The sequence below is a fragment of the Chryseobacterium camelliae genome (assembly GCF_002770595.1).
Classification (GTDB): domain Bacteria; phylum Bacteroidota; class Bacteroidia; order Flavobacteriales; family Weeksellaceae; genus Chryseobacterium; species Chryseobacterium camelliae.
In genome coordinates, this window is the sequence record NZ_CP022986.1 from 1 (window position 1) to 115,343 (window position 115,343).

The 115,343-nt window shown below is 42.7% G+C and carries 102 protein-coding genes, 2 tRNA genes and 1 pseudogene; 59 read left to right on the top strand and 46 right to left on the bottom strand.

What is annotated here, in order from left to right; all coding sequences use genetic code 11:
- Positions 1-368 precede the first annotated feature (368 nt).
- Positions 369-527, top strand: coding sequence for a hypothetical protein (locus CGB83_RS20045; RefSeq protein ID WP_157761253.1), 159 nt, complete (start codon positions 369-371; stop codon positions 525-527).
- A gap of 241 nt (positions 528-768) precedes the next feature.
- Here the strand turns inward: CGB83_RS20045 and CGB83_RS20405 are convergent, their stop codons facing one another.
- Positions 769-975: a hypothetical protein gene (locus CGB83_RS20405; RefSeq protein ID WP_228420195.1), complete on the bottom strand. Its 207-nt coding sequence runs from the start codon at positions 973-975 to the stop codon at positions 769-771.
- A gap of 110 nt (positions 976-1,085) precedes the next feature.
- A pseudogene (locus tag CGB83_RS20410) lies at positions 1,086-1,235 on the bottom strand (VOC family protein); the annotation flags it as partial.
- Between the two features lie 284 nt (positions 1,236-1,519).
- On the opposite strand from CGB83_RS20410, the gene CGB83_RS00010 reads away from it, so the two are divergent.
- Both CGB83_RS00010 and CGB83_RS00015 read left to right on the top strand, forming a co-directional pair.
- Complete coding sequence (locus tag CGB83_RS00010) at positions 1,520-1,996, top strand: DinB family protein (RefSeq protein WP_100073918.1); 477 nt, start codon at positions 1,520-1,522, stop codon at positions 1,994-1,996.
- Positions 1,997-2,116: 120 nt separating this feature from the next.
- Positions 2,117-2,518 carry a VOC family protein gene (locus CGB83_RS00015; RefSeq protein WP_100073919.1) on the top strand — a complete coding sequence of 134 codons (402 nt, stop codon included), beginning with the start codon at positions 2,117-2,119 and terminating at the stop codon, positions 2,516-2,518.
- Between the two features lie 861 nt (positions 2,519-3,379).
- Here the strand turns inward: CGB83_RS00015 and CGB83_RS00020 are convergent.
- Entirely contained in the window at positions 3,380-4,141 is a 762-nt protein-coding gene (locus tag CGB83_RS00020; protein ID WP_100073920.1) for a restriction endonuclease subunit S, read from the bottom strand.
- A gap of 29 nt (positions 4,142-4,170) precedes the next feature.
- On the opposite strand from CGB83_RS00020, the gene xerA reads away from it, so the two are divergent.
- Positions 4,171-5,163: a site-specific tyrosine recombinase/integron integrase gene (gene xerA, locus CGB83_RS00025; RefSeq protein WP_100073921.1), complete on the top strand. Its 993-nt coding sequence runs from the start codon at positions 4,171-4,173 to the stop codon at positions 5,161-5,163.
- A 4-nt stretch (positions 5,164-5,167) separates the two neighbouring features.
- Positions 5,168-5,791, top strand: coding sequence for a restriction endonuclease subunit S (locus CGB83_RS00030; RefSeq protein WP_100073922.1), 624 nt, complete (start codon positions 5,168-5,170; stop codon positions 5,789-5,791).
- 280 nt (positions 5,792-6,071) lie between these two features.
- Here CGB83_RS00030 and CGB83_RS20370 read toward each other — a convergent pair whose 3' ends face one another.
- The 6 genes from CGB83_RS20370 to CGB83_RS00060 form a co-directional block, all read right to left on the bottom strand.
- Positions 6,072-6,284 (bottom strand): hypothetical protein, encoded by a 213-nt coding sequence (locus CGB83_RS20370; protein ID WP_185117391.1) that lies wholly within the window; start codon positions 6,282-6,284, stop codon positions 6,072-6,074.
- Positions 6,277-7,017 (bottom strand): restriction endonuclease subunit S, encoded by a 741-nt coding sequence (locus CGB83_RS20375; protein WP_185117392.1) that lies wholly within the window; start codon positions 7,015-7,017, stop codon positions 6,277-6,279. The genes CGB83_RS20370 and CGB83_RS20375 overlap by 8 nt, the downstream gene beginning before the upstream one ends.
- Positions 7,004-8,626, bottom strand: a complete 1,623-nt coding sequence (locus tag CGB83_RS00040; protein WP_100073923.1) for an HsdM family class I SAM-dependent methyltransferase — start codon at positions 8,624-8,626, stop codon at positions 7,004-7,006. The genes CGB83_RS20375 and CGB83_RS00040 overlap by 14 nt, the downstream gene beginning before the upstream one ends.
- Positions 8,626-11,700, bottom strand: coding sequence for a type I restriction endonuclease (locus tag CGB83_RS00045; RefSeq protein ID WP_100073924.1), 3,075 nt, complete (start codon positions 11,698-11,700; stop codon positions 8,626-8,628). Before CGB83_RS00045 ends, CGB83_RS00040 begins: the two co-directional genes overlap by 1 nt.
- Before the next feature lie 439 nt (positions 11,701-12,139).
- Positions 12,140-12,227, bottom strand: a tRNA-Ser gene (locus CGB83_RS00055).
- Positions 12,228-12,370: 143 nt separating this feature from the next.
- Positions 12,371-12,988 carry a hypothetical protein gene (locus CGB83_RS00060; protein ID WP_100073925.1) on the bottom strand — a complete coding sequence of 206 codons (618 nt, stop codon included), beginning with the start codon at positions 12,986-12,988 and terminating at the stop codon, positions 12,371-12,373.
- A gap of 523 nt (positions 12,989-13,511) precedes the next feature.
- Between CGB83_RS00060 and CGB83_RS00065 the strand changes: the two genes are divergently transcribed.
- Positions 13,512-13,970 carry an NUDIX hydrolase gene (locus CGB83_RS00065; protein ID WP_100073926.1) on the top strand — a complete coding sequence of 153 codons (459 nt, stop codon included), beginning with the start codon at positions 13,512-13,514 and terminating at the stop codon, positions 13,968-13,970.
- Here the strand turns inward: CGB83_RS00065 and CGB83_RS00070 are convergent, their stop codons facing one another.
- Positions 13,971-14,582 carry an alpha-ketoglutarate-dependent dioxygenase AlkB family protein gene (locus CGB83_RS00070; RefSeq protein ID WP_100073927.1) on the bottom strand — a complete coding sequence of 204 codons (612 nt, stop codon included), beginning with the start codon at positions 14,580-14,582 and terminating at the stop codon, positions 13,971-13,973.
- A gap of 136 nt (positions 14,583-14,718) precedes the next feature.
- A complete protein-coding gene (locus tag CGB83_RS20050) occupies positions 14,719-14,889 on the bottom strand; it encodes a lmo0937 family membrane protein (protein ID WP_143052714.1) in 171 nt (56 codons plus the stop codon).
- A gap of 323 nt (positions 14,890-15,212) precedes the next feature.
- Between CGB83_RS20050 and CGB83_RS00075 the strand changes: the two genes are divergently transcribed.
- Positions 15,213-17,018, top strand: coding sequence for a hypothetical protein (locus CGB83_RS00075; RefSeq protein ID WP_100073928.1), 1,806 nt, complete (start codon positions 15,213-15,215; stop codon positions 17,016-17,018).
- An 88-nt stretch (positions 17,019-17,106) separates the two neighbouring features.
- Here the strand turns inward: CGB83_RS00075 and CGB83_RS00080 are convergent, their stop codons facing one another.
- Together CGB83_RS00080 and CGB83_RS00085 are read right to left on the bottom strand one after the other, a co-directional pair.
- Complete coding sequence (locus CGB83_RS00080; RefSeq protein ID WP_157761254.1) at positions 17,107-17,751, bottom strand: alpha/beta fold hydrolase; 645 nt, start codon at positions 17,749-17,751, stop codon at positions 17,107-17,109.
- A gap of 50 nt (positions 17,752-17,801) precedes the next feature.
- The gene (locus CGB83_RS00085) at positions 17,802-20,381 is read right to left on the bottom strand and encodes a phosphatidylglycerol lysyltransferase domain-containing protein (RefSeq protein WP_100073930.1); all 2,580 of its coding nucleotides are present in this window, start codon (positions 20,379-20,381) and stop codon (positions 17,802-17,804) included.
- A gap of 333 nt (positions 20,382-20,714) precedes the next feature.
- Between CGB83_RS00085 and CGB83_RS00090 the strand changes: the two genes are divergently transcribed.
- On the top strand, positions 20,715-21,641 hold the full coding sequence (locus CGB83_RS00090) for a hypothetical protein (protein WP_157761255.1): 927 nt from the start codon (positions 20,715-20,717) through the stop codon (positions 21,639-21,641).
- An 85-nt stretch (positions 21,642-21,726) separates the two neighbouring features.
- On the opposite strand, the gene CGB83_RS00095 is transcribed toward CGB83_RS00090, so the two are convergent.
- Both CGB83_RS00095 and CGB83_RS00100 read right to left on the bottom strand, forming a co-directional pair.
- Positions 21,727-23,826, bottom strand: coding sequence for an alpha-L-fucosidase (locus tag CGB83_RS00095; protein WP_100073932.1), 2,100 nt, complete (start codon positions 23,824-23,826; stop codon positions 21,727-21,729).
- Entirely contained in the window at positions 23,823-25,664 is a 1,842-nt protein-coding gene (locus CGB83_RS00100; protein ID WP_100073933.1) for a glycoside hydrolase family 35 protein, read from the bottom strand. Before CGB83_RS00100 ends, CGB83_RS00095 begins: the two co-directional genes overlap by 4 nt.
- Before the next feature lie 179 nt (positions 25,665-25,843).
- Here CGB83_RS00100 and CGB83_RS00105 point away from each other — a divergent pair, with 179 nt between their 5' ends.
- The 5 genes from CGB83_RS00105 (at position 25,844) to CGB83_RS00125 (ending at position 29,928) form a co-directional block, all read left to right on the top strand.
- Positions 25,844-26,428 carry a Crp/Fnr family transcriptional regulator gene (locus CGB83_RS00105; RefSeq protein WP_228420023.1) on the top strand — a complete coding sequence of 195 codons (585 nt, stop codon included), beginning with the start codon at positions 25,844-25,846 and terminating at the stop codon, positions 26,426-26,428.
- A 69-nt stretch (positions 26,429-26,497) separates the two neighbouring features.
- On the top strand, positions 26,498-26,911 hold the full coding sequence (locus CGB83_RS00110) for a VOC family protein (RefSeq protein WP_100073935.1): 414 nt from the start codon (positions 26,498-26,500) through the stop codon (positions 26,909-26,911).
- A 159-nt stretch (positions 26,912-27,070) separates the two neighbouring features.
- Positions 27,071-27,973 carry a class A beta-lactamase, subclass A2 gene (gene bla / locus CGB83_RS00115; protein WP_100073936.1) on the top strand — a complete coding sequence of 301 codons (903 nt, stop codon included), beginning with the start codon at positions 27,071-27,073 and terminating at the stop codon, positions 27,971-27,973.
- Between the two features lie 351 nt (positions 27,974-28,324).
- Entirely contained in the window at positions 28,325-29,434 is a 1,110-nt protein-coding gene (locus tag CGB83_RS00120) for an acyltransferase family protein (RefSeq protein ID WP_100073937.1), read from the top strand.
- Positions 29,431-29,928, top strand: a complete 498-nt coding sequence (locus CGB83_RS00125) for a Cif family virulence factor (RefSeq protein ID WP_157761256.1) — start codon at positions 29,431-29,433, stop codon at positions 29,926-29,928. Before CGB83_RS00120 ends, CGB83_RS00125 begins: the two co-directional genes overlap by 4 nt.
- Positions 29,929-30,338: 410 nt before the next feature.
- Here the strand turns inward: CGB83_RS00125 and CGB83_RS00130 are convergent, their stop codons facing one another.
- Positions 30,339-30,899 (bottom strand): hypothetical protein, encoded by a 561-nt coding sequence (locus tag CGB83_RS00130; protein WP_100073939.1) that lies wholly within the window; start codon positions 30,897-30,899, stop codon positions 30,339-30,341.
- A 593-nt stretch (positions 30,900-31,492) separates the two neighbouring features.
- Between CGB83_RS00130 and CGB83_RS00135 the strand changes: the two genes are divergently transcribed.
- Both CGB83_RS00135 and CGB83_RS00140 read left to right on the top strand, forming a co-directional pair.
- Positions 31,493-31,741, top strand: coding sequence for a helix-turn-helix transcriptional regulator (locus CGB83_RS00135; RefSeq protein ID WP_100073940.1), 249 nt, complete (start codon positions 31,493-31,495; stop codon positions 31,739-31,741).
- 170 nt (positions 31,742-31,911) lie between these two features.
- Positions 31,912-34,665, top strand: a complete 2,754-nt coding sequence (locus CGB83_RS00140; RefSeq protein WP_100073941.1) for an ATP-binding protein — start codon at positions 31,912-31,914, stop codon at positions 34,663-34,665.
- 40 nt (positions 34,666-34,705) lie between these two features.
- Here the strand turns inward: CGB83_RS00140 and CGB83_RS00145 are convergent, their stop codons facing one another.
- Complete coding sequence (locus CGB83_RS00145; RefSeq protein ID WP_100073942.1) at positions 34,706-35,053, bottom strand: DUF3892 domain-containing protein; 348 nt, start codon at positions 35,051-35,053, stop codon at positions 34,706-34,708.
- Positions 35,054-35,726: 673 nt separating this feature from the next.
- Between CGB83_RS00145 and CGB83_RS00150 the strand changes: the two genes are divergently transcribed.
- The 3 genes from CGB83_RS00150 to CGB83_RS00160 all read left to right on the top strand — a co-directional run bounded on the left by CGB83_RS00150 (position 35,727) and on the right by CGB83_RS00160 (position 38,485).
- Positions 35,727-36,473, top strand: coding sequence for a helix-turn-helix domain-containing protein (locus CGB83_RS00150; protein WP_100073943.1), 747 nt, complete (start codon positions 35,727-35,729; stop codon positions 36,471-36,473).
- A gap of 25 nt (positions 36,474-36,498) precedes the next feature.
- The gene (locus CGB83_RS00155; protein ID WP_100073944.1) at positions 36,499-37,629 is read left to right on the top strand and encodes an FAD-dependent oxidoreductase; all 1,131 of its coding nucleotides are present in this window, start codon (positions 36,499-36,501) and stop codon (positions 37,627-37,629) included.
- A gap of 322 nt (positions 37,630-37,951) precedes the next feature.
- On the top strand, positions 37,952-38,485 hold the full coding sequence (locus CGB83_RS00160; protein ID WP_100073945.1) for a hypothetical protein: 534 nt from the start codon (positions 37,952-37,954) through the stop codon (positions 38,483-38,485).
- Between the two features lie 68 nt (positions 38,486-38,553).
- Here CGB83_RS00160 and CGB83_RS00165 read toward each other — a convergent pair whose 3' ends face one another.
- From CGB83_RS00165 to CGB83_RS20055, 3 genes are all read right to left on the bottom strand, one after another.
- A complete protein-coding gene (locus tag CGB83_RS00165; protein ID WP_100073946.1) occupies positions 38,554-40,767 on the bottom strand; it encodes a hypothetical protein in 2,214 nt (737 codons plus the stop codon).
- Positions 40,768-40,825: 58 nt separating this feature from the next.
- Complete coding sequence (locus CGB83_RS00170; RefSeq protein ID WP_100073947.1) at positions 40,826-41,230, bottom strand: aegerolysin family protein; 405 nt, start codon at positions 41,228-41,230, stop codon at positions 40,826-40,828.
- A 214-nt stretch (positions 41,231-41,444) separates the two neighbouring features.
- A complete protein-coding gene (locus CGB83_RS20055; RefSeq protein ID WP_157761257.1) occupies positions 41,445-41,693 on the bottom strand; it encodes a hypothetical protein in 249 nt (82 codons plus the stop codon).
- Positions 41,694-42,302: 609 nt separating this feature from the next.
- Here CGB83_RS20055 and CGB83_RS00175 point away from each other — a divergent pair.
- From CGB83_RS00175 to arsB, 6 genes are all read left to right on the top strand, one after another.
- A complete protein-coding gene (locus CGB83_RS00175; RefSeq protein ID WP_100073948.1) occupies positions 42,303-42,632 on the top strand; it encodes an ArsR/SmtB family transcription factor in 330 nt (109 codons plus the stop codon).
- An 80-nt stretch (positions 42,633-42,712) separates the two neighbouring features.
- Positions 42,713-43,177 carry a DUF6428 family protein gene (locus CGB83_RS00180; RefSeq protein WP_100073949.1) on the top strand — a complete coding sequence of 155 codons (465 nt, stop codon included), beginning with the start codon at positions 42,713-42,715 and terminating at the stop codon, positions 43,175-43,177.
- A gap of 11 nt (positions 43,178-43,188) precedes the next feature.
- Positions 43,189-43,452: a GNAT family N-acetyltransferase gene (locus CGB83_RS20630; protein ID WP_335621869.1), complete on the top strand. Its 264-nt coding sequence runs from the start codon at positions 43,189-43,191 to the stop codon at positions 43,450-43,452.
- Between the two features lie 6 nt (positions 43,453-43,458).
- A complete protein-coding gene (locus CGB83_RS20635; protein ID WP_335621883.1) occupies positions 43,459-43,680 on the top strand; it encodes a GNAT family N-acetyltransferase in 222 nt (73 codons plus the stop codon).
- A gap of 26 nt (positions 43,681-43,706) precedes the next feature.
- Complete coding sequence (locus CGB83_RS00190; RefSeq protein ID WP_100073950.1) at positions 43,707-44,330, top strand: low molecular weight phosphatase family protein; 624 nt, start codon at positions 43,707-43,709, stop codon at positions 44,328-44,330.
- Positions 44,315-45,340: an ACR3 family arsenite efflux transporter gene (gene arsB / locus CGB83_RS00195; protein WP_100073951.1), complete on the top strand. Its 1,026-nt coding sequence runs from the start codon at positions 44,315-44,317 to the stop codon at positions 45,338-45,340. The genes CGB83_RS00190 and arsB overlap by 16 nt, the downstream gene beginning before the upstream one ends.
- 259 nt (positions 45,341-45,599) lie before the next feature.
- Here the strand turns inward: arsB and CGB83_RS00200 are convergent, their stop codons facing one another.
- From CGB83_RS00200 to CGB83_RS00230, 6 genes are all read right to left on the bottom strand, one after another.
- On the bottom strand, positions 45,600-46,373 hold the full coding sequence (locus tag CGB83_RS00200) for an SDR family oxidoreductase (RefSeq protein ID WP_100077425.1): 774 nt from the start codon (positions 46,371-46,373) through the stop codon (positions 45,600-45,602).
- Between the two features lie 68 nt (positions 46,374-46,441).
- On the bottom strand, positions 46,442-46,714 hold the full coding sequence (locus CGB83_RS00205) for a helix-turn-helix domain-containing protein (RefSeq protein WP_172954666.1): 273 nt from the start codon (positions 46,712-46,714) through the stop codon (positions 46,442-46,444).
- A 239-nt stretch (positions 46,715-46,953) separates the two neighbouring features.
- The gene (locus CGB83_RS00210; RefSeq protein ID WP_228420025.1) at positions 46,954-47,760 is read right to left on the bottom strand and encodes a histidine phosphatase family protein; all 807 of its coding nucleotides are present in this window, start codon (positions 47,758-47,760) and stop codon (positions 46,954-46,956) included.
- A 183-nt stretch (positions 47,761-47,943) separates the two neighbouring features.
- Positions 47,944-48,972 (bottom strand): TonB-dependent receptor, encoded by a 1,029-nt coding sequence (locus CGB83_RS00215; RefSeq protein WP_100073953.1) that lies wholly within the window; start codon positions 48,970-48,972, stop codon positions 47,944-47,946.
- Positions 48,973-49,155: 183 nt separating this feature from the next.
- The gene (locus CGB83_RS00220) at positions 49,156-50,286 is read right to left on the bottom strand and encodes a hypothetical protein (protein ID WP_100073954.1); all 1,131 of its coding nucleotides are present in this window, start codon (positions 50,284-50,286) and stop codon (positions 49,156-49,158) included.
- Between the two features lie 550 nt (positions 50,287-50,836).
- Entirely contained in the window at positions 50,837-53,209 is a 2,373-nt protein-coding gene (locus CGB83_RS00230; protein WP_100073956.1) for a TonB-dependent receptor domain-containing protein, read from the bottom strand.
- Between the two features lie 606 nt (positions 53,210-53,815).
- On the opposite strand from CGB83_RS00230, the gene CGB83_RS00235 reads away from it, so the two are divergent.
- From CGB83_RS00235 to CGB83_RS00255, 4 genes are all read left to right on the top strand, one after another.
- Positions 53,816-55,966: a type VI secretion system Vgr family protein gene (locus CGB83_RS00235; RefSeq protein WP_228420027.1), complete on the top strand. Its 2,151-nt coding sequence runs from the start codon at positions 53,816-53,818 to the stop codon at positions 55,964-55,966.
- Complete coding sequence (locus CGB83_RS00240) at positions 55,966-56,790, top strand: hypothetical protein (protein WP_100073957.1); 825 nt, start codon at positions 55,966-55,968, stop codon at positions 56,788-56,790. Before CGB83_RS00235 ends, CGB83_RS00240 begins: the two co-directional genes overlap by 1 nt.
- Before the next feature lie 285 nt (positions 56,791-57,075).
- Positions 57,076-58,623, top strand: a complete 1,548-nt coding sequence (locus CGB83_RS00250; RefSeq protein ID WP_100073959.1) for a DUF4280 domain-containing protein — start codon at positions 57,076-57,078, stop codon at positions 58,621-58,623.
- Between the two features lie 17 nt (positions 58,624-58,640).
- The gene (locus CGB83_RS00255; protein WP_100073960.1) at positions 58,641-59,102 is read left to right on the top strand and encodes a hypothetical protein; all 462 of its coding nucleotides are present in this window, start codon (positions 58,641-58,643) and stop codon (positions 59,100-59,102) included.
- A gap of 239 nt (positions 59,103-59,341) precedes the next feature.
- On the opposite strand, the gene CGB83_RS00260 is transcribed toward CGB83_RS00255, so the two are convergent.
- Both CGB83_RS00260 and CGB83_RS00265 read right to left on the bottom strand, forming a co-directional pair.
- A tRNA-Ser gene (locus tag CGB83_RS00260) sits at positions 59,342-59,426 on the bottom strand.
- 568 nt (positions 59,427-59,994) lie between these two features.
- Positions 59,995-62,721, bottom strand: a complete 2,727-nt coding sequence (locus tag CGB83_RS00265) for a PAS domain-containing protein (RefSeq protein WP_100073961.1) — start codon at positions 62,719-62,721, stop codon at positions 59,995-59,997.
- A gap of 533 nt (positions 62,722-63,254) precedes the next feature.
- On the opposite strand from CGB83_RS00265, the gene CGB83_RS00270 reads away from it, so the two are divergent.
- From CGB83_RS00270 to CGB83_RS00295, 6 genes are all read left to right on the top strand, one after another.
- Complete coding sequence (locus CGB83_RS00270) at positions 63,255-63,581, top strand: hypothetical protein (protein ID WP_157761258.1); 327 nt, start codon at positions 63,255-63,257, stop codon at positions 63,579-63,581.
- 114 nt (positions 63,582-63,695) lie between these two features.
- Entirely contained in the window at positions 63,696-66,008 is a 2,313-nt protein-coding gene (locus CGB83_RS00275) for a TonB-dependent siderophore receptor (protein WP_100073963.1), read from the top strand.
- 3 nt (positions 66,009-66,011) lie between these two features.
- Positions 66,012-67,457, top strand: a complete 1,446-nt coding sequence (locus CGB83_RS00280) for an ABC transporter permease (RefSeq protein WP_100073964.1) — start codon at positions 66,012-66,014, stop codon at positions 67,455-67,457.
- Positions 67,457-68,803: a DUF3526 domain-containing protein gene (locus tag CGB83_RS00285; protein ID WP_100073965.1), complete on the top strand. Its 1,347-nt coding sequence runs from the start codon at positions 67,457-67,459 to the stop codon at positions 68,801-68,803. The genes CGB83_RS00280 and CGB83_RS00285 overlap by 1 nt, the downstream gene beginning before the upstream one ends.
- Positions 68,797-69,492, top strand: a complete 696-nt coding sequence (locus CGB83_RS00290) for an ABC transporter ATP-binding protein (protein WP_100073966.1) — start codon at positions 68,797-68,799, stop codon at positions 69,490-69,492. Before CGB83_RS00285 ends, CGB83_RS00290 begins: the two co-directional genes overlap by 7 nt.
- 183 nt (positions 69,493-69,675) lie before the next feature.
- A complete protein-coding gene (locus CGB83_RS00295) occupies positions 69,676-70,899 on the top strand; it encodes a PQQ-dependent sugar dehydrogenase (protein ID WP_100073967.1) in 1,224 nt (407 codons plus the stop codon).
- 55 nt (positions 70,900-70,954) lie between these two features.
- On the opposite strand, the gene CGB83_RS00300 is transcribed toward CGB83_RS00295, so the two are convergent.
- Both CGB83_RS00300 and CGB83_RS00305 read right to left on the bottom strand, forming a co-directional pair.
- On the bottom strand, positions 70,955-71,857 hold the full coding sequence (locus CGB83_RS00300) for a helix-turn-helix domain-containing protein (protein WP_100077428.1): 903 nt from the start codon (positions 71,855-71,857) through the stop codon (positions 70,955-70,957).
- Between the two features lie 13 nt (positions 71,858-71,870).
- Positions 71,871-72,878, bottom strand: a complete 1,008-nt coding sequence (locus CGB83_RS00305) for an aldo/keto reductase (protein ID WP_100073968.1) — start codon at positions 72,876-72,878, stop codon at positions 71,871-71,873.
- 351 nt (positions 72,879-73,229) lie between these two features.
- Here CGB83_RS00305 and CGB83_RS00310 point away from each other — a divergent pair, with 351 nt between their 5' ends.
- The 13 genes from CGB83_RS00310 (at position 73,230) to CGB83_RS00370 (ending at position 85,122) form a co-directional block, all read left to right on the top strand.
- The gene (locus CGB83_RS00310; protein WP_100073969.1) at positions 73,230-74,366 is read left to right on the top strand and encodes an XdhC family protein; all 1,137 of its coding nucleotides are present in this window, start codon (positions 73,230-73,232) and stop codon (positions 74,364-74,366) included.
- Positions 74,363-75,343 (top strand): GTP 3',8-cyclase MoaA, encoded by a 981-nt coding sequence (gene moaA / locus CGB83_RS00315; RefSeq protein ID WP_100073970.1) that lies wholly within the window; start codon positions 74,363-74,365, stop codon positions 75,341-75,343. The genes CGB83_RS00310 and moaA overlap by 4 nt, the downstream gene beginning before the upstream one ends.
- A complete protein-coding gene (locus CGB83_RS00320) occupies positions 75,340-75,930 on the top strand; it encodes a nucleotidyltransferase family protein (protein ID WP_100073971.1) in 591 nt (196 codons plus the stop codon). Before moaA ends, CGB83_RS00320 begins: the two co-directional genes overlap by 4 nt.
- Positions 75,927-77,105 (top strand): molybdopterin molybdotransferase MoeA, encoded by a 1,179-nt coding sequence (locus CGB83_RS00325; protein WP_100073972.1) that lies wholly within the window; start codon positions 75,927-75,929, stop codon positions 77,103-77,105. Before CGB83_RS00320 ends, CGB83_RS00325 begins: the two co-directional genes overlap by 4 nt.
- Before the next feature lie 70 nt (positions 77,106-77,175).
- Positions 77,176-77,910: a sulfite exporter TauE/SafE family protein gene (locus CGB83_RS00330; protein WP_100073973.1), complete on the top strand. Its 735-nt coding sequence runs from the start codon at positions 77,176-77,178 to the stop codon at positions 77,908-77,910.
- A gap of 8 nt (positions 77,911-77,918) precedes the next feature.
- A complete protein-coding gene (locus tag CGB83_RS00335) occupies positions 77,919-78,404 on the top strand; it encodes a molybdopterin-binding protein (RefSeq protein ID WP_228420029.1) in 486 nt (161 codons plus the stop codon).
- 1 nt (position 78,405) lies between these two features.
- On the top strand, positions 78,406-78,633 hold the full coding sequence (locus CGB83_RS00340) for a MoaD/ThiS family protein (RefSeq protein ID WP_100073974.1): 228 nt from the start codon (positions 78,406-78,408) through the stop codon (positions 78,631-78,633).
- Position 78,634: 1 nt separating this feature from the next.
- Entirely contained in the window at positions 78,635-79,744 is a 1,110-nt protein-coding gene (locus tag CGB83_RS00345) for a HesA/MoeB/ThiF family protein (protein WP_100073975.1), read from the top strand.
- A complete protein-coding gene (locus CGB83_RS00350; RefSeq protein ID WP_100073976.1) occupies positions 79,741-80,181 on the top strand; it encodes a molybdenum cofactor biosynthesis protein MoaE in 441 nt (146 codons plus the stop codon). Before CGB83_RS00345 ends, CGB83_RS00350 begins: the two co-directional genes overlap by 4 nt.
- Position 80,182: 1 nt before the next feature.
- The gene (moaCB, locus tag CGB83_RS00355) at positions 80,183-81,091 is read left to right on the top strand and encodes a bifunctional molybdenum cofactor biosynthesis protein MoaC/MoaB (protein ID WP_100073977.1); all 909 of its coding nucleotides are present in this window, start codon (positions 80,183-80,185) and stop codon (positions 81,089-81,091) included.
- Positions 81,092-81,364: 273 nt separating this feature from the next.
- Positions 81,365-81,844 (top strand): (2Fe-2S)-binding protein, encoded by a 480-nt coding sequence (locus tag CGB83_RS00360; RefSeq protein WP_100073978.1) that lies wholly within the window; start codon positions 81,365-81,367, stop codon positions 81,842-81,844.
- The gene (locus CGB83_RS00365; protein WP_100073979.1) at positions 81,841-82,860 is read left to right on the top strand and encodes an FAD binding domain-containing protein; all 1,020 of its coding nucleotides are present in this window, start codon (positions 81,841-81,843) and stop codon (positions 82,858-82,860) included. The genes CGB83_RS00360 and CGB83_RS00365 overlap by 4 nt, the downstream gene beginning before the upstream one ends.
- 24 nt (positions 82,861-82,884) lie before the next feature.
- Complete coding sequence (locus tag CGB83_RS00370) at positions 82,885-85,122, top strand: xanthine dehydrogenase family protein molybdopterin-binding subunit (RefSeq protein WP_100073980.1); 2,238 nt, start codon at positions 82,885-82,887, stop codon at positions 85,120-85,122.
- A 41-nt stretch (positions 85,123-85,163) separates the two neighbouring features.
- On the opposite strand, the gene CGB83_RS00375 is transcribed toward CGB83_RS00370, so the two are convergent.
- Together CGB83_RS00375 and CGB83_RS00380 are read right to left on the bottom strand one after the other, a co-directional pair.
- A complete protein-coding gene (locus tag CGB83_RS00375) occupies positions 85,164-86,297 on the bottom strand; it encodes a cysteine desulfurase family protein (RefSeq protein ID WP_100073981.1) in 1,134 nt (377 codons plus the stop codon).
- 56 nt (positions 86,298-86,353) lie between these two features.
- Positions 86,354-87,034, bottom strand: coding sequence for a DUF421 domain-containing protein (locus CGB83_RS00380; protein WP_100073982.1), 681 nt, complete (start codon positions 87,032-87,034; stop codon positions 86,354-86,356).
- A 316-nt stretch (positions 87,035-87,350) separates the two neighbouring features.
- On the opposite strand from CGB83_RS00380, the gene CGB83_RS00390 reads away from it, so the two are divergent.
- Both CGB83_RS00390 and CGB83_RS00395 read left to right on the top strand, forming a co-directional pair.
- Positions 87,351-88,892, top strand: coding sequence for a PAS domain-containing sensor histidine kinase (locus CGB83_RS00390; protein ID WP_172954668.1), 1,542 nt, complete (start codon positions 87,351-87,353; stop codon positions 88,890-88,892).
- A gap of 2 nt (positions 88,893-88,894) precedes the next feature.
- A complete protein-coding gene (locus tag CGB83_RS00395; protein WP_100073984.1) occupies positions 88,895-89,281 on the top strand; it encodes a response regulator in 387 nt (128 codons plus the stop codon).
- A 205-nt stretch (positions 89,282-89,486) separates the two neighbouring features.
- Here the strand turns inward: CGB83_RS00395 and CGB83_RS00400 are convergent, their stop codons facing one another.
- From CGB83_RS00400 to CGB83_RS00415, 4 genes are all read right to left on the bottom strand, one after another.
- The gene (locus tag CGB83_RS00400; RefSeq protein ID WP_100073985.1) at positions 89,487-90,734 is read right to left on the bottom strand and encodes an arsenic transporter; all 1,248 of its coding nucleotides are present in this window, start codon (positions 90,732-90,734) and stop codon (positions 89,487-89,489) included.
- A gap of 6 nt (positions 90,735-90,740) precedes the next feature.
- Positions 90,741-91,985: an MFS transporter gene (locus CGB83_RS00405; protein WP_100073986.1), complete on the bottom strand. Its 1,245-nt coding sequence runs from the start codon at positions 91,983-91,985 to the stop codon at positions 90,741-90,743.
- Positions 91,986-92,101: 116 nt separating this feature from the next.
- Positions 92,102-92,257 (bottom strand): hypothetical protein, encoded by a 156-nt coding sequence (locus tag CGB83_RS00410; protein WP_157761259.1) that lies wholly within the window; start codon positions 92,255-92,257, stop codon positions 92,102-92,104.
- A 16-nt stretch (positions 92,258-92,273) separates the two neighbouring features.
- A complete protein-coding gene (locus CGB83_RS00415) occupies positions 92,274-92,726 on the bottom strand; it encodes a carboxymuconolactone decarboxylase family protein (RefSeq protein WP_100073988.1) in 453 nt (150 codons plus the stop codon).
- A gap of 109 nt (positions 92,727-92,835) precedes the next feature.
- Between CGB83_RS00415 and CGB83_RS00420 the strand changes: the two genes are divergently transcribed.
- Positions 92,836-93,288 (top strand): Lrp/AsnC family transcriptional regulator, encoded by a 453-nt coding sequence (locus tag CGB83_RS00420; RefSeq protein ID WP_100073989.1) that lies wholly within the window; start codon positions 92,836-92,838, stop codon positions 93,286-93,288.
- Between the two features lie 63 nt (positions 93,289-93,351).
- Here the strand turns inward: CGB83_RS00420 and CGB83_RS00425 are convergent, their stop codons facing one another.
- The 7 genes from CGB83_RS00425 to CGB83_RS00460 all read right to left on the bottom strand — a co-directional run bounded on the left by CGB83_RS00425 (position 93,352) and on the right by CGB83_RS00460 (position 102,011).
- On the bottom strand, positions 93,352-94,548 hold the full coding sequence (locus CGB83_RS00425) for an alpha-amylase family protein (RefSeq protein WP_100073990.1): 1,197 nt from the start codon (positions 94,546-94,548) through the stop codon (positions 93,352-93,354).
- Entirely contained in the window at positions 94,529-95,635 is a 1,107-nt protein-coding gene (gene glf / locus CGB83_RS00430) for a UDP-galactopyranose mutase (protein ID WP_100073991.1), read from the bottom strand. The genes CGB83_RS00425 and glf overlap by 20 nt, the downstream gene beginning before the upstream one ends.
- Positions 95,628-96,725, bottom strand: a complete 1,098-nt coding sequence (locus CGB83_RS00435; RefSeq protein ID WP_100073992.1) for a glycosyltransferase — start codon at positions 96,723-96,725, stop codon at positions 95,628-95,630. The genes glf and CGB83_RS00435 overlap by 8 nt, the downstream gene beginning before the upstream one ends.
- A 293-nt stretch (positions 96,726-97,018) precedes the next feature.
- Positions 97,019-97,615 carry a Crp/Fnr family transcriptional regulator gene (locus CGB83_RS00440; protein WP_100073993.1) on the bottom strand — a complete coding sequence of 199 codons (597 nt, stop codon included), beginning with the start codon at positions 97,613-97,615 and terminating at the stop codon, positions 97,019-97,021.
- Between the two features lie 363 nt (positions 97,616-97,978).
- On the bottom strand, positions 97,979-100,099 hold the full coding sequence (locus tag CGB83_RS00450) for a S8 family peptidase (RefSeq protein WP_100077431.1): 2,121 nt from the start codon (positions 100,097-100,099) through the stop codon (positions 97,979-97,981).
- Between the two features lie 13 nt (positions 100,100-100,112).
- Positions 100,113-101,534, bottom strand: a complete 1,422-nt coding sequence (locus CGB83_RS00455) for an alkaline phosphatase (protein ID WP_100073995.1) — start codon at positions 101,532-101,534, stop codon at positions 100,113-100,115.
- 135 nt (positions 101,535-101,669) lie between these two features.
- Entirely contained in the window at positions 101,670-102,011 is a 342-nt protein-coding gene (locus tag CGB83_RS00460; RefSeq protein ID WP_100073996.1) for a MerC domain-containing protein, read from the bottom strand.
- Between the two features lie 91 nt (positions 102,012-102,102).
- Here CGB83_RS00460 and CGB83_RS00465 point away from each other — a divergent pair, with 91 nt between their 5' ends.
- From CGB83_RS00465 to CGB83_RS00495, 7 genes are all read left to right on the top strand, one after another.
- Positions 102,103-102,486 carry a Fur family transcriptional regulator gene (locus CGB83_RS00465; RefSeq protein WP_100073997.1) on the top strand — a complete coding sequence of 128 codons (384 nt, stop codon included), beginning with the start codon at positions 102,103-102,105 and terminating at the stop codon, positions 102,484-102,486.
- A 502-nt stretch (positions 102,487-102,988) separates the two neighbouring features.
- A complete protein-coding gene (locus CGB83_RS00470) occupies positions 102,989-103,822 on the top strand; it encodes a helix-turn-helix domain-containing protein (protein ID WP_100073998.1) in 834 nt (277 codons plus the stop codon).
- Positions 103,823-103,875: 53 nt separating this feature from the next.
- The gene (locus CGB83_RS00475) at positions 103,876-104,310 is read left to right on the top strand and encodes a hypothetical protein (RefSeq protein WP_100073999.1); all 435 of its coding nucleotides are present in this window, start codon (positions 103,876-103,878) and stop codon (positions 104,308-104,310) included.
- 315 nt (positions 104,311-104,625) lie between these two features.
- Positions 104,626-105,147: a hypothetical protein gene (locus tag CGB83_RS00480; RefSeq protein ID WP_100074000.1), complete on the top strand. Its 522-nt coding sequence runs from the start codon at positions 104,626-104,628 to the stop codon at positions 105,145-105,147.
- Positions 105,148-105,231: 84 nt separating this feature from the next.
- Positions 105,232-106,035, top strand: coding sequence for a fimbrial biogenesis chaperone (locus CGB83_RS00485; protein WP_100074001.1), 804 nt, complete (start codon positions 105,232-105,234; stop codon positions 106,033-106,035).
- Positions 106,028-107,065: a hypothetical protein gene (locus CGB83_RS00490; RefSeq protein ID WP_100074002.1), complete on the top strand. Its 1,038-nt coding sequence runs from the start codon at positions 106,028-106,030 to the stop codon at positions 107,063-107,065. The genes CGB83_RS00485 and CGB83_RS00490 overlap by 8 nt, the downstream gene beginning before the upstream one ends.
- Positions 107,066-107,073: 8 nt before the next feature.
- A complete protein-coding gene (locus tag CGB83_RS00495) occupies positions 107,074-109,872 on the top strand; it encodes a COG1470 family protein (protein WP_157761260.1) in 2,799 nt (932 codons plus the stop codon).
- Positions 109,873-109,880: 8 nt separating this feature from the next.
- Here the strand turns inward: CGB83_RS00495 and CGB83_RS00500 are convergent, their stop codons facing one another.
- Positions 109,881-110,372 (bottom strand): CinA family protein, encoded by a 492-nt coding sequence (locus CGB83_RS00500; protein WP_100074004.1) that lies wholly within the window; start codon positions 110,370-110,372, stop codon positions 109,881-109,883.
- Positions 110,373-110,516: 144 nt separating this feature from the next.
- Between CGB83_RS00500 and CGB83_RS00505 the strand changes: the two genes are divergently transcribed.
- A complete protein-coding gene (locus CGB83_RS00505; RefSeq protein WP_100074005.1) occupies positions 110,517-112,247 on the top strand; it encodes an FAD/NAD(P)-binding protein in 1,731 nt (576 codons plus the stop codon).
- 89 nt (positions 112,248-112,336) lie between these two features.
- Here CGB83_RS00505 and CGB83_RS00510 read toward each other — a convergent pair whose 3' ends face one another.
- Together CGB83_RS00510 and CGB83_RS00520 are read right to left on the bottom strand one after the other, a co-directional pair.
- A complete protein-coding gene (locus tag CGB83_RS00510; protein ID WP_100074006.1) occupies positions 112,337-112,753 on the bottom strand; it encodes a hypothetical protein in 417 nt (138 codons plus the stop codon).
- Between the two features lie 594 nt (positions 112,754-113,347).
- Positions 113,348-113,923: a DUF1349 domain-containing protein gene (locus CGB83_RS00520; protein WP_418219573.1), complete on the bottom strand. Its 576-nt coding sequence runs from the start codon at positions 113,921-113,923 to the stop codon at positions 113,348-113,350.
- Positions 113,924-114,084: 161 nt separating this feature from the next.
- On the opposite strand from CGB83_RS00520, the gene CGB83_RS00525 reads away from it, so the two are divergent.
- Complete coding sequence (locus CGB83_RS00525) at positions 114,085-114,840, top strand: response regulator transcription factor (RefSeq protein WP_100074009.1); 756 nt, start codon at positions 114,085-114,087, stop codon at positions 114,838-114,840.
- Positions 114,841-115,343: the final 503 nt, after the last annotated feature.

The following is a 115,343-nucleotide window of genomic DNA, read 5'->3' on the forward strand; positions in this document are numbered from 1 at the left end:
ATCCACCCATCTCAAAGAATAATGTTTACGTCCGAAATGGTCTTGTATATGTTTTTCAGTAATCTGGCACAGTATCATGCTTTATGGAATATATTTTGGCTGAGATTCTTTCTCATAATCATTACATATTGTTATATTTAAAATCAGTTACATCCTATGCATAAAATACAGGCCACTCTTATTTTAACTCTGATATTTACAGTCAGTTTATTTTTTCTACTCATCCTATTTCATCCTCTATCAATACTGGGCGGGTTATTAATTCTTCCGTTGCTTCTGAGGATATAGAGGCTATACGGGCAGAATACAAAAAAATTAACGGCCTAAAGCTAAAAGCACACCGATTTGCTTATGAGGATTTACCCTGCGTGGACGAAGGCGAAACAATTTATTATTCAAACGGCAAAGAAGTCCGTAAGATAACGGAGAAATTTATCCGGGATGATGCTTATACACTAACCGAATACTATTTTAAGCAGGGCAGGCTTATTTTCGCCATAGAGATCATCATCGGAGGCCCGCCATAGGCCCCGATATCAAAACCGAATACCGGTATTACATAAAAGACAACAAAGCGATCCGCCAGATGCGGGATAAGGAAATTGTTCCTGCCGACAGCAAAAGTACGGATGTGATCGAAAGAGCTTATAAGCTGCTAAAAATAAAAAAACGCAAAAAATTTAATCTCGATTTCTGCAAAAATTAATACTTATGTCCGGGGTGAAATTTCGCGATCGGCAATTAATCTATGAATCGTTATCGGTTAATTCACTGTTCTTTATGATCATTTGAATTGACTTTGATCCACTCTTCGTAGCTTATAACACCCAGTTCCGGTTTGCCTTCGCCTTCAAGGACATGGATGAATTCCAATTGGTTTCCGTCCGGATCATCAAAATACAGCGCAAGAGCCGGCATCCAGGCAAAGACCATAGGCGCATGGGTACCATTCTTAAGGAAATTATACGCCTGCAATCCGTTGTTTTCAAGGAAAGTGTTGGCCGTGTGTAGATAAAATCTTTGGAACAGCTGAAAGCAAAATGCCGTTTCTGTACATTCTCAGGCTGTTCCCACAACCCAAGCATTGCTTTTTTATGTTCCCCGATCCAGAGAAAAGCGATCGGCCTCGTTTCATCATAATGCGCCAATGGTAACCCCAGTACCTGAGTGTAAAACTGAACAGCCTTTTCTAAATTTTTTACCTGAATATGCGTTTCATATAATCCTTCTATCATTTTCTGTACATTTTTTATTGAACATTACGGATGTGTGATATCCTGATCAGCCAAATATACAGGTTTACGTAATTTTAATATTAACCTGTTCAATAGTAAATTTCAATTCTGCTCATACAATTAAATAATAGACTATATGCACTCTTTTGTTCTGGTGCAATGATTGATCATGCTTTCCTTATGGAGAAATCTGATCATGGATATAGTGACCGAATCTTTTTGAAGCCTGAAACCATTTCACATCCGGAAAATTTTCGTAATTTATAGACTGATAATCACAAACTATGGCAACAACCCTGATCGAAGATATTATACAGCAACTCAATGACCTGCATGACGGCGATGTATGGCTGGACGAAACTTTTGCAAAGAAATTCGAACAGATCAGTGAAACGGATGCGTTTACCCGGCCGCTTCCTGATCTGCACAGTCCCGCGGAATTGATTTCACACCTTATTGTCTGGCGCAGGGCCGTGATGGGCCGGCTAAAGGGGGCAGTGGTTCGTCTGGAACTTGATGACCCTTCCAATTGGAAAACCAATGATGAATTGCGTCCCGCCGGATGGGAAGCGCTAAAAAAAGAACTGTATCAAAGCAAACAGGAAATCATCGACATCCTGAACGGTAAAGACGACACCTTTCTCGATACCATTTCAGCCGATTATGGAAAAGATTTCCGGTATTTTGTGCAGGGGCTTATCCATCACGACTTGTACCATCTGGGGCAGCTGGGTATTTCTGTCAAGTATTTAAAAAAGTAACTTCTGTTGCTCGCTTTTTGACTTTTATTGTCAGGATTAAACAAATCAGTTAGCTGAAAGCATAACGAAATGGAAGTTTTCCGGTAGGAAAAATCAATCCCATTACATTCAGTATATAAAATGAAACAGTCCATCATTCATATCGCGCTTCTCGTCAGGGACTACGATGAAGCGCTTGATTTTTACCTCCAAAAATTAGGCTTTGATCTGGTGGAAGATACCTGCCTTTCAAAAACCAAACGATGGGTACTCATTAAGCCTCCCGGTTCCTTCGGATGCTGTCTCCTTTTAGCTAAGGCAGCGGATGAACAACAACGATCATCCGTGGGCAATCAAAGTGGGGGCAGGGTATTCCTGTTCCTCGAAACAGAGAACTTTGATGAATCCTATCAGTCCATGCTGGCGAATGGAATTTCATTCGTCCGTGAGCCCATCGTTGAATCGTATGGAACCGTGGCCGTATTCAAAGATTTATACGGTAATTTATGGGATCTGATTGAGAGAACGGTTGACGCCGGTTAAGGATTCAAAATGTTTTCAATTCCTCATTAATTTTTATATTTTTTTCAAGTGGATCTTTCTCCGATATTTTTGAATTTGAAACGTCTGATGCGATCATTCTAAGAATATATTTCCATACAGGATTTCTGTGATCATTTTTTATTCCGGGTCAGGAAATAGAGGAGGGCAGCTCTGGTAATCGCATTTGGCATCCAAAGTTTCGCATTGTTTAGGTTTACACATGGGATATGATAAATCAGGACTGTTACCTGCAACGATTGTTTTCAGATCCTTTTTGGTAAGCTTTTTTGATAGTTTTGCCAGGTTTTTCATGGGATGTTTGTATTAGTTTGTTTTACTTATCCGGATATTTCCGGAATATCTAAATATACGTAAATATATCATAGCCTGATATTTTTATTTGAGTATTCCCGGATTTCCCAGATTTTCTTTTGGTATTGAGGTCTGCGTGATTCTATTTATCCATGTAATCTGAGAGAGAATATAATTTAGGATGCTGTTAGTTTTTTTATGTTTTATGAAAAAAATCGGTACAAATTTTTATCGATATCTCTGGAAGCAAATAGGGCAGAGGTTAATATGGTAAAGGGAATTTAGTCTTTCTCTCTGTACCTGAAATTTCTCAGTTGAAATATTTCTAAAAGGTTTTTGGAAAAATTTTTGATCAGATTTTTATACGTAAAAAGTTTTTCTGAAAATACGGAGGACTTGACCTTGACAGAATTTAGTAGTTGGGCTAGGAAGCGAAGTATCTTTGGTTTCTGTTTTTATTTTTTACGTTAATACTATAGAATAATTATTTTGACTAAAATAAATGATAATTTATCTTACTATTTCATTCAACTTTTACCTGTCCGTTCATCAGCATAGGTAAAAGCCAGTCGCGGAGAGAGCTAAGTTGTTGGTTTTGTTGTTCATTAATTCTGATTTTGTAATAAATGGAAAGAATTTCTTTTCAAACTCTTTTTGTAATGATATAAGAGGAATTAATAAATTAACTGTTCTTAATTCATCTTGTCTTATTCCAAAGACAGTACTACCACTTACTTTTCCTAAAATCTGCGAATAACCATTTCCGATTGATAACTCATAATATAGATATGTGTGACTTAAAATTTTTATATTTGATCTTATAGCAAAAACTCTTTGGCTTAAACAGTATTTTATATCTCCCATAAGGTAAAAAAACTCACCGCAAGGCGCTTCTGAAGTCATCAAGATATCACCTTCGCTTAATTCTTCTTTCATCCATTTATTATATAATGAATCATTAACACGATTAGCTTCACTAAGATTTACAAGCTTTCCTTTTTTAATATGTTTTGCAGATATTGCGATGATATCATCATTATTAGTAGACCAATCAGCATCTAATTTCTTTGGAGTTTTTCCACGATAATCTATTATTAAACTAACACAATCATTTAATTTTCTAATTTCCCAACCTTCTGGAATCTCTCTTTTCAAAGTTTCATTCCAAACCATCTTGCCACCGCTTGATTTATAAGGCTTTCCGTTTTCGTCAGGGAAATCGAACTGCACAAACCAATAGTCGTACAGCGTTTTTGCCATACGCTCTAAATTATCATTTATTGTACAACTATGGCTATTTTTGTTTTTCATTCCTTTGCGGCTTCAAAAATTTAAGTACAATGAAGGAATTAGTGAAGCAAGAAATAATTAATGCAATGCAAACAGTTTTAAACTTTCAACAGTTAATGATTCTTGAAAAGGTAATACATCAATCTTTTCATTCTGTGGTGGTTACACCAAAAAAAAGTAATGAAGATAAGTTGGAAACTGATAATACAAGCGTTTTAAATTTATTCATTTCATCCAAAAAAGTGGAAGGTTGTTCTGAAAAGTCATTAAAATATTATTTTTCGACCATAGACACTCTGTTTCAAAAACTAAAAAAGAAAGTTACAGAAATCTCTACTAATGATTTAAGATTCTATCTCTCAGAATATCAGGAAGCAAAAAAATCGAGTAAAGTCACTATAGATAATATTCGTAGAATATTTTCAAGTTTTTTTTCTTGGTTAGAAGATGAAGATTATATTTTAAAAAGCCCTGTAAGAAGGATTCATAAAGTTAAGACCGCCAGAACTATAAAGGAGGTACTTAGTGATGAAGACATAGAAATACTTAGAGACAACTGCAAGCAAATAAGAGATTTAACCCTTATCGAAATGTTAAGCTCGACTGGTATTAGAGTTGGTGAGCTTGTAAAAATAAATATTAAGGACATTGATTTCCACGAGCGTTCTTGTATCGTAACAGGTAAAGGAAATAAACAGCGTGAAGTATACTTTGATGCAAGAACGAAGATTCATCTCAAAGAATATCTTCAAACAAGAAAAGATGATAATGAAGCTTTATTCGTTTCTTTATCAAAGCCTAATCAGCGACTTTCTATTGGTGGAATTGAAAATGTATTGCGGAAACTGGGACAAAAAACCAAAATAAATAAAGTACATCCTCACAAATTCAGAAGAACTCTAGCGACTATGGCAATCGATAAAGGAATGCCTATCGAACAGGTTCAGAAGTTATTAGGTCATGTTAAAATTGATACAACATTACATTATGCAATGGTAAATCAGGCTAATGTGAAAATTGCTCACCGAAAATTTATTAGTTAAGATTATGAATAATTCAAGAAGAGTAGATTCGATTCTTACCTATTATGGAAAAGGCGTAACACCAAAATATGTTGGAGAAAGCTCCATAATTGTTTTAAATCAGAAATGTATTCGTCATAATAAAATAGATTACTCATTTGCTCAATATATAGATGATAAAAAACACTATAATGAAGATAAGTTTCTGAGAGTTGGAGATATTCTAATAAATTCTACAGGCCAAGGAACGGCAGGTCGAGTTGCTTTTGTGGAGAAGCTGCCTCAAAATAAAAAGGTAATTATTGATTCTCATATTTTAGTAATTAGAACTAATGACTACTTTGAATCTAAATGTTTGAATTACAATCTTTTTTCTATAGAAAAGCAATTACAAACTTTTATGGATGGAAGTACAGGACAAGGCGAATTTGACAAGCAGAGATTATTTAACGTGGTTGTTAACTACTCTCAAAAACATTCTGTACAAAAAGAAATTGCCAATATCCTAACTGATATTGACAATAAAATTAATTTAAACAATCAAATAAATGATAATTTATCTTACTATTTTATTCAACTTTTACCTGCCCGTTCATCAGCATTGGTAAAAGCCAATCTCGTAGTTGGGAAAGTTGTTGGTTTTGTTTAAGGTTGGATTGCTTCTTAGATTCTATATTTTTTATTTGATTATAAAATCTTTCAACTAATACTTTCGGAGGTTTATTACGAAATAAGACTCCATAAAGGATTCAAATAGAAAGTTTTTAATTCCGCTAGTTTTTCCCTCATATCCAAAAAAACATTAGCATCGTATAACCTTTGCCATTCTTGTAAGAAATTGAAAGAGAACTCGTTCTCTTTTAAAGAAATAGCTTTACAGAAGTTTGAGCATATAATATTTGAATCAAATCTTTCAAATGTACTTTCAGTTAAAAGGGCGATTCTTCCAGTAGATTGTGATGGACTTCCACCTGAATTTCCACAATAAAATCATCTGGTTTTAGAGCCTTTGATATATTATTTTTTAGAATATATCTTTGGGGTGCTTTAACTTCACCCTTGCCGTTTAATCCATTAATGTCAGCACCTCTAATACAATAAACTTTTTCCGTATAATTACCCTCAATCTTATCTTTACCCAATCTCCAGTCTTTGTTTTTCTATCCAATCATTAAATACAGTTACTTTCCATCCTTCCGGAATTTCCCTTTTCAAAATTTCATTCCAAATCATCTTGCCACCGCTTGATTTATAAGGCTTTCCGTTTTCGTCAGGGAAATCGAACTGCACAAACCAATAGTCGTACAGCGTTTTTGCCATACGCTCTAAATTATCATTTATTTGATTGTTGAGTTCTATTTTATCATCTAATAATGAAAGAGTAGAAGCAATTTTTTTCTGTATTATTTTATCATGTATTTTTATCTCTAAGTTTTTAAAATTTGTAGTAGCTTGTGCTAGTGCAGGTACCCCTACATGATTTTTAAATGATAATAACTTACTTTGGCCATATTTACTTTTCATTAAATAAGAAAAGTAAATTGGATCTAAATTCTCATTAAATCTTACTCTAAATTGACTTTGCGAAATAACATAACGATCATATTTTGAATTATGAGGAATAAATGAAACTTGACCTAATGTTCCACGATGCGTAATTACAATATCTCCCCTTTTAGCATTTGCTTTTCCTAAAGAATTTGCCTTTTCTTCAGAAATATAATTAAAACTATCTTCAACAAGTTTATGATTAGTTAAATTTGAACCGTTCAAAACAGGAATTCCTATATCAATAAAATTATCAACTTTAATATCAGACCCAAATGGTCCCATAGATATTTCTTTAATTAAATTTTTTAGTTTAATTTCCATCATATCTCAAACTTTTAAGCTGTTCCTGAATTTTTATTTCCAAAGCATTTCCTTCCGCAAAAAGACTTTGCAAATTAGTTTCAAAATTTCGCATTTTTTCAGCAAATTCTTCTGGAGTAATATCAACATATTCTATTTTAAATTCAAAATATTGCCCTGCAGAAAAAGAATAATTCTTTTCAGCAATTTGTTCTTTTGTTACTACAACAGACAAGTCTTCAACAGCCTGCTTTTGATTAAAGGTTTCCACAATTTTTGCTTCTTCATCGGGCGTTAAAACAGTACGTTGATTTTTGCCTTCTTTCACTGTTTGGCCCAGCTTAGAAGCATCCATTAAAATAATATGCTCGCTATCTGCTCTTTTATCAAAAAATAATACTGAGACATTGGTTCCTGTACTTGCAAATATGTTGCTTGGCATACTTACTACACCCCGAAGCCAACCATTACTAATTAACCTTTCACGAATTTTCTTTTCAATCCCACTTTGAGCAGTAATGAAACCTGTTGGAACAACAATAGCTGCTTGACCTTTTTCGCTTAAACTGTGCATAATATGCTGAATAAACAAAAGATAAATTGCCATTGATTCTTTTTTGCTTTTCGGAACATTTGGAATTCCGGCAAAGAATCTTTGTTTAAAAGCATCTTTCTCAAGATCATCTCTAAAATCAGAAAAGTCTAACTTAAAAGGTGGATTAGAAACGATGTAGTCAAACTTTGTATCTAAATAAAAAGGCTGTGCAATGGTGTTAGTTTTAATGATATTCGGAATTGAATGCGTAAGGCTGTTCAAAACCAAATTTAGACGTAACATATTGCTCGATTTCTGTGAAATGTCTTCTGAATAGATTGTGCAATTCTTTTCACCAATTTGATGAGCTAAACTCATTAACAAAGTTCCCGATCCTGCACTTGGATCATAACATTTTACACCTTTTACTTCATCCGGCACAAGAATTTTTGCCATAATACGGGCAACAGCGTGTGGTGTATAATATTCAGCATACTTACCACCGCTATCTGTGTTGTAATCTTTAATTAAATATTCAAAAATAGTTGCAAAGAAATCATATTTTTGAACAAACATTTCTTCAAAAGAAAACTCAAATAATTTATTAATCAATGCTTTTGCAAAAGCATCACGTTGAGAAGCATCAGAGATGAACTGAGTAAGCTCATCAAACAATGTATCTTTTGCACCACTAAATGATTTTACCGAAAACACATCAGCGTTTTCAATTGATATTTGTCTTAAAGTATCATCAAATGTTTTTCCAAAATCACTGTCATTTTGAATTGCGAACAAATGCGAAATCAAATGATCAGGATGTAATCTTGGAATATTAGGATCCAAGCTTGCCAGTAGAAACTGATACTCGTCATCACTCATCTCACGAAGTGCTTTAGAAAAATTCTCAGCATCTGCAAGTTGAGGTTGCTCTTCTTTTATCGCAAAGCGGAATTTATCATTAAGAAATTTATATAGAAATATTTGCGTAATAATCTTGAATTCATTTCCGTCATTTCCGAGTCCGTAATTGGCACATACACTTTTAAGATTATCGATTAAAGATTTTGTTTTAGTAATAAAGTTTATATCTTGAGTCATTATCTATATTGATATTGTTGTAAATATTCTTGCGAAATTAATTGATTTATTTTTTCTGTCGTTGAAAAGTCAAGACCTATATTTTCTTTTTTCTTAAATTCATTGACTACAATTTGCATCAGGTATCTCTTAAAATAAGCTTCATTTTTTACCATTTCCTCCTGATTGGTAATTGTCTCATCAACTTGGAGTTTAACCTGCATCAATGCCCGGTGAAGCTGTGATTCTTTTGTGTTTAAAGTTCCTTTTTCTGATAAACGTTTATGAATTCTGGCGTACTTATCGTCACTGTCATATTTAGCTTTTAGCAAGGCGTTTTTTCGGTTTAATTCTTTTGCCTGGTCATAGATTTTCTGAAGGAGATGCATATTTTCTACCATATCTTCCTGAGTCACCTCACTAAGATTTTTTTTCTTGAAAATTCTTTCTAATTCAGCTCTTAGACTTACAAATTCAGAATCTAGCTGATCAAAATTAGTTTGTAGAGATTCTCTGGCTTTCCGTAGAATGTTTTTAAATTCATCAGCAAGTACCAATTCACTTTCATCGACTTTAACAAATTGAAAAATTATATCCTCTAAAGCTTCAGTTAAAAGATTTCGGTTAGCTTCTTCGTTTCCGATGCTTTCTACAAGATTGAGATTGTCAAGTCGATTTTGCGTTTCAATTAATAGACGATTGAGAAGTTCAAAATCTGTTAAGCCTTTTAAAGCTTCATAGCCATTTATGGCAATTAGATTTTTTAACTCTTTTGCAGTTCGTAAAGCCTTTACAAGTCTAAGAAGTTCTTGCTTGTCATTTAATTCGGCAATTTGTTGAGAAAACACTTCTTTATTAACTGTGTCATAATGAAATAATGTATCTTTTATTTCTTCAATTTCTTGTCTAATCTCTTCTTCAGATTTAAATAGATGAGAGTACATTTCCATTTCGTCACCCAGCTGTTCCTGCAATTCATCAAAATAGAGTTTATTGGTGCGATCAAAGGCCTTTGAAATGTCAGCAAAATCTACAACATATCCGTATCGGTATTTTTTGTAAGGACGATTAACTCTTGTAAGTGTCTGCAATAAATTATGATCTTGTATGACCCGCGCTAAATATAATTTTTTCAATCGTTTAGCATCAAAGCCTGTTAACAGCATATTATAAACAAACAAAATATCGACGTGTCCTTTTTTATACGCCTTTATAAGTTCTTTTCGAACCAGCTTGTCATTTTCATCGTATAAAATTAAAGAGGCAGTCAATTTTGGTTCATCTTTTAAGCCATATTTTGCTTTTGGTTCTGCAACCATCAATATGCTTGCATCTGTTTCCTGTTCGCCATATTTCTTCTGAAACAAACGGAATAACTCCTTTGCCTGGTCTGCAGAATCACAAACTACCATCCCTCCCAGAGTAGCATCTTGCTGATCTTTACGGAATTTTATTAAATCATTACAAATATAATCTAATAATGGCTCTGCAAACCTTGTATTTTTGTAAATGTCTTTTGCAGAAATATCACCACGTAAAACTTTAATCTCATCAATGACATTCTGCATTTGCATTTTAAAATTACCCTCTATTTGCTCCCTTATCAATCGGAGCGTATATCCATCAGCAATAGACATATTGTAGTAATACTTATGGATATAATTTCCAAAAAGTAGTTTTGAATCATAATCTTTTGCAACTTCCTTTAATAATGGTGTTCCGGTAAGTGCAATTTTGATTGCATTTTTATCAGAATTAATAAGGTTTGCAAGATAATTTCCTTTCGGATTATATGAACGGTGCGCTTCATCTAAAAAATAGATTCTTTGAACATTTATATCATAGTTTAAATCCTTTAAAACTGTAGCGTCTTCAGAAAATTTCTGGATATTAACAACCGTAATTTCAGATTTACCACTATTATTGTGGATAGCTCCTATAGTTTTTAAACTTTCAACAAAATCTGCTTTTGAATTAACCTTTTTTACACAAAGTTCTCTGTTAGAAAATTCTGTTGCAGCTTGCTCTAATAAATCTAAACGGTCTACAACAAAATAAAATTTTGGAATAATTTTCTTTTTTGCAAAATAATAAGTTAAATATTTAACATTATAAAAAGCTAATGCAGTTTTACCTGAACCTTGAGTGTGCCAGATAATTCCTTTATTCTGCCCTAAATCAATTTTTGAAGCGATTGCTTGAGTTGCAAAAATTTGAGGATAGCGCATAATGTGCTTTTGAAAAACGGGTTTACCTATATTCTCTTCTTTCACATAAGCAATTGCAAACTGAAGAATAAACTGTAATCTCTCTTTGCTAAAAAGAGAAGTAAGAATTTTATTGGTAGGACTATTTTCACTTTTATTAGTGATAAAATCTGGGTTATGCTTAATAACAATCAAATTATTATCTCTTAAAATGTCCAATTCTTTGTCCTCGCTTAACTCTAACAATCTTTCTTTTACAAGATAATCTAAATCTTCTCTAAAATAATTAAATGATATATTGGAGTAAGCAGAAGTTGCATAATAAGCTCCAAAAATGGGCTCAACTAAGCCATCTTCATATTCCATATTATTGGAAAATACCATAAGTTGAGTAATGTTTGCAAAACGTCTAAAATGTTTATTTCCAAACCTTTCATTGATGCGTCTACGTTCAGCGATAACTCCATCTTTATTATGAGGTTTTTTCACCTCTACAAAAGCTAATGGTATTCCATTAACGAGAATTGTAATGTCCGGACGATATTCTTCATCGCCGGATTTGCAGGTTAATTCAGTTGTGATGTGAAAATCATTGTTTGAAAAATTTTCAAAATCAATTAATTTAATACCGGAAGTCGATGTTAAACGTTCATAGAATTTTTTTCCAAGATCCTCAAAATCTAATTCTAAATTAATCTCATCCAAAAACCTTTGTGCTTCTGCTTCAGAAATGCTATTTATTTCGGCAATCTTAGGTAAAAAAATAGAAGGGAAAATATTATTTTCTTCTATCCTGTTTTGTTTTTTTAAAGAAATATATTGATAGCCTAGTCGCAACAAATGCAAGATGGCTGGTATTTTAACTCGGGAATCTTCGTTGAAAGACATTGGCTAATTTAGTTTTAAGTCTTAAAGATACTAAAACGACTAATTACAAAAGCACTTTATAAGGAATACTTTATAAATAATATCTTGTCAACAACCACATATCTTTAATAATTATAGTCTTTAGCATCTTTGAATTACTTTTTTTTCACCTAACGCCACCCTTCAACTCCCCACCAAAATCCAACATCACCACCTGGCTTCCCTGAAACGGATTATAAGACGGCTGATAATCAATATAGCCCGAAGAATAAAGGTTTTCAGGCCTTTATGATAGGTGGCTTTTGAGTGGATTTACTGATGCGCATTACCTCATCGCGGGAAATACTAACCGGATTTCGGAAACGGCTGAAATTTTGATTTTTTTTAATATCCGCACTAAAACAAAAAACGCTGTAAACATCAATGTTTACAGCGTTTTAGCTTATTTTGGTTTCTAACCTGGCGGAGAGTGAGGGATTCGAACCCCCGGACCTGTTACAGTCAACAGTTTTCAAGACTGCCGCAATCGACCACTCTGCCAACTCTCCCTAAATACCGGCATACTTCCGTTTTCAGTGGTGCAAATATAGGATTATTTATTGTATTACAAAAATATTTTTGGCAGCTGAAGACTTTTAAATCGAAAGGAGCTGATATCCAATAAAATATAGTATGCTTTGATGTGCAGATGCTAGTTGCTGTTGAAGTCCAGCAGTCCGTCTGCAATACATTTCCATTGTATTTTTGAAAACCCCAGGATACCGCCGAAGGCGATCATCAGGTTCCTGATCTTATCCATCAGTTTCGCATTGAAGTTGGGCGATTCGTTGCGGCCGTAAATACCTGTTTTAAGCGTGGAGCCCGAATGGGAAATAAGAAATGTGGAAGTGGCCTTTTCCGAGTAGAAGTGGGCGATATATCGATTGTCTTTTTCCTGCGGGTTACTGCATGGCCTGGAAGTGATCAGGATGCTTTCTTCGTGATCATCATTTCTATGGACAATCTTAGTAATTTCTACCCAGTCAAAGCCTTTTCCTGCCTGGTCCGGTGGTCCGGGAATGTCGATCCTGATGAAATCTCCGATCTTGGGAATGCGCTGCACAGGATTTCCGGCTGAGTCATAAAGGCGGAAGTCTGCTGAACCTTTACCACAGTAACTTTTCCACTCGCCGAGGGCGAAGAAACGCTCTTTCAGCAGATGGAATTTTTCTGCGGCTTTTTCCGGACTGTCGAAATTTTTCAGGCTTTCCGTATCGTGGAAGCCTCCCCGTTGTTGTGCCGGAACACCCGATATCTTTTTAGGCTTCATATTGATTGTTTGTTTAAAATTACAAGAAATGGGCAGACTATAGTATGAGCAAGGTCACAATGATTATAGATTTTAAATTTTAGATTATGAATTTTGACAGATGATGATTAACAGACTTTAAACGACGACCTGGGAAAGAAAGGCGTTAAAAAAATAAAGGCTGTGAACGGTAAGAAAATTCTTCTGTCCGAAGCGCGGCACAAGAAGTTCAAAGACAGTTCTTATAGCTGATCCGCGCAAGTTCAGAATTTTTAGTGATCAGCCTTTGTTTTTAGTCTTTCTTTCCAGTCTTGATCTTTTGTTTCTTTTGTTTGACTACGTCGAATCTTCGATTTCAAGGCAAAAGAAAAGAGGGGAATATGTTTTTAGATGAGAGATGATAGACGGATAGATAAGAGACAGAGATCATGGATTTTAAATTTTAGAATAATATTTATCTTTGTGTAGGGCGGACTGTTTCTTTAGCCTATGAGTTCATAACCCCGGGATCATTAATTAGTTTGAATTGAGTAAAGGTTAGATTATGGCAAAAAAGAGTGCGGGTATTTTACTGTTCAGAAAACAGAAAGGGGAGCTGTATGTATTTCTGGTACATCCGGGCGGGCCTTTCTGGAAAAATAAAGATGACGGAGCATGGTCGGTTCCCAAAGGGGAAATCATGGAGGATGAAGATCCGCTGGAACGGGCGCGTACTGAATTTTCAGAAGAGACCGGAAAGGAGGTTACCGGAAATTTTATTGCTCTGAAAGCCATCACCCAAAAGGGCGGGAAGACCGTTTATTGCTGGGCTGTGGAAGGAGAAATCGAGACTTCAGGATTGTCCAGCAATACGATCATGATCGCGTGGCCGCCCAGGTCCGGAAAAATGATGGAGATTCCTGAAGTAGACCGGTGGGAATGGTTTTCGGCGGAAGAGGCACGAATTAAAATCAATCCTGCGCAATGCGCATTCATTGATGAAATTGAAGGAGTACTACAATGATTACAATTCCCGGATCATTCGGAAAGTAAGGTTGATACGGGGGCGCATAAGCTCAGAAGATTTGGCAATGCGGTGTTCCCATTCCGTCTGTAAATTCCCTTTCATAATCAGTAAAGAACCATGAGCGAGGGAAATGGAGTGTTTCTGCCTGTGGTCATCCAGTTTCCTGAAATCAAAATTTCTTACCTGCCCCAGGCTCAGTGAAGCAATGGAAGACAGGGTTTCGGTAGCGTGCGTCTTGTCGCGGTGCCACGCTACGGAATCATGACCGTTACGGTATAAGTTCAGCAATACCGAATTAAAACGGCAATCCGTTTCATTTTCAATGCGTTTTTTGAGGTCCAGCAGCTCAGGCAGCCAAGGATGGGCGGTCACTGCTTTTTTACCGATCTGGTAAGAGGTGTCCGGATCGCCATACCAGGCGGTCAGGCGCGGAGTAACAACTGTTTTATCCCGTATTTTCTGCAACGTCTGCTCCCAAGGAACGGTATCAATCAATAATCTGATCAGCTGGTCTGCTTCTTCCCTGGCTAAAAATTGTTCCGTATAATCCAGCAGTTGATCGGGGAAACGGTAAAATTCATCAGAATTGAAAAGGCTAAGTTGTTGCATTACAAAATAGAGGCGTTACAGGTTCAAAATAAATCATAGTGTTACCGTATAAAAGTAACACTATGAGTTGTTCTTGCTTAAATCATTGACATATTGATACAATGACTGATGTGGTGTTGTTAAATGTGCAGTTTGCTTAATCAAGTGGTCTTCTTCCTGATATAAGGTTATAAAGGATCACAATGATGGCAATTACCAATAAGATGTGAACAAGATATCCTGTATCCATTCCCGGTACGATTCCTAACATACCTAAAAGCCAAACGACGATGCAGATTACTGCAACTAACCATAAAATACTTCTCATGACTGTAAAATTTAAAGTTATATATGAGGTTTATAGCATATTTTATGCCTTTTATGCCGGAGGATGAAAATGTGGTATCTGTTGAGCGAAAATTTTTATTGTTTAGATATTATATATCCGTCCTAATCGCTGTCTGGACCGGATTGCATGCGTTACTGCGATGATCGCTTTTTTTATGCTTAAAAGTTGAAAAACATGATTTCACACAGATTTCAGAATAATTCATGTGCTATTTAGTGCATAATTCATAGGAAACAGATATTTTTGCACGAGTGAATAGTTGATGGGAATTGGTAAGGACAATTATTTTATTCAATATATAAATGATCAACAAACCTTTGCACAATTTCCATATTCCCGTAATGGGATTGGCGTACACGATAGACAGCCCTATCCGTGTAGCGCAGTACGGAATATCTTCCGTCATTTCTATAATCGATGATGAGATTATAGAGAAAATGAAAAATTTTTACAGCAGGAAATTCAACCTGACGTATGCCGAGATTCCTGTGAAAGCAGACGATTACCGTGCCAGGAGGATTACGGACTACCTGAATATGGTAGATGAGATCGTTACGGAAAAGTTCGGAGCCTTTAAAGAGGACCTTGTTAAGAACAGAGCCACACTGAAAAGATTTACCGAAATGCTTCCCAACACTTCGGAGCTTAGAAAAAGCCTCCAGAGCTTTCTGGGCCAGAGCGGTGATTTCACTGCTGCCGTACGGCGCTGCATTGAGACCCACCTGAACCCGGGCAGCATTGACGTGAATATCATGACCAAAGTGGACAAGGACAATTACAGGGACCATGAACAGCTCCCTGTGATGTACAATGATGCCCATGCGTCACTCCGTGGATTTGCCAACAGCCGGTTATCCGCTGCTGTGGTGCTGTCTGCGGGCATGAATCCGAGGCTGTACAGCTATATGGAAACCTTTGATGATTTTTTTCCGGATGCTAACGGACAGATCAAAAAGAAGATTATCCTTAAGGTCAGCGATTTCAGGTCGGCCATGATCCAGGGAAACTTCCTGGCTAAAAAGGGACTCTGGGTATCGGAATACAGGATTGAGTCCGGACTCAACTGCGGCGGCCATGCTTTTGCCACCGAAGGTTTGCTGCTGGGACCTATCATGGAAGAATTCATGCAGAAAAAACAGGAGCTGATCCATTCAGCCTATTCCCTGATGTCCGCTGCTTTGGAGCAGAAGGGCAAACCCGGACTGTCCGGTCCCCCGGAAATGAAGATTACGGTACAGGGTGGAGTAGGTACCTCAGAAGAGCATGCATTCCTGCTTGAAAGGTTCCATGTAGATAGCGTGGGATGGGGATCTCCTTTCCTGCTGGTTCCGGAAGCCACTTCGGTAGACCGTGAAACCAGGGAACTGCTGAGGCAGTCCGGAGAACATGACTTTTATGTAAGCAACCTTTCTCCGCTGGGCGTATTGTTCAATACTGTTAAAGGCACCTCCAATGAACTCATCAGGATGCGCAGAGGAACTGTAAACCGGTATGGAAGCTCGTGCCCGAAAAAACTGCTGGCCCTCAGCAAAGAGTTTTCCCCTGAAGGAACCTGTACGGCTTCCAAAAAGTACCAGGATATCAGGCTTGCCGAACTGGATTCAGAAAAGCCGCACCTCAGCATGGAACAATTTGAGAGGAAAAAGAAAACCATCACCGAAAAAGCGTGCCTGTGCGTAGGATTGGTCAATGCCGCTTATATGGAGCAGGATATGGAAGTCAAAGGCGAGGAACAGGGAGTGGTAGTCTGTCCGGGCCCTAACCTGGCCTATTTTGATAAAGAAGTTTCCCTTTCGGAAATGGTCCGCCATATTTACGGCAACGGTGATGTGCTTTCCGTGCGCAACCGCCCGAATATGTTTATCAATGAACTTAAAATGTATGTTCAGCATCTCAGGGAAGGTATTGCAGCCTGTGGAGAAAGCCTTACCAGCGTTCAGCAGAAAAAGTGGAAAACGTTCAGGGACAATCTGTATGAAGGCATCGCCTATTATGAGGAAATGTTTGCCAACACCGGATTTTTCTGGACAGAGATCAATGTGATTAACAGGCAGCTCAGGGATTATAAGAATATGCTTGCAGAGATCGAAATCCCGGACATCCGGTAAAGATGACAAGGCTTTAAAAAATGGTTTCGGCTGCCGGAGGCAGCCGAAACCATTTTTATCATAGAATCAAAAGATTTTTTGCAGATTTTTATTTCGGAATATGCTGATGGAGGAAACCGGCAAGCATTTCCGTATTCCCTCCGTAATGATGGTCTCCATGGATGTGGACCATCTGATACGTTGCAGGATTGAGTGTAATCTCATTGTATGGAAAATGGGCAAACTCAAAATCACTCAGCACCAGCGTCAGCGGAACGTCCTTCATTCTATTGATCTCGGGAATCACTTCAAAGCTGCCTTTGAATTCCTCTCCGAAATATTCCGTAAGATGGATTTTAAAATCATTGCTTTTGGAAGGCCCGATGATAAATACCTTTTCAATTTTATTTTTGAGGTCCGGTGTAAAGCGGTTATAGACAAACGCCGTGACATCAGCCCCAAAGGAAAAGCCGATAATGATAACCTTTTTGTTCTTACGGCCGTTTAGCTGCCGGTTGATGTATTTTTCCACATCAGCAGACGTCTGAACGGGGGTTTTCCTGCTCCAGAAATATGATTTGGTATCCAGGGCAAATACATCGTAGCCGAAACTATGGAGATCCCTGCCCAGGTTTTTGGAAAAGGTATTGAACCCGGCATCACCGCTCAAGTAAAAAATAATAGGGCGGGAATCATAGTCGTCATTCCATTCCGTCACTTTAAAATCACTTCCTTTTCCACAGCCGGAGAGCATAAAGATTAAAAAAAAGAAGGGGGTTAACCGTAATAATTTCAATGTGCTGTTCATGGTTTCATTACTTTGTTTAAGGCAGCCGGGAGTAGTAAAAGATCAAGGTCATTGTTATACACCAGGTATTTGTTTTCCCAGAGGTCAGCATATTTTTCCTTAAAATTCCTCAGGCTCTGGTAGTGCTTAAAGCTTCCGAGCCTTTCATAGGCCAACTGTAAAAGCTGCTCTGCCGTATTATCGGGTTGCCGGGCTCCGGCCATCGGGGTCATTCCCATATTGATGAATTTAAGATCTTTGGCGCGGGCGTATTCCACCAGCTTAATGATGAGCGAATCAACGCTTCCGTTAGGGGCATCCTCCTTTTTGCGGATCATATCATAACTGCATTCATCCGGGGCGCAATGCGGGATGATATTCAGGAAAGCGACACAGCAGCCTTCCGGATCAAGGATCAGGATCAGGTCCTGGTTTCTGACTACTTCACGGTCAAACATCCCTTCTGCAAATACAATTTCCTTCTTATCCGATTCCGTCAGCCACTCGTCTGAAACCGCCTGGATCTGATCTATGGTGGCGTCTGATTGCGGCGCATACCTGATTTCCGTACGGTATCCTGCTTTTTCAAGTCCGTTGACCCCGTTCCTGATGGATTTCCGCTCTTTCCCGGAAAGGCTGAAATTTTCAGCATCCAGCAATGCATCCTGCCCGATGAAGAGTTTCTGTTTCCCGGAAGACGGAAAATAGGAGAGTCCGTCTTCGCCGATCCTGTAATAACAGGTTTTAAGGCTGTTCTTGCGGCAGTAGCTTTCAAATTCTTCTATCACGGTCACTTTATCTTCTGAAGCGCATACCGGTTCTTCGAGTACAACGGCAAATCCGTTGGCCGTCCGGAATGATACAAAACCATCCGCTTCTTCGGAAAAGAAAAACTGTTTATCCTGGGCCAGTTTGAAATAATCCAGGGATGAAGCACCATATTCTTCCACCAGGTTTTCGGCATCTTCGTATTTTTCGGTACTGCCATCAGTACCTTTATGGATATTGCTCCTGTACAGCGAAAAAATAAGGATCATCCAGGAAAAGGCACCCAGGATAAAGTTCAGGTTCTGGAAGTCCCTGGCAAAGCCTGTGCGGGCCACCAGTCCGGAATCGCTGAAGAGCAGGAACGTATGAAGGGTATAATAAAAAGCTTCCTCTTTGGTGAAATCGATCCCGAAATGGGATTTACTGATAAAATAAAAGCTCAGGTAATTGAAGATGAAAATAGCTGTAAAAATGCCCGTAAACCATCCGAACCCGCGCTGAAGTGAAATCCTTTTTGTCCTGAGGATATATTCTTTACGGCTGTAAACCAGCAGTCCCAGTGTCGCCAGCGCAAAAAGGGCCTCTTCGTAATCCAGGGCTTTGGTCAGGTTGAATACCACAGACATAACCGTAAAAGCCACTGCGAAATACCAGGCCCTGCGGGTCCCTTTAAACAGATGGGCGGAAGTAACCAGTAATAGAACTCCCGCAATCAGTGTCAGCGTCTTGGAGAGATGGATAACGTCCAGCGGCAGGTACCCTTTGATGATATGAAGCCGGTCTGCGAGGGCAGGCGTAATCACCGACAGGATATTGATGATACCGAGAAAAAAGATCATGACCACCGGGATCATCCGGGCCAGAAGCTTCCTTCCGCTCCAAAGATAAGCTGCAATACCGACCAGTAAAGGAAGCCAGAATTCAAACAACCGATAGAGCAAAGTAATGCCCAGACCGTCCGCATGCTGGTATCCGAAGCTGACCAGGATATAGGTCAGCGAGAATTCCACAGCACCCAATCCCCGTAGGAAAGGCGAAATGATCATCAGTACAACAGACACGATGTAAGAAATGGCCGCTGCGGAAAAAGAGGCAGGCGTGCCTAATGCATACATCGCAATAAGCAGGTGAAAAACCCCGCAGAATTCTATCCCTACAGAAATCAGCACGGTCATCCGGAAACTTTTACGGTCTATTTCACTGCTGAATATTTCCTCAGAAGAACGGATCAGCTTAGGGAATTTCCGCTCCGTAAACCGGTATAATGCATTTTTTTTCCTGAATGAAATAAAAACACCATATAACGCGAATACCAAAATACCCAGAACCGCAATCCCGGACCAGCTGCTGCTGAAATTTTTATTGATGAACAGTGCGTAGACCATCAGTGGAAGGCCAACGACAAGAACAGTCAGCAGCCCTACAAAACCATATACGGCACTTGCCTGGTGGATAGACGCTGTATTATACCCTTTGGTCCTGATGTTCCTCGGAAGATAAGCCAGGGAACTTACGCCTCCGGCCGGCAGGAAAACACTCAGGAAATTACGTTTCAGGAACAAACTGACTGCTTCAGGCAGTTTCAGGCCAAGCCCGGCACTCCGGAAACTGGTTACGTACATGAGGCCCTGAAGAATAATATAGATAATGGAAAGGGCGATACCTGCCAATATCCATTCCGTCCTGGAATTTTTAAGCTGCGGTCCTATGGAGGCAAGCTCATGCCTTTCACTCCTGAAGAAAACAAAGGCAAGCAGTAAAACAACAAAAGCCAGCAGCTCTTTCCAGCGGATCTGCCTGAACATTGCCGACAGTTTGAATTTTTTCATGTACAGTTTTTTTATCTGTTCTTATTTGAAGGCATAAAATTAAATAAAATCCGAAGACTTAGGGATTAATTTTTTAATGCTGAAATGTTTGCCGTCAAGTATTATACCAGCTTCACAACTGCAGTCAGATACTTCATTATTTTAATATAACTATATTATAAGGTATTGAATATTATAGCGTTATTCAATCGGTTTGATGGAGTTGAATGAATTTTTCTATAATGCGAAATCTCCGTATTGTGATGTTAAAATATTGTGTACATTTAAATACATGTATTTTTTCACAGTACATCAACCATTAACAAACTAATTATCATGAGAAAAAAATCATTAATGAATGCAGTTTTTGCATTGATGACAGGGCTGTTTCTATACAGCTGTCAGCAGAATCTGGAAGAACCTGCCAAAGAAGACCCGCAAAACCCGGCTGCCTCATCCATGAAAGCAGCGTCTGATCCCAGAAAGATGCTGAAATTCAGCAGTGTGGACGAGTACGATAATTTTCTATCGAATACGGATTTCAGGAACGATAAAATAGCCAATACCGATTATTCTTCGCTAAGAAGTTCGCTGGATGAATTCGATGCCAGATTTAAGTCCGCCGATACGGTGGACATAGAACAGGATCCGGCAATAAAGGATACCATCTATGAAGATTTTGAGCTTTTACCTCTAATCCTGAACCGCGAGAAGCTGGTGCAGATGGGCGGTTACATTGTACGTGTGGATGTGCCGGCAGAAAAAGCATATGCGATAGATGCCGGTAATGCCAATGCTGTAAGCATTCTTCTTAATGACCCTGGAAACAGCGCGGTGAAGCCTTTCAGTACCAAAGAGGAGATGATCAGCTATCTTTTTCACCTTATTTTCTGTAAAGACCGTTGGGCATTATATAAGAACAGTACCACCAATACCTATTGCAACAGCAGGAAAAGAACCAGAAAGATGCTGTCTTACCAGCATGCAGGGATTTATTTTGAACTGAAAGCGGAAGCAAGGGCACAGAAAAGATGGTTCATCTGGTGGAATGATTACAGTCAGTACCCAACCATTCCTTATGTATCCTATACATTTACCCAAAGATGCGGATATACCCAGAGTTGGAGTGGAAATCCGCTGAATTTCGGGCCACAGTATATCCATAATGGTAACAGGGCATCTTTTACTATTTATAAAGGATGGAAAGCTCTGAAAACCTATAATTTAAAAGCTACGATTGGAGGATGCTGGGGCAACCAGACCTTCCAGATCCAGGATTAACAGGTATTTAAAAATGAAAGAATACATGAACTGCCTTAAGAGATTAGGGCAGTTTTTATGTTTTAAAAAGTATTTAAATGGTACGTCACTTGAGCAATACACCGATTTCGGCGGCTGTCATTCCGGATCCGGACAGAATTTCAGTGGCTTTGAAGCGGATGAAGCGGGCTGAAGCCGGCTTTTGAAAGATAACGACCTGTTCAACCGGGTTTGCTTTAATATTTGAAAATTCTCCGTCTGCCGTTTCCTGCCACTGCACGCTATCTTCACTGGTCTCGATACGGTAATGGGTAACGGTACCGGAATTATCTCCGTCCTGTCGGGGCAGGTAAGTAAAGGCCTTTATGTTCTGTTTCCGGCCCATATCAATAACCATTTCAGAAGGCATGGATGAAGCCTGGCAGAACGTTTCCGGGCGGTCATCAATCGCATATTCAGCAGGATTTTTTTTACCCTGATATTTCGGCTGAACCATTTTCCATGCGGTTTTCACCGGGCCTGCCTGGAGGGAAGCCGTCTGGCTTTGCTGGCGTTCGTCTACTGCCAAAGCCTTTACTAGGCCGCCCTCAGGTAACCGGAACGGCGTACGGTAGTGTGAAGAAGATGGAGTAGGCGGGCTGCCGTCCAGCGTATAGTAGATTTTTGACCCCTTTGGTGAAGATGTGATGCTGATTTTTCCTTCGGAACTTCTTGTAATCACCGGTTTCCTGAGCAGTTCCGGCTCATGATACAATCCGAAATCACTCAGCGCAACGGCTACAGGAGATTGGGTGATGGTAAGCCTGATCCCGGAAGCAGTAACTGAATGCTGCAGCCGGATGAGCCGGTTCGCACCGATGCTTGTCGCAGCAGCGATCTTTTCCCATTTCCCTCCGGTAAAAGCTTCGATGGTAAAAGCTTCAATACGCTGGCCCAGCCTGATATTTTCCCGCAGCCGGATAACATTGAAAGTGGTTTCGGTGGGGAGGGTCAAGGTAAGCTCCGGGTTGGTTACCTGGTCATCGGTGGCCCAATAAGAATACCGGTCATCATCCAGCAGGTTCTCCGGACCGTACAGGGAAAGATTATTCCCCCGGGTATTGCTGGCGGAAAGGGAAGCACCTGCCGCAAGGTTTTTGGAAAAGGTCTGATGGAGTACGTACCCGAACTGCTGAAGCGAGGCCACATCTTCAGGATCCAGCTGTCCATCAGGGTTGGGAGACAATCCTAAGTCCAGGTTGGCCCCGCGGCCCACACTTTTGTAATAAAGGTCGAGCAGTTCATCGGGTGTTTTTACGCGGCTATTTTCCCGGGCGTGGTAAAACCATCCCGGGCGGAGGGAAACATCGCATTCGGCCGGCATCCAGTATTTTCCGTTCCGGGTCCCTTCCGTGCCCAGTTGATATTTTGTAAAGCCGTTGGAGGGAAGCCGGCCCTGTTCCGGAGCCTGAGGTTCGTAGGTAGCCCAGCAGGTTTCGCCGGCATGGCCTTCTTCATTTCCTACCCACCGGACATCAGGGCCCACATCACCGAAGATAGCCGCTCCGGGCTGTATGTTCCGGATAAGCGCCCAGGTGGTTTCCCAGCCGTAATAGGATGAACGGTCTATTTTTCGCGTTTCGCGGCTGCCGCCGTAATAGCCGTCGCCGCCATTGGCACCGTCATGCCAGGAAATGAAGAGTTTCCCGTAATTCGTATACAATTCTTTGAGTTGCCTGCGGTAAAGATCAACGTATTCCGGTTTGCCATAATAAGCACTGTTGCGGTCCCAGGGAGAGCAATAGAGGCCCAGCTTCATATCCAGCTGGTCACAGGCTTCCCGGTATTCCTGTATCATATCGCCTTTTCCGTTTTTCCAGGGGCTCTTGCGGATGCTGTGCGCAGTGGTTTCTGTTGGCCACAGGCAGAGTCCGTCATGATGTTTGGCCACGACTACCACACCTTTGAAGCCGCCTGCTTTGGCCGCTGCCACAATCTGGTGTGCATCGAACCGTGCAGGATTGATGAGGGCCGGATCTTCATCCCCGTAACCCCATTCGCGGTCGGTGTAGGTATCTACGCTGTAATGGATGATGCAGTACATTTCCATTTCATGCCAGTCCAGCTGGGCCTGGGTAGGAAGAGCTCCGTAAGGCTGCGGTGCATTTTGTGCCGAACAGGGAAGCATTCCCGCCATAAGTCCGCTCAGGAAGATCCACTTTTTCATCTGTTTTCAGGGATTATATTCTGATCCAGTATGGGATGATCGATTGTAGAGAGATGGGTGTGACCGCTTTTCAGTTCGTCAAAAACAACGATTTCGTTTTTGCCTTTCTTCAGCCACGAAGCCGGCACGTAGATGGTCTGCTGTGGGCCTATCTGCCAGTACTTTCCGAGGTTATGTCCGTTCAGAAATACAAAGCCTTTCCCGAAATCCCGCATATCCAAATAAGTATCTGCCGGCTGATTCAGGATAAAAGTTCCTTTATACAGGCCGGGCTGCCCGGCTTTTTGATCAGCTGTCCGGCTGAAAGAGAAGTTGCTCACCGTATGGAAAGGGAAACGGTACATATTCCATCCCGAAACCTCCTGTCCGTCAACGGATACGGATTCTGTGATGCCATGACGGTTATCGGCAAGGTATGGACCGTAATTGATGCGGCCGTTGTTTTCTACCCACAGATCAAGGATTGCCCCGGAAGGAATGCCGGATAAAGCTACGGAATCCTGTTTCAGCCGTCGGTCCAGGGTGGTGATATACTTTCCGTTGACATAGACCAGGGCATAATCCCTGAGCTCCCTTATTTTCAGCAAGCCGTCTTTGTTCAGAGTGGTCCGGTAGAGCACAAAGCCGTACGCCTGGCTCAGATCCTCGAAAGACAGGGGTTTTACTGATTGCTTTGGTTCCGGAAGCTGACTGAAAACACCGGCATACGCGTCCAGCATGATGTCGGCAATCTTAACCGCAGATTTCTTTGGCGGAACATCCGGAATAATCTTTCCTTTTGGAAGATGCTTTTTAATAACATTTCTGAAGGCAAAGAATTTTCCGGTCGGATTTCCTGCTTCGTCCAGGGGAGCATCATAATCATAGCTGGAAACCTGCGGGGAATACGGGTTTTGCGCATTCATATTGGCTCCGTTCATAAACCCGCGGGTAGTACCGCCGTGGAACATATACATATTCACGGAAATACCGGCCGACAAAAGCGCTTCGAGCGTCTTTGCAGACTGCTCTGCAGAAACATCCGCATGTTTTTTACCCCAGTCATCAAACCATCCTGGGTACCATTCCGCGACATAATACGGTCCTTTTCCGTTGTGGTATTGGTTGATCAGTGCTTTCACCTTGGCAGGATCTTCCAGTCCGTTGACAGCCGGAAGATAGCCCGGAAGGTATCCTTTCGGCATCTGGTCTGCCCCGTCACAGGTGAACAGGATCCCGTCAAAACCGGCTTCCCTGAATATTTTCCGGTTCAGGTCCAGGTAAGTTTTATCATCGCTGTAGGATCCGTATTCATTTTCTATCTGCACCATCAGGATGTTACCACCATGGGTCACCTGCAGGGGAGCAAGCTGTTTGGCCAGGGCATTGATGTAACGGGTATAGGCTGCCACAAACGCAGGATTGGTACTCCGCACTTTCATCTGCGGGTATTTCAAAAGCCACCACGGATAACCGCCGAACTCCCATTCTGCACAGACATACGGGCTGGGCCTCAGGACGACCCATAAGCCTTCTTCCTGGGCTGTCTTCACAAACGCAGCGATGTCATTGTTCCCGCTGAAATCATAGGTTCCCGGGAGTTCTTCATGCACGTTCCAGAACACATAGGTGCCGATGGTATTCAGTCCCATGGCTTTGGCCATTTTCATCCGGTCGCGCCAGGCTTCACGCGGGATCCGGGCACAATGCATTTCCCCGGAGATCATCTGTAAGGGTTTCCCGTCGAGTAAAAAGTCGGAATCTCCCAGGGTGAAGGTATGTTTTGCCTGTTGACCGGAGCACGGCACAACGGTACAGCAAAAAAAGAGGCTGCTGAGAATAAGGATGAGTCTGTTCATGATAGTTTATTGGCTGTTGTCCGGCCTGTATCATTGGCCGGAATCCGGAAAGCAATATACTCATATTATCGGATCCGGAACAAACATGAAAAGGTGATGTCACATAAACCGATAAAAGCGACCTGCACAGATGGTCATCCAGCCGGATTTTTTTACATTTAACTTTTAAATAAATTCTAATGATGACTGGAGAAAAAGAAGTGAAGGATTTCCTCCGTTCACTGATGCCGTTTTCAGACCAGGGCTGGGAACTGCTCAGGCCTGCACTGATGAGCCGTGAATTCCGGAAGAATGATTTCCTGCTGGAGCAGGGCAGGATCTGCCGTTCCCTGTTTTATGTGGTAAAAGGCTACTGCAAGACTTATTATGAGATCGATGGCGAGGTTAAAAACACGGGGTTCTTTTTTGAAAATGAAATCGTAACGAACATCAACAGTTTCGGTTCGGGGGAGCAATCCGAATTCAACATCATGGCCTGTGAGCCTTTAACGGCTGTTGTTTTTGACCGGGAAAAGCTGTTTGAGATTTCAAAACAGTCGGCGGAGGTCGAAGCGTTGGGCAGGAGCTGCATCCGGAGGTATGCCGTTAGGCAGGAAGAACTTCTGACCGTTTTTCAGCTGTATTCTGCGGAAGAACGGCTGGGTTACCTGGAAAAGAACAGGCCGGAACTGGTGCAGCGGGTACCGCTTTCCCAGCTGGCTTCATTCCTGGGCGTGAGGAGGGAAACCCTGAGCCGTATCAGGAGGCGCAGGGTTTCACGGTGACCATTATGTGACGATTGTCACAGGATGCTCTTCCCGAAAAGATTTTCCTTTGCATAAAAATAAGTCATTATGCAAAAATTAAGAAAGATCGATGAGCACACCAATGTGATTACCTGGTTTGAAATCCCTGTTTCAGACCTGGACCGGGCACAACGTTTTTATGAAACTATTTTAGACCTCAAAATGGTCAGGAAAGGGGACGGCGAAGATGAAGGCATTTTCTTTCCTGCCGATCCTCATGTGGTTCAGGCCACTTCGGGGAGAGTAACCGGAGTGCTGGCCAGATCAGGCAGTAACCGGCCTTCAGATCAGGGTACGATTATTTATCTGAACGCCAGCCCGGATATTCAGGCAGTCCTGGACAGGGTTGCTCCGGCCGGAGGAAAGATGGTGGAACCGAAGCGGCTTTTTGTACCTGTAGGATTTATTGCTGTGATCATGGACAGCGAGGGCAACAGGATCGGTCTGCATTCGGAATCATGACGTAACGGGTGTTCAGGCTGCTGTCTGCATAGGGAATGATCCGTTTTGATTAGATATGCTTATATTTGAAACAGTTTCAATGTTTATTCTGGACAGAGTATTGTAAAAACATTTCCGGAAAGTACTTGGACTGCACTTTACAATAAAAAACATACAAAAATGACACACCGTTTCAGACTCACTGTTCTGTTTGCCTTGATGATCTGCTGCCAGGCTTTCGCCCAGACCACAGATAACCTCAAAGAAAAAATACAGCAGATTATTTCATCAAAGGATGCTGAAGTAGGCGTTGCCATTAAAAGCCAGGACGGCAAGGATACTCTATCCATCAATGGCAACCGGCATTTTCCGCTGCAAAGCGTATTTAAGTTTCACATTGCATTAGCGGTCCTGTCACAGGTTGATAAGGGTAAATTCAGCCTCAATCAGAAAATAAAAATAGGGAAGAAGGATTTATTGCCGGATCTCTACAGTCCTATCCGTGATCAGTATCCTAACGGGGTGACGCTTCCTTTATCTAAAATATTGGAATACACGGTTTCACAAAGCGACAATGTAGGCTGTGAACTGTTGCTGAAAATGATCGGTGGCCCGGAAGCGGTAGAAAAGTACTGTAAGGAAAGCGGAGTGAAAGATATTTCCATTAAAATCAATGAAGAAACCCAGCAGGCCAACTGGGACCTCCAATTCCAGAACTGGACCACTCCGAAAGCAGGCAACGAAATCCTGGAACTCTTTTATGTCAATGCCAACCAATTGCTCTCGAAGAAGAGTTACGATTTCATCTGGAAGGTGATGCGGGAAACTGAAACGGGGGAAAACAGGCTTAGGGGGCAGTTGCCCAAGACAACTGTGGTGGCTCATAAGACAGGATCTTCAGGCGCCAATAAAGAAGGCCTTACTGCAGCTGTTAATGATATGGGAATAGTCTTTTTGCCGAACGGAAAGCATTATTTCATTACTGTATTTGTTACAAAGTCCATGGAAAATGCAGAAACCAATGAAAAAATCATCGCGGATATCTCAAAAGCAGCCTGGGATTATTTTAACAAAAAGAAATAAACGGGATGCAGGCAAAATAATCTGTCCGCAGCTTTGAATAGCGCCTTATGCATCATTGATAAAAAACAGCATTCCTCATTTCAGGGATGCTGTTTTTTATTGTTTACACAGCAGCTACAGAAATCTTCTCTACTTTCTCAGTTTGGGAGGTCACCCACAAAATAATACAGTCGCTGCCGGTTACATTTTTCATTTCAGTCGTGTTGAGTGAAACGGTATTTCTTTTCTGACATCAATGCTCAACCCTCTGCATTTGGATAGAAAATCCCGCCATCTGCATTCAGCCGGGCGTATTCTGCATCGACCTTCCCCGTTGCATGATAAATAAGCGCACTTTTGCTGAAAAAAATAATGGAGCGAGAAAAATTCCACGGGCTGGACCACCTCAGAGCTGTTGCCATTCTTTTGGTGCTGTTGTATCATTACCGGATGTTTGAACATCCGGACTGGATCGATACGGTGGGCTGGATAGGGTGGACCGGGGTCGATCTGTTTTTTGTACTGAGCGGCTTCCTGATCTCCGGCCAGCTGTTCGGGGAAATCAGCCGGTATGGAACCATCAGGCTGAACATCTTTTTTACGAAACGGTTTTTCAGGATTATTCCGCCGTATGCAGTGACGCTGGTCCTGTATTTTTGTTTTCCGGTATTCCGGGAACGGGAAGCATTGCCGCCGTTATGGAAATTCGTATCCTTCACACAGAATTATGGATTGGATGTGATTGACCAAGGGACATTTTCTCACGCCTGGTCATTGTGCATCGAAGAGCAGTTTTACCTGGTACTTCCGTTGTCCTTATTGCTTCTGATCCGGCTGAAATCAGTGAGCTACGTGACCTCTGGAATCCTTTTTGTGCTGATTTTTACCCTGCTAATCCGGCTTTTTTTCTGGGAGCATGCTGTTGCTCCGCTTCTCGAATCGCCTGAGTTCTGGAAAGTATGGTACATGAAGCTGTATTATCCTACGTATACGCGGCTGGACGGACTGGCCATCGGCGTGCTGATGGGTTACCTGTTCAGGGTTTCATCCAGGTTCAAAACAATCATCCATAAGAATGGGAACCTCCTGACCATTACCGGAATTCTGGCTGTAACTTTTTCTCTTTGGTTTTGCAGGGACCAGTACTCAGCTCAGGCTTCGGTTTTCGGGTTTAGCCTGGTGGCGATCAGTTACGGAATCCTGGTAGCGGGAGCCATTTCGCAGTCATCGTTCCTGGGCAGGAAAGCCAATATGGTAACGTCACAATTGGCCGCCCTTTCGTATGCCATCTATTTGTCCCACAAAGGGATCATCCATCTGGTGCAGCGATTTCTTGATCAGCTTACAATCCAGGTTCCGGACACTGTTGTGCTGGTTCTCTGCCTAGTCAGCTGTATCCTGGCCGGGTTGCTGTATCGCTATGGTATCGAAAGGCCATCGGCGCAGATCAAAAATAAAATCCTTAATCAATATTTTCTATGAAAACTATTCATCTACTCATCTTCATGCTGCTGTCCGGTTTTGCAGCGGCCCAGAACTATTCCCCAGAAAAAAAGGAAATCGAAACTGTTATCCGGCAGGTTAAAGAAAGCATCATCAGAAAAGATTCGGCAGCTTTTTACCGCCTGTTCCATGAAAATCCTGTCGTCTGGATCGGTGTGGTTAAAAACAGGTCGCAGGCAAAACGGCAGCAGACCAATCCGGCGAACAGCAAAAATTATTTCAAAGATACCTATGAGAATTTCTTCCGCTATATTATGGAACCGGGAAGGAAGGAAGAAGAATTTAACAACATCCGCATCGTCAATGATGATGTCATGGCAAGCGTTACTTTTAATTATATTTTCCGTGAAGACAACACCATTACCAATTGGGGCGATGAAGCCTGGCACCTGATTAAAGCGGAAGGGAAATGGAAAATCGTGAGCGTTATTTATTCCTATGAAAATGCAAAATTTTTCCCGAAACCTGAGTAAATCTGTATGGTGATGTTTTAGATTTTTTGCATGGAAATTAAATTCGCTCGCAGATCACAGGGATTACACAGATCTGAATGCAAATAAAGAATCTGCACCATCCGCAAGCGAAAAATAAAGATAAAATGACCTGACAGGCATTCAAACCTCATAGGTTTTCAAAACCTATGGGGTTTTTCTTACTGCAAAATAAGCCTGTAAATAATCAATACCGGATCAGCATTCCATCTGGAAAACTTTTCCCGCTTCCAAACCTTCAAGGTTTTTAAAACCTTGAAGGTTTCCATCAGAGCTCATCCATTTCTAAACCTAACGGGTTTCCAAAACCCGTTAGGTTTTTCACTGTAGCACAAGCCTGTAAGATGAAATGAAAGATCATTTCGATCTGTAAACCTTCACCCTTCGTATGATCAGCTTGTTTCGTCCTCTTCACCTTCTTTAACTTCTAAAAAAGCCTTCCTCCGTTCCAGAATAACAAACCCTGCATCCAGCATTTTCGTCAGATAAATATATGGACTCACCATATTCTTTTCCGGGCCGCAGCGGTAGACGCCGAGGGAAAAATAGACCATTCCGCCCAGGAAGTAATCGAATTCCTTTACAGTGAAAGCGGTAAAAGCGGTGTGGAAAACCAGCAGGGGATTGTGGAATTCTTCATCGGAAAGGGAGCCTTGCATGAGTGGTGAAATGGTTTCAGTTGAGGTACTGAGCATCCACTTCTTGTTTTTCATGCGGAGAAAATATCCGGCACGGATAAATGACCGCATCGACTGGTGGAAATGGACAATAGTGGAAAAATCTTCGTCTATAAAACCTCTTTTCTGCACGGCACACTGCATAATGGTGTTCAGCATATCTTTGGCGGTGGTGAGGTCGTTGAACCGGAAGAATGTGTCCAGCATTTTCAGGCTGGAATGTTTCTTATGGCTGTATTTCGGCCGGTGTTTTACGTTGATGGTTTCTTTTTTCATACGGATGTTTTTTTGTGTTTATGAGGTTCCGGTTGAACCTACAGGTTCCCGGAACAGTTCGTTTTGTTGACTGTCCTTATTTAATGGCAAGCTTAAAAGCAGGTTTTTTGGTATTTTAAAAAGCTTTCCTGGTGCCCTTGGGCAGAGAAAAAAGAACCGGGTAACCGAGGAATCATTAGCCGCCGGGCACCGGAAAGCAGGGAATATACACGGCTGTATCAGCCGGCATACTCTAAAAACACACATTTACACATTGATACTTTATCGTTGGGAAGATTGGCTTAGAAAAATTGTAGAGGCAGCGGACTGCATGAAATAAAAACGGCGTGGAGCTCTACATATCCGATTCGGGGCACTGGTATACCTTGTACACAGATAAGAGAACTCACGCCTAGGTCGTGAGCTTTCCGCTTATCGTCTCGTGTACTAAAAATTACCAGTTTTCGAATCGAGATTCTAAGCAATAGCTTCTATTGTTCGTTGAAGTATCGCAAAATTACTGCAATCAATAATTCTTTCCAAATATATATAAAAAAGATAATGTAAACCAAACGGATTACAAGTTTTTTTATCAAATATTTTAAAATTGTTAAATGAGTAAGCTTAACAAAGAAGATATTGAACTAAGAAATAAAATTATTCAAAGATTAATTAATCTGAGAGAGGCCACTGGGTTGAGCCAAAGCGGATTTGCTAAGCTTCATGATATTGACAGACAACAAGTAAACCGATGGGAAAGTTTCGAAAGTGACAGGGGAGTCACGATCTACACCATTCAAAGATTTTGCACGCTTGTCAAAATTACCTTACAAGAATTTTTTGATGATCCATTATTTAACTAGGTTTAAAGTAGAATTGAATTATAACTATACTTATAATTTGATCTATTTGGAAGTACAATCATTTAGCTATTAAATAAAATTATATAATCCACTGATTCTTTAAGCATAAAAAATTATACTCTAGCTATTTATAAATTATTTATATATATTTGATATATATATAAAAACTAATGGATCATACTCAAAAATTGAGAATAAAAACAGCTATGATAGTATATGAACTGGAAACCTCATTAGGTAACTATGTCATAGAAAATGAAGTCTTACACACTATTTCAGAATCAAGTATTGAATCAATAATTGATAGAGAAAAAGTTAGAGGAAATGTTCTTTCAAAAGAAAACCTAAATTTAATTATTGAGTCTAGTTATTTAGATGAGATATTTAATTTTGCAATAAATATAACATTAAATACAAGTTTACATCAACATATGGTTGAACTTAAGCAACTATGTTTGATGTTTGGAATCTTTGACATAAGAAATGCAGTTAGTCATCCGAATAGACCATTTCCAGATTGCTATTGGTTCAGAGTTGCTGCAATTGCAAGTGATCCCTTAATTGAAAAATTAAGTTTATCAAATATTAGAACAGCACTAAATTCTGCAATGGAGGAAAATTTAAATACACCTCCAGATGAGTGGTTATATAATGTTAATTGGGCTATTCCAAATACATTACCTTCTACGTTTGACCACGAAATTACTGGTTTATTAGGTCGTGATAAAGAATTTAAAGATTTGGAAAGTGTGCTCTCCAAAAGAAGAAATAATTTAATAGCTATAGTTGCACCAGGTGGTGTAGGAAAAACTGCTTTAGTTTTACAATATTTAAAAGATATATCTCTAAATCCTATTTGGACATCTAGGTTAAGCTGTATTGTATTTTGTTCTTTAAAAAATGAAAAATTAACTATTGACGGTATTGAACCTATTAATGCGATAATTGGTCTAGAACAAATCAAGGAGACAATTTTTTTAGATCTTAAAAAGATTTATAGTAATCATGAATTTACAACCATTGAAGAGGCAATAGAAATTCTAGAAGATGAAAATATTTTAATATGTATAGATAATCTTGAAACATTATTGATGGATTCTCAAAAAGAATTTATTGAATTCAATGAACAATTACCAATAAGTTGGAAGGTTTTAGTTACTAGTAGAATTTCTATTGATTCTGCTACAACTGTACCTTTAGAACCTTTAGTTAAAAGGCATGCTGTAAATTTGAGTAGAAATTATCTTAAAAAAAGAGGAGTTTTAGATTTCAAACAAGAAGACTTAGAGAAAATTGCTAGTACTGCTAATAACAACCCTTTAGCAATTAGGTTAACAATAGATTTATATTTAAAAGATGGAGATATAATTTCGTCCATATCAAAATCACAAAAAGATATTGCATCATTTTCATATAAAAATTTAATCGAAGTATTAAAGCAAAAATCAATTGTAATCTTAGAAGCAATATATGCAATTGGTAATCCTAATAGATCTGAATTAATTGAATTTTTAAATTTTAGTAAAGAAGATATTATTGAATCCATTAATGAATTAGGAAAAACAAGTTTGATATTTAGAACTATTGATGAATATGGTAATGATATATATGAGCTTAGTGATTCCATTAAAGATCTACTTTTAACAAATCCAAAAAATATTGAAGTTAGAAATAGTATTACTGAGGAAGTCAAAAAACGTAAAGCAAAAATATTAGAACAATCTGCTAGAATAAAGCAATTGGGGCTATCAGAGTTCGATGAGGAGTATATACCAGATAATATTGATCCCACAATATATAGTCTTGTCACAGATTTAAACAAATGCCTGGGAAAAAATTATAATCATTCAGATTTAATAATCATTAAAGAAAAGTTTAATGATATTCTAAAATATAAAAATAATGACGCTTTATTATTGTATCATTTTTCAAGAATTTTTAAAGATCTAAAAGATACCAGTAATGAATTATCAAATTTAATTAAAGCAGAAGAACAAAATCCGGAATCACCAAGAATTAAGTTAGCTATAGCTCTAAGATATTTTTATAATAATGATTATCTCGATGCATTAAATTATTTTGAGTTTTTAATTTCAAAAAATTATGATGAAACACTTAAATCTAATAAAAAATTTAGCTTTTCAGTAACAAAACTTTATTATTTAAGTCTTATTTACTTAGGCGAATATGATAAAATTTTGGATAAATCAATTAACTGGCAAAGTCATTTAAATTGGAGCGGAATTATTGGCGTCTCACGTGCAACTGCCTTAAAAAGGAAAATTGAGTTTAATCATTCTTTTACAGATATTATAACACCACTAGTAGAAGAAATATTTGATATACTAAATTATATCTTTGAGACAGAAGGGTACTTCGATATTGCTTGTACTGAGGCTAATAAGATAATAAAAGATATTGATTTTATAGTTAATATTTCATTCGAATATTCTCAACATATTCAAATAAAATATTTAAGTTTTGTTGCTAAACATTTCTTTAATATTATTTCTAAATTAAGAAATGAAAATATAAATAATATCGAAAATCAGATATTTATTAAAAAACTATTTGATCTTGAGTTAATTGGAAATCCGATAAAGGTAGTATCATGGTTTAAAAGATATGACGAAGAAAAATCTAAATATGATAGTGAACACATTCTTGAACTAAGTGCAGATGGATATGAAATAGTGAAAGTTTATCATATTCCAGAAGATAAAGGTTATGGACTTTCGAGCTTCATGTTTGCAGAAAATAAAGAAGGACAGCAATTTTATCTTAGTGTAAACTTTTTTGATGAAGGTTGGAATAGATGGGGATATATTAAGGAAGGAGATTTATTGGCAATCAAATACAAAAACGTAAAAAATGATGGAAAACCTTATCAAGCTATTCAAATTATCGAAATAGATAAGTACTAATTTAAAAGGCAATCTTAAAGATTGCCTTTTAAATTAGTACTTATCTAAGTTCATCAATTAATAACAAGTTACCAAGATTATCCCTCGCCGTAGAGTCTTTGTCAGTACGTAAATAAGTACTGTAGCCTATATGTATTGTACTAACATTTGCCCCTTCAGACCATGAACCTTTACTATAGTTGTAAGTTGCAGTTTTAAAAGTATGACCTAAAGATAATGCTGATATGACTTCATTTTTAGTAAATACTCTACCTTTACTCAACCGACCAGCTGATACCGGAGAGTGAACTAAAACATCAGTGATAAATGATGGATTACCACTTTTTTCTCTAATTGCTGTAATGTAAAACTTACTCATAACATTAAAATTTTTTCTGGCCTCTTTCATCCAGACCAGTAGTTGAATTTATTACCGGAGTTGATTATTTGTTCATTGGACTCTCCATAACGTTTGAACTATCCGAAATCGTAATAAAGTATTAATAACTTTACTTTTAAGATTTTAAACCTTTAGCATGAATTTAATGCTATCGCGTAGATTGTAGATAAGCAAATTCGATAAATCCGAATTATTTTAGTTCTATAGCTGTAAGCTTAACTCATAATTTTTTGCTTTCTTTTAATAACACAAGACAAAACTATAAGTTAGTTACGCAATGTTTTTGCGTAATTAAAGGTTTATGATGATTTTCTAAATAAAAAATATTATTTCAGAAAATAAGAAATCAAAATTTATATTTATTTTGTATTTAAAAAAGATGGAGAAATGTTATTATATAAAGGTATAAGAATTCTTATAATTAAATTCTCATTACTTATGAGAAATCAAACACTCAATAATATTGTCAACCACCAAAATAAAATTCTCCACCTCATTCCCATCAAAATATTTCCCATGCACGGTAAAATCGGCTCAGTGGTCGCGTTGTCGGTTTAGTGCGTCATCGGTCTGGGTGTACGCATCCGCATAGTTAGTCCTTCCGAAGCAAATTGTCACTAAACGCATTTCATAGTGGATAGGCTGGAATTGCTTATTTTTACAGCCCCATTTAATATCCATTATGAGCTTTACCGCCATCTATTATCAGCCCGATCATGATATCAGCGATTTTGTCAGCTGTTACTGGACGGTGGAAAATGCAGTGTCGGGAACTACGGTCACGGTTGTTCCGGATGCTTTTTTCGAACTGATCTTATCGAAAGAGGAAGGCCGCGGGTTTGAGGTTTCTCTGGTTGGGTTGGGAACCCGTTTTGAAGCCGATATAGAAATGCCGGTGACCCGGATGTTCGGGATCAGCTTCAAATTAATGGCTTCGGAATATATTTTCGGGCAGCCCATTGCAGGTATTGTGGATTCAGCAAGGGGATTGCCTCAGGATTTCTGGGGATTCTGCGAAAACGACCTGCATGATACCGGACGCCTGATGGAAAAGACAGCCCAAAAGATCAGGCAGCTGATCCCAGACAGTATCGATCCCAAAAAGAAAAAGCTATTTGAACTCCTCTACACATCCAACGGTGCGGTTACGGTTTCGGAAGTTTCGGAGCAAACGGGCTGGAGCAGCCGGCAGATCAACCGGTACTTTAACCGGCAGTTCGGTATTCCGCTTAAATCATACTGTACTTTTTTACGTTTCAGGTCTTCTTACCGGCAGCTGAAAGAGGGGAGGCTGTATCCTGAACAGAACTTTTCGGACCAAGCGCATTTTATCCGGGAAGTGAAGAAATTATCGGGCGTATCGCCCAAAGAACTGTCGAAAAATGAAAATGACCGATTTATTCAATTTTCGGGACGCCATCTGAAATAATTTTGCCGTAACTAAAATACAGGTTATGGTACTACAAGATAAAAAGGTAGCCGTTATCGGGGCAGGTCCGGTAGGCTTAACCTTCGCAAAATTATTGCAGCAATCCGGCGTGGAAGTCCATGTCTATGAACGGGATAAAAACCAGCACACGCGGATCAAAGGCGGCACTCTTGACATCCATCACGATTACGGCCAGTTAGCCCTGGAAAAGGCCGGGCTTTTAGATGAGTTTTACCGGTATTCGAGGCCGACACCAGAACGCTCGACCGATCAGTACGGTACTTTGCTGGAGGAAGATTACCCGGCAGAAGGCCATCTGTACGACCGTCCCGAAATCGACCGGAACGATCTTCGGACCATGCTTCTGGGACACCTGGATCCCGGTACGGTATTCTGGGACAGCAAATTAACCTCCCTGGAACAACAGCAGGACGGAACTTTTCTGCTGCATTTTGAAAACGGGAATACAGCTGCTGCCGATGTGGTGGTAGGCGCGAACGGCGGCATGAGCAATGTCCGGAAACTGGTCACCGATGCCCAGCCCGAATATACGGGAACGGTGGTGATCCAGGGTGAAGTGCTGCAGCCCGATCTTCATTGTCCGGATTTTAAACAACTATGCGGACAGGGAAATATGGCGGCCATTGCAGAACAGATGTTTGTCTTTTCCCAGACGAAAGCCAACGGGGCGCTGAATTATTACATTTCTTTCCGCCGGCCGGAACAGTGGATCAAAGAATGCGGACTCGATTTTACCGATAAGAAAGCGGTCAGTACCTATCTCGACCAGCTGTTTGCCAACTGGAACCCGGCGTACAGGCAATTGTTTTCGTCGACGGATGAATATACCTTGCTGCCGATGCGGCGCCTGCGCCCGGAAAACTGGAAGCCGCACCATAACATCACGCTGATCGGCGATGCCGCGCATGTGATGCCGCCGTTTTCAGGGATTGGAGTGAATATCGGCCTGCTGGATGCATTATACCTGTCGGAAAACCTGCTGAACGAAGCATTTACGAGCATTGATGGAGCCATACAGATGTATGAAGCACAGATGTTTGCGTATGCTTTAAAAGCCCAGGAAGATACCGCAGAGGCTGAAAGCAGCATCCATTCTGAAAAGAGGTTTGATGAAATACGGAGGGAAAAAAGGTAGTTCGACAAGGATAAATAAAGTGAAGAAGCGACTTTCAATTGTCTGCAAGGCATTGACACCTGCTCTTTGTGCGCTGATGCTTTCTGAAATGGTTTTCGGAGGTCCCCGAAAACGGATCTCACTGTGATTTCGTTGTTCCGGTTTGATGCAAATTTTTGTACCCGGAACAAAAGGAATACCGGAAATGGAGTAGTGCGGTACAGGTTGCTTGGGAAAACGGCTCCATAATGTATGCGCAGAAGCAGGTAATTCCGGTCCGGCCCATCTTTTTTTGTATATTTATAAAAAACTAATCCAATGCTTACCGATTCAAACCGTTCTTATGTCGCTTGCTGAATTGCCGTTCTATCCCGTTGAATTTTGCGAAGTCCTGAAATCCAGTGACCCGGACCATTATTTCAAAGCCGTGCATGTCTACAAATTCAATGCTGAAGGCATCCGCTACCTGGCCACATTTGAGGAATACCGGCACCATGTTTATGTGCTTCAGTTCTGCCTGGAAGAGAACAATGAAACCGACGATAAATTTGACCGTCTTGCCCATGTCGGACCTTCGGTAGCAAAAAAGGTCCTGGTGACTTGCGCATCCATCGGGTTATCGATCTACCGGGAACATCCGCTGGCCTCATTCTTTTTCACCGCAAGACCGGCTGCTGATGAGCTGGGCAAAGCAGGCGGGGTAAGGAATAAGCGGCTTTGTGTGTATCAACACTTTGCCGGATTTTTCTTTGATTCCGAACATTTCGCTCATTCCTGTTCCGTTGAACAAGGCTCCTATTTAATCCTAAACAGAAACTACGCACGGCAGGAGCCGGAGGCAAAGCAGAAAATAACGGATCTGCTTGACTCCAATTAAAAAAAACATCAGGAGAAAAATAATCCTCCTGATGGTTGTATGGTTATCATTCTGATGAATGCACTGTATTAGTTGCCAAATACGTTGTGCAGCTCATCTACAATTCCAATGTATTGCTTTTTGATGGAATTGATGCTGTAATAGTCTTCTGGCGTCCACTCCGGCTGCCAGCTGCTGCTGCTGAAGCTGTACACGTTCAGGTCCTTCATCTTTTTTACGGCATTCTCAAGGTGCTCATTAATATTCTTGATGGATGCGATATTGGTACTGATGCTCTGGCCCTCCCACGTAGATGAGATATCCTTAGCCGCACTGAATTTCACCGGATACAGCACGATATCGCCCTTCTTCAATACGCGCTTCTCCATATCCACTTCGAACTTGGCTGCAATCAACGGGTTTTTGGAAAACTTGGCTCCGTCGCTGTTGATCTGGTTCAGAACCATCTGGGAGGGACCGAAAGCATAAATATCCCCGGAAGGCGTCAGGAACGGAAGCACTTTTAAAAACCTGCTGAAGGCACTGTAATTATTCGGTAAGAATGAACAGTCTTCGGTCTTGTACCACACGTTGGTATACCCGGCATTGAATTCTGTTTTTACAATGTCGTTCGCAATGGATTTTGCTCCCTGATACAATACTCCCAACCCTAATTCTGCACTGCGCAGGAACTTGATTTCATTCCATTTTGTATAAATTTTCTGGGCATCCGTGCTCAGTTGGTCATAGGCGTTCTCGATAACACTTTCGTCATCAAAATTATCCCTGATATACCCTGCCTGCTGGCTGAACGAAGCCGCAATCTGGTTGAACGGGGACATTTTAAAATTGGAAGCCGATATTCCGCTGGCATCCAGCATATAATATGTTTTACCCAGTGAAAGGAAATCCTGGATCATGGATTGTTTTTTCAGCAGTTCCTGTGTGGAGCTCAGGTCATCTATGGCATTCAGGTACCCGGTGGCCATCCATGGGAAGAGGTCCGGCCAGTTGCTGATCCATACGCCGAGCACGGTATAGTTGTCGTCCTTTTTCCCCAGCTGGATTTTTTCTGTGGTGGCTGCTGCTGCTGCTGATGGCCTCATAACCCTGAGCTCGTTGTCGAGCGCCAGTGCTTTCGGGGCCTCATTTTTTTTCAGCACATCAAGATTGTTGTTGGCGACTTCTTTTTTAAGATCATCAACCGGTTTCGGATCTGCTTTCTTCTCGGAGCGTTTCAAAAACTCCTCTATGGTCAGGTCTTTTTCCTTCTTTTTCGCTTCCTCGAAAGCGGATGTCTTTGCCAGGGCATCCAGGTTGGTCAGGTTCTTGATTTCGTTGACCTTCTCGGTCACTTTAGCATCCTTTTCCGGTGTTTTGAATTCCGGTATTTTGGGTGCATTGGCTACGGCGCTTACCTGCGGTGCTTTTTCCAGCAGGCTGATCGAACTGATTTCGCTGAATGCCTTGCCTTCCACCACCTGGCTCCAGGCAGCAATCTGCTGCTGCACACAGCCGCCGCTTGACCAGGAAGATGTGGTCACATTCACCTTTGATTCCCTGCGGGAATTGCTTCCGTCATAAGCCGCTTCTACCGTGATCGCCTTTCCGACCCCCGAATAGGTAAAGTTTCCTTTGGTGCCGTATTTCCAGCTGCTTTCCCCTGATGAGCTGATCATTTCCAGGGATACGGTTCCCATACCTCCCCAGACTACGCCTACCACCATACCGTCACCGTGTTTCTGGAAGAACAGCTGGACCGATTTTACCCATGCATTGACCAGGCTCACAATCTCCGGATGTGCGGCCGGGGACTGCATAACGGTTAAAAGATTATCGGAACCCAGTTTCTTCATCAGGGCATTGTAATTGTCCAATGCATGCAATGCCATCTGCTTAGGGTTGGCCTGAAGCGAATTGATCAGGTCCTCCGCTTTTAAATCGTTGAAATTAATGTATTCCACTCCGGACAGCATCTGCACATTGTAATTAACGGCTACCTTTTTCGTCAGTTCTGCGGCAGAATTACCTGCATAGACGGATAAACCTGCGTTAATGCTGGTAAGTCCGGAAATACCGTATGATCCGGATACGCCTACCGAACCCTGGTTCAGCCGGTCTGTATAAACGTAGGAACTGCCTCCGGTCATCGTTTGTTTTACCTCCTTGTCCGGAACCATTTTGGTGATGTCCCCTTTGATGACAGAGGTGAGGAAACGGCCGGTATCACTTTTTACAATGCTTCCGATCTCAACGGCGTAAAAAGGATTGATGGTCCCGTTTGAACTTTTTATATTGCTCATGATTATTATTGTTATCAGTTTTAGAAAATAGATTTCAATTAATTGCTTTTGCAGGGACCTAGAGTTTAATACAGCTGATGGTTACATTACCGATGGCGCCGGAGTTCTTATTGCCGCCCTCCCTGTTCGAATAGTAAGATTTGTCACTGGCATCCTGGGTCCAGCTGAAGCTGTTGTCTTTTTTGCCCCACGGGCACTCCCATACAAATTTCCCGATCTTGGTATCCCCGTTATACAGCTCGAAGCTTCCCTGCGTGCCGGAAGAGGCGTCTGACCTTCCGCATGAGCAGATTGACGCGCTCTTGCCTGAATCCACGGTAATCCTATTGATATCATCAGTGCTGATTTCTTTATCCTTATCGCCTTCCTGATAGAACTTTCCCCATTGTAAGGTTGCATTTTTTACTGTTAAAGTCATATTTTCCGATACGATCTTAACTTCAATCCATTGTGCGTATGCCATAATTTGTAATGTTTTAATTCCTGTTTTGTTTTTTCAGGAATGTTGATCCGTTTTTTCAAGTGGGAGCTGCTCCACCGTATGGTTAATTGTTTTTGTTTGTCCGTGAACCATCATCACCGCCTTACGGAAGCGATGACGCAGTCATCTGATTATTTTTATTTCTGCCGTATTAAAATGCCGGTTTTAGCCGTACCTGAATGATCTGACATAAAAATTAAAGGGTGTCATTTTTAAGGACAGCACCGGTCGGGCTGTACACGCAATACCTGTATTTGGTATCATCTGGCCGATTAGGAGTATAACCGTCCGGAACAGACCGGCAGCCGGATAGGCTTGGGTGAAAATAGAGGCCGGTATTGATTTCCGGAAATTGTGTTGCTGGGAGAATTTCCTGTTGAGGTGTTCTCAATGAGCCCTGGATACACCTGTGGGCAACAGGGTGGGTTAGATGTGTTGTTTTCATGGGATAATTAGTTTTTATACATATTCCTGTAGACATATTTTTTACAGGCAAGACCATTGGTCTGTGGTTATTTGTTTTATTTCATTTCGGGTGGTCAGTCCGTCTTTTGATCGGTAGTTTTTAAATACGCTCTATTATTTTTAGGTAGGGCTGCCTATGTCAACGGATATATTGGCTGCCCGTTCCCTAGCTTTGGATCTTACTGGTGGTCAACCGGCATTGCTGCTATGTCTTCGTCGGCAGATCCTGATGGTCAAATTTAAATATTTTTTCGGTTTAAAGGATATAAACCTGTTTAAACTTTTGTTGATATTAAAAAATAAAACAGGATAGGCATGGATAATGAGGATCATCTATATTGGATTTAGGGTGTCAGACCCCTTCCCGGAGGTTTTTTAAGCGGCCTGTAAGGCATTTCTGTATTGTAAATCCTGTTTCAAATCATTGCATCGAACCCATGTGTTCCTGTGGATTCCATTACAGGAATTCATGTTTTGTATCCTGAAATTGCTTCTGGCCACATTAAAAAAAGTAATTTTGAAATTACAGCCTGTCATATTTGTTCATTTATATTTTATATCGTAATATTGCGATATAAAAATATGCGTTATGGGAATCACTAAAACAGAAATTTATACGGACGGGCAGAATAAGCTGGCTTCGCTCCTCAAAGTTTTAGGGCACCCGGCCAGGATAGCCATCCTTCAGTATATCATCAGCCAGAAGGCATGCATCTGCAATGACCTTGTGGAAGAACTGGGATTGGCACAGGCTACCATATCACAGCATTTGAAGGAACTGAAAAATCTAGGCATCATCAAAGGATCTATTGAAGGTAAATCTGTTTGCTACTGCATTGATGAGAACGTCTGGAAAGAGATCCAGAAGGAGTTCAATGCTTTTTTCAATCAGGACGTTAAAGTTAGTCAATGCTGTTAAGGGCATTTTTTTAAGTTTTTATATCGTTATATTGCAATATGACATATTGTGAAACATAATCAATAAATATATCAATGACTATGACATTATCAGAAATCAAAGCCATTCTGCCCACCCTGGATCATGTTGAGTTCCAGCTTGAAAATGGAATGTATGTTCCGGAGCATTTCCATGTAACAGAAGTTGGTATGGTAACCAAACATTTTATAGACTGCGGAGGTAAGATCAGAACTGAAAAATCAGTCAATTTCCAGTTGTGGAATGCCGATGATTTCGAGCACCGGCTAAAACCGGCTAAACTCCTTGATATCATTCAGCTGTCTGAAGAAAAGCTGGGCATCCAAGATGCCGGAATAGAGGTGGAATACCAGACCGAGACAATAGGGAAATACGATCTGGAATTCAACGGAAAGAATTTCCTGCTGAAAAACAGGCAGACGGCGTGCATGGCCGGGGATGCCTGCGGTGTCCCTGCGGAAAAACAGAAGGTAAAATTATCAGACCTGAGCAAATCCCGCTGCCATCCGGATTCCGGCTGCTGCTAAACCCTATTGTTATGGAAATAAAGACCATTATCCAAGACCATTTTTCCGAAGTAGCGGAAATCTACAGACAGGGACTGGCTACCGGGATGGCTACCTTTCAGAACGAAGTGCCGTCGTGGGAAGAGTGGGACGGAGCCCATCTTGCCTTTTGCAGGATTGCGGCAAGCGAAAACAATAAGATTCTGGGGTGGGCAGCCTTAACACCCGCCTTGGCCAGAACCGTATATGCAGGTGTAGCTGAAGTAAGCATTTACCTCGCAGAGGAAGAAAGGTGAAAGGGGATAGGCACTCTGCTATTGAATGAGTTGATTAAGCAGAGTGAAGCCAACGGAATATGGACACTGCAATCCGGTATATTTTCAGAGAACAAAGGCAGCATCAGGCTGCATGAGAAATGCGGTTTCAGGCGCGTAGGCTACCGGGAGCGGATCGCAAAGAAAAACGGGATCTGGAAAGATACGGTATTGATGGAACGCAGAAGCACAATAGTCGGGACAGACTAAACAGACACTCAATCAAAAAAACAATCATGTACCCAGCATTATCAGAAACCATAGCACAATTACAGGACGTTAAAGAAGAACGTAAAACTGTATTGGAACCTCTGGTCCGCTTTATACAACAAAAAGTAAACACCCGGCAGGCTGTGAACCTTAATTTCATCTGCACCCATAATTCACGCAGAAGCCATTTGGCACAGGTATGGGCACAGGCAGCAGCAGCCTGTTATGGCATCCGGAATGTCTGCTGTTATTCAGGAGGCACGGAAGAAACGGCTTTATTTCCTAAGGTTGCGGAAACACTGGCCGGTCAGGGATTTGAGGTTTTTAAAATCACGTCAGCAGATAATGCTTTATACGCCATAAAGCATGCAGGCAACGCTTTACCTGTCATTGGGTTTTCCAAAAAATATGACAGTCCTTTCAATCCTGTATCGGGATTTGCCGCTGTGCTTACCTGTTCCCGGGCAGACGACAGCTGTCCTTTTATTGCAGGAGCCGAAGAAAGGATACCGGTTACTTTTGAGGATCCTAAAAGTTCAGACCATACCCAATGGCAATCGGAAGTATATGCAGAAAGAAGTTTAGAGATCGCATCGGAAATGTTCCACGTTTTTTCCTCTGTTAAAAATAACCTATGCAGCAAAGACTGAAATTTACGGACCGCTACCTGACTTTATGGATCTTTCTGGCCATGGCAACCGGGATAGGACTGGGTTATCTCTTTCCGGATATCTCAGGCCTCATCAACAGCCTGTCGGTAGGGACCACCAATATTCCTTTGGCGGCAGGGCTGATTCTGATGATGTATCCGCCGCTGGCGAAAGTCGATTACACGCTTCTGCCAGATGTGCTGAAGGACAAAAAAGCAATCGGTATATCGCTGCTGCTTAATTGGGTCATCGGTACAATGCTCATGTTCGGGCTGGCTGTTCTGTTTTTACGGGATGAACCCGGTTACATGACAGGCCTGATACTGATTGGACTTGCCCGGTGCATTGCCATGGTCATTGTCTGGAACGACCTGGCAAAAGGCGACCGGGAGTACGCTGCCCTGATGGTTGCTTTGAACAGCATCTTCCAGGTGCTTACCTACAGTTTTCTGGTCTGGCTGTTCATCAATGTATTGCCGCGAAAATTGGGCCTTGCCGATTTCAATGTCAGGGTGTCTGCAGAAGAGGTTACGCAAAGCGTACTGATCTATCTGGGCATTCCTTTCCTGGCGGGTTTTATGAGCCGTTATCTCTTTATCAGATCAAAAGGCAGCGAATGGTACAACAGGAAATTTATTCCCAGCATATCACCTGTTACTTTGTATGCTCTGCTTTTTACCATTGTCATCATGTTCAGCATGAAAGGGAACCAGATCCTGGAATTGCCCATGGATGTGCTTAAAGTAGCCGTACCGCTCATGATTTATTTCGTACTGATGTTCTTCGTATCGTTCATGGTCAACAAATCCCTGAAAATCCCTTATGCTAAGAACGCGGCCATATCATTTACTGCCACTGGCAATAATTTTGAATTGGCGATAGCCGTGTCTATTGCTGTTTTCGGTATTCATTCCCAGCAGGCATTTGTGGGCATCATCGGACCTTTGATCGAAGTTCCGGTGCTGATGGTGCTGGTCAAGGTGAGCTTATGGTTAAAAGAGAGGTTTTAATATGGTTGAGGCATTTGAACTGGAAAAAAGGTGATGGTAATATCGGCAGCAGCATCAGTTTTGAAGGTAATAAAGTCTGGCTTTTTTAGACCTTTCCATTTTTTCTCATAACAGTTTCCGTTACTCTGTTAAACCAAACCTTGTCTGATCCATTTTTCACGCTGCCCGCTGGGTGATGGTCTGACTCAGGTTGCAGGACTTTGGTTTTGAGTACAACCTATCTGGGAAATTTGTAGCAGGGCATTTTCTGTTGCGCAGTTTAGTAAAAATCGCCGTACGTCTTCACCGGGAACCTCACTGCACTTTCAGCCATTAAATCTTCAACAGGGCGGCCGGAAATTTCCTCTGTTAAATGATCTGTACGCCCGAACCCGATTTTCCTGTTTTTTCCTGCGGTTATTTCGTGAAAAACATGGTCACAGAAGTCTTCAAGCGGAACACCGTGACTGAATCCCGGTCCCGCTAATGCGGTCTGCACAGCCGGCGGAACCAGTTCGATAACTTTGCACCGGGTGTTGGATAATGCATGTGCCAGGGTTAAGGTATAGCTGTGAAGCGCTGCCTTGCAGGCGCTGTATACGGGCGCGAATACCTGCGGGATATACGCTCCGCCCGATGTGACATTGATGATCATCCCGGGCTGATTGTTTTTTAGCATCTGCGGTATGAGAAGATGGTTCAGGTGGACAGGAGCCGATAATAAAATATCTATTTCTTCCTGTCTTTCCTTCCAAGGCGAATGATCCTCAGCAAGGGCTGTTCTGCGCTGGATGCCCGCGTTGTTGATCAGGATATTCAGATTTTCAAATTGCTCCATTACATGCTTTGCGAGCCATTCGCGCTCCTCCGCCTTACCGATATCATTAACAAAGGTAAGTATGCCCGGATATTCCCGGGCTAGCCGCTCCAGCTTTCCTTGATTCCTTCCGGTAACCATCACCTGGCTTCCTGCTTTTAAGAAACGTACAGCCAGTCCTTTTCCGATTCCGTCACTGCCGCCGGTGATCAGAACCTTTTTTGTCTTTACATCCATAACTGAATAGTATTTTAAGGCAAAGGTATAGAGGCCGTCCCGGAAAAAATGGTCATGATTTAAGTATTTCAAATGTCTTCGTAAAGGGACCGGCGATAAGACTTTGGGGTCTCACCGGCAAACCGTTTGAACCATTTGGTGAACTGCGAAGGATCGTAGGACAGCATATAGGCGATATCCTTAATGGCCAAATCTTTATCGGAAAGAAGTTTCTTCGCGGTTTCCAGTATTTTCATCTGATAGATGCCACACGGTGTTTCACCCGTTACCTGTTTGATGGTATGGCTTAAATGAGTAGGATGAATACACAACAGCCCGGCAAACTCTTCGATTTCAAACATAGTTTCTTCTTTTGCGCTTACTAAGTCAGCAAGGTGTTTATCAATTAATTGGACAAATGATTCCGTAATGTCTGTTGGCCGGTTCATTAATGTATTGATTTTTGTGTCTGGAATGTGAAGTTAAATATAAAGATTAAAGTTTACAATTTTTGTGTGAGAGGCATCTTAATTCTCATCATGTCCGTCCATATCAATGATCTCCGGTAATTCCCGGTTTGCAGCACATCATTGTACAGCATTTAATCTGCCATTTGTTCTCCCTTCTGCAGGTAACTGACATCACCAAAAGTTTCCAGCGTAAATTGGCCGTCTTTGTATGTTACTTTGGATACAGCTGTATTGGCCATAGCTCCGCCGGCAGCTTTTTTACCGGAACTATCCAGATCGGAAAGGAATATGCCCAGCGCCATGCCATGCCCGACAACCAGGATATTGCCCCCGCCGTTTTTCTGCTCTTTCTGTGCGATCTCACGGATGGCAGATTGTCCCCTTGATTTGACCTTGGCATAATCTTCCGCTATCCCCAACGTGTCGAGGGCTTTAAAGGCAGCCAGCACATTTTCAATGGTTTCATGTTTGGTTTTCAAGGCTTCAAAAAGCTCTGCCGAGGATTTATAATGTAAATACAGGGCTGCGTCTGTCCACATTTTTGTATTCTCGCCACCTTCGTAACTGCCAAAGTTGGTCTCACGTAAATCGGCTACTTCATGAACGGTCAGATCCTGCCGCCCTTTGCTGTCAAGCACCAGGCGGGCCGTTTGCCTCGCACGTCCCAGGTCGCTGGAATAGGCTGACTTGAAATTGATTTTTTCGCTCCTGAGCCCTTTGGCCAGGTTTCTTGCACCTTTGATCCCTTCCGGGGTCAAGGGAGCGTCTGCCCATCCCTGTACACGGTCCATGGTGTTGAGGATGGTTTTGCCGTGGCGGACAAAATAGAATACGACCGTATTGTTCTGACCGCGTTTCGCAGCCTTTTCAGACTGGCCGGATAGGCAGGTATGGAATACCATAAAAAGAAGGGTAGGGATCAACTGTAATTTTTTCATGTTGTTTATAATTATTTTATTTAATCATTTAATCATTTCTTCTGATAAGCAACGCAGAAGATTACCGGAACATTTGTCTGTACAAAGCGCTCTGAAGATGAAATTGACGTGAAACTTTTTCTCCCCATATAAAGAGCTAAAAACACATCGTCGAACATAAAGCTGCTGTTCATCAGATCGGGGTTAAAACTTAATCCGTGTTTTAAATTCTACTGTTAAGGGACGGATATATGTTCCGGCCAGCGGCTGACCGTACAAAGCCCTTGCCTGTTCAAGGGTCGTGGTATTGGTTCCCGAAATGGATCCCTGAGCCCCGCTTTGATTTAAAAGGTTGACCACACTCAAAGAAAAGTCTATATTTTTGTCGTATTTGAAATTGATGCCCGCGAAGGTCTCCCATCTTCCGGCAAATATCAGTGTGTTGGGATAGTTGGCGAATTCTTTACTGAAATACCGTGCGCTTGCCCACAGTTTATACTTTCCCCAACTGTAGCTCGGACTCAGTTCCACTAAGGTTTTCGATACACTGCGTGCGATATTTCCGCTGTTGCTGAAATGTTCACCAAAAACGTCAAATTCATAATTTTCATATTTTGGATTCTGGAACGTCAGCAGGGCCTGCATTTCGAAGCCTTTGAATGGTTTCAGTAAGATATCGGTGGTCCATCCTAACGTATTCACGTCATAACTGATGGTCTGCTTTTCGGTAGTTACGGAACCATCGCTTTCCTTTTTATTGAACGTCGAATTGTTTTTAAATTTTGTCCGCGATATTTTGGTAACCTTCGAGATCATATTGATCACCGGATGGTTGAAGTAGATACCGAAAGAACCGCCCGGGATCTGTGAGGTCTCAATATTCGGGTCATCAGCTCCGGCAAACATGCTCAACCTTCCTGCCTGCTGGATGTACATAAGATCAGCAAGCAATCCCAGACTCATCGGCTTGCTGTCAGTCCCCAGATTCGGAAATGCTTTATAAACGGCTTCAGCGGTCCCGGTCATATTCAGCCAGTCTTTCTTTACAGGACTTGTGTTTCCGGCGACCCAGCTTTTTCCGGCTTCAGCCCTGTTCTGCGCAGGATACCAGTCACCGTTGATCCGTTGCCACTCGGCCCTTGCTCCGATTTGAACCGTTAATTTGTCATTGATGTTCCATTTGTCGGTAGCTACAACTGCCAATTTGTTTTCCCAGCCGTTATAATATTGCATAGCCCGGTTGTAACTTCTGTTTCCGTATGGGTCGGTTGCCGGCTTCCAGGTGTTCTGGCCTGTAGGATTTCCATCGGCTCCGGTCTCTGCTGCGTACTGCTCGTAAATCAGTGCTCTTGGGTTAGGCTCTACCGAAAACTGATAACTGTAGGTTGCGGTATTTGCCTGACCTGCATTATAATATCAATTGTGGAGTCCTAACATCCATTCGTGGGCCTGGCTCTTCTTAGTCAGTTCAAAACGGCCCATAATGGTGTTCTTGACTGACCGGGGAGAAAAAAGCATGAGCGCATTCTGGACATTTCCGGTGTAAGGAGACGCAGGATGATCAGCGTAGAAAAACCTCCGGTCCCCGATCTTTGGTGAGGCATTGATGGAGGCTTGTGTAATATTCGTATAATAAGGATTGTACGTTCCGGCATCAGCATATTGGTACCGAACTGTATAATCCAGTTTCATTCCATTGTTAAACCAATGGTCACCAAGAATATCAAGAACATGAGACCGGCTTCCGCTGTCTTTCATGGCATCCCAGATCACGGCATTTCCGGTTAACGGATCGATGGCATGAATCAATCCGGACTGCTCCAGATAAGAATCTTTTCCGATCCTGAAACCGGGCAGAGCAGTGACCTTGCCATTTTCGTGATATATATAAGGGCTTTGCTTGATCGTGATCGCGCTGCTGTTGGCAAATTTATACTGCACGCCGATCTGTCCTTTTTTGTATTTTTTGTTCACAACCAGCTTAAAGATCTTTGTATCATCCAGAAAAGTTGCGATATTCGACCTGAATGTTCCCGGATCAAAATTTAAAAATGCGGTTGCTGAATAATACCAGTTGTTTTTAATCGGCCCGCTGATGTTGATATCACCCCGAAGCAACCCGAACGAGTTTGTGGTAAAGCTTACTGCACCTTTGGTTTTTTCCGTCCCCCGATTAGACCAGGTACTCACGGACACGCCCACATCACTGGCAAAAAGTGCCGTATTCTGCACGTTCAATACATCAAATTTACCGATACCGTTATCCTGCCGCCACACCGCTGTAGGCATCTGGCCCATGAAATCATACGATACCGGAAGTCCGTTTTCTAAGATGACTGTTCCTCCGACACTGGCAGGGAGACCGATATTCACTACCCGCGGACCATTGTCGGCAGCAGCATTCAGCATCATATTGTTTTTATCGGTTTTTACTTCCTGCCTGGGCCTTATCGAATCTTTTTTCACATTCCGGAAGGCTGTATTCTGGGCAAAATGCGAAGATGAAAAAAGAGATGTGGTAATAACAAAAAAGAATTTTGTTTTCATATCAATTTGTGTTTATCATTTCATTGCTTCCATATGAAGCGTTTCAATATTAAATGCTTTTGCTCAGATTAGCAAATAATATCTGGTAAAATCACTTAATACATATCAAAAGCTGTAAATCATGAAATTATATTCAAATATTTACAGTAAATATTGTGATGTATTGTAAAAAATTCTATTTTAAAAGAGGTGTTCGGAATGCCTAAGTGTTCCCAGGGTAAACAAGGATCAAGAAAAAGTATTGTCAATCTGTATAATGCAGTAACCAGAGAAATCAGCTAAAATCAATAAACCTGCAGCTATTTAAAGAACTCCCGGTGATAAGGCAAAAGCAGAATTTTATATGGGACATAAAAATACAGCCCGCTGAACGCATCCTGAAGTAAAAGGCAGGTAAAATCATCATGATGCATGTGAAGTTTCAAAAAACGGAACTGATCAGAAATAATAATCTCTTGTAATGATAAATTATGGTCTACGGATTCATAAAATAAAAAAGGCTGTCCCATAAGGCAACCTCTCTGTAATCTGGTATAATGGTATGTCTTGCTTAAAATTTCAGAGCAATGCTTGCCAGGTATCGGATGGGAGCCTGCGGTGTTAACCGGACAGACCATGCTCTCTCGCTTGTGATATTGTCAATCTTCAGGCCCAGCCTGTATTTCGGGCGGTCGTAGAAGATACTGGCATCAAACATTTTATAGGAAGGAATAATCACTTTTGCCTTCTGGGTATTCGTCTGGTAAGACATGCTTCCAATATTTCCGCCGAAGCCGGCTCCCAGACCGCTAAGTTTGCCTTTTAAAAAAGTATAGCTCACCCAGAAATTATACATATTCTGAGGTCCTGAAGCAGCCGGACGTAAGTTCAGAACAGACGCATCCGATTCCGTGTATTTACTGTCGTTATAGGCATACCCCACAATGATATTCAGCCCTGCTACGGGATTGGCCGTAATATCCACTTCTACACCTTTGCTGTACTGGGAACCGTCCTGGATGGAAAAATTGGCATCATCAGGATCTGTCCTCAGCACATGGTCAACATGAATGTCATAATAGCTGACGGTCCCTACAAGCCTGTGATTGAACAGATCTGCTTTAGCCCCGAATTCGAGCTGATTTCCTCTTTGGGGAACAAAATTATTTCCGTTCTTATCCACTCCGCTGATGTTAAAGAATCCATTGAGGTAATTTCCGAATAATGACACCTTATCTTTTACGATCTCGTAAACCAGTCCTGATTTGTGAGACAGAGCCGTCTGTGTATAAGGCCCCGCCTGAAGCCCGCTTACGCTGAGCCCTCCGGAGGTCTGGCCGGTCAGGATATTATATACTCCTTTGTAATGGAAATTATCTACCCTGAGGCTTCCCATGATTTTCAGCCGGTCCGTAATATCCAATACATCCGAAATATAAGCTGCATATGTATTATCGCTGCTTTTTTCTTTTCTCGGCGTACCGGTATTGGTCAGGTTATCCAGCATATCCCTGGTCACCCTGTAGGTACTTGGGGTGTTTACGAAATCAACTAGGGGTGCATTAACGGTGGTTCTGTCGAAATTATTGAAATTGTTGTAATAATCCAGACCGAAAACCATTCTGTTCCTGAATTTTCCGATGTAAAAATCTCCGATAAAGTTCTGCTGAAGATTGGTCGCGATAAAATTGGTATTTCCTATGATCACACTTGGCTGCAATGTGGTATCAGACCTTCCGTTCAGAGCGGTTATATAGCCGTTAATGGTTGATCTTGCCCTTGAGAATATCGTTTGAGAAGTCCACTGCGATGATATCTTATAGTTCAGCTGCCCGAAGATATTCATCATCTGGGTAGAGTAGGTGATGTCATCTCCCAGAAAGGTCTTGTCATAAGGGAAATTCATATCGGCAATAGACTGGATTTTATTGCTTTTGGTGTAAGGATTGAAACGGACTACCGAAGTCCCCTTTGCAATCCCGAATTCAACATCCAGTAATAAAGCTAACCGGTCATTGATCTGATAGGAAAAGCTCGGTGCAAGGGCCAAACTGTTGGTAAAGCCGTTATCCTGAAAGCTTTTTTCAAAGGTTGTTGCTCCGTTCAGCCTGAACAGAGCTGTTTTATCTGCATTAACCGGCGTATTGACATCAAAGGTAATCCGGTTGAAATTCCAGCTTCCTCCGGTATAACTTACCGCTCCGCCTTTTCCGTTATACGGCTTTTTGGTCACTCTGTTGAATAAGCCTCCGTAGCTGCTTGATACCTGGGTACCGAAAAGGGTAGTGGAAGGACCTTTGATTGCCTCAACCCGCTCTAAATTGGCATTGTCTAAAAATGAAAACGCGGCTCCGGCAACCCCGTTCCTGGCATTGGGCTCGGTATCAAAACCACGGGAACGGAAGGTCACCCTTCCCTGATTGGCAATCATCGGAATCCCGGCTCCGGGAACATTTTTTGAAACACTTCCCAGATCCACCGCCATCTGTTGTGCAATCAGCTCCTTAGGTACTATATTGTATACCTGTGGGTTTTCAAGATATTTGATAGGCAGTTTGGCAACATAAGGACTTTCTTTCCTTGTGATTTTAGGCGTATTGCCTGTGATTCTTACCTCCTGTAAAACCTGGATGTTTTCCTTAGACAGCTGGTATTTGAGTGCAGTATCCTCATTCTGCTTTACTTCTACGGGAATCTGCTGCTCCCTAAGTCCGGGCATCTGGATTTTCACCGTATAGTTACCCGGTGCAACCTGCGGAAATTTGAAATTACCGTAAATATCGGTAATGGTATTCTTATCCTGATCTATGAGGGAAACCGAAACAAGCTCCAGGGGTTCGTTATCAACAGAGGTTACGGTTCCTGAAATGGATCCGGTAGTGGTCTGTGCCAGAAGAAATGAAAAGCACAGAAAAGAAAGTAAAAAGATTAAACGTTTCATCATAACTGTATAAAAATATGTGCATTCCTAGTTGTTCATGTATTGCTGAGGAATACGGGAGACTTGGATAAAATGTGAAAATATTTTGTGATGAGGGAATCTTAGGTAGAATTGTGATTTTTACTGGATTTTATCATTCCGTATTTTGTAAAGCTTATTTAGACCAAATATTAATAAGGTGCAAATGTACTTAAAAAATCTTTTCTATTCCATAATCCTCTTATGAAAATTCTCATATACATCCATCATAGCCAGCTTTAAGGCACAAGATTTTTTATGATCAGTAATTTATTGATCGTCAGGCATGAATCGTAGTATTACGACATATTTGAAAAAATACTCTATTTCGTTTTGCCGTGAATGTTTAAGGTTATATATTGGTACAACCAAATCAACAAAAAAACCATGAAAAAAATGAATCTTGCTGCTACCTGAGCAGCCTGCACTTAAAGAATTTTTATCTTAAAATTCTGTTTCGGATCCATCTCAAACAGTCTTGTCGTAATCTGCCGATGGAGACCAAGCAAATTACCGACTGTTCCTGTGAACCAGATGGTCTCACCTGTAAAGGTTTTAGATAAGTTACCGCTTAACCTAAAAAATAAATTCATGTTTCAAGAACAGAATGATCTTCCCAAGCCAGGAACGGATTCATCTGCCAAAAGTTTGTCCAATCCATTAGATGATCTGATAGGCATGACTGATCCCGGGCAGACAATCATCAAGCCATTACAAGACGTCACGGATACGGAAAATAAGTTCCTTAACCAACCCGTTTTGCCTAATGACCAGGCCATTATCGAAGAAAAAGCGTGGTCAAGCCAGCCTACCTCTAAAATTTTTAATCCGGAAGGAATTATCGAAAATGCGATTGCGGGTATTAACCGGGTAGTGCGTCTTGATATTCATATTGAAGGAACACCTGTAAAATATTTCAAGCATTTTACACTTTCTCAAAGTGCAACAAAGCATCATCAGTTTGAACTTACCCTGGCCCATGACACGCTGGGTACAGCCGAAAACCATAACCTTGAAGAAGCTCAAAAATTCTTGGGAAAACGGATCAGCATCGTCTTTAAGTATAAAGATCTGGAAGGCGGCCCGGAGCGGAACTTCGTTGGTGTGATCACAGAGGTTGGTTACAGCCAGGAAAAGAGCAGTCTGGGAAATCTTGTATTAGCGGGAGCAAGCCCTACTGTTTTGCTCGATGCAGCTCCCCACATTCAGAGTTTTGCCGGTGCACAGCCTATGAGTTTAAACAGTATCGCTACTGAAGTGATTACCGAGGGACTTGGCCAGGGGAAATATGATTTCAGGGTTGATACGCGATATGGAAATGTATCATACAGCTGCCAGTATGAAGAAACACATTATAACTATCTGGCCAGGATTGCGGAAGCGTATGGTGAGCAATTCTTTTACGATGGCGAAGTGCTGCATTTCGGGAAGCTTCCTCCCCAGGAAAAACCGGTTAAGCTGACTTATGGGAGTAATCTCACCAATGTTAAAGTCAAAATGAAAGCGCAGCATGTTAATCCCTCTTTTTACGGCTATAACAGTAGTAAAAATGAGAAGTTTACGGGCGGAAGCACAAAAATTAATCATACATCCGATATCGCCAAGCGTGCCTATGAAATTTCCGAGAGGATTTTCCAGACCCCTTCGCTCCGGGTGGCTCCTATAAAGGCGTCTTCGTTTATGGATATAGATGCTTCGCAGAAAGGAACAGCAGGCAGTAAGGCAGCAGAAGTGTTTGTCACTTCCGGCAATACTACTGTTCCGTTTCTTTATCCTGGCTGTATTGCGGACATCGGAATGCGGAAAACAGACAGTAATGAAACTTCATACTTTACAAAGGTGATGATGGTTGAGGTTATTCATGAAGTTGATGCCCGCGGCTATTATAACGGTTCTTTTCAGGCCATTGCTTCAGATACCGGATTTATTCCGAGGCCGCAGTTTACGGTTCCTGTTGCAGAACCGCAGTTTGGAAAGGTCATCTCAAATACCGATCCGCTCAACCAGGGCCGAGTACGGGTCCAGCTGGACTGGCAGAAAGGAAATGATGCTACCGAATTTATAAGGGTAATGTCACCCGATGCGGGAAGCAGTGATAAGGTAAGTAAAAACCGTGGGTTCATGTCAATTCCGGAGGTCGGGGACCAGGTCATCGTCAACTTTGTTCATCTTCATCCAGACCGGCCATTTGTTATGGGAGGGCTGTATCACGGTGCGATTGGAGCGGGAGGTGGTACCGGAAATAATATCATGAGCTTCAGCGGCCGGAGCGGTGCCGAATTGAAATACGATAACGGTGCGGGATCTGTGAACCTTAAAGATCAGGGTGGTGCAAATATGCACTTTGACGGAGCAGGTAACGCGACGACCAATGCTAAAACATCACACAGTGTCAATGCCGGAAGCACCAGTTCAATCAATGTTGGCGGTAAAAAAGATGCACCACCCCAGGCACAGCTGCAGATGGATGCAGCCGGAAATATTACACTGGATGGCAAAACGAGCATTACCTTTCAGGTGGGTGGCAATAAGATTGTCATCGATAAAAAGGGAATTACAGGAACGGTAGCTGCCGGGAACATCAGTTTTGATGCGACTGCAGGAACGTTTACTATTCACAGTCAAGGTAATATGGATGTAAAAACCGATGCGGATCTGGCTATTAACAGTACGTCCTCGAAGATTACTTCAAGCGGCCCTACCAATATTACCGGTGCAGATGTCGAAATTAATAAGGGCTAATGATGGAGTTCAGCAGTCAGGATATCGGAAAGACAAGAAAGTATGCTTTCTTAAGAGAGGAACGCTACAGGTTTCAGGGACTTCGCAATGAAAACCATGTGGAAATGGGCATGACGGTGGATGTTCTTTCTGTCCAGCAGGGACTTCCCGTATTTAAGATCAGCATGCTCCGATATAAACAAAGCAATGCTATAGGAATGTACAGATGGGTTGGTGATCTTCATGAGATTAGAAATGAACTGATTTTCACCTTAGATGAAAATGGAAGGTTAGGTACAGTGTTAAATATTGAAGATATCAGGAAAAAGTGGGAAAAAATCAAACCGGAATTGATCAGGAATCATAAAACGGAGCCTTACAAAGATATTTTTATGACCGGTATCTCAGAGCTTCTGGAAGATCCGGTACAGCTTGCCTCCGCACTTAGATTTGCACATCCGTACCTTCTTTTATTTCCCGGAATTCATCATAACGATTTAAAAAAACAAGAAACTCTTAAAGGTTACCGCGAACTGCCGAATTTTTTGGCAACCAAAAACGTGCCTATCAATACGGCAGAGACCTTAACAGAACTTTCTGACGGAACTTATCGTATAGATGTTTCAGGATCAATTGATGAAGACCGGTTTGAACAGGATAAAGTCACGGCTATGATCAGAATTCTGAAAAACCGTCCCCGGGTACCGACTCAGCTCCAGTTGGGTTATATTGAGCGGTACCATCTGGATGAGTGGCCATGGTCTAGTCAAAGTATGTGTATGAGTATTGCTGAAATACCCGGTACGCTATACCGTGAAGAACGTAATATTTTAAAAGCCATATGATTTTTAAAATCGAGGATCTCGTTTTCCAAAATGACCGGTATTTTTTATTGATAAGGGGTGGCGATGCAGAGAAACTTGGAACAGAGAACTGTCTTGACCTCTATGCCGACAACCTTAAAATAAAACGCTTAACAGCCTGTAATGTATCGGAAATTTTGAGTATTCCAGGATTTACTGTGTTGGAATCCAAAGAAAACCTGAGTGGACTAGAGCGGATTTTCAGAAAAACTATGTTGACAGAAATCTGCACCTGCAATAAGAACGTTAATCAGAAATAAATGGATCATGGCAAAAAAGTATGTGCCGGAAGGGGTTTTTCTCGCTTGTGATAAAGGGACCAGTCCATCTACGTTGAGGGTTAGTTACAATAAGAATACTACGATATATTCAGTTCCGATGGCTACTGAAGCGGATAAATTTCCATTCTTCCATTTAAAGCCGATGGGGCTTTGCTCCTGCCCGGCAAAATGGGCAACGGGAATAAGCTGTCTGCCTACAGTTTTGCAATGGGACAATCCCAAAGATGGCGTGAAGATTAATGGAAACCGGATGTTGTTGGAGGATTCTACCTGCCAATGTATTTTTGGCGGTAAAATCAGCATATTTTTTGATAGGCCATCTGCGGTTGCTTATGGTCTGGGTGAAGGTAAGATGCCCAGCGATTATATAAAAGAGGGATTTGACTGGATTGAGAAGACAACGAAAGAGGGCAGGGCACTAAGAGATTCTGTAACTCCGGATTGGATGAAACCTATAACCGGCGCAAAGGATTGGTTTGATGATCTCAGTACAGGTCTGGTAGAAGGAGCAGTGGATGGTGTAGTCGGATTAGGAGAAGTGATCTATCAGGTGGGGCAGGATCCTGTAGGTACGGCAGAAGCTTTAAGCGGAATGGTGAAGGAAGGCTATGAGGCTACCACAGAGGCTATTTCTAATGCCTATAAGTGGACAACCACGCCCGGCAATTTGGAAAACGCAGCCAATGCTACCTGGGACTGGGCGTCCAAAGATGAAAATTGGGAGCAGCTTGGTGATAATATGGTTAAAGGGTTGCAGGATACCGGTACATGGATTGCTGAAAACCCAAGAACAATCGGAACAACGGTTGGCCAATTTATTCCTGATGCTGTTGCAGCTGTCTATACGGGTGGAGGTTCTTTAGCAGCGACTGCCGGAAAAACCGCTCTGAAAGAAGGTGCAGAAGTAGTGGTTGAAAAGACTGTTAAGGAAGGTGTTGAGGCAGGGGTGGAAAAAGCGGGTAAAGAAGCTTTGGAAGCAGGCGCTAAAAGAGGAACTGCTGAAGTGCTGGAACAGCTCGCTAAGAAGGAAGGAGGAGATATAGCAAAAGTTGTAACTAAAGATGTTGATGAAGTGGCAGAGGAAGTTGCAAAGAAAACATCGAAACCAAAATTAAAAGCAGGTACACCAGAGCATAAAGCAGCGAGATGGGAAGCATACCAAAAAAGAGGTGGAAAATGGGATTATGATAGATGGAGCAAACAATATGATACCAATATGAAAAATGCGCAACACGGTTTGGCTCGAGAACAAGCATATCGTGAGCAGTTAGGTGGAAAAAGTGAAACGGTAAAAACACCTCACACAAATAGACAAATTGATATCAGCAGACCTGACGAAATGTATGCAGGGCAATTAAAAACAGGAAAAATGTCTTTAACTAAGCAGGCAAAGATTGATATTGCAAAGGATGCCACGATGGTAAAACAGGGATATAAAGTTGAATATATTTTGGAAAAAGGAGCTTCACAACCTTTTTTGGATGCATTAAAAGCAAACGGAATAGATTATCACATAGGCCCTAAAATTCCTTAAACAAATAATAAATTATTATGAGTATAGAAAATTTAACCACGAAAGAATTAGAAGAAAAATTTGATAATTTTATTTTTAATATTGATGATTATATTGAAAGTTTAGAAGATAAGGCAGAACATCAAGATCTCAAACTTGATTTATCCTTGAATAGTTTGGAGGATTTGGAACAATTTATATTAAAGTGTGATATTTCTGTTAATAGTGATGAATATAATGACTGTTCTGCATATCTCGGGGAAGTTGTTGTACAAAATTTTAAAGGAAAGTGGATTTGTAATTTGGACAAAGAAAATAATTCACTTTATTATGGATTTCCAGTAGTTATAGGTCATTCAAAAGAAGGCGTATTATTCTCACCTTTTCATGTTGTTAAAGCGTTTATACTTAGAAAAAAACATAATCTATTTATTGATGCAATTAAAAGCCAAGTTGAACCAACTGAAATTGATTGGAGTAAATTTCCAAGTGAAGAATAAAATTGAATCCGTCTCACAACTAAAAGGTGGGAGGTATTTTTATTTGCAGAGATTTTTTAACTTGTTTAAAGGGTACGATACCATAAAATGTGTAAGTAAGTTATTTCCATAATTTTTTTGAACTCAAACCTTAACTTTGCTACCTTATCAACAGAAAGTAGTGGCATTGATGGAAAAACAGTGGGAAAAAAGGGATTGCTGATATAAAAAAAAGGGCTTCTTGATGAAGCCCCTCTAAGCGGAGAGTGAGGGATTCGAACCCCCGGACCTGTTACAGTCAACAGTTTTCAAGACTGCCGCAATCGACCACTCTGCCAACTCTCCTGAATACCGACGGTACCGCCGTTTTCAGTGGTGCAAATATAAAATCATTTTACCTGAATGCAAAATATTTCTGCCATAAATTTTCATTGATCGTAATAAGGCATTAAGAACCAGATGGAAATTTTGAATTCTAGATGTTAGATAATAGATAATAGACGGATAGATGAGGGACGGACACCTTGAATTATAAATTATAGATTTTAAATTTTAGATTAGAGATGAGAGACGGATAGATGAGAGACGATGGATTGAATTTTAGATTATAGATTTTAAATTATAGATTATAGATTATGAATCTTGACAAATGATGATTAACTGACTTTAAAGTATGACTTAGGAAAGAAAAGCCTTAAGAAGATAAAAACTGTAAAAGTTAAGAAGATTCTTCTGTCCGATGCACTAGGCACATCGAACTTTCAGTTTCGAGACAAAAAAGTAGGAAATAATGATTTGATATCCAAGATTTATAATCTAAAATTTAAAGATCTGACATCTATTATCTATTCGTCTATTATCTAACATCTAAAATCTCGGCTCTTGATTCTTGGTTCTTGATTCTACCAAAAAATCACTTCAGCTCCTGTAACGGTAGGGTAAACCAGAACTCACTTCCCTTGCCGATTTCGCTTTCCACGCCAATGCGGCCGCCATGGTGTTTGATGATCTGTGCACTGATATAGAGCCCTAATCCGAGGCCGGTAAATTTCTGGCCTTTGTATTCGGTACGGTAATAACGTTCAAAAAGATGGGTGAGCTTTTCCTCAGGAATGCCTGGGCCCTGATCTTTGACGCATATTTTAATCTCATGATTATCCAGCCTTTCTGCGCGGATGAGGATCCGGTCGGATTCCGGGGCGTATTTAAGGGCATTGGTAATAAAGTTCACCATAACCTGTCCGATCTGCTGATGGTCTGCTTCTACGATCAGGTGCGTATCACCTTCAAATAGGATTTCCTGTTCGGCGTTTTGAGCGAGTGTTTTGCAACAGTCATCGAAAAGTTCGGCCAGGGAAAATGGCTGGCGGTTGAGTTTCATGTGCCCCTGTTCAATTCTGCTGGTGTCCAGAAGGTCGGTGATTAGGTGCGACAGCTTATCCAGGCTGCGGATCGATTGTTCTACAAGCTTTGTCCTGGATTCTTCCGGAAGCTTGTGATGGGAACGCTGAAGCAGCTGCAGGGAAGCTTTCAAGGAGGTTACCGGCGTCTTCAGCTCGTGGCTGGCAATGCTGATAAAGTCATCTTTACCCTGGGTAATCAATCGCCTGGTGGTAACATCCATAAAGGTCCCTATGCCGCCGGTAAGGTTGCCTTCGGCATCAAATATAGGTGCGGCATTAATTGAAATATAAATACGGTCGCTGCCGGGAGGCTGTACGGCAATTTCATGGTCGTAAATAGGACGTTGCGTGCGCATCATGATGGACATTGGGTGTTCCTCAGAAGGAAGCGGGGAACCGTCCAGCCTCAGGTTCTGCCATTGGGGATCATCATAGGTACGTTCTTTGATGCTGCTTTCCGAAAGCCCGAGGATATGCTGCGCCATTGGGTTGGCATAGACCATGCGGCCTTTTGCATCGATAACGCCTACCCCTTCGGCCATCGTTTCCAGAATGCCTTCAAGGCGCTGCTGGCTTTTGCGCAGTGTTTCTTCAAGCTCGCTTTTTTCGGCAATAATCTTGTCACGTTCCTGGATGGCAAGCACCTGAGGCGTGACTTCCACCGCCATATCGATAACACCGGTCACTTTTCCGTTTTCTATATACGGGGTATAGGTGAAATTGAAAAATCCCGTTTCCAGGGTTCCGTTCCGATTGATTTTAATCGGATTGACAAGATCGGAATGTGGAATGCCTGAAGTCAAGGTGTCCATCAGCATGTCTGCTGCCTTTTGCCCTCTGAGCTCAGGCAACTCTCCAAAAAAAGGCTTTCCGATCAGGTCTTCATCTTTGCCGATCAGGTCCAGCATGGATTTATTGATCATGGCCACGATAAAACGTTCCCCTTTCAGCAGCATGGTTGCCACCGGAGCCTGTGCGATCAGATTTTTAAAGCTGGTTTCACTATCTGTAAGTTTCCTGTTGAGATAGGTAATGGTATCATTGGAAGCTTTCAGCTCTGTATTCCTTACATTCAGCTTTTGATTGGATGTCGTAAGCTGCAAGTTGATTTCCTTGAATCCCCTGTTGGAAAAACGGAGGTCTATATTTTTCTGTTCCAGCGCTTCATTAAGCTGGATGCTGTTTTCATTGGCCTGTTCCAGTTGTCGGTTTACTTCAGAGTACTGATCATTCAGGACGCCCAGTTCTTCGTTGGCTGTTTTCAGTTCTTCATTAAGTGTACCGAGTTCTTCATTGGATTCCTGCAATCTCATTTCACTTTCCTGCAGAATCTTTTTGGCAATTACCTTTTCAGTAACATCCTGTACGGTAGCCATTACCGCATCTACTGAGCCGTCGGGTTTCAGCAGGGGATGGAAATTGATGTTGAGGTATTTTTTATCCTTAAACCCATAAGCCAGTTCTTCCAGCGAAACAATTTGACCGGATGAATAGACCAGGCTCAGCTGATCGAAAAATACCTGCCCTTTCAGAAGCGGAAATACGTCCAGCAGGGGTTTGCCGATAACCATCTCTTCCCGGTAACCCCAGATATCCAGCATCTCTGCATTGGCTGATTCGATGATCATATCCTGTCCCTGTAGCAGGGCCAGTCCGATAGGAGAGGTGTTGATCAGCTGCATCATCCTGTGTTCAGCAGAAACAAGCTGCTGGTGGACGGTATTTAACTGGGTATGGGCATCATTCAGTTCTTCGTTGGCTGCCCTGTATTCTTCATTGGCAGATTTAAGGTCTTCATTCAGCTTCTGTTTGCGTACTTCCTTTTCACGGATCAGTTTCCAGGCATTGACCCGTTCAGTAACGTCTGAAGCGGTATGGAGGATGGCATATACATTACCCTGCTGATCTTTAATAGGTTTAAAAGTGAAGTCAAAATAGGAGGTTATTAATATCCCATTGATTTCCAGGTCAGCGGGAGTGTCACGTGCCTGATAGGTTTCGCCTGTATTCCACACCTGCTGAAGAATAGGGATAAATGGCTGGTCCTGTATTTCGGGTAGTGCATCACCGAGTTTCTTCCCATGGATGGACGGATCTTTACCCCAGATCCTGATCATCGCTTCATTGGCGAACTGTATGATCAGGTCCTGACCCGTGTAAATGGCCGTGGCATCATCAGACTGTTTAAGGATCTCTAACAGGATATCATGATCCGGAGATGAAGAAAATTTTACCATCAATTAAAAAGAAATTAGTTTTTTGCCAGTAACCGATAAACAACAATTTTCAGATCTGCAAATATGCAATACACAGACTGCTGCAATATTGACACCCATAACGGAAATCTCAATGAAGAAGCGATACCATTAAACCGTTCGATAATGATGCGGTAAGTACCGCAATTTTTAAATACTGAAAAATAACCGTTGTTTTGTAAGGGAATACCGCTACAGCACAAATTTAAACAATTAGAAGGAATAAAAACCCATCGCGATCATAAATTTAATATTCAATGCCTTAAATACATTGGCGAAACAGAGCTGTTACAATATATTTTCCAGGAATACAATAGGTTTCAGCCGGTATGTATAAAACCGGCATGCATCTTTTATTCAGTATTTTAAGTGAACAAACCTTTTAATTGCCAAATATAAAAAGTGGCTGCTATGATATAAACAGGGTTATAATTCTTGTGTTTTGAGGAATAAATTAAAATATATGTCTTATTTTTGCGCCTCAGGATATGCATCAGTCTTTTAAATACTTTTTTATGGTTACCCTTTTGCTGACGTTTTTATATAACGCCAGCGGGATCGGTGTATGCATAGACCATGCTGCCCATAAAATTGAGCAGGCCAAAGGCTCCAAAAGCCAAAAGACTGAAAAGGGGTTTGTCTTTTCTCAGGATGATGACTGCCAGTGTGCCCTCCATATGAGCATGAACCATATGCTTCTTCCGGAGCCTGTAACGGTAGAAATGCCCGAAGACCTTAACTCTGTTGCGGAGATCCCTCATTCCAAAGCCATTACTTACCGCTGCCTGCTGGACTATTTCAGTTCCCGGGCACCGCCGGCCGGTGACTATTCTGTTGCCTAATACTTCATTAAGCATTTTACAACCTTCATCATAAGAGGCACGGTTTAGTGGCTCTTCATACCAACTTCTTTTAACGGACGGCATTGCTGTATCGGCTCTGTCATTATTGATTCAATGAAAAATATTCATCATCCGGGAATAGCATGGACTGTTTCCGGCCCAACTTTAAAGCCCTGCTTTTTAAGCCTTTTGCTGCTTTCTGCTGCCTGCAATGCCCAGAGAGCGGATACAGATTCCTCTTCTGTAGCCATACAGACGGTCGAGATCACCGGACGGAAATCTAAAAGCTATATTTCAGAGTACTCTTTCGCTGCTACCAAAACGGCAATGAAAAACATAGACCTTCCTTTAACCCTGAATACCGTGACCAAAGAGCTGATGCGGGACCGGCAAGCTTTCCAGCTCGGGGATGTCATGAAGAATGTGAGCGGCGTCTTACCATCAAGTTATTACAACCAGTACAGCATCCGGGGAATCAGCCAGAATGAAGAAGGCCAGATCATCAACGGAATGCGGACCCGCCAGAACTATTTTCTGCAGCCTATGACGGCCAATATCGAAAGAGTGGAGGTTTTTAAAGGGCCCGCGAGCATTACCATGTCCAGTGTGGATCCGGGCGGAACCATCAATATGGTTACCAAGAAACCACTGGCGCGTCCCCAGTACGAGATTGACCTCTCCGCCGGAAGCTTTAAAACGTACCGGGTAACCACAGACCTCACCGGGCCCCTCAACAGAAGCAAAACTTTATTGTACCGCTTCAATGGTGCCTATCAGGATGCCAGATCGTTCAGGGACCACGTCAATAACAACGGAATGATGATTTCGCCATCCATCAGTTTCATTCCCAACGAAAAAACTTCGGTAAATGTAGAGCTGATTTATAATGATCTTCATGGAAATCTGGACCGCGGGCAACCCATTTTCGGAGCAGTTGCCGGCAAGACCGATCTCAACAGTACCCCCAAAAGCCTGAACCTGGCAGCACCGGGTGACTTTTTTAAAACGAGGGAACTGATCATTATGGGGAGCCTGGCGCATCATTTTAATCGGCATATCAGTTTCAACGCCTCTTACATGAAGCAGTTCTGGAAGGAAAACCTGCAGGAACACCGCACGACCAATTCATTTGTACCGGACATCAATAACAACCCTGTTCCTTCATTAGCAATGATGCAGTTCATCCGGAGAAGGCAGAACTGGATGGTAGACAATATCAATGCCTATTTCAGCTTTAATTTTAGCACAGGAAAAGCGATGCATCAGATTCTGGCAGGGTACGACAGCCATATGTGGGAAAAGCGGAGCGGCGGGCAGCAGGATGCTGCACGCGGGTTTATGCTGAAAAACGGAGGAGTGGCCTCTGCGTATAATCCGGTGAAAGCCTCGGACTATGAAACGGTCAGCTACCATGGTGCATTGATCCCGAAAACCAATGTTGCTCCCTTTGACCTGAGTCCGGGAGCACAAAACCATCAGGGAAACGATTCCTATATCTTCAACGTTATGACCAGCCTGCCCACAGCGCTTACGACAACACAGGCCGCCTATGTGCAGCATCTGGTCAGCTGGGGGAAATTCAAGATGCTGTCCGGGCTGCGCCAGGAATGGTTCCGGGATATTACAAATTATAAAAATCCGGAAGAGACATCTTTCCGCAATTCGAAGCTTCTGTATAGGGTAGGTGTCACCTACAGCCTTACAAAAGACATCAACATTTACGGGACTTACCTTACGGGATATCAGCCTCAATCCAATACTGTGAGCTTAATGCCTAATACGGCCGGCTTTACAGGAAGTATTTCTGCTGCCAGGTTTAAGCCTTTAACATCTGATCTTAAAGAGGTTGGGGTAAAGGGGCGCCTGTTCGGGAAGATGCTGTTGAGCATGGCAATGTATGAAATCAACCAGAGAAATATCCTGATCAACGCCAACAATCCGGCAGAACCGGATGAACTGATCCAGCGGGGAGCCGACCGAAGCCGAGGTTTTGAAGCCGAAATTACCGGTTATATCCTGCCTCAGTGGCACATCTACGCAGGCTACAGCTATATTGATGCTAAAATCCTGCAGGATGCAGACCCTGGACTGGTGGGAGCAAGAAAGGAAAATACGTCCAAAAATTCCGTCAATCTCTGGAGCCGGTATAACTTTTCCTCAGTTCCTTTCCTGAAAAACTTCGGGATAGGAGCGGGCTTCCTGTATCAGAGCCCTAAAATCCCATGGTTTACCAGGAGTTTTGAGTTGCCGCCTTATGCCACGCTGGATGCTGCGGTTTATTACGCTCCGGTACAGTCACCCGTTCAGGTGGCACTGAATATCAACAACCTGACGAATGCCACCTATTGGATAGGGGCCCAGAATTACCTCCGGCTGTTTCCCGGAGCCCCGAGAAATTATTTAATCACCGCCACCTATAAATTTTAAATCATGAACCGATCTATTGTAAGACTCATCATCAGGAAGACCCGGCATGACCTGCTTAAATCCCGGCAGAACCGTCTGATTACCGTTACGGTCCTCTTATGCTGTATGCTCAGCACCGGTTTGGGACTCATGCAGTACCGGGATACCGCCTCACAGATCAACGGGTACCGCAAGCAGGTCCGTGAGCAGTGGGAACACCGTCCTGCCAAACATCCGCACCGGATGGCCCACTACGGTTACCTCGTTTTCCGGGCTGCACATCCGCTCAGTATTTTCGACAACGGACTGGATGATTACCTGGGAAATGTTATTTTCCTGGAAGCCCATAAGCAGAATACAGCCAATCTTTCGGAGGCCGGAAGTTCGGGGACGCTGGTTCGCTTCGGGACATTCAGCAGCGCTTTTATCCTCCAGTGCATCGTGCCGCTCATTATTGTTTTTCTCGGTTTCGGCCTTATTGCCAAAGAACGTGAAGATGCCACACTTAAGATCCTGAATGTGCAGGGTGCTACGGGAAGGCAGATCATTTGGGGCAAAACCATAGGGTTGTGGCAGTTTTCACTGTTTTTCCTGCTACCTGTTTTCCCGGCTGTATTCTTTGCAGCCGTCATTTCCGGCGCTGCCGAATGGACGGATATTGCCGGACGTTTGCTGGTTATCATCCCTGCGTATATGATCTATTACTTTTTCATCAGCACCCTGACCGTGCTTGTTTCTGCGTTCAGTAAAAGTTCATCATCGGCATTGGTTAGCCTGATCGGCTGCTGGCTGATCCTGGTGGTATTTCTTCCAAAGGGAATCCAGTTTGCGGCGCAGAATATATATCCTGCTCCGTCCCGGATTGCCTTTGAAACTAATCTTGAACAGGATATCCTGAAAGCAGGGGACAGCCATAACCCGGATGACCCGCATTTCAAAAAACTGAAAGATTCGCTTCTGCAATATTACCATGTGAAAAAGACCGAAGAGCTCCCGTTCAATTACAGCGGATTCGTCATGAAAGAGGGGGAGAAAATCAGTTCAGGAATTTACATCAGGCACCAGAACGAACTTCAGGAGATCTATAATCGCCAGCAACGTTTTTCAGACGCAAGTGCGCTGATCGATCCGCTGATGGCCATCAGGAATTTTTCGATGACGGCTGCAGGAACGGATTTCTTTTCCTATACCCGGTTCCAGCGGCAGGCAGAAGAATACCGGTACCAGATGGCGCAGGAGCTTAATGACCTCCAGATAGAGCACATCAGCAATATCAAACCCGAGAAAGGAGGTCCGCCGGCGATTGTGGGCGCTGACAGCTGGAAGAAATTTCCCGACTTCACCTATCGGTTTACTGCTTTAGGATTAAGCATCCGTGAACAGTGGCTTCCTCTCGCTGCTTTACTGTTCTGGTTAGCAGTAGGGATCTTAGCAATCGAATGGTCTGGACGTAACTTAAAATTGATCTAATGAATACTTATTTATACAAACAGTTTTACCGGAACAGAGCGTACATTACCGCATTGGTATTCCTTTGGCTGGCAGGAATAATGGCCATATATACCGGTAAAAAATTCCTGGAACGGAATCATGATATTATTGCCAAAAGTGAGGCATTCCAGAAGGAAAGCATCAGGAGAAACGTACAATACCATAAAGATGACCTGGGGCTCATCCTGTACTACGTTAAATTGAACCTCGTCAATAAAACTCCGCAACTGGCAGCACTGAATATCGGGATGCGGGATCTGAACCCATCCATCCAGGGCGTTACGATCAGGAATCTTGAAGAACAGCGGTATAATGCCGACTTCTATAATCCCTCCAATGCTGCAGCGGGTAACTTCGATTTCAGTTTTGTACTCGTTTTCCTTTTTCCGCTGATCATTGTTGCCTTTTGCTACAACCTGATCTCCGAGGAAGAGGAGAAAGGCACCTGGAAACTCCTGCATGTCCAGAGCAGCCGTCCGGGAAGGCTGATTGATGCTAAAATGCGGGTTCGTTTTATGGCAGTGACTGCCGTATATGTTGTCCTGCTTGTAATTGCAAAAACCTGGATCGGTATTCCGGCGGATCTTCCGTTTGCGGTATTCATGATATCCGGCTGGCTGTACATCATATTCTGGTTTATGCTGTGCCGCTGGATCATTGCATTCAGGAAATCTTCTGCACAGAATGCCCTGATCCTCCTTATCCTCTGGGTAACGATGAATTTCATTGTGCCTATGGCCGGAAATATGGTCATCCAGAAGATGTATCCTGTCCGGGAATCGCTTAAGGCCGTCATGCAGCAAAGGGAAGGTTACCACAATAAATGGGATGAGCCAAAACTGCCGACCATGAAGAAATTTTATCAAGCTTATCCTCAGTTCAGTAAGTTTACCGTTGAGGAAAACGATGCATTTACCTGGACCTGGTACTATGCCATGCAACATATGGGTGATATGGAAGCCTCATCATCCTCCCGTCAGTATGCCGAAAAGATGCAGAAACGGAACAATGCAGCTGTTTTTCTGGGCTATCTGTTCCCGAATATCCATACCCAGCTAACCGAAAGCCGCGTGGCAGGAACCGGCATGGATAATCACCTGGAATTTGCATCAGCCTTGAAAAAGTTCCATGAAAAAAAGAGGCTGTTCTTTTATCCGCTGATCTTTTCAGGCAAAAATGCAGAAGCTGTTAATTGGAACGACCAGGCGGTGGAATCTTTTGAGGATTTCCGCAACATCAGTCTGCTTCAGGTATTCCTGCCATATCTCGTCCTGATCATCTTATTATTCTCCCTTTCACAAATCAAATACAGAAAACTATGTTAAAGATTACCAACCTCCATAAGAAATACAATGATTTTACAGCGCTCCGGTCCCTGAACCTTGAAGTAGGGAAAGGAGAGATCTATGCGCTTCTGGGCCAGAACGGAGCGGGTAAAAGCACCACGATCAATATCCTGCTGGGCCTCTTAAAACCCACCTCAGGAGATGCATTTATCAATGGCGTTTCCGTTACAGGGTATCCTGACAGAGTTAAAAAGGACCTGGCCTATATTCCTGAGACCGTGCTTTTATATCCGAACCTCACAGGCCTGGAAAACCTGGATTTCTTTTCCCGGATTGCCGGCTTTGAATATTCACGGGAACAGCTTTCCGGTTTCCTGAACAGGACCGGGCTGCAGGAAACAGCCCATCATAAAATGCTGGGAGGGTATTCCAAAGGGATGCGCCAGAAGGTAGGTATTGCCATTGCGCTTGCCAAAGATGCTAAAGTACTGTTACTGGACGAGCCGACCAGCGGCCTGGATCCGATAGCGACAGCCGAATTCACTGAAATTGTCCGACAGCTCGGGCAACAGGGGAAAACGGTGCTGATGGCTACTCATGATATCTTTAATGCAGTAAGTGTTGCTTCAGCCATCGGCATCATGAAACAGGGTGTGCTGGTGCAGAATCTACCCTCGAAAGCCTTCACGGCTGAAGAGCTTCAGGAACTCTATCTTAAAACCATTTAAATTGTATCCTTTTTGATGCTGGCCTGCGGTTGTTTTACCGCAGGTTTTTTTTGGTCTGATCAGGCGTGAGCAGTTACATGAGAACTAAATGCGTTTAATAAAATGGTGCAAATAGAAGGGTTGCGGCAGGTAATTTGCTATTAAAAATGAAAATTATTCATCAAATCACCAAAATATTATCGTATGAATGCAAAAGTTTATCATTTGCTGATCGCTTCAGCAGTATTATTCACCGGTTGTTCAGACACCATGGAAGGCGGCGAGGACGGACCTGTACTTCCGCCGGTGGAAAACAATGCCGCCAATACCAATTACCAGCCTGCATTTCCGGGACAGACCCGTGCTAATGGCGTAAGGACATCTACGCCTTTTGTGAGTGAGGTGCTGACTTCATCTCTGTCTTCTCCCTGGGGAATCACCGCTTTGCCGGACGGCAGGCTCCTGATCACTGAGAAAGCAGGAACCATGCGCATCATGAGCACAACCGGAACCCTGAGCAATGCCATTACCGGCATCCCTGCCGTTAATTCAGGGGGGCAAGGCGGATTATTAGGCCTGTGCGTCGACCCTCAGTTTGCTTCCAACCGTATGGTGTACTGGGTATTCTCTGAAAATGTAAACGGAGGAAACCTGACTTCAGTAGCGAAAGGAAGGCTTTCCGATTCTGAGACCATGATTGAAAACCCTGTGGTTATTTACCGGGCAACGCCTTCCGCTAATGTGGGCAATCTGCACTATGGAGGAAGGATCCTGTTTGACAGCACCGGAAACCTTTTTGTAAGCACCGGGGAACGTTCAGATCTTTCCACCCGTCCTCTGGCTCAGTCGGTAACAGCCGCGGTAGGAAAAATCCTGCGCATTACCACTACCGGACAGCCGGCTCCAGGGAACCCTACATTTACCCAGTCGGGAGCATTGCCCGTGTTATACAGCATCGGTCACCGGAACCCACAGGGAATGGCTATTCATCCGCAGACCGGGGAATTGTGGCAGAGTGAGCACGGACCGAGAGGCGGAGATGAAATCAACCGTGTACAGGGAGGAGCCAATTACGGCTGGCCAACCATTACGTATGGCATAGAATACAGCGGTGCGGTAATCGGCGATGGGATCCAGCAGAAGCAGGGCATGGAGCAGCCGGTCTATTACTGGGACCCTGTGATTTCACCGAGCGGTATGACGTTCTACAGAGGAAATGCGATGCCGGAATGGCAGAATAACCTTTTTATAGCATCGTTAAGCGGAATGCACATTGCGAGGCTGGTCATAGAAAACAACAGGGTAGTAGGAGAGGAACGCCTTCTGGCAGGAGAGAACCAGCGGTTCAGGGATATTACCCAGGGAAAGGATAATGCATTGTATGCGGTAACGGATGGCGGAAAGCTGTACAGGATCCGTAAACAGTAGAATATTTGATATGTACATAAAAAATACCTGGTTTCTTCCAGGTATTTTTTTGATATTAATTGAATTTGAATTTCGCCCTGAATTCCAGCGGTGCCAGCTGGGTTTTCTTTTTGAAAAGAGTACTGAAAGACTGGGCATGCTCAAATCCCAGCAGATAAGCGATTTCACTTACTGACAGAGCAGTGGTGCACAGCTTTTCTTTGGCTTTGCTGATCAGCTTTTCATGGATATGCTGTTGCGTGTTCTGTCCGGTATGGATCCGCAACAGATCACTCAGGTAATTTGGCGAAAGCCCTATGGATTCTGCAACGTGCTGAACGGTTAGCAGTCCGGCATCCCTGTTCTTTTCCTGATCAAAATAATCATTCAGGAAGTGCTCAAATTTTACCAGAAGCTGGTGATTATGGTTTTTGCGGGTAATGAACTGACGCTCATAAAACCGTTTGGAATAATTGAGCAGCAATTCTATCTGTGAAACAATGATTTCCTGGGTATGCCGGTCGATATGCCCGCATTCCTTATCTATTTTATGCAGGATACCGATCAGGTCATTCTCTTCATCTTCAGACAAGTGGAGGGCTTCATTCACGGCATAGGAGAAAAACCCGTATCCGGATATGGTTTTGGCCAGAGGATGTGTCAGTAAAAAATCTTCATGAATGACCAGAAGGTAGCCTCTTCCGCAATCCATATGCTGCACATCCAAATACTGCACCTGATTGGGAGCGGTAAAACTCAAGACCCCTTTGTCATAATCATAATGCTGCTGCCCGTATTTGATTTTTCCGGTAGCTTCCCGTTTCAGCGCAATGCAGTAAAACCTGTTCACGAAACCTTTCCAGACGTCATCATCCAGGAAGATGCTCTCAGACAGGTCGATAACGCTCACCAGCGGATGTTTGGGTTCCGGTAAGGACAACAGGCGGTGGAAAGCGGAAAGGGAATGGATGGTATTCATAATAATTGTATGGTTAATAATCCAGCAGGCCCATACTGAACTCATCATACGGGGCACCGGTATCTGTTCCTAAAGGTACGATACTTTCCAGTTTCTGCATATCATTTTCGCTCATCTGAATAGAACAGGCTGCAATATTCTGCTCCAGGTATGTCCTGCGTTTCGTTCCTGGGATCGGGACAATGCCCTTATTCATGATCCAGGCTAAAGCCAGCTGGGAAGAGGTAACCTGTTTGTCTTTTGCCATGGCCTCAATGGCTTCCAGCAATTCTATGTTTTTATGGAAATGCTCTTCCTGAAAGCGGGGGATCCCTCTGCGGAAATCATTTTCCGGAAGATCATCAACAGAACGGATCTGCCCGGACAGAAATCCCCTCCCGAGAGGTGAATATGCCACAAAGCCGATTCCCAGCTCCTGAAGCGTAGTCAGGACACCTTTTTCTTCCACAGTCCTTTCAAACAGGGAATATTCACTCTGTACTGCTGTAACCGGATGTACGGTGTGGGCTCGCATGACGGTTTCAGACGATACTTCCGACAGCCCGATGTACTTTACCTTTCCTTCTTTCACCAGGTCGCTCATCGCTCCCACAGTTTCTTCAACCGGGATATTTTTATCCAGCCGGTGCATGTAATACAGGTCGATATAATCGGTTTTTAGGTTTTTAAGGGATCTTTCAACGGCCTTCTTTACATAAGCGCTGCTCCCATTGATCTTCCAGGTGATTTTGTCCTGGTCATCAATTTCCCAGCCGAACTTGGTGGCAATGATGTAGCGGTTACGGTTATTTCCAACTGCTTTGGCAATCAGCTGTTCATTTTTCAACGGTCCGTAAAGATCTGCGGTATCCAGAAAATTTCCTCCCAGTTCGAACGAGCGGTGGATGGTGGCAATGGCTTCATTTTCATCGGTTTTACCATAGGTGTCAGCTTCTTCAAAGCCGGTCATTCCCATGCAGCCTAAACCGATCTGCGGTATGTTAAGTCCCTGGCTGCCTAATTGAATTGGTTTCAGATTCATACTGTCATTTTTTATTGGTGTAAAATTCCGCAGAAATAGGGTAATTGCTGTATGCAAAACCAACAGGATTGAATGTAAATCCCTGATTTTTTTTAACAGCAGTTTTTTTTGAAAAACTTAGGGTTAATATTGATAACCTATTAGGGTGTTGGGGTTTAAAATCACAGGTCTTGAATGATGGGGCAATAATTACTGGAAGCCGGAATGCCCTTTTATTGAAAATCTATAATTATCTTAACCGATTCGGAAAGCTAGCATTATTTTTGATCCATATTCAAACCTTAAAGTGCGGCAGTTTTCTGTTTCTTATGGATAGAGACTACAGACGTACACGCGGAGATATATTCCTACATGAAAGAAATCAACAACATTCTTGAGGCTTATTCCAGAGCGGAATCGGCAGGTAAAAAATCAGCTTTGGCCACTGTGGTAAAAGTGGAAGGCTCATCGTACCGACAGCCCGGAGCCCGGATGCTGGTAACGGAAGACGGAGAACTTACGGGAGCCATCAGCGGAGGGTGCCTGGAAGGCGATGCGCTTAAAAAAGCTTTGCTGGCCATCAGTCAGCGGCAGAATAAGCTGGTAACCTATGATACGACTAATGAAGATGATGCCGAATTCGGCATACAGCTGGGCTGTAACGGAATTGTTCATATTCTGTTTGAATATATTGAGCCCTCAGAAGAAAATAATCCCGTCTATTTCCTGAAAAAGCTTCAGGAAAAACGCCAGGAAGCCATTCTCATCAACCTGTTTTCCATGAAAAGAGGAAATCCTCAGCCTGGAACCGTAGCATTTTCAAGAGAAAATGAGTTCACACTGAAAAGCCCTGGGTTTACAGTTCTTTCTCCTTACATTGAAGAAGCTTTTGATACAAAGGAATCTTCAGTAAGGACCGTAACTGTTAATGGTATTTCCTATGAAGCCCTGATCGAATATATAGCACCCAATATATCCCTGGTCATAGCCGGTGCCGGCAACGATGTTATTCCGCTGGTGGAAATGGCATCTATCCTGGGCTGGGAAGTGCATATCGGTGACGGAAGGACCACCCATGCCGTACAGCGCAGGTTTCCCGCAGCAAAGCAGGTAAGGACCGTTAAAGCTTCAGATTTCCTGGAAGGCATCGTTATTGATGACCTGACATTTTTTGTATTGATGACCCATAATTACCAGTATGACCTGACCCTTCTGGCAGCACTCCTTGAACAGGGATGCCGGTATATCGGTGTGCTGGGACCTAAAACAAAACTTGAACGAATGATTAAGGATATTGAAAATGAACATCTTACCCTTCAGGAGGAACAGCTGGACAGTATCTATGGTCCTGTAGGGCTGGATACCGGTGCTGAAACAGCAGAGGAAATAGCTGTTTCGGTCGTTTCCGAGATCATGGCCGTGCTTAACGGCAGGAAAGGGACCTCACTGAAGTACAGGGCCGGTAAAATCCATACCGGGATTAATCAAACTTTAAATACCGAAGTATGATACAGGATCGCTTTGGACGCATACATGACTACCTCAGGATCTCACTGACCGATCATTGTAACCTCCGGTGCTTTTACTGCATGCCGGAAGAGAAATATGCTTTTGCACCGGCTTCCCGGCTGATGCAGGCAGAAGAAATCAATACCTTGGCAAAGGTATTTGTATCACAGGGCGTTAAAAAGATTCGGTTGACCGGTGGCGAGCCGCTGGTTCGTAAAGATGCTCCTGAAATCATAGAATCCCTGGGTAAACTTGGTATCAAGCTTGCCATTACCACCAATGGGATACGGATCGATGAAATGATGGATGAATTGATTCAGGCCAATGTAACAGCAATGAACATCAGCCTGGATACCCTGGAGCGGGAAAAGTTCCTGAAAATAACCAGAAGGGACCTTTTTGACCGTGTTAAACGGAATATAGATCTTGCGTTGCAGCATCACGTAAAGCTTAAAATCAATGTGGTTGTTATGAAAGGGCTCAACGATAATGAGATTCTTGATTTCATTGAACTGACCCGGGATAACCGCCTTGAGGTCAGGTTCATTGAGTTTATGCCTTTCAGTGGAAACCGTTGGACGAGCAATCAGGTGGTTACCTTGCAGGAGATTCTTCTCAAAGCCGCCGGGCAGTATGAGATCATCCCTTTGCCACAGGAGCTCAATGATACTTCCAAAAAGTACAAAGTTCCGGGATATACCGGATCTTTTGCCGTGATCAGTACCATGAGTGAACCTTTCTGCGGAACCTGCAACCGTATGCGCCTCACTGCGGACGGCAAGCTTAAAAACTGCCTCTTCTCCAAAAATGAAACAGATTTGTTGACGGCATTACGCAGAGGAGAAGAAATACTTCCCCTGATCCGGCAGAATATCAATGAAAAAGCTAAAGCCCTGGGAGGACAGTTCAGCGGTGTCTTTGAAAATATAGACACGGCTGCCCTTGAGAACCGGAGCATGATAACCATAGGAGGATGAAACAGAAAACAACAGGCATCATAATCCTGGCCGCAGGAAGTTCTTCGCGGCTGGGCCAACCGAAACAGTTCCTGCAATTCAACGGGAAAACACTGCTCTTCCATACCGCGGAGCAGGCACTTAAAATAACCGATCACGTGATCGTAGTATCCGGCGCGGAGCCTATAGGCATTGAAAAACAACTGAATTCAGTGGTCAATATCAACAATGAAAACTGGGAAAAGGGCATGGGATCTTCACTCCGAAAAGGCCTGAAAGAAATGCTCCTGCTGCATCCCGGGCTCGACAATTGTATCGTTACCGTCTGTGATCAGCCGTTCATCGATTCATCTGTTTTCCAAAGCCTGATTGACCAACAGGAAGCATCAGGAAAAGGAATCGTAGCTTCTGCTTATGCAGCAATTTCCGGTGTACCGGTACTGTTTACATCCGGATATTTCGGTGATCTGCTGAGCTTACCGGATACCGGAGGAGCCAAAATGCTGATCAGCACCTATCAGCATGACGCAGCTGAGATTCCATTCGAAAAAGGAGCGATTGATATCGATACGATGGAAGATTACCAAAAACTAACCGAAGGCCTATGATTTCAGTACAAGAAGCAAAGGATATTATTTCAGCGTCTGTTCCGATGCCGAAGACAAAGATGCTTAACCTCTATGAAGCTGCCGGAAAAGTGGTTTCAAAAGCTGTAACAGCCACCACAAATATCCCGAACTTCAGCCAGTCTTCCATGGATGGCTACGCCATTCGGTATGAAGATAAAGATCTTATTTTATCTGTTGTCGGCGAAATGGCTGCCGGAACTTCCCGTCAGCTCGTTATTAAGCCGGGGCATGCTACCCGTGTATTTACCGGGGCACCATTGCCCGACGGAGCGGATACCGTGGTCATGCAGGAAAAAGTTCAGCGTTCAGGGAATACTTTATCTGTTCAGGATGAGCGTCTTACGGAGGGTTTGAATGTGCGTGCGAAAGGTTCAGAAATAAAGCAAGGTGAAACGGCAATGCTGCCGGGTACCTTGCTTACCCCTGCGGCTATCGGTTTCCTGGCAGGGATAGGCTGTAGTGAAGTAGAAGTCTACAGCCCGCCTGATGTTACGATAATCCTGACCGGAAATGAATTGCAGCAGCCCGGAAACCCGCTGCGCTTCGGACAGGTATATGAGGCGAATTCCTTCCAGCTCAAAGCAGCCCTTTATCAGGCCGGGATTGTCAATATACAGGTGAGGACCGCCGAAGATGATCCGAAAAAGTTACAGGAAGTTTTATCTGCTGCTTTAGCAGAAAGTGACCTGGTGCTGCTGAACGGCGGCGTTAGTGTCGGGGATTATGATTTCGTGGTTCAGGCTGCGGAAGCCTGCGGGGTTACAAAAAGAATCCATAAAATCAGGCAGAAACCTGGGAAACCGTTGTTTTTCGGTATTTCAGGAGAAAAACTGGTATTTGGGCTTCCGGGAAATCCTTCTTCATCACTTACGTGTTTTTATGAATATGTTCTGCCTGCACTGGAACAGTGGATGCATCAGGAACATCGCATCAGGAATACCAAGGCAACCATTACGCATGAGTATGCCAAACCAACAGGCCTTACTCATTTCTTAAAGGCATTTTATGAAAATGGAAGCGTAACTCCACTGCACGCTCAGGAGTCCTTCAGGCTGCATTCATTTGCAACGGCCAACTGTTTTATTGTTCTGCCTGAAGAATCGACAGGATGTCTGACAGATGATCTGGTAGAGGTTCATTTACTTCCTGTATAGCATGAAGTAATTTATAATAACTATTTATTATAAAATAATTTATAAAATTTATATAAAATTTAATTAAAGTATGCCGGTAGAATTATTTTATGGTATTTTATTTTTTGTCGCGTTCTTTTATGCTGCGGTAGGCCACGGTGGAGCGAGTGGTTATCTCGCATTAATGGCTTTGTACGGCGTAGCTCCGGAAGAGATGAAACCGACGGCGCTGATGCTTAACCTTTTCGTATCATTAACCTCTTTTATCCAGTACTACCGCGGAGGATACTTCCTTAAAAAACTTTTTATCCCCATTGCGGTGGCTTCGGTTCCTCTGGCATTTATCGGAGGGATGATTACGGTAGAAGAAAATATGTATAAAAGAATTTTGGGAATCCTGCTGCTTTTCCCGGTGTTCAGGTTCTTCTTTTTCCGGAATGTGGAAGACAGTGACCTTAAAGATCATAACCTTGTTATTGCAGTTATTACCGGAGGAATCATCGGTTTTTTGTCTGGCATGATCGGTATCGGAGGCGGTATCATCCTTTCTCCTGTATTGCTGCTGTTGCAGTGGACCAACCAGAAACAGACCGCGGCCATCAGTGCTGCATTTATATTCGTCAATTCACTGGCAGGACTGGGCGGGATGCTGACCCAGGGCATCAGCTTTACCGGCAATATGCTGATGTATATTGCGGTGGCCTTTACCGGCGGATTGCTCGGAGCATACTTTGGAGCTAAGCAATTCAATCAGAACGTATTGAAATACATTCTCGCTGTTGTGCTCCTGATGGCTTCTTATAAACTTTTATTTACCAAAGCTTAATGAAAACAATGAAAATTTTTACCGTGATCATGCTGTTGTTCGCCTCTTTGGCCAACGCGCAGCATACGGAAACTATACAGGTAACCGGAGCAATCAAAGAACCGTTTATCGTTACGGAGAAAAGCCTTTCAGAGCTTCCGGTACATTCGCAGGACAGTCTGGTGATCCTGAACCATGCTATGAAATATAAAAGCACGCTCAGGAAACTTAAGGGAGTGCTGTTGAAAGATATTCTGGCTAAAGCTCAGTTTAAAACTGCATCCCCGAAAGAACTGAGTACGTTTTATCTTATCTGTAAGGCAAAAGATGGCTATCAGGTTGTATATTCGTGGAATGAATTGTTTAACGGCGAAACAGGGGATAAGACCATGATCATCACACAGGCGGAAGGAAGTCCGAAGGAAGGCTTTGCGCTGGTAACTCCCACAGACCGGGCGACAGGCAGGAGGTATGTGAAAAATCTTTCGGAAATCATCATTCATCAAATACACTAATATGGAAATCAGGATTATTGCTTTTGGGCAGATTGCCGAGATCACAGGAACAGAAATCCTTACGGATGCCCCTGATATTTCAGCTTTGAGAAAGGAGCTGAAAGAACGCTTTCCGGAACTGGAACACAAGAAGTTTGCAGTAGCCGTCAATAAGAAAATTACAGAAGAAAACCTGGCATTGCAGGAAGGGGATACCGTTGCGCTGATGCCGCCCTATTCAGGAGGATAATATGACTACAGATAATGAACGATATGCATGCCACTATTCGCTCCGTGATTTTGGAGTGGAAGGCCAGCAAAAGCTTCTTGAAGCCAGGGTGCTTGTGATAGGAGCCGGAGGCCTTGGCTGTCCGGTGCTCCAGTACCTTGCTGCGGCCGGAACAGGAACTTTAGGCATTATTGACCACGATACCGTTTCGCTCAGTAATTTACAGCGACAGACCCTTTATACAACTGATGATATAGGGTTTTTAAAGGTAGAATGTGCCGCGGAACGCCTCAGAAAACTGAATCCTGAAATATCAATAATCACGTATCCTGTGGAACTCACGTCCGGAAATGCCTGGGAAATGATTGCAGGGTATGATATGGTTGTAGACTGTACGGATAATTTCTCTTCCAGGTACCTGATCAACGATGCCTGCGTCTTACTGGATAAGCCTTTGATTTTCGGGGCGGTATACCGGTATGAAGGTCAGGTAGCTGTTTTCAATGTAACAGGCGACAGCAGCAGCAAACTAAACTACCGCCACCTGTTTCCGGAGCCACCTGCACCTGATGAAATCCCGGACTGCAATGAAGCCGGCGTACTCGGGGTCCTGCCCGGAATGATCGGAATGATGCAGGCTACTGAAGTGATCAAGCTTATTACAGGAATCGGGAAAGTCCTGAGGGGTAAACTGATGACTTTCAGCATGCTTACCTATGATAGTTTCACTGTCGACATTACGGATGAGAAGCCGGTTTCCCATCTGATCCCGGAAGACAGGCAGGAACTCGAAAAAACGTATTACAGCCTGATTTGCAGCTTTTCAACCCACGGGATTGAAGAGCTGGATCCCGCAGAATTTTATAAAAGGATTTCAGAAGAAAAAAGCCTCATAATAGATGTCCGGGAAGAGGGAGAAAGTCCGGCAGCGGATTTCCCCCATCAATCAGTTCCCCTGTCGCGACTCACCGAAAGCCTTTCAAAATTCAATCAGGAAAACATCATCCTTTTCTGCCAGAGCGGAAAACGGAGCCTGAAAGCGGCCGGGATTTTGATGCATCATTTCGGAACTGAAAAAAAGATCAGCCACCTCAGAAACGGAATCAAGGCTTTACAGAATATCTCATTATGAAGAAAGAAATAACAAATATTTTTATCCAGGGTGCCATCAGCCCGCAATTGATCTCAGAAAGCATTGCCAAGCACTCGGTGAAAAAAAATATCGGTGCCCACAGCATTTTCCTGGGCCAGATCCGGGAGGATGTCATCGACAACAGGGTGGTAAAGGCTATTGAGTATACAGCCTATGAGGAAATGGCCCTGGAGAGGATGCGTGACATACGGGAAGATATCTTTTCCAGATACGAGCTGACCTGCATTCACGTCTACCACAGCCTCGGAACCATACATGCCGGTGAAATCTGCCTGTTTGTATTCACCTCTTCAAAACACAGGAAGATGGCGATGGATGCCTGTGATGAGCTCGTAGAACGCATCAAATCTGAACTCCAGGTCTGGGGAAAGGAAATTTTTAATGACGAAACCCATCAGTGGAAAGTAAATAATTGATATGGTTGATATTACACATAAAACATCTACACTTCGGAAAGCCATTGCAACAGCAACGGTAAAAACATCATCTGCTTCAACCATAGAAGCGATCGAACAGAGGAAAGTCCCGAAAGGAGACATCTTTGAATTTTCAAGGGCTGCCGCACTGTTTGCCGTGAAAAAAACCAGTGATGTCATCCCGGACTGCCATCCGCTGCCTGTTGAGTTCACAGCCATTACCTATGCCATAGAAAACCTGTCGGTCATCATTACCGTTGAAGTCAATACCATTTATAAGACCGGCGTAGAAGTGGAAGCGATGCATGGCGCATCTGTTGCCGCATTGGTGATGTATGATATGCTGAAGCCGATCGATAAAAAAGTGGAGATAGAGAACATAAGGCTGCAGGAGAAGCAGGGCGGAAAATCTTCAGACCCGAAAAACCTGGGTTCCGGACTGAAAGCAGCCGTCATTGTTTGTTCAGACAGTGTTTATCAGGGCAATAAAGAGGATACTTCAGGGAAAGCTATTCTTGCAGCTCTTGAAAAGCATGGCGTTACCCATGCTGATTACCAGGTAATTCCGGATGATCTTGAGACTATACAGTCTGTTGTGAGACAAAGTAAAGAAAACCACATCGATATGCTGATCTTTACCGGAGGAACGGGACTTTCCCCAAGAGACGTAACGCCGGAAGCAGTCGAGCCTTTCATCGACCGGGAAATCCCGGGTGTTATGGAAACTGCTAGGAACTATGGTCAGCAGCGCATTAAGACGGCTATGCTCTCCCGCGGTATAGCAGGCTTTTCCGAAAATACCCTGATCCTAACCCTTCCCGGATCGAGAAAAGCTGTAGAGGAGAATATGGAAGCACTATTCCCACAGATCCTTCATGTATTCGAGCTGAATGACCAGTATAAACATTAATCTGATTTTAATTTACATGGAATTAAGTATTATTTTTCTTTGTTCTAAATTAATATTTTGATTTTATGATGATATCTTTGGTTAATTTCATACTGAATTAATCTGATCTGCTTAACCGCTGTATAGTACTCATACTGTCTCTGAAGCATGATTAACGTGATATAGCCCCGGTAGACGGGGTGTTTTTTTGTTTAAGCCGTCCTTCTCAGTATTTTTTTTCCATCATAACGGTTCTTTTTTTGTATCGTAACAGGAACACCAAATAACAACGCTATGACCCATAACGAAAAACAATCTATTGTACTTAAGGTAAACGGACAGGATTACCGCCTTGAAGTTTTGCCCTGGGTATCGCTTCTTGATGCCCTCCGGGAAAGGATACACCTGACCGGAACGAAGAAAGGCTGTGATCATGGCCAGTGTGGGGCCTGCACGGTTCTGGTAGACGGAAAGCGCGTCCTGAGCTGCCTCAATCTCGCTGTTATGAGAGACGGCGCAGAAATCACAACCATAGAAGGTATTGCCGACGGAGATAATCTACATCCTGTACAGCAGGCATTTATAGACCATGATGCATTCCAGTGCGGATACTGCACGCCGGGACAGATTTGCAGCGCCGTAGGTATGCTGAACGAAGGCAGAGCCGAGACCAGGGAAGACGTTCAGGAACTGATGAGTGGAAATCTCTGCCGCTGCGGTGCCAGCAGGGGAATTATCAATGCAATTATGGACGTAAAACAGAACTACGCATGAACAATTTCTCATATACCAAAGCCGGTGACATCGGGCAGGCTGTTGACTTAACGAATAACAATGCCGGAAATAAAATCGTTGCGGGAGGAACCAATATTCTTGACCTCCTGAAATATTTTGTGACAGAGGCAGAGACTGTTGTAGATATCAACAGAATTGAAGGACTTAATGGTCTTACAGAACATCCTGAAGGCGGAGTGCGCCTGGGAGCATTGATGACCAATGCGGATACAGCTTATCATCCCGTTATAGAACAGAGATATCCGCTTTTATCCAAAGCCATCCTGGCTGGTGCTTCCGCACAGATCAGGAATATGGCTACCAACGGAGGGAACCTCCTGCAAAAAACCCGTTGTTACTATTTTTATGATCCTGTCACCCCATGCAATAAACGCGTGCCGGGTTCCGGATGTTCAGCCAAAGAAGGTTACAACCGGATCCATGCTGTTTTAGGACATAGTGAAAATTGTATCGCCGTTTTTCCGTCGGATATGTGTGTAGCACTGGCTGCACTGGACGCTATAGTACATATTTCCGGTCCGGAAGGAGACCGGGAAATCCAGTTTGCGGATTTCCACAGGTTGCCGGGAGATACACCCGAAATTGACAACAATCTGAAACAGGGAGAGATCATTACAGGAATTACGCTGCCTGCTGAAACTTTTTCAGAGCATTATTCTTACCTGAAACTAAGGGACAGGAGTTCATATTCTTTTGCTCTGGTTTCCGTCGCAACAGCATTTACCCTTGAAAATGATCTTATCAAAGAAGTTAGGATAGCCCTTGGAGGAGTATCGCATAAGCCATGGAGGGTGAAAGAGGCTGAACAGTTCCTGACAGGTAAAGCACCGTCAGAAGAAAACTTTGCACAGGCTGCTGATATTATTCTGCAGGGAGCGAGCGGGTTTAAACACAATGAATTCAAAATAGGTCTGGCTAAAAAGGCGATTATCCGTAATGCTGCAATGGCTTTACATCCGGAATCCCAGAGACCCGGTGCCAAACCATCTTTATAACTATTTAATCTAAATGACAAGAATATGGAAAAAGCACCATCGATAGGAACTCCGGTAAGCCGTCTTGAAGGGCGGCTGAAAGTGACGGGTACAGCCAAATATGCCGGTGAATATGATGCTCCGGAACTGTTGTACGGATATGTTGTCAACAGTACCGTTACGAAAGGAAAAATAAAATCAATACATACCTCTGAAGTCGAAAAAATGGATGGGGTCATCAAAGTGTTTACTCATGATAACCGTCCTTCAACCGCGTGGTTCGATTTTCAGTATGCGGATATGGATGCGCCTCCCGGAACTGTTTTTAAACCTCTGAAAGATAATATTGTCCGTTATAACGGACAGCCCATTGCCCTGGTAGTAGCCGAAACTTTTGAAATGGCCCGCTATGCAGCGACGAAACTGGGGATAGAATATGAAGAGGAAACTTTTGAAACCGATCTGGAAGCCAACCTGGAAAAATCTAAAGATCCTAAAAAAGGCATGGCCTCACTGCTGAAACCACCGCCGCCATCGCCCACCGGCGATTTTGATAAGGCATATCAGGATTCATTCATAAAAACTGACAGTATGTTCAGTCACGGTACCGAACATCATAATCCCATGGAGATGTATGCCAGTACTGTTATTTACGAAGGAAAAGGTAAGCTGAAAATCTATGACAAGACTCAGGGAACGATCAATTCCCAGATGTATGTGGCGAATGTTTTCGGTCTTAAAATGAAAAATGTGCAGGTTATTTCCCCATTTGTCGGAGGAGGGTTCGGTTCAGGATTACGTCCTCAGCATCAGCTGTTCATGGCGGTGATGGCATCATTGGACCTTGAAAAGAATGTGCGTGTGACCCTTGACAGGAAACAGATGTACATGATCGGGCACAGGCCGCCGACTTTACAGCATACCCGTTTCGGAGCCGACAAAGACGGAAAGGTTAATGCCATTTACCATAAAGCCACCGGAGAAACTTCCAGGTTTGAAGATTATGTGGAAATTGTAGTTAACTGGGCCAATATGCTGTATCCTGCGGAAAATACGTTGCTGGAGCATCAGCTGGTTCCGCTCGACGTCTATACACCTCTGGATATGAGAGCACCCGGCGGCAGCACAGGAATGCATGCTATTGAAGTAACGATGGATGAGATTGCTTATCAGCTGAACATCGATCCTGTAGAACTTAGGCTTATCAATTATTCAGAAATTGATAAAAGCAGCGATAAGGAATATTCAAGCAAGCAATTACGGGAATGTTACCTGAAGGGTGCGGAGCAGTTCGGATGGAGCCAGAGGAATCCTGAACCGAGAAGTATGAAGAGAGGCCATAAACTCGTCGGATACGGAATGGCTACCGGAATGTGGGATGCCAACCGGATGCTGGGCCGCGCGGAAGCGATCCTGAAACCAGACGGAACCGTAGAAATAAAAAATGCCGTTACCGATATCGGAACCGGTACGCTGACGGTGATGACCCAGATTGCAGCAGATGAGCTCGGTCTTCCTATAGAGGCCGTCACCTTTTCGTATGCCGATAGCAAAATGCCATTTGCACCGATACAAGGAGGCTCGTTTACTACCGCTACGGTTGGGCCTGCCGTTCAGGAAGCCTGTCAGGCACTGAATAAGAAGCTGTTCAAAAAAGCGAGGGCAATGGACGATTCAGTATTAAAAGATGCCAAGCTGAAAGATGTCGATTTCAAAGACGGATTCATCCTGTTAAGGAGTGACCATGCAAAAAGGATCAGCATTAAAGATGTTCTGGCAGCAAATAATCATGAACCGATTAAAGTTAAAAGTACGGCAATGCCCAATCCGCTTACGTATGGAAAGAAGGCAAGAGCTGTCCATAGTGCTGTTTTTGTGGAAGTAGAGGTGGATGAGGAACTGGGAATGATTGAAGTAAAAAGAGCCCTGACTGCCGTAGCGGCAGGAAGAATCATCAATCCTAAAACGGCGGAAAGCCAGGTATTGGGAGGCATGATCTGGGGACTCAGCAAAGCCCTGCACGAGGAAACCATCCTGGATGACCGGCTTGGAAAATACATGAACCAGAACCTTGCTGAATATCATATTCCGGTTCATGCGGATGTGCATGATCTGCAGGTGCTTTTCGTTGAAGAAAATGATCAGTTTGTTAATGATCTCGGTGTAAAGGGAGTAGGGGAAATCGGTGGAGTAGGCATGCCGCCTGCGGTAACCAATGCGATTTATCATGCTACGGGAAAAAGGATTTATGACCTTCCCATACATTTTGATAAATTACTTTAAATAAGATATCTGACAGAATCCTGCTTTTACAGCAGGATTTTTTATGCCCGTAATTTTTCAATCAGTTCCCTGACTTTTACAGATGCCTGCCGGATATCGGATGCTGTATTGAATTTCCCCAAACTGAACCGTATAGAACTCAGTGCCTCTTCGTCATTCAGGCCCATCGCCTTCAGGACATGGGACGGGCGGCTGGTGATGGACGAGCATGCGGAGCCGTTGGAAACCGAAATGTGTTGCAGCCTCATAATCATTTGTTCCGCATTTACACCGGGAAAGCAAATATTAGAAGTTGTATATAGCCTGTGTTCATGAGATCCGTTGATAAAAGCTCCGTCTATGCTGAGCAGTTCTTTTTCAAGCATATCCCGAAGCTCACTGATTCTGGCTGCATCAGCCTCCATTTCAAGCTTAGCAATTTCACAGGCCTTTCCCAATCCGATAATTCCGGGCACATTCAGTGTTCCGCTCCGCCTGTTTTTCTGCTGCCCGCCCCCCAGGATCTGCGGATGTAATTTGATCTTTGCATCCCTGGAGACATACAGCGCTCCGGAACCTTTCGGGCCATAAAACTTATGGGCTGAAAACGGCATCAGATCGATCCCCAGAGCAGATACATCCACAGGTATTTTACCTACTGCCTGCGTAGCATCACATAAAAGGAATGCGCCTTTTTCATGGGCTATTGAACTGATTTGCTGTATATCCTGAATGATCCCGGTTTCATTGTTAACCAGCATCACACAGACCACTAAAGTTTCATCAGTAACGGCCTCCCTCAGGATCTCGGGATTGACGAGTCCGCTTTCCTCAACGTTGACCATGCTTAAGGTATAGCCATTACTTTCAAGGTTCCGGCAGGTGTCGAGAACAGCTTTGTGCTCGGTGGATACGGTCACAATATGCTTCCTTTTTGAATGATCAAGGCCTGAAATAGTCAGATTAATAGCTTCGGTAGCTCCGGAGGTAAAAATATATTCCTCAGGTTTCCCGCCGGTAAGCTCAGCTATATTCCATACAGCTTCTTCAACATGCTCCTGCACAGTTATTCCTGACAGGTGACTGCTGCCTGCATTTTCATAATACATTGTGAAAAAAGGAATGATGGCCTGCAGCACACGGTCATCCATTCGGGTGGTAGCATTATTATCAAGATAAATTTTTTCCGGGCTCAATGGTGGTTTTTTTGGTGATTAGAATATATTAATGTCTCATGCAATAGGAAGTAACGTCAGTTCAGCCTTTTGTCATCAATGGCAAGTACCCATTCATGGCGCTTGCATCTGGGACAGCGGTTTTTACCACGTTCCAGTTGGGAGGGTCTGGCGCAATAGGAGCATGCGTATACATCCGGTTCATCAATAACCGTTAGTTTTTTAGCATATAGTTTAGGCTGTACAGGAAGGCCGTAGCCTACCTCTTCATCATGGTAATAATAAAAACTGATGTTCCCGGTGGTTTCTAAGATCGCGGTCTTTACCTGTCCTACATGGGCAATGCTCTGCTGGCGCATCTCTGAGAAAAACTCATCTTTGGCGAAAGTATGGTCACCGCTTTCCTTCAGTAAGAATTCCCCGTTTTCAATAACGTAAATCGGATCCCCCTCAACAATGCTTTCAAAGAATTCGCTTTTGCCAGCAAAAAAAGTAATCACCCGGTACAGAAGGATAATGGTTACAAAAACAACAACAGCCTGGAGGATGGAGGTTTCTTTATTGAACATAGGATCGCCGGCTGCGGAACCTAGACCGATGATGATGGCCACCTCAAATAAAGAGAGCTGCCGCACGCCTTTCTTGCCAGACAGCCGCAGCACGATTAAAACTATACTGAACATGATTAAGGTCCGTACTATAATTTCAATGGCAAAATCGAAATTCAGGTCACCGATGAAAACATCATCCCATTTCATATTTTCTTGTTTTTTAAAGTACAGAACTTTGAATTCTGACTTGATGCAATGCTTCTTTACATTACAATATATATGCCGGCAGCTTTTTCAGAATTTACTGCGCAATACAGGGAAAACAGGGTTATGAGCTGTCCGGATAGAAGTCCGAAATCGGGCTTGTAATGACCCTGCAACAGACCGGACGATTCTCCTGTAATGTTTTTTGAATAGGACCTGGTTTGAGGCATAGTTTTTGGTTACAACATGATGATTTTCCTGATCCGGATCATAAAACTGAATGCCGGATTTGGTATAAACACAGTAAAAATTGACCATATTGAATACTTCACAAACCAATTTCCATGAATTTTCGGGGGGGCAGGGAGACAGGAATCTGGATCTGTATATCCAGGCTCTCAATTCAGCTAATTCCGGAATTATCATTACGGATAATAAACAGCCGGACAATCCCATCGTATACTGTAACCGTGCTTTCGAAACCATTACCGGTTATTCAAGGAATGAAATCATCGGGCATAACTGCCGTTTCCTACAGGCGCAGGACAGGGCCCAGCCGGAACGCAAATTGTTGAGCGATTGTATAGAACAGGGACTGGACTGCAAGGTTGAGATGCGTAACTACAAGAAAAACGGGGATTTGTTCTGGAATGAGCTGTATCTTTCTCCCGTAAAGAACAGTGAGGGAGAAATTACCCATTTTATAGGCGTTCAGAATGATGTTACGGCACGCAAAAAAGCTGAACATGACCTTATTGAAGAGAAAGCGTCGGTTGAACAAAAAATTCAGGAAAGAACTAAGGAACTGAGGGAAAACCAGGTGTTCCTGTCCAGCATCATCCAGACCGTAAGGGAAAGTTTACTCGTCCTTGATCCGGATTTCACGGTCCTGAGTGCAAACGGCCATTTCCTGAAGACCTTTAAGGTGTCAGCGGAAGAAACCGTAGGCAAGGTACTGTATGAACTTGGAAACCATCAGTGGGATATCGATCTGCTGAAAGAACTCCTCGTTAAAATACTCCCCACCAACAACCCGGTTATTGATTTTGAAGTAGAGCATAATTTCCCGCATATTGGCAAAAAGCTCATGCTGCTTAATGCTTACCGGATTGAGCATGACGGACAGTATAAAGACAGGATATTACTGGCGATAGAGGATATTACGGACCGGCGCGAAATAGAGCGGCGTAAAGATGACTTCCTATCCATTGCGAGTCATGAACTTAAAACGCCGCTTACCACTATCAAAGGCCTGGTACAGCTTCTGCAGCGAATGCAGGATGGCGGGATCACAGAAAAATACAAGGCGACTTTAACGAAAGTGTCTGTCTATGTAGACCGGCTTAACAACCTCATCTCTGAACTGCTGGATACCTCCAGGATACAATCCGGAAACATTGAACTGCATATCGAGCCGTTTGATATTGATCATTTAGTTAAGGATACGGTAGATAACATTGCGCTGACTGTTCCTGGTTATGAAATCAGTGTTTCAGGTAAGTCGGGAGCCATTATCAGCGGTGATGAATCCCAGATTTCCCAGGTGGTTAATAACCTCGTTTCCAATGCTATTAAATATTCTCCCGGATCTAAGAAAATAGAAATCCACATAGCCAGGATCAGCAACTTTGTTAAAGTTTCAATCAGGGACTTCGGCATGGGCATCAGTGCACAGGACAAACCAAGAATTTTTGAGCGCTTTTACCGGGCAGGGGATATCCAGAAGAAATTTCCGGGAATGGGGATAGGACTCTATATCAGTCACGAAATCATTGCCAACCACGATGGGACCCTGTGGGTGGAAAGTGAAGTGGGAGAAGGTTCAACATTCAGTTTTACATTACCGATAAGCAAAAAATAAATATGGAGGCTAAAAAAATTATGGTTTGCGATGATGACCAGGGAGTGCTGGACGTTATTGAAATGATGCTTGATTCCAGCGGCTACACTGCTTTTACGGAGATCAACAGTACCAACCTTATTTCTGAAATTAAAAAAAATGAGCCTGATCTGATCCTTTTGGATCTCTGGATGCCTGTATTATCCGGTGACCAGGTGGTAAGAGCGATCCGTGCGGATCAGAATATCAGCCATCTGCCGGTGATCATCCTTTCTGCCAGCAGGGACGGAGACGACATAGCAATGGAAGCCGGAGCAGATGCATTCCTCTCCAAACCTTTCGATATGGATGAACTGATTGATACTATTGAAGATTTATTGAAGAATAAAAAAGGAAGTATGAGTGTATAAATCGATTCTTGAAATTAATGTGCCCTGATAGATATACAGAAATGAATGAGCGTCACATGAAGATCAAAATATATAATCCTGCTTTACAGAATAAAGCAGGATATTTTTTGAATCTGTCTGAATCCAGGTTTTTGCTATCTGCCTGTGATGAAAGTCTATGCTTTCGCATTTAAATACAGATCAACAGGAAGCATGTCTCCTGAAATCATATCCACAATGCTGCAAAAGCAGCAATCAGTGCAGGAATCATCACCAGCGAGCCTATTTTAAGGAACTGCCAGGCGCTGATGGAATGCCCGTGCCTCCTCAGCTCGGTAAGCCATAGAATGGTCGCTAAAGATCCTGTAACAGAAAGATTAGGCCCAAGGTCTACCCCAATAAGGATGCAGCTTCTTACAATAGCAGGAAGATGTCCTGCGGAGGCTGTGCTGCCGGCAATAAGTCCTGCGGGCAGGTTATTGATCAGGTTACTGCCGAATGCAAGTGCGGAGCCGCTCACCCAGGCTGTAGTATCAGGCGATCTATGGGCATGATCAGCTAAAACATGGCTTAGAGAGCTGATCAGACCTGTGCTGTTCAGTGCTTCCACCAGCACAAACAGTCCGGCAACCAGCGGGAGCACTGCCCAGGAAATATGGCGGACCAGCCGTAATGGATTTTGCCTTGCCCCAATCGCTACAATCAGTGCGGTACCAACTCCCGCAATCGCTGTTGGCAGCCCGAGTTCCCAGTTCAGTGCTGATGCCGTGATCAGGATAATACTGGTAAGGATAATCCCGGCCATTGCAATACGCCCGCCTTTCTGCAAAGGCTTAATGCTGATATCGGTAGCGATAGGTTCACGAAGGTATTTACGTTGTGTCAGCAGGAGCATCAGAAACGTTATGGTCACAGCAAAAAAGGAAGGCAGAAGATAAGTACTGAGCCATGTCGCCAGGGTAGGCATATGGCTTCCGTAAATCACAAGATTGGCCGGGTTGGAAATCGGCAGGATAAAAGAAGCGGCATTGGCAATAAAAGCGCAGATCAGGAGATAGGGAAGAGGTTGTTTCACTTTGGCGCTGTGCATAGCCGCCGCAACTGCCGGAGTAAGCACCACTGCCGTGGCATCATTGGACATGAAAGTAGTCACGACCAGCCCAACAATATAGATCAGAATGAAAAGCTTAACCGCAGAACCTCCTGAAACCTTCGTCGCATGGGAAGCCAGCCAGTCGAAAAGCCCCTCCTGACGTGCAGCTTCTGCAAGCATCATCATCCCAATCAGAAAAAGATAAACATCCGTTCCTTTCATGACTCCGGTCCATGCATCAGACCATGAAATCAAGCCGAACAGCAGCATGAATAGAGCTCCGCTTACGGCCCAGACTGCTTCCGGAAGCCTGAACGGCCTGATGATGACGCCTGCTGTTGCCAATGCGGCAATGATGCAGATAAAAACAGTAGAATCCATTGGATGTTATTCTTTGATAAGTTGTTCTTCAGTAGTATGGCTGCATTCCCTGATCATGGTTTTTGAATAAAAGAGCCAGAGTGCAATAGAAACCAGGGCGAAACCGCCCAGGATAAGAAAGGCCGAACTGTAATCGATTTTTTGAGCAATCCATCCGCCAATCGCCGGGCTCAGTGATGCACCCAGTCCCTGAACCGTCATGACGGCTCCCTGTCCCACATTAATCCTTCCTGTTCCGTTTAGGATATGGGCAACAAGGCCGGGTACTGCAACACTTTGAAGTCCCGCACCGATACCGTCCAGAATCTGTACCGGATAGAGCCCTGCATGGCTGATCATATGGGAGGCGATAAAGCCTCTGAGCGGCAAAGCAATAAACGAAATAAGCATAACAAGCCAGTACCCTTTGCTTTCTGCCATTTTCATCGCCACAATAGAGGCTACAATCATGACCAGCTGTGCAATGATAACGGTAAGGGCTACAAACATAGAAGCGTTATCCTGCATCTTTTCAGCGGCAGCCATTCCGTAAAGCGGTAATAAGGCACCGTTTCCAAGATGGAAGCAGGCAAGGGCCGCAGCAAGGATCAGCAGAGGCTTACAGTTGAGCAGGACTTTCAGCCCGCTGGCTTTTTTATCATCGGAATCATCCTCTTTAAGGCCTCTTGCAGCTTTATCGTCAATGCTTTTGGCAGGGATCATCAGGATACTGATCATTGATAATATTCCAAACAATGCCGAAAGGGCAAAAATGGCCGGCATGCCGAACTTCATCCCCAGATAGCCGGATAAGCCTGCTCCCACTACGTTGCCTGCATGATTAAATGCCTGGTTGTACCCGTTTTGCCGGTTGAATCCTTTTTGCCTGACAATTCCTAATGTAATGCCCACTACGGCAGGTCCTATGGCTGCTCCTGCAATGGCGGTAGCCACCTGGGAAAGGGTCACCAGCCAGAAATTCTGTGAGATCAGGATCAGAGCAGAGGCAAGAACGGTACAGATCCCGGGAATAATAACGTAACGCCTTTTGTGGGTGGTCGCATCAATTGCAGCTCCTGCCGGTGCGGTCATTAGCATCCCGGCGACACCACCGATTGTCATTACAGTGCCGATGGGGCCGCTTTTCCAGCCATTGGCCAGGAGGAAAATGCCGAGGAAGGGCCCGATTCCGGCCTGCATATCGGCCATAAAGAAATTCAAGGCCTGCAATGCCCACAGAACACGCGGTGCATTTGGAGAAGCTGTTTTCATAAATGTATAATCAGTATTTTGTGCTGCATAATGCGTATGGTCCGCAAAGGAGGAAGTGATGGTGCGTTTATATTTGTACCATTATAAATCAGTTAGCCGATCATCAGTCATGTAAGCTATTTCCCTAGGTAATCATCAAGGCCTGTATGCATTTTCGCTTTTACATCTTTCATCATCTGCTTCTCCTCATCACTCCTTCCGGATTGGCTCGGTTCAAAAACAATGCCGAAAAATACTATTTTCGGCATCGTCTTTTGAAAGTCTGGTAGCATAGGTATTTCAGTACTTTTACATAAGTTCATCCATGTTGGTTACAGCATGTAGCTGATAGTCTTCCGTCAGGTTAAAAGTCCTGCCCAGTTTCTGTGAGGCATTGATAAATGCTATAAACGTACAGAGCTCTGAAATTTCCCGTAGGCTGAAATATTCTTTCAGCGTATCAAAATGAGCCTGCCCTATAGCACGATGATCCTTACAGAACAGTTCTGCGAATCCTGAGGCTATTGAAATCTTAATCCGCGCAGGATCAAAATCAGGCTTTCCTCCTTTAACCATACAGTATTCGCATCCGTTTTCAAAGGCCATTGCGCGGCGTACCTGCTCCAATAGTGCGGGATCAAGTGAAGTATTTTTCCAGAATGTTTCTTCAAGCCTGTTCCATTGGTCCAGGATGTGTTCATTATATCCCAGTAATTTTTCAAATGCTGTATCACCGTTGTCTGAAAATTCTATTCTTGTCATTGTTATTTATTTTCGGCAAAATTCGGATAAAAGAATTCTGCTGTAAAACGGTTTTAATTGTATTGATTGGCAATTTGGATTAAATTCGCCTTTTTTAAATAGTATTACAATGAAAATCATTTTAGACCATTACGATTATAATATTCTGGAGTTACTGAGTGAAAATTCAAGGCTGAGCTATGCAGAAATAGGCCGGCTGATCGGACTTTCGCAATCTGCGGCTAAAGAACGCGTTCTGGCGCTGGTTGACAGGGGAGTGATTAAAAAATTCGGGATCGAGGTAGATTACAGCCTGCTTGGCTACTCACTGCCTGTCATCATCCATCTTAAATTCAGAAATGATGATTTTAAAATATTTCTGAATCAGCTGCACCAGTTTCCGGAACTTACCAGCTGTAAAAGAATCACCGGAGAGGCATGCCTGGTTGCAGAAGCCGCTCTGAAGGATAACAGCCATCTGGAAAACCTTATCGACAGGCTGATCCGGTATGGAATTCCTTCTACAGCAATTCGTCTTTCAGAGGTTGATATGCCTAACTTTTTTACACAGCATAAAAAATAAGAACCTATCGCTATTAAAAGAATACCGGCCAGTGTATCCGTACATTGGCCGGTAATGGGAGTTTCAATCCGCATATGAAGGTGATACAATCAGATCTGAAACAGCGCGGCTGAATTTTTTTAGTACCCGGATGCTACCTTCATGGGGAATTCTTTCCAGCGTCTGTGGATCCAGGATATCCCAGATTCCGCTGTGATGCCATTCAAGAGCCGGGAAATCCCAGTCCGGCCGGTCAATGAGAGGATAAATACAGCATCCGTAAAGAGGAAGGCCGTTTTTCAGCATTAAAAGGCATTCTTCTGCTATCGTATCCAGCCATTGAGGGCGGTGCTCGCCGGGATGGCTGGTCTCTGAAATAACGACAGGACGTCCATATCGCAGAAACATTTCTTCAATCAGCGTATGGAGCGGTTTCCATAAAACATGGGGTGGCAGTTCTCCCCACGGGATAAGTTCATGATGAGTGCTGGTCCATTGGTTGTTAAAATAAAAATTTACCCCCAGGATATCCAGGTATTCAGGTTTCCCGCCGAGCTCCGGGCAGATTTTCCCGCTCAGCATGTCCAGTACCTGGAACTGCTCTTCATTTTTGGAAGCAGCATTAAGAACCTGTTCATCATCTGAAAGATCAGGCGACACTACATGGATAAGCGGCTCTGTTGTCATGATGCGTATTCCCGGATCCACTTCCTTCATCATTTCGATTCCTTCAATATAAGCTTTCATCAGGCGGTATTTTACTTCCCATCCCTGTGTGGTACAGTACGGGGAAGTTCCTCTGGCATCACCGCCGAGCCAGGATAAAAAGCTTACTTCATTGATGGGGGTAATGATCAGCGTTTCATCCGGGACCAGGCTCCGGTAATGTTCCGCAAATGCTTTGCACAGATGTGCGAAACGCCGTGGAAACATAGGATGAAGTGGAGTAAGGTCATCCGGAAAACCGAAATGGCAGATGTCCCAGATGACCTGTATCCCTGCTTCGGCAGCTGCCAGAATTATCTGATCAACTTCTGTCCAGTCATACTGATACGGAACTTTTTCTACATGGCTCCACCGGATACCTTCACGAACCGTGCGGATATTAAGGGGCCTGATCCGGTCATAATCTTCCTTAAGAAAAGTATCATGGCCGGTGAGCCGGATCATATCCACTCGTTCCCCAAAAGCATTCTGATGGTCGGCACATTCAAACCCTCCCATCAGGAAGGATCTGAACGGGTTGCCGCCGTACTTGAAATCATTGGTGTACGTCATCATCTTCTTTTACTATTCTTCGGTACAAAGCCAGTGACTGAGCCACAACCTGATCCATATTGTAGTACTTATAGGTTCCCAAACGTCCTGTAAAGTAAATATCTTTTTGCTCTTCCGCCAGTTTTCTGTACTGATTGTATATTTCCTGGTTTTCCTTTCTGGGAATAGGATAGTACGGATCGCCTTCAGCAGTAGGGTATTCATAGACAATGGCTGTCTTATGGTGGGTCTGCCCTGTAAGATGCTTGAATTCCGTGATCCTGGTATATAAATTCGAGGTAGGATAATTGACCGTTCCGGTAAGCTGGTAATTTTCCTGGTCCAGGGTTTCAAACTTAAAATCAATGGACCGGTAAGGCAATTTTCCGAACCGGTAATCAAAAAAAGCATCAACCGGCCCGGTATAGATCAGTTTTTTATGGGGAATGAGGTCTATAATATCCCTGTAATCCGTATTCAGCATGATATGAATGTTCTTATGCGTCAGCATTTTTTTGAACATTTCCGTATAGCCGTTTTTAGGCATCGCCTGATAAGTATCCGTGAAATACCGGTCATCGCTGTTTGTGCGCGTAGGGACCCTTGCCGTTACCGAAGCATCCAGGTCCGAAGGATCCAGGTCCCACTGCTTTCTCGTGTATCCCCTGAAAAACTTTTCATACAGCTCTTTGCCGACTACATTCACCACTACATCTTCTGAAGTGAGTACCGGTCTTCTTTCCTCCGCTTTGGATGCCAGGAAATCTTTAACCTCGTCAGAAGTCAGGTTTTTACCGTAAAGCTTATTGATGGTGGTGAGATTGATCGGAATAGGAACAAGCTGCCCGTCTACGCTTCCCAGTACCCTGTGCTCATAAGGCCGCCAGTCGGTAAAACGACTAAGGTATTTAAATACTTCTTCCGAATTGGTATGGAAAATATGCGGACCGTATTTATGGATCAGGATTCCGTCTCTGTTATAGTAGTCATAGGCATTGCCGGCTATATGGTCACGCTTGTCAACGATCAGCACCTTTTTTCCTGCACCGGCAAGCTGCTCTGCCAGGACGGCACCTGCGAACCCGCATCCTATAATGAGAAAATCATACATTGGCTACTTGGATTTTCAGGTTATTGATCAGTTTGCTCATCTTGTCAAAGGTATGGTCCCAGGAATTGTCGGAAAGAAATTCATCTACCTGCATCAGCCACTCTTCCCGTGATTTTTTATTCAGTTCTGTTTCTGCATGCCTGATAAATGTTTCCGCATCATCCGCAATATATACCAGGTCTGCATCTCCGTAAGGATTAACCACATCTTTTATCCGGGTGGAAATAACCGGCAGGCCTGCCGCCAGGTATTCCGGAGTTTTGGTCGGGCTGATGAATTCAGTAGATTCATTAAGCGCAAAAAGGACCAGTGCCATATCCCAGTGACTGATATACACAGGCAGTTCATCATACTTTTTCGAACCGAGGTAGTGGATGTTTTCCGCCCTCGGAAGATCATTGATATCTATTTTCACTACCGGGCCTATGATCACGAAATGCCAGTCGGGTCTTTTCGCAGAGACTTCTTTAAGAAGCTCAATGTCAAATCTTTCATCAATAACCCCGTAAAACCCGAATCTCGGATGCGGGATATTCTTCTGGTCTTCAGGCTCAACCGTATTGTAGCGTGCCGCTTCAAAATGTTTTTTATCGATGCTGCTCGGGAACGGATGGATATTATGGTGCCTGTTTTTCTTGGCCTGATAGAGCGTGTGTCCCCCGGTAAACACGACATCTGCTTTTTTAAAGAGCTGGTTTTCCAGTTCAATAAGCTGAGGCGGAGCAAAACGGAAAGCGGAAAGCTCGTCCATAGAATCGTAAATAACAACCTCAGGTTCCAGATGGCCGGTATATTCCAGGGCCATAGGAGTGTAATACCAGCAGGAGAAGTGTTTTACGGATTGCTGTTTCAGGAAACGGTCAATCATTTTTCTGAGCTTCAGGTTGCGCTCTTCTCCTTCATGCGATATACTGATCTGGACAATAGAAATCCCATCCTGTGAACTTACGGTCAGTTCATCACGGTCTCCGTGGCGGGGTTCTTCAAAATAATAAATATGAGAGTTTCTGGCAAAACGGCTCAGCAGATGCTGAGGTCGCTGATAGACAAAATTCCACGACAGGTGGCTGAAGCATAATATATTTTGCATAAAGTGGTGGTGTTTTAGCCGGTATCGTCTTTAGAGATCATATGATGACCGCTTAAGTAAAACCGACAAATCAATATTAATTAATGTGTATATAAAGACCTCAAAAGGTCTTAGCTGTAAGTAAAAGTACTTATAAATAAAAAAGACCGTGTATGACTTGAGTCATACACGGTACGGAGAATTCTGTTCATGAAAATAGTTAAATTTTAATTTAAAATTAAATATTTTCAGTAATATTATTTTTGTAGGTGTAAAAAATTCAAATGATGCCGGCTTGTCATCAGTTATGCTGATCAATAATAGATTTTCCTGTTGATTACCTTTACAATTCCCTGCTGCTCCAGTTTTTTAATGGTCCTGATGATGGTTTCCACTCTGAGCCCTGTCATAGAAGCCAGCTGCTGCCTGGTCAGCGGCACCTCAAAAGAAAACTTTCTCTGGTCCTCGTAGAAGCTTTTGTGATAATCCAGCACACCTATGATCCGCACATCTGCATACATGGACGAATTATTCTGTAGCATGATGTATTTGTAGTACAGCCTTTCGGAAAGGAATTTATTGACGTCGCGTGAGATTCCCGGGTTCTCGTCCAGCAACCGGACAAAATTGGATTTTGGAAGTTTCAATACGGTACACTGCTCAAAAACAACGGCATTAACCGGATATTTTTTCTCTATGAACAACAACAGCTCACATACGCTGAGACCGGGACTGAGAATAGCCAGGATGAGCTCTTTTCCGTCTTCATTATAATGATTCAGCTTGATGCGGCCTTTGATGATCTGATAATAAAACTTCGGAATATCGCCTTCGTTGAAAATAACATGCGAACGGCCATAATCTTCAATAACGGCTCCGTAGGAAAGCAAAAGTTCTTCTTCAATTAGCATTGTGACAGTTTTTAGGTGTGATGGTAATGCAAGTTATTGTTTTTTTATGCAAAAAGAACATATCCCGATCTGTTTATTCATTTACATTTCAATAGAGATAAAATTTTTGCATCAAAATAGAGTAAATGCCAAATGCATACCGGATTTTCAGCATGCATTTTTTCAAAATCAATTCTTTCTGTATGTTTTTATCTAATGCTGGTTTTATCATGAATTATATCAATGTTATTGCGATGTGCAATGCGGTATTGCAGATGTATCATGCTGAAAAGATTAAATTTCATTATCATATAGTGGTTAAAATAAAACCTCCGGCAGAACCGGAGGTGATTATTTGCTATGCAAAGTTGACAGTTTCCTGCGTTATTCTTTGATTACTTTCTTTGAAACAATGCCCTGTTCTGTTTTAATTTCAATGATGTAGATCCCCTTAGGATAAGAAGACAGATCAACAGGCTGCTGGCTGTTGCTGATGCTTCCGCTCTGAAGCTTTTTACCCGATGTATCATAGACGGCAAATACGGATTTCTGAGGAGCTCTGATGATTTTAACAATATCACGGGTGAGAGAAGGAGCTACAGTTATACCGTCATTGACAGCACCGATTTCTGTAGTGCCCAGTACCTGGCTGAATCCTGTTACGATGACAGAATAGTTCTGTGGTGCACTTGTTCCCGAATTGTTGACTAAAGTACCTTTATTGGTGATTTCTATCCTGTATTTTCTTCCGGCTACCGGATTATCGATAACCACCTGCTCTACATTGTCCACTTTATTATCTGCTTTGGTTGCAGGGGCCATGGGGTTATTGGCATCCAGCTTCCATGGGTAATACACGGTATTGGTTGTGGTATCAATAATCCTGAGATCAAGATCGTTGATTAGCCTGGAGCTTCTGTTGTTATAAGCAGCCTGCCAGGTAAGGCCAGATGGGATAACATAGGCAGGGTCTATCCATGAGATGGTGGCTTTGATCGGTTCGCTGCCCGAGGCAATAACATTCTTAGCATTAACGGTGCCACTGGTTAAGGTTTCATCTTTAAAGATAACGGTGTTGTTGGCTTTTCCTACCAAAAGTTCAGCCCCTTTTTTAGCATTGATGTATCCCCATCCGAACCATGGATCAGGGCCTACGTTGCCTGCTTCGGAAGCAGAATGGACCATCAGGGTTTTGGCACTGGCGGCATTAAGCGACTGGCCGGAGAAGAGGTCTTTGCTGATCTGCATCCACAGTCCGATGACACCCGTAATTACCGGTGCCGAGTACGAGGTTCCGCTTCCATATTCATAGGATTCACTCCCTGCAATATCATCTGTTGTTGCGGGTGCAAATACGTTGGTGCCGGTAGTGGCGATATCCGGTTTTATGGCACCGTCATCCCTGGGTCCTGCACTGCTATAGCTGGAATGCACTACATCTGCGGCAGACGTATAGCGGAAATTGTTAGAGGCAATCACATCGGTAGCTCCTACTATAATAATGTTTTTGGCCAGCGAGCCGGGTCCGATACAGTCAAAGCCCTGTGCACAGTTATTCTGTGGCAGTACATCAGTAGCAGCGAATGCAATATCGTTTCCGTTATTATCCTCATAATATTTGGGTAATGATGATCCGGTAGGCCCCATGCCATACGAGTTCCCGGCAGATTTTACAATAACATAGGACGGGTTCTGGTAAACGATATTATCATAGTTCTGGTCATCGACTAAATAGGTTCCCTGAAGATCGAAGGAAGTGGAAGGACTGCTGAATGCACCGTTCCATATCCATGCATTACTTCCGTTAATAGTATCTATATCCCAGCCAAGGTTGCTACCATAGGAATGGTTGGAAATAGCAGGCTGTGCGGTTAAGATCTTGGTATATACCGTACTTGGAGATGTATTTCCGGGTAGGGTAGTCGTGGCAAAACGATAGGAATCCATCGTAGAAGCAGTAGCAATTCCTTTGATGTCGCCTGAAATAGCAGTGCTTCCAATGGTACCGCTCACTGTGATGCTTTTAGCTCCGATAAATCCGGCCACGCTCGTAGAGTGTCCACTATAGATCTGTGTAGAAGCTTCTTTATTGGTAATTCTTCCGGTGATATTGTTAAATGCGGAATGGGCCGCATACACCCGTCCGCCATCAAAAATGGTGTATTTAATACCCTCACCGTTATACGCATTGGTAAGTCCGGTTACGCCTCCAGACGTATTGATCAGGTCTGCATTGGCATTTTTTACCTGCCGGAGATCCTGGGTTGTATAAAAATACGGTTTCCCATCAGGCATGAACCCTGCCAGGTTGCTCCGTTTTTCTTCCAGTTTCTTCAACAACTCCTGGGATCTGTCATTCCCGTATTTCTTAGCTGCATAAGCATCGAATTTACGGTTGTTTTCCTGATTCTGTCTTGTAAAATCTTGCTGAAGGGCAGCATTCCTGTCCTGTGCTTGGACTATTACAGCCATCAGCGCAGCTGCAGTAAGTAGGTATTTTTTCATGACACTATTTAAATTAATATACTTTTTCCTGTTTTTGAGGTACCTGGGCAGCACGCAGCATCAGATCATGGAGGTCTGTGTTTTTTACAAAAGGTTTCAGCAGCTCACTTCCCGGACCATACATGGCTACCTCTGCGTAATCCCCGGAATGGTCCATGCTGATCCAGCCGACAGAATTATGTTTCTTCTGGATTTCGGAATACAGTTTAAAAGGAAGTTTCTTGTAATTGTACAGGCCGTCTTCCTTTTCAAGCCCGTTATAAAATCCTAAAAGCAGCCGTGCCTCATCATCGGTCAGGCTGATCTTGTTACCTTCATAGATCCAGTCTTTAACCTGCTGGATATTGAAATCTGCATGAATTTTATTTAAAATATACTCATTGGTATACCTGTAATCCGCTATGCTGTTGAAATTCTGCGTGGCATCCGGTCCATAGATGGTTCCCGGATTCGCATTCCCATGATCTGTGGTAATGATAACCAGCGTATTTCCATCGCGCTCCGCAAAATCCATGGCCGTCTTTACAGCTTCATCAAAAGCCAGCTGATCATGGATGAGTGCCGCAACATCATTGGCATGGGCAGACCAGTCCACCTTTCCGCCTTCTACCTGAAGTACGAATCCCTGAGGATGGTCCCTCATCTGGCTGATGGCTGCCTGGGTCATCTCTGCCAGGGTAGGGGTGTTTTTAAGTTCATTAAGATGGTCGCGGTCTACACTGTACGGAAGAGCGCCTGTAGAAAAGACCCCTAATGTTTTTTGGCTCCGGTTCAGGTTGTTCAGGCCTGATGAATCCTGTATGACCTGATAGCCTTTCTGTCGGTAGACAGAATAAAGGTCCTTTCGATCCTCCCTTTTTTCGGAGTTGAAAAATTCATCTCCACCACCCATCAGTACGTCCATCCCTAACTCGGCATACATTTCTGCGATCATCGGTTCTGCATTCCTTTTTTCCGAATTAACGCAAAATCCTGCGGGGGTGGCATGGGTAATGGTAACGGTTGTAACACAGCCTGCTTTTTTGCCGCTCTGTTTGAATTGCTGCCATACCGGCAGGTACTTTTCGCCGTTGGGCCCGGTATTCAGGACGCCGTTTTTTACCCTGACGCCTCCGCCGAAAGCCGAACTGGCAGCTGCCGAGTCGGTAACAATAGAACTTGCCGAGGCTGTACTCATCAGTGCCCTGGATACTTTTCCTGCTTCATAGAGACTGATCCAGTGGCTGCTTTTACCTAAAATATTTCTGGAATACAGGTCTGCCATGGTCAGGGTACCCAGGCTCATTCCGTCACTGATCATAAAGATGATATTCTTTGCCTTTTTTGAGCCGCCAAAAGAGGTTTGCTGCCCGGGAAGGGCCGCAAGTTCAAGCGGGCTTAAAGCAAAGACTCCTGAAAACAGTGCCGAACCTTTTAAGAACTTTCTTCGATCCATGATACTAATGATATTGCAATTTAAAGATTAAACAGATTAATTGTCACAGGGTTGCATTAAAAAAAAATTAAAATGCATATGGTTGCCATATTTGTATGATATGCAACATTATAACTGAACTTCATGAAACAAGACTTAATGATGGTGACCGGATCTGAAATTGATAATATGTGCAGTAATTAAACCGGCAGCCCCTACATAGATCAGAGGTATATGGATTTCAAAAATGAGATCTGCCAATACAGAAACAGCAATCAGCAACAATGAAAACCAGAATAAGGCCTGTAGCTTTCTGCTGTGGACTTTCCTGATAATCCGCATCACAACAACGGTTCCCGTGACCAGAAAGAACAGGTCTATGTAAGGATTATGAGAAATTCCTAAAGGAATAACCATCAGCAGAGGAAAGATAATACAGTGGATAAGGCACAGGACCGCAGCGGAGATTCCTATTGCATCCAGGATCTTGTTTTTCATATTAAAAAGATTTAAATTCGTATGGTAACTTTATGGCAAAGCTATTCAAAATAATCTTAAAATGCAACATTGTTGCGTTAATTAAACAACTATGAAACAGGTAAGGAATACTCAGGCAAAGACAGAAATACTTAATCTTATCAACCGTTCCGATGTAGCGCTGTCGCATTCGGACATACAGCAGAAACTCGGCGACCTTTGTAATCGGGTTACTATTTACCGGGTGCTTGACCGGCTTGAGAATGAAGGTCAGATCCATAAGGTGACCAACATTGACGGCGTAGTTAATTTTGCCCGCTGCAGCGATGTATGTTCTGAAAAACAGCATCAGCACAATCATCACCATTTTAACTGTGAAGTATGCCATTCTGTAACCTGTATAGAAAATGTGATCCCTGCCCTCAGTCTTCCTGAAAATTATGTCGCAAAAGAATACAATTTTGTCATAAGCGGGATCTGCCCGAAGTGTTCATAAGTATTCAAATGATGACTTTTTGTCTGTGATTTGCCTATTTTTAATTATTCAAATTATATTTTAATATTACTCCTTTTTAAACATCGCTTTCCGTTTTATAAGCTTCTCATCATTCGATGCTTAATTATATTGGGGTATGTATGTTTAAATAGTCTGAAATCACATGTCTTATCATAGAAATGTGATATATAGCATATTCTTTCATCATCTTTTCTGCATTACATAATCAGTACAAAAGCCACTTTGACAGAGGTGATTTTATACTGGCATATTTTATGTTTATTATTAAACGCATTTTTATGATTTAAGGTATATTAGTGAACTATTTTCAATATTTCAGAGACTTTTAACAGTAATTATTTAACAGGTTGGTATTTGACCCGACACATGCAGTTGAACATGATTCTAGATCGGATGTGAATATCTTTCTACGGATCATACGAAAGGTTAAATGAATTTTATATTCATAAAATAAATGCTTAAATAATACTGCCCATTATCTATGTATGTCATTACAGATCAGCTGAGGAATTTAGGCTTCAGCGTCAATACCCTCAATAATCTGATAATAAGAAACAATAATATCAGGAAATTCAATACACTGGAGTATTTCTGCATTTATATCATTATGGAAGACATCCACATTGAAGTTGAGAACATGCATTATATCATCAAACCCGGACATATTGCATTTATCGGTCCCCATAAGCAGGTTAAATTCGGTCCCGCTTTAGGAGAGGAAATTTTTATTATTGTTTTTTCATCCAGCTTTTATGAGCGTTCTTCCAAGGACAGCCTGTTTTTGAATTCCCAGCTCTTTTTCAATTATAGTACGGATTTTTTTATTGCTCCATTTACCAACCTGGAAGAGAAAAGAGCTGTCTTTATGGAGCGTATGGAAAGTTTTCAGCTTAAGGATGAGAGCCTTTATATTTCTGCAGCCCATAATGCGATAGAAAGGCTGATTCTTGATGCATTTCTACATATACCCTCAGATGAAATGAAGAAAGATGTGAAGTTTGATTACCTGTATTATGTAAACCGGTTCAAGGTTCTTTTGCAGAGGGATTACAAAAAGGCAAAAAAAGTTTCTTATTATGCCGCTGAACTTAATATTTCAGCAAGGAAACTTACGGAGATGACAGAATATGTTTTAGGTAAGACGGCTAAACATATCATCATTGAAAAAATTATAAGCGAATGCAAAAAAGCTTTAAATTTTTCAAATAATACCATTTCTGAAATTTCTTATGATCTGGGTTTCAGCAATGAAGGAAATTTTAGCAATTTTATTAAAAAACATACAGGAAAAAATCCTTCAGAAATGAAGCAATAATGAAAAATATTGTATATTTACTATAATAACCGTTAAGTGATAAAATTGGTTATATGGGTACGAAATATTTTTTATTAGCTATGTTCCTTTTAGTTTGTACAAGGGTATTTTCACAGAATGACGCCATACGTCTGAACGTAAATCTGTATCCTGTACAAATGATGACTTTAGAGGCTCAGCCCAAAGTTGATAAGGATATTGATGTTGTGATGCCTGAAAAAAGGCAACTGATTGTCTCCAGCCCTTCCGGGTTTCAGATTGATGCCAGTCATGGCCATTCTGATGTGAAGGATATGTATGATTACAGAGTGAAGGAATCCTCTGTAAAGCCGCTCTGCAAAAAGGTTCATCATCTTTTTGAGGCCACAAGAGGTGCGGTTGAAAAAAAATACAGCATTGATAAGAATATGGAGAAAATTATACAGAAAATCAGTTGTTCTGAAACTGAAAATTCCGACCATTTGGTATTGACTCTCATTTCTCAGTAATTATTTACCGTGATATGGTGCCCGTTTTGACGTGGGTACTGCCTGTTTTTAACAAAAAATACAGGCCGGATGATGTTGGTAAATTAAACAATGTTTAACATAGTTGTTTTATTGTTGTATAATTGTTAATTATAATGATTTATGGAATTCTGCTTTTCGTATTTTCTTATCAAATCCTACCTTAGTTTTTATTCGTATTTACGCGACAAAATTTACAAATAACAAGTCTTTTTTTACAAAAGTTGTGGTATCTGTTTTGTTTAATTTTGCACAAGAATTTTTAACAATAACTTAATACAACAATTTAGACCTATTATGAAAAAGATTATTTTCGGTTCTTTAGCTCTTTTCGGAATGGTTACTGTAAGCGCTCAAAGTGTTACGCTTAATGTAAGATTAAAACCTATCCAGACTCTTGTTATCAACAGTGCCCAGAAAGTGGTTAATTTAGACTATACCACTAAAGACGATTACTCTAATGGAGTATCATCCGTAAATGCTGACCACTTAAGCATTTACAGTACCGGTGGATTCCAGGTAAAAGTTAAAAGCTCCAACGCTGTTATGCAGAACGGAGCCAAGAGCATCCAGGCTAACAGTATCCAGATCAAAGCGACTGCAGGATCGGAAGCCGTTAACGGAGCACAGTATGCCCAAAATGTACAGTTGTCCGCAACTGAAGCTACCCTGGTAACTTCTACTGTAGGTGGTGTGGATAAAAAAATCAACATCGAATACAAAGGTGCAGGTGCTAACGCTTATCTGGACAACTATATCGCAGGGCAAACCCCTTCTGTTTACAGTACGGAACTTACGTACACGATCATTGCACAATAGAAACTGATTAAAATATTAAAATATGAAGTGTTACAAGTAGTATTGTAGCACTTTTTCTGTAATTTTAATATTAAATAAATTTTAATGAAGAAGCTGCATTTTATTTTTCTCTGCCTTATCTGTTCTATGTATTCCTTAGTATATGCACAAACAGGAGTTTCCGTATCTCCTCCCAGGCTATACTTTGAATCAGGACTCGGAAACAGCGGTACACAAATGATAACGGTCACCAATGTGAGTGCAAAAAATTCGCTGGATCTGGCGGTCAGCCTCGGTGATTGGGAATACAATGACAAAGGAGAAAATTTAATGTCTGCTGCAGGGACCCTGCCGGTATCATGTGCCGGTTGGATTTCGGTGAAAAAAGAGGATAATTATTTTACACTGGCTCCCGGACAGAGAAAAGATATTGATGTCACCGTAACCGTTCCCAACATTTTATCCGATCAGCTGAGCGCTCATACGGCAGTGCTGTATGTAAGCCAGATGAACCCGGTGGATGATGTGGACAATAAAGGTGCTAATATCAAAGTGAGCATCCGTTCGGGCATTAAGATATTCCATAAACTGCCGTCTGCCAATACGAAGAAAATAGAGATCAAAAACCTTATTTTTGAAAAATCGGCAAAAACCCTGAACCTCTTTTTTGAAAACCAGGGCAACGTATGGATTGACGGGAAAGTTTCCGGAGACCTTGTGAATACACAGACCGGTAAAAAGATATCTATTGATCAGATTATTTTTTATACCATGCCCGGAAATAAAAGAGAAATAGATATCCCTCTTCCGGCATCCCTGGAGAAAGGAAAATATACGGCATCTGTACTGATTGATTATGGTGACAGCAATAACCTCGAAGTAGGAGAGCTAAAATTCACATATGAATAACAAGAAATCTTATATCATACTATTATTACTGAGTGTTTATCTGAATTGTTTTGCGCAGATCTCATACAATTCATGGGTAAACGATTACCTGATGATTAATTCTTTTAGCGGTAATACCAATCCGGAATCCTATACCGTTAATCTTTCAGGAAACGGATATATCAATATCCCGTACTGGAGGCTTTCCGTACGGCTGATGTCTCCCATTACTTCTGCTGACGGAAGTTATACCATTCCGGCCAATAAGGTAGCGTTCCGGCCGGTTTCCACTTCCGGGAATGCTTATCCTTATAATGTTCCTACCGTTTCCCAGATCGGGATGCCGCTGAACGTAAACCTGCAGGAAGGGCAGGAGGTTTTCCTGGTGCCACAGTCCAATGCGGCCCTGTATAATTTTCCATTCCTGTTTTTTGGGTATTATTACAATCTTCAGATCAAATACAGCCTGACCCTGCTGGGTGGAGCTTATCTCGGAAATTATCCTTCCTGGACCAATTTTGTAGCGCCGATGCAGTTTACTGCGTATGACCGTTACAATAATGTGATCGGAAGGATGGATCATTATTTCAAGTTCCAGATCGGTACGCTTTCCGGGAATCCTCCGGATGTTCCTGAGCTGTCGCTGAAGTTTGCGGGAAATGCCGTTAACGGACTCCTGGAATTCAACAGCCGCAATGATTATATGAACGGAGTAAAGACTACCTATCCCAGCGCACTCATCGTAAAAAGCAACACCAATTATCAAATCAAAGTAAGATCATTGCAAAGCCAGTTTGTATCGCAGGCAGGAAATACACTTCCGCTTGAAACGGTAAACCTGGCACTTGCCGCCGTATCGGGAAATCCTGCCAGTGTGTATTCCGTTGCACTAAGCACAATGCCGCAGCTGGTGGCTAAAGGAAGTTATACCCAGGGGTCCAGTGTCTACTTTGATATTAACTATTCCACAAGCCCTAATGATCAGAGATTCATTACTGCTAAACCGGCAGATTACTCTACGACACTACAGTATGAAATAACGCCACAATAAATACCAGAATGCCCGTTCATCCTTTCAGGAACATAATAATTGTATTTTTTGCACTGCTTTCGTGTGTCCTGATCTCTGCACAAAGCCTTTCTGGGATTAGTATGGACATCCGTAATGAAACCGGCAAAGACAGATCCGGGATCCTTGATCTTACTGTTATGCTGAAAAATCAGGGAAGCAGCCGTTTCAAAGGGCATGTGCATATTTCCGTACCTGCCGGCTTCAGGAATATTATGGACACGGATATGGAGGCCGATCTCGGTCCGGGTGAAAGCGCTTTTCTGCCGGTAAAGATCGTTGTGACCAATAATGCGGTTTCAGGACTTTCCAATATTGTTTTTGATCTCAGGGATCTGCAGGGCAGGATTATAGAACGTAAGCAGATAGAGTATCAGGTCGCTGAAAATACAACCATGAGGATTATTGCGGAAAATCCGGTCATCTTCATCAGTAATGAACATGATTCTATTGTTGTGCGGACAAGGGTTGCGAACCTGGGGAATAAGAAACAGGATGTAACGGTCGTTTTCAAAGTTCCCGATGCCGCTCAGGGTAACCTGTTCACGGAGCAGAAAGGAAGCATCGACGTACAGAAGGATACGGTATTTATGGTCCGGTTCATGCCTACTGCCCATATGCTTAAAAATCCGGAATTCATCATCAATGTTGCGGCATTCAGGGAACCGGACAAAGAAATTTTCGGTAATGCTTCCATATCCATCCAGAATGTATCCTCTACCCAGCGGTACCGGTATCAGAACAATGACTTTGCCAATTACACTAAAAATTCCATCACGGCAAGCTACAGGCGGATAGGGGAGACCTCCAATATGTACCAGCTTGCGGGTTCCGGTGGTTTTAATCTGCGGTCCGGCTATCTCTTTGCCAGGGCGAATATGTATACCATCAATAATCAGAATGATCCGATTGTCAATAATACTTATATTTCCTATCATCGCGGAGGCAATACTTTTACGGTAGGGAATGTCAGCAGGCTGATGGAAATGTCCCTGTTCGGAAGAGGAGCCGAATACAGCTATACGACACCGGACCATAATAAAAAACTGGAAATAGGATTTGTAGACCAGACCTTCAGCCTCATAGAAAAGAACTCTTTCCTGAAATATGGCTATGGCTTTTATGCACGCGGTGCAGTGGGCGAACAAAATGACAAACAAAGCATCTCCGCAGGGTACGTTTTCCGGAATGACCCCTACGAACATGCAGACCATAATCTGGCAGGTTCAGATTTCCGGTATGCTTTTAATAAGGACTGGAGAATGAACGGAAGGGTTTACGGCGGCCTGAGCTCCTATCAGGACCTCCGCGTGGTCAAGCCCTCTCTTGCGGTAGAATCCCAGTATTCCGGGATCATTAAAAAGATAAACCTTAACGGGAGCTATTTTTACAGCTCAGATTATTATCCGGGGAACCGCAGAGGGGTGCTTCAGGTACAGCAGAATGTTTCTGCTCAGGTATTTAAGCAATATTCGGTATACGGTAACTTTACCATCTCCGATTTTTCCCCGAAATATTACTTCTTAAACAGCAACCTGCAATCCAACAGTACGCGATTTGATGCAGGGCTGAACTTCCCCCGGAAAGGAAATTTCGGGCTTGGAGTCAGTTTTCAGTACCAGCAGGAAAAGTCAAATACCTACAATAATTTTTTTGATACCACCTTGAACCAGGAATCAAAGCAGCTCGTATCCAGGAGGCTAACGGAATACCTGAACTGGACCAGTTCCGACCTTAAGCATTCAGCCGGATTGGGGCTTGAAGCCGGATTGGTCAACTATCCGGACTTGCAACGTCCGAAATACCAGATGAAAGCGGTTGGAAATTACAATTATAAGTGGCTCAATGCAAGCTTTTCATACCAGTACGGAAGCTATTACCTTTCGGAATATGCTTTTTCGAAAATCTTTAACCAGTCGGGTGCCTATACAAAACTATTCCTTTCAGCATTTGTCAACCAGGAATTTTTCGACCATCAGTTTATCTTCAACTCAGGCCTTTCATATACGGATGACCTCCTGTACGGGAAATCACCATCCGGTTTTGTCAACCTTAAATACAACCGGGAACGGTATGGTGTATTCCTGAATTCCTCATGGTTCAACTATGCCTCAAGAAGTACCGGGAATAATATCTTTACCATCGAAGCCGGTGTTACTCTTCAACTTGAGCCTTCCGCACTGAATGCCGGCAAAAAAGGAAATATCCATGCTTTCGTCTATTTTGATCATAATGATAATAATATTTACGATGAAGGTGATAAGCCTGCAGAGGGCTATCTGATCATGCTGAATAACATTTCCTTTAAAACGGATAAGGAGGGAATGCTGTCCTATAATGCCGTTCCGTTCGGAAAGTACCCGATGAAACAGATCATTCAGCAGGGTTGGTACTATAATGAAGTGAATGTTGAACTGAATAAGTATAACTATTCCCTGGATATTCCGCTGCATCAGAATGGGACCGTACAGGGGAGCATCCTATATGATTATGATGCCAAGACCGCTTTGGAATTCAGTCCGAAGACGGGCGGAATTGTATTCAACATCTACAAAAACGACAGGCTGCTACAGCGTACGGTAACGGATGATAATGGAGAATTTGTTTCTTTTCTGGAATCGGGAGTTTACAAGATAGAACTCAATCAGAATTCACTGCCTGCCAATACCTACTGTGAACGTACTGCTGTGGAGGTAAACATCCAGGCGGGAAAAATCCAACGTGTTGATCCGTTTATGATCAGGGTAAAGACGAAAAATATACGGGTGAAAAAGTTCGGTGAAGAGTAAGTGTGATATTATTTCAGGATCAGCAGCTTCTTAAGCTCACAATTCAGGCATCCCAGGATGAATTCAGTAAAATACATCTGGGCACTCATCGAAGAGGTTTTAGGGTGCAGTTCAAGGGTTTTTGAAAGAACAATCTCATTCCGGTATGCAAGACAATAGTTGGCGTGTATCGTCTTCAGTCCATCAGAAATAAGGTTTCCATGCACTCCTATTCCCCAGTCTGACCTGAAAATCTTAGAAATACTTAAGGCCATGCGTTCTGCGATGCTATGGGAGGAAGGACCGTCATGCTGTTCAGGTTCCGGATTAAATAGTTCCGGGACATGGTCGCTATTCTGTGTATAGGTAAAACCACCTTTAAAAATATCCTTTGCATTCTGCATCTGAGCGAAAGAAAATTGAAGCAGTCCTGAAGTAATATTTTCAGCAACAGAGACTGTTTCATGTTCTGTCGTTAAGGTATCATTAATGAAATTCAGCAGTCGGTGGTTCAGTTCCATGGTGTGTGTAATTATTGGTCAGGATACAATAACTAAGCCAGTATTCATAAATAATGATGTTGTGGTTGAATATTTACATATTTTCTAAAAATATATAAAAAAGGAACAACTTTTGAAGGACTGCCTCAGATACCACAAAACGCTATGAAAAACAAATATTTTGGAAAGATAGCATTGATCGGAGGGGGACCCGCATCTTTGTTTATCATGAAACACATTGTTGAAGAAAAATTACAACCGGAATCCATTTACATTTTTGAAAAGAACGAACGCTTAGGTGCCGGGATGCCATATGGTAAATATGGTGCCGGTATAGAACATGTGGCAAATGTATCGGCCAATGAACTTCCTGAGCTCGCAGAGGATTTCGTAATCTATATCAACAGGCATCCGGCGATAGAATTCAAAGGCTTTTATGATGGTCACGGTATTAATGAATACCAGGTAATCCCAAGGCTTTTATTGGGTAACTACCTGGAAGAACAGTTTAGTCAGTATATTTCCAGAGCTAAAAAGATGGGGATTGATGTCCGCGTTTTTACCAATTCGCCTGTAGTGGATATCATTAGAAAAGAAAAGGAAGAATCCTTTGAAGTGGTCACAGAAAATGAGGATCGTCACCATGTAGGAAATGTGATCATCTGTACCGGTCATTCCTGGCCCAAACGCAACGAGCAGAAAGTCAAAGGCTGGTATGATTCACCGTATCCTCCATCCAAATTTTCAGAAGTTACCAATCATCCGGTTGCCATCAGGGGAACATCATTAACTGCGGTAGATGCAGTAAAAACCCTTGCCAGACATAACGGTTATTTTGAATCTAAAGGTGATGAAGTTCAGTATTTCACCAATAAAGGGAGTGAGGATTTTTCCATCAGCCTGTTTTCGTTAGGAGGATATCTTCCGGCACTGAGATTCCATTCGGAAGAAAGCGCTTATTCGGAGGGGTGGATCATGTCTCTGGAAGACATTTATGAATATAAGAAATCCCATAACGGGTTTGTGGATCTTGATTATGTATTTGAAATTAATTTCAAGAAGCCGCTTCAGAAACGGGATCCTGATTTTTATGAAACCATCAGAGCATTGAGCATTGAAGAATTTGTTGAAAAAATGATGGAAATCCGTGACAGGCTGGATGGTTTTGAACTCTTCAAGGCAGAATATGCAGAAGCGGAAAAATCCATCAGAAGGCATCAGTCCGTCACCTGGAAAGAAGCACTTTCAGCATTCAGCTACGCCGTTAATTATCCTGCAAAACATTTCTCTGCTGAAGATATGCTCAGGTTACGCAAAACCCTGATGCCACTGATCTCAATTATTATTGCGTCCCTTCCACAGTCATCCTACCGTGAGCTGATTGCGTTGTATAATGCCGGAAAGATCAGCCTTATTGATGTAGATGAGAAGAGCCATGTTGAACCTCATAACGAAGAGGGAGGGATTTATCATTATACAGATGATGAAGGAAAAGAAAAACAGGAGCATTTCAGAATGTACATTGATGCTATTGGTCAGCAGCCAATAGAATTCAATCAGGTGCCTTTTGAAGGGTTAAAAGACAGTGGGATGATCAGTTCCGGGTATCTGCGCTTCAGAAGTCCTGAACATGGTGAGGAAAGCTATGAAAAGGATCATACGAATATTATCAAAGCCGATCAGGAAAATTACTACCTGAGGGTAAAAGGGTTGAATATCAATGATTATTTTCAGGCTCTTGATTATTATGGCTACCCTGCAAAAGGCCTATTTATTATGGCTGTACCATACATTGGGGGATTGAATCCTGATTATTCCGGACTTGATTTCTGTGATACTGCAGGAAGAGTGGTGGTAAAAGCATTGAAAAAAAGCTTTAATGAAGTGCTGCTTTAAAATATTGAGCGATAAAGGATAAGGATATATAAAAACAACAAGACCCGCAGATTTGAGCTGCGGGTCTTGTTGTAATGATTAAGATAATGTTAAGATCCAGTCTGTAACATATCATAATTCATCACAGCAGGTTCTTTTCCAAAAAGACATGAGAAGATATTCTGGAATTCATGGATGTATTTACATTTAATTGAATTTCCATAAATCTTTAATCCTTCTACGATTTTTCTCGAATTCAGGTCGATATCGTATTTGATAAAAGGTTCTGGTCTCTCGTAACGTATTCTCTGTTCGGATGCATACGTTCTCATGAAACCGAATTTTTCAAGCCATTCTTCTGTAATCTGGATCGGTCTGATAGATTCTGCCGGAACCGAAACACTGCGAATATCATTTTCAATTCGTACAAAATAATCCTTTTCATGATTCTGGAAGATTTCAGTAATCCTGAAAGTATCATTCCTGTATTCAACAAGATTTTCAATTTTTAAATCAGCAACGTTCATAATATTCTGTGTTAAGATGGAGTTAAGTAATTGAGTTGGTTTTATATTATGTTTAGTTACAAATATTATGCCTGAGATACTATTTGATGGAAAATAAATAAATGTACTGTTAATAATAAATAACATTATCCTGGATGCAAGTCGATCCACAAAATAGTATTGATTGGATCTGTACAGTAATGAAATACCCATCCGTATCTGCAAGTTTCAGCAAGGGATGGGTAATTGAGAAGGAGTTTAATATACTTTCTAAATGGTTTTTTGATGTATTTTTTGTAGAAAAATTTCTACATACTGTTGATTTAATTCTACAGTAATTATTTTCTCAGTTCAATAAACAGGCTTATTTTTGCAGTGTTCTTATGAGCTCTCACAAATACTGTGTTTTGATGGGATGACTCAGATGATCTGACACCGCCGAAGATAGATTCTAAAAATGCAAATATGATAAGGCTGGAAAGTAAGTTCCCAATAATATGCTTTCAGTCTTTCTCTGTTCAGATTCCTTTATATTAAACCTGTTGTTCTTCTTCGGCGTATCACCATTATTCCCGGTTCATTAGCTCTCATTGCCTGCTTTTATCTGCAGGATGGCTATTTATGGTCTTCCAGCCACTGGAGGCGGCGCTGATCGGGAAGGTGTTTTACTGTGAAATGTTCGAACACGGCGTTGAATCCCTGTCCGTCCGGGCAGGCTGCCATCAGTCCCGTCATTACCGGAGTATTGTCCTGAAGATAGGCATTGCGCATCATAATATATGTTTTGTCATCAAAGGAATAGAAGATTTCAACAGCATCAAGCCTCCGTACTGCTTTGATCCACACTGCCGGCGGGGCTTTATCCAGGGTAATCACGCTCCAGTCACTGGTATGGTGGGTTACCACTGTGCTTAAATTGTATTTTCCGTCTACAAACTCAACTCCTGCTTTGATGTAATTTTCCTTATCGATCCTCAGCATCAGACCCATCTGGTCAAATCGGGCTTTGTACTGGCCTGTTATTTTTACTTTAGCTTCAAACTCCCCGCCGTAAGTACCATAATAAAACGGTGCGTCATCTACTGTGAAGCCATAATGTGAAATCCTCCAGTAGTCGCTTTGCGGAGTGACAAACATGGAAAGGGTGTTGTTTTTAACTTCCCATTTTGACGGTTCATTGAACCAGGTCATTTTTTCAAGGGTTTGCGCAAAGCCGGAGCCGGATGAGCATAAAACTGCTGAAATAATGATCCTTTGTATTGCTGATCTTAACATACGTGTATATAAAATGATTAATTTTACAAAATTAAACTGCTTATACTGTTTCGTCAATACTGATAAATAACCATTTTATGGAGATCCTTGATACCCTGAACCGGACTTTGCTGAATGATAACCGCACCGGAGGTGAAAACTGTCCTTTGGACATCGCCGCCTATAAGCAAATGGCACTCATGTATTCACGCATGGAAAATGCGATGGTGGTCCTCAGTGACATGCAGTCCAAGAAAAGCTTTGTGTACGGGTCCGGAACCTCTCAGAAGCTGGGATTGAACCTTGCGCGGGTTCCCGTGGAAATAGATTCCATCTGGGAAGATGAGATTATCAACAAGATACATCCGGAGGACAGGCTTAAAAAGTACGTCCATGAACTGCGGTTTTTTAACTGCCTTCAAAGCATTCAGTTTACAGAACATGCGCCATACTATGTCTCTTCCAGGATCCGTATGATGGGAGACGATTCCGGGTACATCGGAATCCGGCACAGGATGTTCTATGTTTACTCCCCGGTTAGCCACAACCTCCGGTTTGCCTTATGCCTTTACAATATAGAGGTTAAATGTACAGATAAAGTATTCAGACCTGGGTTTTTAATTATCGACAGCCTCACCGGCCATATCATTTCAGAAGACAGCCTGGATTATGGCAACATTCTTACCGCAAGGGAAATGGAAATTTTAAGATATATCGGAGAAGGGCATACCAGCAAAGAAATAGCAGCATCCCTTTCCATTAGCATCAATACCGTCAGCCGCCACCGACAGAATATTCTTGAAAAGCTCAGGGTGAAAAATTCTATTGAAGCAGTATATACACAGCTGCCCTGAAGCCTTTTTTAAAGTAATCTCAAAGGATGGCGATATTGCCGCGGTCAAAGAAATTGACATCCTCGTAAAGCAATATTCATCAGGTTCCGGTAGAAGGTGCTTTTCGGCTACTGCACAGCTATCATCCATGGGCAGTGCTAAAGCTTTAGAGCTCATTGATGAAGAGCCTCAATGGCGCGATCAACTTGGCCGGAACATAAATATTTAAAAAAGTAATCTAATGGCATAGAATTAGATACAGCTACTTCCTGTTCTGCTATAATTCCGGTAACAATCGGTAACCCTCACGTAACAGGTGATGTAGGCAGGCTTTTAGAGCACATAATTACACCAATCCCATCATTTACCCTGCTTTGGCAAGGAACGATACACGCATCAGGATGAGTAGCATGGCTACCCATCGGGAGCAGCATTTGGATAAGACCCTGAAATGCCTTTGAGGACATCCTCAAAAAGTTCCCATTAACCAAAATAAAAATAGGGTCTGAAAAGTGAAATATTAT

Excerpts from the sequence above, each read along its gene's own strand:
- CGB83_RS00100 (WP_100073933.1), bottom strand. The coding sequence starts at position 25,664 with ATGAACAGACTCATCCTTATTCTCAGCAGCCTCTTTTTTTGCTGTACC.
- CGB83_RS00215 (WP_100073953.1), bottom strand. The coding sequence starts at position 48,972 with ATGCAATATTATAACGGCTGGGAAAACAAATTGGCAGTTGTAGCTACC.
- CGB83_RS00280 (WP_100073964.1), top strand. The coding sequence starts at position 66,012 with ATGAACCGATCTATTGTAAGACTCATCATCAGGAAGACCCGGCATGAC.
- CGB83_RS00160 (WP_100073945.1), top strand. The coding sequence starts at position 37,952 with ATGTCGCTTGCTGAATTGCCGTTCTATCCCGTTGAATTTTGCGAAGTC.
- CGB83_RS00030 (WP_100073922.1), top strand. The coding sequence starts at position 5,168 with ATGAATAATTCAAGAAGAGTAGATTCGATTCTTACCTATTATGGAAAA.
- CGB83_RS00040 (WP_100073923.1), bottom strand. The coding sequence starts at position 8,626 with ATGACTCAAGATATAAACTTTATTACTAAAACAAAATCTTTAATCGAT.
- CGB83_RS00340 (WP_100073974.1), top strand. The coding sequence starts at position 78,406 with ATGGAAATCAGGATTATTGCTTTTGGGCAGATTGCCGAGATCACAGGA.
- CGB83_RS00070 (WP_100073927.1), bottom strand. The coding sequence starts at position 14,582 with ATGCAACAACTTAGCCTTTTCAATTCTGATGAATTTTACCGTTTCCCC.
- CGB83_RS00335 (WP_228420029.1), top strand. The coding sequence starts at position 77,919 with ATGAAAATTTTTACCGTGATCATGCTGTTGTTCGCCTCTTTGGCCAAC.
- CGB83_RS00105 (WP_228420023.1), top strand. The coding sequence starts at position 25,844 with ATGATGACTGGAGAAAAAGAAGTGAAGGATTTCCTCCGTTCACTGATG.
- CGB83_RS00145 (WP_100073942.1), bottom strand. The coding sequence starts at position 35,053 with ATGAAAGAGGCCAGAAAAAATTTTAATGTTATGAGTAAGTTTTACATT.
- CGB83_RS00140 (WP_100073941.1), top strand. The coding sequence starts at position 31,912 with ATGGATCATACTCAAAAATTGAGAATAAAAACAGCTATGATAGTATAT.
- CGB83_RS00440 (WP_100073993.1), bottom strand. The coding sequence starts at position 97,615 with ATGCTAATTGAAGAAGAACTTTTGCTTTCCTACGGAGCCGTTATTGAA.
- CGB83_RS00525 (WP_100074009.1), top strand. The coding sequence starts at position 114,085 with ATGGAGATCCTTGATACCCTGAACCGGACTTTGCTGAATGATAACCGC.
- CGB83_RS00370 (WP_100073980.1), top strand. The coding sequence starts at position 82,885 with ATGGAAAAAGCACCATCGATAGGAACTCCGGTAAGCCGTCTTGAAGGG.
- CGB83_RS00360 (WP_100073978.1), top strand. The coding sequence starts at position 81,365 with ATGACCCATAACGAAAAACAATCTATTGTACTTAAGGTAAACGGACAG.
- CGB83_RS00460 (WP_100073996.1), bottom strand. The coding sequence starts at position 102,011 with ATGAAAAACAAGATCCTGGATGCAATAGGAATCTCCGCTGCGGTCCTG.
- CGB83_RS00405 (WP_100073986.1), bottom strand. The coding sequence starts at position 91,985 with ATGAAAACAGCTTCTCCAAATGCACCGCGTGTTCTGTGGGCATTGCAG.
- CGB83_RS00470 (WP_100073998.1), top strand. The coding sequence starts at position 102,989 with ATGTATGTCATTACAGATCAGCTGAGGAATTTAGGCTTCAGCGTCAAT.
- CGB83_RS00310 (WP_100073969.1), top strand. The coding sequence starts at position 73,230 with ATGAAAGAAATCAACAACATTCTTGAGGCTTATTCCAGAGCGGAATCG.
- CGB83_RS00125 (WP_157761256.1), top strand. The coding sequence starts at position 29,431 with ATGAAAACTATTCATCTACTCATCTTCATGCTGCTGTCCGGTTTTGCA.
- CGB83_RS00395 (WP_100073984.1), top strand. The coding sequence starts at position 88,895 with ATGGAGGCTAAAAAAATTATGGTTTGCGATGATGACCAGGGAGTGCTG.
- CGB83_RS00320 (WP_100073971.1), top strand. The coding sequence starts at position 75,340 with ATGAAACAGAAAACAACAGGCATCATAATCCTGGCCGCAGGAAGTTCT.
- CGB83_RS00500 (WP_100074004.1), bottom strand. The coding sequence starts at position 110,372 with ATGGAACTGAACCACCGACTGCTGAATTTCATTAATGATACCTTAACG.
- CGB83_RS00400 (WP_100073985.1), bottom strand. The coding sequence starts at position 90,734 with ATGGATTCTACTGTTTTTATCTGCATCATTGCCGCATTGGCAACAGCA.
- CGB83_RS00015 (WP_100073919.1), top strand. The coding sequence starts at position 2,117 with ATGAAACAGTCCATCATTCATATCGCGCTTCTCGTCAGGGACTACGAT.
- CGB83_RS00165 (WP_100073946.1), bottom strand. The coding sequence starts at position 40,767 with ATGAGCAATATAAAAAGTTCAAACGGGACCATCAATCCTTTTTACGCC.
- CGB83_RS00270 (WP_157761258.1), top strand. The coding sequence starts at position 63,255 with ATGGTTACCCTTTTGCTGACGTTTTTATATAACGCCAGCGGGATCGGT.
- CGB83_RS00045 (WP_100073924.1), bottom strand. The coding sequence starts at position 11,700 with ATGTCTTTCAACGAAGATTCCCGAGTTAAAATACCAGCCATCTTGCAT.
- CGB83_RS00170 (WP_100073947.1), bottom strand. The coding sequence starts at position 41,230 with ATGGCATACGCACAATGGATTGAAGTTAAGATCGTATCGGAAAATATG.
- CGB83_RS00415 (WP_100073988.1), bottom strand. The coding sequence starts at position 92,726 with ATGACAAGAATAGAATTTTCAGACAACGGTGATACAGCATTTGAAAAA.
- CGB83_RS00495 (WP_157761260.1), top strand. The coding sequence starts at position 107,074 with ATGCCCGTTCATCCTTTCAGGAACATAATAATTGTATTTTTTGCACTG.
- CGB83_RS00065 (WP_100073926.1), top strand. The coding sequence starts at position 13,512 with ATGGCAAAAAAGAGTGCGGGTATTTTACTGTTCAGAAAACAGAAAGGG.
- CGB83_RS00120 (WP_100073937.1), top strand. The coding sequence starts at position 28,325 with ATGGAGCGAGAAAAATTCCACGGGCTGGACCACCTCAGAGCTGTTGCC.
- CGB83_RS00095 (WP_100073932.1), bottom strand. The coding sequence starts at position 23,826 with ATGAAAAAGTGGATCTTCCTGAGCGGACTTATGGCGGGAATGCTTCCC.
- CGB83_RS00175 (WP_100073948.1), top strand. The coding sequence starts at position 42,303 with ATGGGAATCACTAAAACAGAAATTTATACGGACGGGCAGAATAAGCTG.
- CGB83_RS00150 (WP_100073943.1), top strand. The coding sequence starts at position 35,727 with ATGAGCTTTACCGCCATCTATTATCAGCCCGATCATGATATCAGCGAT.
- xerA (WP_100073921.1), top strand. The coding sequence starts at position 4,171 with ATGAAGGAATTAGTGAAGCAAGAAATAATTAATGCAATGCAAACAGTT.
- CGB83_RS00325 (WP_100073972.1), top strand. The coding sequence starts at position 75,927 with ATGATTTCAGTACAAGAAGCAAAGGATATTATTTCAGCGTCTGTTCCG.
- bla (WP_100073936.1), top strand. The coding sequence starts at position 27,071 with ATGACACACCGTTTCAGACTCACTGTTCTGTTTGCCTTGATGATCTGC.
- CGB83_RS00240 (WP_100073957.1), top strand. The coding sequence starts at position 55,966 with ATGATGGAGTTCAGCAGTCAGGATATCGGAAAGACAAGAAAGTATGCT.
- CGB83_RS00410 (WP_157761259.1), bottom strand. The coding sequence starts at position 92,257 with ATGCTACCAGACTTTCAAAAGACGATGCCGAAAATAGTATTTTTCGGC.
- CGB83_RS00295 (WP_100073967.1), top strand. The coding sequence starts at position 69,676 with ATGAATGCAAAAGTTTATCATTTGCTGATCGCTTCAGCAGTATTATTC.
- CGB83_RS00305 (WP_100073968.1), bottom strand. The coding sequence starts at position 72,878 with ATGAATCTGAAACCAATTCAATTAGGCAGCCAGGGACTTAACATACCG.
- CGB83_RS00075 (WP_100073928.1), top strand. The coding sequence starts at position 15,213 with ATGATCAACAAACCTTTGCACAATTTCCATATTCCCGTAATGGGATTG.
- CGB83_RS00425 (WP_100073990.1), bottom strand. The coding sequence starts at position 94,548 with ATGATGACGTACACCAATGATTTCAAGTACGGCGGCAACCCGTTCAGA.
- CGB83_RS00450 (WP_100077431.1), bottom strand. The coding sequence starts at position 100,099 with ATGAAAAAATACCTACTTACTGCAGCTGCGCTGATGGCTGTAATAGTC.
- moaCB (WP_100073977.1), top strand. The coding sequence starts at position 80,183 with ATGGTTGATATTACACATAAAACATCTACACTTCGGAAAGCCATTGCA.
- CGB83_RS00180 (WP_100073949.1), top strand. The coding sequence starts at position 42,713 with ATGACATTATCAGAAATCAAAGCCATTCTGCCCACCCTGGATCATGTT.
- CGB83_RS20050 (WP_143052714.1), bottom strand. The coding sequence starts at position 14,889 with ATGAGAAGTATTTTATGGTTAGTTGCAGTAATCTGCATCGTCGTTTGG.
- CGB83_RS00200 (WP_100077425.1), bottom strand. The coding sequence starts at position 46,373 with ATGGATGTAAAGACAAAAAAGGTTCTGATCACCGGCGGCAGTGACGGA.
- CGB83_RS20055 (WP_157761257.1), bottom strand. The coding sequence starts at position 41,693 with ATGAAAACAACACATCTAACCCACCCTGTTGCCCACAGGTGTATCCAG.
- CGB83_RS00285 (WP_100073965.1), top strand. The coding sequence starts at position 67,457 with ATGAATACTTATTTATACAAACAGTTTTACCGGAACAGAGCGTACATT.
- CGB83_RS00250 (WP_100073959.1), top strand. The coding sequence starts at position 57,076 with ATGGCAAAAAAGTATGTGCCGGAAGGGGTTTTTCTCGCTTGTGATAAA.
- CGB83_RS00490 (WP_100074002.1), top strand. The coding sequence starts at position 106,028 with ATGAATAACAAGAAATCTTATATCATACTATTATTACTGAGTGTTTAT.
- CGB83_RS00475 (WP_100073999.1), top strand. The coding sequence starts at position 103,876 with ATGGGTACGAAATATTTTTTATTAGCTATGTTCCTTTTAGTTTGTACA.
- CGB83_RS00130 (WP_100073939.1), bottom strand. The coding sequence starts at position 30,899 with ATGAAAAAAGAAACCATCAACGTAAAACACCGGCCGAAATACAGCCAT.
- CGB83_RS00135 (WP_100073940.1), top strand. The coding sequence starts at position 31,493 with ATGAGTAAGCTTAACAAAGAAGATATTGAACTAAGAAATAAAATTATT.
- CGB83_RS20375 (WP_185117392.1), bottom strand. The coding sequence starts at position 7,017 with ATGATGGAAATTAAACTAAAAAATTTAATTAAAGAAATATCTATGGGA.
- CGB83_RS00420 (WP_100073989.1), top strand. The coding sequence starts at position 92,836 with ATGAAAATCATTTTAGACCATTACGATTATAATATTCTGGAGTTACTG.
- CGB83_RS00365 (WP_100073979.1), top strand. The coding sequence starts at position 81,841 with ATGAACAATTTCTCATATACCAAAGCCGGTGACATCGGGCAGGCTGTT.
- CGB83_RS00330 (WP_100073973.1), top strand. The coding sequence starts at position 77,176 with ATGCCGGTAGAATTATTTTATGGTATTTTATTTTTTGTCGCGTTCTTT.
- CGB83_RS00080 (WP_157761254.1), bottom strand. The coding sequence starts at position 17,751 with ATGCTCTCCGGCTGTGGAAAAGGAAGTGATTTTAAAGTGACGGAATGG.
- CGB83_RS00275 (WP_100073963.1), top strand. The coding sequence starts at position 63,696 with ATGAAAAATATTCATCATCCGGGAATAGCATGGACTGTTTCCGGCCCA.
- CGB83_RS00465 (WP_100073997.1), top strand. The coding sequence starts at position 102,103 with ATGAAACAGGTAAGGAATACTCAGGCAAAGACAGAAATACTTAATCTT.
- CGB83_RS00265 (WP_100073961.1), bottom strand. The coding sequence starts at position 62,721 with ATGGTAAAATTTTCTTCATCTCCGGATCATGATATCCTGTTAGAGATC.
- CGB83_RS00290 (WP_100073966.1), top strand. The coding sequence starts at position 68,797 with ATGTTAAAGATTACCAACCTCCATAAGAAATACAATGATTTTACAGCG.
- CGB83_RS00345 (WP_100073975.1), top strand. The coding sequence starts at position 78,635 with ATGACTACAGATAATGAACGATATGCATGCCACTATTCGCTCCGTGAT.
- CGB83_RS00220 (WP_100073954.1), bottom strand. The coding sequence starts at position 50,286 with ATGAAAACAAAATTCTTTTTTGTTATTACCACATCTCTTTTTTCATCT.
- CGB83_RS00155 (WP_100073944.1), top strand. The coding sequence starts at position 36,499 with ATGGTACTACAAGATAAAAAGGTAGCCGTTATCGGGGCAGGTCCGGTA.
- CGB83_RS00300 (WP_100077428.1), bottom strand. The coding sequence starts at position 71,857 with ATGAATACCATCCATTCCCTTTCCGCTTTCCACCGCCTGTTGTCCTTA.
- CGB83_RS00350 (WP_100073976.1), top strand. The coding sequence starts at position 79,741 with ATGAAGAAAGAAATAACAAATATTTTTATCCAGGGTGCCATCAGCCCG.
- CGB83_RS20630 (WP_335621869.1), top strand. The coding sequence starts at position 43,189 with ATGGAAATAAAGACCATTATCCAAGACCATTTTTCCGAAGTAGCGGAA.
- CGB83_RS00510 (WP_100074006.1), bottom strand. The coding sequence starts at position 112,753 with ATGAACGTTGCTGATTTAAAAATTGAAAATCTTGTTGAATACAGGAAT.
- CGB83_RS00210 (WP_228420025.1), bottom strand. The coding sequence starts at position 47,760 with ATGAAAAAATTACAGTTGATCCCTACCCTTCTTTTTATGGTATTCCAT.
- CGB83_RS00205 (WP_172954666.1), bottom strand. The coding sequence starts at position 46,714 with ATGTTTGAAATCGAAGAGTTTGCCGGGCTGTTGTGTATTCATCCTACT.
- arsB (WP_100073951.1), top strand. The coding sequence starts at position 44,315 with ATGCAGCAAAGACTGAAATTTACGGACCGCTACCTGACTTTATGGATC.
- CGB83_RS00085 (WP_100073930.1), bottom strand. The coding sequence starts at position 20,381 with ATGAAAAAATTCAAACTGTCGGCAATGTTCAGGCAGATCCGCTGGAAA.
- CGB83_RS00505 (WP_100074005.1), top strand. The coding sequence starts at position 110,517 with ATGAAAAACAAATATTTTGGAAAGATAGCATTGATCGGAGGGGGACCC.
- CGB83_RS00020 (WP_100073920.1), bottom strand. The coding sequence starts at position 4,141 with ATGAAAAACAAAAATAGCCATAGTTGTACAATAAATGATAATTTAGAG.
- CGB83_RS00520 (WP_418219573.1), bottom strand. The coding sequence starts at position 113,923 with ATGACCTGGTTCAATGAACCGTCAAAATGGGAAGTTAAAAACAACACC.
- CGB83_RS00255 (WP_100073960.1), top strand. The coding sequence starts at position 58,641 with ATGAGTATAGAAAATTTAACCACGAAAGAATTAGAAGAAAAATTTGAT.
- CGB83_RS00010 (WP_100073918.1), top strand. The coding sequence starts at position 1,520 with ATGGCAACAACCCTGATCGAAGATATTATACAGCAACTCAATGACCTG.
- glf (WP_100073991.1), bottom strand. The coding sequence starts at position 95,635 with ATGTATGATTTTCTCATTATAGGATGCGGGTTCGCAGGTGCCGTCCTG.
- CGB83_RS00060 (WP_100073925.1), bottom strand. The coding sequence starts at position 12,988 with ATGAAGCCTAAAAAGATATCGGGTGTTCCGGCACAACAACGGGGAGGC.
- CGB83_RS00190 (WP_100073950.1), top strand. The coding sequence starts at position 43,707 with ATGTACCCAGCATTATCAGAAACCATAGCACAATTACAGGACGTTAAA.
- CGB83_RS00110 (WP_100073935.1), top strand. The coding sequence starts at position 26,498 with ATGCAAAAATTAAGAAAGATCGATGAGCACACCAATGTGATTACCTGG.
- CGB83_RS00235 (WP_228420027.1), top strand. The coding sequence starts at position 53,816 with ATGTTTCAAGAACAGAATGATCTTCCCAAGCCAGGAACGGATTCATCT.
- CGB83_RS00485 (WP_100074001.1), top strand. The coding sequence starts at position 105,232 with ATGAAGAAGCTGCATTTTATTTTTCTCTGCCTTATCTGTTCTATGTAT.
- moaA (WP_100073970.1), top strand. The coding sequence starts at position 74,363 with ATGATACAGGATCGCTTTGGACGCATACATGACTACCTCAGGATCTCA.
- CGB83_RS00455 (WP_100073995.1), bottom strand. The coding sequence starts at position 101,534 with ATGGATCGAAGAAAGTTCTTAAAAGGTTCGGCACTGTTTTCAGGAGTC.
- CGB83_RS00380 (WP_100073982.1), bottom strand. The coding sequence starts at position 87,034 with ATGAAATGGGATGATGTTTTCATCGGTGACCTGAATTTCGATTTTGCC.
- CGB83_RS00435 (WP_100073992.1), bottom strand. The coding sequence starts at position 96,725 with ATGCAAAATATATTATGCTTCAGCCACCTGTCGTGGAATTTTGTCTAT.
- CGB83_RS00480 (WP_100074000.1), top strand. The coding sequence starts at position 104,626 with ATGAAAAAGATTATTTTCGGTTCTTTAGCTCTTTTCGGAATGGTTACT.
- CGB83_RS00090 (WP_157761255.1), top strand. The coding sequence starts at position 20,715 with ATGAATGCAGTTTTTGCATTGATGACAGGGCTGTTTCTATACAGCTGT.
- CGB83_RS00230 (WP_100073956.1), bottom strand. The coding sequence starts at position 53,209 with ATGATGAAACGTTTAATCTTTTTACTTTCTTTTCTGTGCTTTTCATTT.